Source organism: Alteromonas sp. G4i13 (assembly GCF_054960505.1).
The window spans coordinates 57,672-153,082 of the sequence record NZ_JBHNYX010000008.1; the positions used below are offsets into that span (position 1 = coordinate 57,672).

Consider the following 95,411-nt stretch of genomic DNA (forward strand, 5'->3'; position numbering starts at 1 on the left):
CTTACGCTGGCATTTTCACTCCAATTCGTGAAATGTTCGCTGGCACACAAGAGTCGCGTTCACGGGGTTACAAACCTGGCCGCTTTAGCTTTAACGTGAAAGGCGGCCGCTGTGAGGCGTGTCAGGGTGACGGTGTAATTAAAGTGGAAATGCACTTTTTGCCAGACGTGTATGTGCCTTGTGACGTGTGTCAGGGCAAACGCTATAACCGTGAAACCCTTGAGATAAAGTACAAAGATAAGAACATTCACGAAGTGTTGGAAATGACGGTGGAAGATGCCCGTCAGTTCTTCGATGCTATTCCGGCTATTTCACGTAAATTGCAGACCCTCATGGACGTAGGCTTGTCATATATTCGACTAGGCCAAGCCGCCACTACGTTATCAGGTGGTGAAGCACAGCGCGTGAAATTGGCGAAAGAGTTGTCAAAAAGAGACACTGGGCAAACACTCTATATCTTGGATGAGCCAACCACCGGGTTGCATTTCCACGATATTAAACAGTTATTAGCCGTCCTTCACAGACTGCGCGATCACGGTAATACCGTTGTGGTTATTGAGCATAACCTAGATGTGATTAAAACCGCAGACTGGATTGTTGACCTTGGACCCGAAGGTGGATCCGGAGGTGGCCAGATTATTGCAGAGGGAACACCTGAGCATGTGGCACAACAAGAAGTTTCACATACAGGTCGATTCCTGAAACCCATGCTCACACAAGCTTGAGCCGGTAACGAGGTAAATCCGTTAGCGTAAAGCGCACTCGTTTTCTACTTTGCTGCTGTGTAATTTACACAGCAGCTTGTAAGAAGTGCGCGTTGACGTTTATTTACACGTTTTTCCATGCTGGTCAGAGCTTGTATTGGCAAATCATACGTTACGATGATTTTTGTGTATTTTTGCAGTAAGAATTGCTGGAGCGACAACTAATGAACCAAACGCCGCCATTAGCCTTAGTGAAAACATGGTATCACCTACTGTCATCATCAGAAGACAATGATGTGAAAGCACGCGCACAAGAAATGCTGTTAAAAGCCTTCGAGTCGCCTGAGGCCATCGCGATTTATCTAAAAGAACACAATATCCTTAAGCACTGATCAAAAAAGCCTTAGCGCAGTAAACGCTACTACGCTAAGGCTTAGTGTTTATTTATAATAAGATATTACGCGTGCTTCGCCGCTTGAATAGCTAATCCTTCGCACACCGAGTTGAAAGCGTCATTCTCTAATCGAGGTAAACCGGTAAGTAGGTTTTCATATAGCGCATCAACCACGATTGGCGATAAACTCATACCACCTGTGATCATCACCACTTCTGGCTTTTCACTGCTGTTTTCCAAGCATTCCACCACTAGCGCTTTCACTTTATCAAGCCAAGGTTTTAACGCCTTTTTAAGTGACTCTTGCGAAATCTCCACATCAAAATCATCTTCAATATAGTGTAGCGGCAAGGTGATATTCTGCTTACTCGACAGTAGTTCCTTGGCTAATCGAGCCGAGTTCACCACACGGGCAGACAACTTGTTCTCCTGAACAATAAGCAAGCGTTCTAATTGGGCTGGCTCTTTAATCACAGACATGGTTTGAGAAATATCTAACCCATAATCGTCAGAGAAAAAGCGGGTGAGTGCAGGAATGTTATCAACCGCGCACATATCAGAGAAGTACGTGGGTGGAACAGGAAGCCCGTTAATCATCTTAAGGCCCATTCCCATTTCTGGGGCAATAGCCTTTAGCACCAAGCTTTTGTCGCAATCCATGCCGCCTAATCGTCTGCCTGTTACCGACAGAACATCATCTTTGCGATCAAGCTGATTTGAACGCTCTGGGGAAAGCTTAATACAGCAAATATCCGTGGTCCCCCCACCAATATCGACAATCAGCGTAGTGGTATCCCTTGGTAGGGTTTGCTCAATTTTATACGCCGCTGCTATGGGTTCATCTAGGAAATTAACCCCTGTAAACCCGGCTTTCGTCGCCGCTTCAGTCATAATTTGAATGGCTTGCGCGTTCCCCTCTTCACCGCGGGTGCCGTGAAACTTAACAGGACGGCCAATAACTGCATTATTAACAGCCTTGCCTAGCTGTTGCTCTGCACACTGTTTAAAATAGGCCAGCTGCTTAGCAATAATACCGATGAATGCTTGTTTTTGGTCACCGTCTAGCGAGGCGCCTAAAAAGTTCTTAGGTGAATAAATTAGACGGCCTTTATCAGGCATTTTAAGAAAGCGTCTAAACCCTTCTTCACCAAACGCAAACTTACCGTGCTCTACCAACCGCAGCAAAGGGATTTCGTCTAGCGACATGGCATGCATCAATTGCGCAATAGCTTTACGCTGTAATGCAGGCTTGTTGTGCAAATCACCGCGCAGCGAGTCGATACGGTCGCTATACATCGCCTGTTCTTTTGGATCTTTTGCCGAATAATAGCCGTCCTTCGCCTTATCTATTTGCTCACTGATAACGCGCTGTAACTGCGCCACTTTCGCTTCAACCATGGCATCAGGAGGCGGCGGCAGTTCATCTTCAAAATAGATGAACACCGAAGAACGGATTTTATTGCCCTTCTTATCTAACGGGTCGAGTTTGATGTGCTGATGGGCCGTTCCATCAAAATACACAACCTCAGAATTTGATGTACCGTAGTCAATCCCAATCGCAGTCATAATATGTTCGCTCAAAAAGTTAGAAGCGGATTGTAAGTAAATACGAAAGTGCTTTCTAGCTTTGTATGTAATTGAGCTATATTGCTTTTAACAGAGCTATTGCAGCATTTAATTCTGAGTCACTGGCTGTATGCCCGTCCCAAGATACCGCCTGGGGCACAAAGTCCTCTCGATATGAGCCGTTCACATGGTAAAGACGTTCAAAACCCAGCTCTAAAGTTATGGTCGAATCAGGTAGTTGAAATTGATTTATCCCGCCAAGCAAATCAGCCATGGGTGTGCCGATTACCGCCTTTGCACCAATGGCATCAAAGCCAATAGCCATACCTTCTCCCATACTGCCGGTCCAATGACCAACGAGTACCACTACTGGCTTACTGTAATAAGGTAATGAAGGGGTAACATAGGCCAAGTGTAGCTCTGCTTCTTGGTAGGGTTTTCCCGCATTTTGAATTTTGTAACCTTGATATGCGGTTTTGGCATTTACAAAGTGCCCCAAGATAGGCTCAGCTACACCAGTGTTTCCCCCGCTCGGCGTATTACGCAGGTCAATCACTAACCCCTGTGTTGATTCAAGTGACTCAAGAGCTTCTTTGAACGCACGAACGGTTTCAGAATTACCTAGATTATTATTAAAGCGGATGTATCCGATTCCCTCTTTCTGCTTAACTATCAGAGGGGCTTTTGTTCGAAGTAGATTAATAGCATCGTAACTAGCTGCTAATTGCACGCGTTTGGCATCATCAAAATCAGACGCCACTTCAATGTGCCTCTCTTGATTGCGACGCCCACCTAAAGCCACATTAACCGCCCACGTTTTATGTGCGTCAGTAAGCGGTAGCGATGTGTTTCCAAAAACGCGTTGTATTGCGGCTTCTGTAGACTCGCCGTCAATACCTACAATCATGTCACCTAAGGCTAACTGGCTTTTGGCAGCAGCACTGCCCGCTTTAATACGTGTTATAACAAAGTCATCGCCTTGCTTTTCCACCCAAATATCAGACCCCGTTGGCGTGACGCTGTAGTCCGCTTCGTTTAGCGGTGATACGTTAAAATGCGGGTCGATAAAAAACTGCTTCACCACCTGCAATACGTCGACAAACTCCTCTTGCGTTGTCGCGTTTATTGCAAGGGGTTGGTAATACGCTTTTAAAGCTTCCCAGTCGGTAGGTGCCGTATCTAAGTATGCATAGTTATCTTCAACAGTTTGAACAAAGGCTTGCCAGCTTTCTTTCGTATTGAAACCCTGGCTTTGTGCGCAGCTGCTTAGCGGAAGAAGTAGTGACAACAATAAAATAATTCGATAAATCATAATGCTCCCTATTATGAATTGGAATGATGAGGAAATTGTTCATTTAAGCGCGTAAGAAGCGATTGTTTTTTTAGCGCCTGCTCCATGCTTTTGAGAGAGGCTTCAAGATTGACCTCTATCTCTTCCCAAAGGGCATCATATACGTCTTCAAATTCTTGCATTATCGTCACTATCTGCGCCGCATCGGCCTTTGCTTTAGGCGCAATATCGTACACGCGCTTTCGCGAGTCTCGTTCATCGGGCACAGAAACAAAAAAGCCGTCTGCAACACTTTGCTTCAACCGACTTTCAATAAGTTGACGTGAAAGACCAATGTGACTTGCTAACTCAGTTGACGAAAGAGGCCCTTGAGTATGAATCGCCAGTACCAGAGAAATACGATTTGCAGGCAGACTAATATTAAGCGCTTCAAATACCTCTTGACCTTGAGTTGCAATAAGCTCGCTAGCACGCAAAAGTATTGCGCCAAACTGAGGGCTTCTGATCATAAATAGGCACCTTGTGATTTTTTCTCAAACTCATTTATGCAAATATTTGCGCAAATATTTGCACAAATCAACTTATTTTTGAATGTGTATGTTTTGGTTAGGTGTTAAAAATGTTTTCCAACCGGATCAATTACTGTTTGATAAATGACTGAAATAGCTGCGGCATAATGCTAGAGTGAAAGCTAAATAAACAACGAACTCTACTAAAAAATATGAGCCATTCAGTACCATTAGTTACGTCATTCGACGTACGTTTTTGTGAAACAGATGCCTTACAGCATGTAAGTAACACTGCATTAGTCGCTTGGTTTGAAGCAGCCAGAGAGCCTATTTTCAGAATGTTTACCCCTGAACTAGACTTACAAAATTGGCCGCTAATTTTAGCCAGCTACAAAGTCGATTTTTTAGCTCAAATTTTTTATGGCAAACCTGTGACGGTTAAAACCTACATTAGCCGGCTAGGCAACAGTGCGTTCGACGTGTTTCAAGAGTTATGGCAAGACGATAAGCTGTGCTCAACAGGCATTACCACCATGGTGCATTTTGACTATAAAACACAGCGCTCTGCGCCTATACCGGATGAAGTGAAATCAGAACTACAGTCTCACTTTAAAGAAGTACCAACTCAGTAATAAAGCGCAGTACGAGGTCTCCATGAGCGATTTAATTGAAGTTATTGATGATGTGTTACCACCAGAGCTGTGCAAACAACTCATGGAACGCTTTGAAAGCAGCCCTAATTTATCTCAAGGCCGCACCGGTGGTGGCGTCGACTTAGATAAAAAGCGCAGCATGGATGTATCGATAAGTCGCAACCCGGAATTTAAAGACTTATTTCAACAAGTGATGCAGCACACTGGGCAGCAGCTGGTCTCCTACATTGAAAAGTACTATTTTGCGCTTGTTGGGCCCATTGGCTTAACCGTACGCCATCCCAAAACTGGCGAACCGGTGAAAGTAACAGGTGAAAATTTTGATGAAGTGGGTAAACCCAATTTGGCTAATTTGGTGAATTACCTGTTTCGGGTTGGCGATGTAAATGCACAGCGCTACACCGCGGGCAATGGTGGCTACCCATACTGGCATTCAGAAGTCTATCCACAGCTTCAACATAACGATGCGCTGCACCGCGTGTTGCTGTTTATGTACTACTTAAATGATGTGGAAGAAGGCGGCGAGACGGAATTTTATTATCAAAACCACGCGGTTAAGCCTAAAGCAGGCCGAATGGTGATTGCGCCAGCCTACTTTACTCACACGCATCGCGGCCAAATTCCAAAAAGTAACGACAAGTACATTTTAACGTCTTGGCTTCTGTTTAACCGCGCTGAACAGATTTATACGCAGGGCTAGCTTAACGATAACTTCGTGATGATGTGCTCTAGCTCGCTGTACTCATTTTTGTCGATAGGTAAGAAGGGTGCAGGTAAGCTAGGCGTTTCACAATAGCCCAAAATTTCTGCCGCGGCTGCAACCACACGCAAGCCGCCGCCATTGCGCGCAAACATGCTCCATATTCCGCTTAACGCTTGTGACTGAGCCTGTGCATCAACAGCATTACCAGACTGAGCGGCGTCGATTATGCGCATTACGGTTCGCGGGAATATCCCCCCTATAACAGAAAGCCAAAGGTCACAACCTTCACTCATTCCTGCTGCGCCAAAACTATCACCACTCACGCCTATAGCAATGTGTGCAGGCATTATCTCTCGTAATGATGCTAATCGACGAGCGCCTTCGCTACTGCTTACTTCAGAGGGTGGGATATCCTTGCTCGAACTATTATCCATTGAGCTCTTGGCAAACGGAGTACCGGGTATTTTAATCGCCCCGATATTCGGCAATTTGCCTATGCGGCGGTATAAATCTTCGCTGAAGGTAAAATTAGTCACACGAGGATTTTCGTAAACGCAGATAGGCACAGATACCTCGTGACTCACTGCCTCATAGAGGCCATACACTTCTTCTTCGTTAAGCACTTGATAGGAAACGGGTGCTAACAGCACAGCATTAACACCTGCTTGCTGCACAGCTTCAACGTTTTTTAGCACGTCATAGGTTCTCAGCGCCCCAACGCCTGCCATAACAGGAATGCCATTTGCGTGGTCGACGGCGAGCTTGGCTACGTCGTACTTTTCCCCTCGCGTTAGATAAGGATACAGCCCAGTAGAGCCTATCGCGCAAATTGAATCTACATTCGCCGAAGCCAAATTATCAACAAGCCCTTTAAATGCTTTGTAATCAATAGCTTCTTGTTTGAATGGAGTAATGGGAAACGCTGATAATCCTGTAAACACCTGATATCCTTTTTAAACGTTTTATGCTTAAAACCCTTCTACGGCTTCGCCTTTCAAACGGTAACCTACAGACGCGATGTCGCCTTTCCAACCGTCAGTCGACAGTTCGCCGGTTACCCAAATTGCATCGTAAATATTATCTATGCGCACACCTTCTTCAAATTTTACGTAAACAATTTGATTAGACGGCGGCGGTGGTACGTGAATACAGGCTCCGAAATATGGAACAAGTAAGAACTCAGTGGTTAGCTCTGCCGTACCTTCTAGCGGCACAACAAAACCCGGGATTTTCACCCGTTTACCATCAAAGGTATCGACAACGGGTGCGTCAGGCTGAAGCTGACTCATCTCGCCATTATGTTGAACTGAAGGTGGCGCGAGCTCATTAAAGCCCTCAGGCACTAGGTCTTCCCAGTATACTTCAGTAGGAGTTTCATCTGCCAAAGAGTTGAAAGTTACAACCATCATTATTACGGCAAACAATGAAGTCATGGATAATTTATGGTGGATCATACTGCTCTCTATCGTTGAGTATTTTGTTCGCTTTTTTGTATCGGCTTTTGCTTGTCGTTTTCAATCTTCACTTTTTAGCCACATACAAAAAGGGCTGGTATTACACCAGCCCTTTGTATCATCAATTTAAAGCAGCGTGAATTATTCTGCTTCGAAACGCGCGATGCTTGCGGTAATTTCTTCTTTTGCAGCGGCAGCGTCTGCCCAACCGTCAATCTTCACCCATTTGCCTTCTTCAAGATCTTTATAGTGCTCGAAGAAGTGCTCAATTTGCTTAAGAAGAAGCGGAGGTACGTCTGCAATTTCTTTAACGTCACGATAGATAGTAGAAAGCTTGTCTACTGGTACCGCTAGTACTTTTGCGTCTTTACCAGACTCGTCAGTCATGTTTAGTACGCCAACTGGACGACACTTAATGACAGAACCTGCAAGTAGTGGGAACGGAGTCATTACTAGAACGTCAACTGGGTCGCCATCTTCAGACAACGTGTTGTTCACGTAACCGTAGTTAGTTGGGTAGTGCATGCAAGTTGCCATGAAACGGTCAACAAATAGTGCACCTGTGTCTTTGTCTACTTCGTACTTCACCGGGTCAGCGTGTGCTGGAATTTCGATGATCACATTTACTTCGTCTGGTACGTTTTTACCAGCAGAAATAGCACTCAAGCTCATTCTTTGGTCCTTTCAATGATGTATAAGAAATTTTGGGTTAAGTATACGGTGACAGCAGCAAAATAAAAACGCTTTACGACCCATGTCGTACTAATCTCTTTATTTTTCGTTAAATTTTGCTGCTTTTTCGCTATTTCGCGTTGTCGTTGTAGCTCAAGCACATCTCAACTTCTTCTTTAGAGCCGATAATGCACGGTACACGTTGATGAATTTCTTCAGGCATAACTTCCAGAATTCGGCCAGTGCCTGTTTCTGCTTTTCCACCTGCTTGCTCCATTAAGAATGCCATCGGGTTAGCTTCGTAAAGCAAGCGTAATTTACCTGGCTTAGACGGGTCCCTGTTATCGAATGGATACATAAAGATGCCACCGCGACAAAGCAAACGATGAATATCACCCACCATTGCCGCTACCCAGCGCATATTAAAGTTTTTACCTCTAGGGCCATCTTTACCTGCTAGAAGGTCGGCAATGTATGCCTGCATTGCAGGTTCCCAATGACGCTGGTTCGACGCATTAATCGAAAACTCTGACGTTTGCTCAGGTACTTGAATATTAGGGTGAGTAAGCAGGAAACCACCGTGGGTTTTATCAAGCGTATAAATGTGCGTGCCGCGACCCGTCGTCAACGCCAGCATAGTAGACGGGCCATACAGCACATAGCCTGCAGCTACCATCTGCGTTCCAGGCTGTAAGAAAGCAGACGGATCATCTGGTTTCATCCACTGAGGCGCATGGGTAATAGAGAAAATAGTACCGATTAGGCTGTTAATTTCAGTGTTTGACGACCCATCTAGCGGGTCGAAGCTTACTAAGTAATTACCGTCTGGATTACACGGCACAACGTCATCTTCTTCTTCAGAAGAAATGGCTTTTACGTAGCCAGATTCCCTTAGCGTGTCTTTTAAAATGTGGTTAGAGATAACGTCGAGCTTTTTCTGTGTTTCGCCCTGTACGTTTTCTGAAAGGGTTGAACCGAGCACGCCAGCAAGTGCGCCTTGACTCACGCGGAAAGAAATTTCTTTACAGCCCGCTAGCAGTGTACGAATGAGTAAAATTAACTCAAGCGGTGCACCGTCTTGTTGCAATTGGGAATTTAAACGTTTCATTGAATGTAAGCCTTTTTTTCGTGTGTAGGGTGTTGTGCTACCAGTCGCTCAGCTTTCCTTACCGGCGTTTGTCTGAAGCACACACAGGTTTTAAACCTGTGGTTAGATTGTAACCGTGTTCTTGGGTAAGTGGAACACGCCCGTAAAATGTCATACACACACCATACCAGTTTGCACATCATAGATTCATAGGTGTTTAGCGTATTACAACGGCTTAAGGCATTTATTGAATGATTAAAATTGAATTATCTATAGGTCACGGGGTTCTGATACAGTACCCCAATAACATGATAATTCATTGAGAATGCGCTATGCATGTACATATTTTAGGCATTTGTGGAAGTTTTATGGGCGGCATCGCCGCTATTGCTAAATCACTCGGCCACAAAGTAACAGGGTCTGATAAAAACGTTTATCCGCCCATGAGCACCCAGCTTGAAGCATTAGGCATTGAGTTGACCGAAGGTTATTGCGAAAGCCAGTTTGATCCAGCGCCAGATATGGTAGTGATTGGTAACGCGATGTCGCGCGGTAACCCCGCCGTCGAATACGTGTTAAATAGAAATCTTCCTTATACCAGTGGCCCACAATGGTTGCTTGATAACTTACTAAAAGATCGTTGGGTCATTGGGTTATCAGGTACCCACGGTAAAACAACCACCAGCAGTATGGTCGCGTGGATTTTAGAACACGCTGGTCTTAACCCTGGTTATTTAATTGGCGGCGTTCCAGAGAACTTTGGCGTATCGGCTCGCGTGGGTGAAAGCCCCTTTTTTGTCATTGAAGCTGACGAATACGACAGCGCATTTTTCGATAAGCGTTCTAAGTTCGTACACTATCGTCCTAAAACCTTGGTAATTAACAACCTTGAGTTTGACCATGCAGATATTTTTGCTGACCTTGGGGCTATTCAAACCCAGTTCCACCATTTGGTTCGCATGGTGCCAGAAAACGGGCTTATTCTTACACCTAACAATACGCCCGCAATTGAGGATATGCTCAAGAGAGGTTGCTGGTCTTCTCGCCAATCGTTGGGCAAAGAGTGGCATGCAGAACTGTTAAAGAAAGACGGCAGTGAATTCAATGTATTACATAACGGCGTTATAGCTGGAACGGTAACCTGGGCTTTGGTTGGTCAACACAATGTGGACAATGCTTTAATGGCCATAGCTGCCGCCCACCATGCAGGTGTTACCTTACCTGATGCCATAGACGCCTTATCATTTTTTAAGAATGTTAAGCGTCGCATGGAAGTAAAGGGTGAAGTAAACAACATCACCCTTTATGACGACTTTGCACACCACCCTACTGCAATTGCGACTACACTTGATGGACTGCGCAAGAAAGTGGGTAATGCCCGTATTTTAGCTGTGCTAGAGCCGCGCTCTAACACGATGAAAATGGGCGTGCACAAAGATACGCTGGCAAACTCATGGCAGAAAGCCGATGAGGTTTACCTTTATGAACCTGAAGGCATGGACTGGTCGTTAGTCGATTCGGTAGCGCACAGCAACGCGCCTACGCACTGCTTCAGAGATGTAGAGAAGATCGTTCAAGGTGTTTGCAACGTAGCACAACCGGGCGATCATATTCTTGTAATGAGTAACGGCGGTTTTGAAGGCATTCATGGCCGAATACTCGACGCCCTAAAAATGAAGTCCAAATTGTAAATAGACAGAATAAAACGAAGTGTTACCCGATAGACAAGCGCATTACGCTTGTCATCTACAGAGGCTATACAATGAAACATGACAAGCAAGTCACGCTTGCTATCACAGGCGCATCTGGCGCGCCTTATGCGCTTACACTATTGAAATCGCTAGTTAACGCCGATTACCAAGTGTATGTATTAATCTCTTCCGCTGCCAAAGTGGTGTTTGCCACCGAAGAGAACGTCAAGATACCCGGGCGACCAGAAGACGCTGCCGCGTTTTTTACCGAGCATTGCAATGCAAAGCCAGACCAAATCAAGGTTTTCGGCAAAGAAGAGTGGTTTTCACCAGTAGCTTCAGGCTCAGCGGCCCCCGCAAAAATGGTGGTTTGCCCGTGTTCTACAGGTACGCTTTCGGCCATTAGTATTGGCGCAAGCGACAACCTGATTGAGCGCGCAGCTGATGTCGTTCTAAAAGAGCGTGGACAACTTATTTTGGTGCCTCGTGAAATGCCACTTTCTTCTATTCATCTAGAAAATATGCTCAAGCTTTCGCAAATGGGTGCTACTATTATGCCTGCAGCGCCTGGCTTTTATCACAATCCTAAAACTATCGATGACTTGGTAGATTTTGTGGTGGCGCGCATACTAGACCACCTAGGTATTGAGCAGTCTCTTGTCGCAAGATGGGGCTACCAGTCTTCCAAACATTCTGAGGATTAACCATGTTCGCGTTTGCAAACAGGATTTGCGCAGTTGCGCTGAGCACGCTATTTACATTGTGTATTTCATCACCCGCTTTCGGATGGGGGCAAACCGGTCACCGAGTGACTGGCGCTATTGCCGAGCAATATCTTAGCCCTCTTTCACAAGCTGCACTAATGGAGTTATTACCACACGGTTCGTTGGCTGAAGCCTCAACTCACGCTGACGAAATGCGTTCTGACCCCAGCGAATTTTGGCAGAAAACCGCTAGCCCTTGGCACTATGTATCTGTACCTGAAGGAAAGACCTACGAAGAAGTTGGCGCACCAAAGCAAGGTGATGCGGTTACCGCGTTAAAGCAGTTTACTGAAACGTTAAAAAGCGACACCGCCACCATTGAAGAAAAGCGTCTGGCCCTTCAGTTCATTGTGCATATTATTGGCGATCTCCATCAACCACTTCATGCCGGCAATGGTACTGATCGTGGTGGTAACGACGTAAAAGTGCGCTTCTTCTGGCAAGACTCTAACCTACACCGCGTGTGGGACTCGCAAATGCTAGATCAGCGCGACCTGTCGTACTCAGAGTGGACGTCTTGGTTAACAAAAGCTATTACGGCTAAGGATATTCGCAGTTGGGCCACCACCGACCCTATGGTGTGGATTGAAGAAAGCACCGCTATTCGCGATACCATTTATCCTGATGACGCAAACAATATGAGCTATGACTATTTATACAACCACCTGCCTACTGCAAAAAAGCGTTTGCAGATGGCCGGAATTCGCATTGCCATGTATTTGAACAACGTGTTTGACGAAGCAGAGCACTAGTCAAAAGTTGAGCTCGATTAGCATCTCGCAGTTAATCGAGCTGATACACTTCCAATCTTAGCGCTTCAAGAGCCTCTGTCGTACTACCTACATCCGCTGATTTCATAAAGTCTCTCAACAGTGTCATGGCAGGTTCTGCGAATTCGTGAGGCACGACCCTATCGAAATATGGACTTGTGCTTTCCGCCGTATTTAACTGCTTAGCGCCCATATCATTAAAGTAATTCGGAAAATGCTCACTTCCCGCCAAAGGAGAAAATCCCCCTGCGTGAAGATTAAATCGCGACTGGGCCTTGTGTGTAGCCATGAACGACAAAAATTGTCGCGCCGCTTTTTGCTTCGAAGAACTAGCCCGAATAAAAAACACATCCAAAGGAGCTAGCTCAATGGTTTCTTGACCGGGACTGAGCTCTGGGAAAGAAAATATCCTAATTTTTGACTCTGCACTTTCAGGAATACGAGAGCTTAGAAAATGTCCAATTAACGTAACACCTGCCAAGCCTCGGTATAGATAAGGCATGGGGTCATACCAGTCCATGTTCTCTCCCGTATCCATGAAATAGCCCTTATCAATGAGTACTTTCCACAGAAGAAAAACCTGTACGACTCGCTCATCTTTATATGAGACACGGCCTGATAACAGTTCGTGGTGAAAGGACTCTCCATAAAGCCGTAAACTAATGAATTCAAACCAGCTTGTTAATACCCACGGCGCATCATACCCAATGGCTATGGGCGTAATACCTTTCTCTTTTAAAGCCTGACAGAGGTGAAGAAATTCGTCCCACGTATTTGGTGCAGCAAGTCCCAGAGAATCAAAAAGCTCGGCATTATAAAAAAAGGACCACGGATAATGGGATACCGGAATAGCGTAGAAGCGGCCATTAAGGCTAACTTGAGAGGACACCGACACTCTAAACGCATCTGTTAGTCGCTGTGCTTGCCAAACGTCACTTATGTCGCTCACCCATCCACTGCGAACAAGGTCGAGCAGCCGCTCGTCGCCATACCAATAAAGTACGTCTGGCCCTTCACCCGTTTTAAGCCATTTGAGAACTTGCTGCTTATACTTATCGGTATGTACGCCCACCGCATTGAGCGTAATATCAGGCGCTATTTTGGCAAATTCTTGCTCAATGTCAGAGATTAAGTAACGTTCGTTAACGTTATCATTCAGCCATCCGACAGTAAGCGTCTCTGCCTTTGAGGGCAACGCCAACATAGCCAAAAAAACGGTAAGACAAAAAGGATATAACCCGTAAATTGCTCGCACCAAAAGCCCCTGCTTAAACTGAGTTTGCAGAACTTATCGGTTAATAAACGCCAGGTGCGCCCCTAAAATTACGCGCTATTTATGGCACTCAGTCCAGATCGAGAGGTTCAGGAGAGAGAATAACGCCCGTGCTATCAGCATACAAATGATCTTCTGGTAAAAACGTAACGCCACCAAAGTTAACGGGCACGTCTACCTCACCAATACTTTCACACTCAGCATTTACTGGAATGGCGGCTACCGCCAAAACACCGATATCTAATTCGGCAAGGCTATCAACTTCTCGCACGCTGCCGTATATCACAACCCCTTCCCAATCGTTATCGATTGCAACTTGAGCAGAGGATGCATCGAACAGTGCACGACGGCTAGAACCACCGCCATCAATAAGCAGTACTTTTCCAGCACCGGGCTGAGCAAGTACTCGGTCGATAAGGCCTCTGTCTTCAAAGCATTTAATTGTGGTAATTTCACCACCGAAAGAATACCGGCCACCAAAGCTCGCGAAAATTGGATCTACCACGTCTACGCTATCAGCAAACAAATCGCATAATTCAGATGTGTTGTATTCCATCGTTCTGCCTTACTAAAATTGAGAAGACTAAAATTAAGTGAAAACAAAGCGCTGCTTACGCTTCTAAAACTAGCATAGCATTAAATGTGGCAATGCAAACGTTTGATTTCACGCCTTTCGTCGAATTTTCTACTTTTTTCAAAACTCATCAAAACTTGCTCTCCCCTCCCCCAAATGAGCACATATTTTGCTTAGCTTTTTGTCTTTTACAGCCATTCCCAATATCTGTTCGCCAGGACAAAAGAAAAAGTAAAAGCGAAGCTCGCTGTCAAAAAAGTTTCTTTTTTTCGTCACCCACTGGTCACAGATGAACTTTAGCCTGTGCAGTAATTAACCGATAGGGGACAAGGCGATGTTGATTAAATCCTTGACCAAATACGATACTGACTTGTTTTATCGCCTGTACAAACTGACGCAAAAAAGAGACTGCAGAAGTATTATCTGGCTGTCGAAAACCGGCGATGGTTACCTGTACCTTGTTATCGGTGCGCTGCTTTGGGCATTTGAGCCTGAACACGGTGAGCTTTTCCTCTACACAGCGCTGATGGCTTATGCGCTGGAATTACCCATTTATGTGCTGCTTAAGAAAATGTTCAAGCGCCCTCGCCCTTGCGATTTTCTAATGAATTTAACAGCACATGTCACGCCTTCGGATAAATTCTCTCTTCCTTCAGGCCACACGGCAGCAGCCACATTGATGGCGAGCATAGTGGCTCATTATTATCCGTCGTTTGCGGTATTGGCTTACAGCTGGGCCGCGTTAATTGGTCTTTCACGTGTGTTACTGGGTGTTCATTACCCGTCAGACGTGATCGCAGGGACGCTTCTAGGCGTTACAATAGCAACGTTGAGCATTTCTATTCTGGGGTAGCATGAGATTACTGTATGGTGTGCAAGGCACCGGTAACGGACACATCGCCCGTGCGCGAATAATGGCTGCAGCTCTGGCACAGCGCGATGACATTAACGTTGACTTTGTGTTTACTGGTCGTCCCCCTGAGAAGTATTTCGACATGGAAATATTCGGAGAATACCGAACCTTTACTGGCCTGAGCTTTATCACCAAAGGAGGCCGGGTTGATAAATGGGCGACCGTTAAAGATGCAAATGTAAGCCAGTTTATAAAAGACGTGAAAGCCTTTGATACCAGCAACTACGATTTGCTAGTCAATGACTTTGAGCCCGTTACGGCGTGGGCAGCTAAACAGCAAGGTCTACCTTCTATTTCGATTAGCCATCAGGCTGCATTTGCCTACGACGTCCCTAAAAGTGGCAACACGATTTTCGACTCCTTGCTAATGAAAGTGTTTGCACCAACAGAGATTCAACTAGGTGTGCACTGGTATCACTTCAATCAACCGATTATTCCGCCATTCGTTGCAGAAAAGCCGATTGTGTCTTCGGGAAATGGTCACGTTCTGGTTTACTTACCTTTTGAAGATATTGAAGATGTTCAACAAATGTTGGAACCCCTAAGCGATCAGGTTTTCGAATGCTTTCACCCGAACATCGATGAAGCGAAAGAAGTGGGACATATTCATTGGCACCCTACATCTAAGAAGCACTTTCAAAAAGCCCTACAGCACGCCAGTGGCGTAATCGCCAATGGGGGGTTTGAGCTATCGAGTGAGGCACTTCAACTGGGCAAGAAGCTGCTTATAAAACCTTTACACGGCCAATTTGAGCAACTATCGAATGTGCTTACGTTAAATAAATTGGATTTATGCCAAACCCTGTTTCAACTTGATACCGACATTGTTGAAGAGTGGCTAGAAGCTCCTGACAACGAAGCAATTGACTTTCCAGACAACCCCAACATTCTTATCGATTGGCTTAAAAACAAAGACTTTTCTGATACGCAAAGCCTGTGCGATGCGCTTTGGAAAAACGTTCGATATGGCGATAAAACACAAGAACGATTATTGGCTCTTGCAATTTAACGCCGCAATGCGATGATAGCGGCATTTGTCGTATTCTTCGCGGGATTTTTCGTGCTTAAAAAGTCAGTTGTTTTCTTGCTAACACTCACAGCATTATGTGGCTGTGGTTACAAAGGGGCGCTCTACATTCCTGACGCGCCTGCACAAAACACGTCTGCTGAACCAGCGTCTTCTGAAAATGCAGAAACCGGCGCCGACTCTGACACCAATAACACTTCACCCGCAACTACTTCTGGAGAGCTGAACTAGTGGATTATTTCGCCTACAGCCAAGGTCAGCTTCATGCTGAACAAGTGGCTGTTTCTGATATTGCAGCCCAGCATGGAACGCCGGTTTACATCTATTCACGTGCAACATTAGAGCGTCACTGGCACGCATTTAATGATGCCATTGGTGAGCATCCTCACCTTGTGTGTTACGCGGTAAAAGCGAATTCGAACATCGGTGTATTAAGCGTTCTAGCCAAATTAGGTTCAGGCTTTGATATCGTTTCAGCAGGTGAACTCGCTCGCGTAATCGAGGCCGGTGGCGATGCAAGTAAGGTAGTATTTTCAGGCGTTGGTAAAAAGCATGATGAAATTCGCTATGCGCTAGAACAAGGCATCATGTGTTTCAACGTAGAATCAGAGCCAGAGCTTCATCGAATTAACCAGGTTGCGGGCGAAATGGGCGTGAAAGCCCCTATTTCACTGCGCATAAACCCGGATGTGGATGCCAAAACTCACCCTTATATTTCTACAGGCTTGAAGGCAAATAAATTCGGTATTGCTCGTGAGCGAGCGCTTGCTACCTATGAATTGGCCGCATCGCTACCTCATTTAAATGTTGTTGGTATGGACTGCCATATCGGCTCGCAGCTCACAGAAATCGGCCCATTTGTAGACGCCTTGGAGCGCTTGCTTCTGCTTATTGATGAATTAGCTGAACGCAACATTATCATTGAACATTTAGATGTGGGCGGTGGTCTTGGTGTTACTTATAACAACGAGCAACCACCTCATCCTAAAGCCTATGCACAAGCCATGGCTGAAAAAATGGTAGGCCGTGAAAACCTAAAGCTTATTCTTGAGCCAGGCCGCGCTATTGCAGCAAACGCCGGTATTTTAGTTACCGAAGTTGAATTCATTAAAGAAGGTGAAGAAAAAAGCTTCGCCATTGTCGACGCTGCAATGAACGACTTGTTACGCCCTGCACTTTACTCAGCATGGCAAAAAATTATTCCTGTAAAAGAAGAAACTACGGCAACACCACGTATTTACGATGTAGTAGGCCCTGTGTGTGAAACTGGTGACTTTATAGGAAAAGATCGTGAATTAGCCATTGAACCAACAGACTTACTTGCAGTTCGCAGCGCCGGTGCCTATGGTTTTGTTATGGCGTCAAACTACAACAGTCGCTGTCGTCCAGCCGAGATTATGGTAGACGGTGACAAAGCAATTGTGGTTCGTGAAAGAGAAAAACAAAAAGATCTCTGGCAAGGTGAGTACAAACTTCCGTAAACTAGAGACAAACTAACAAGATAGATGCGCGTTTAATGCAGGTTCAATTTTCTAAAATGCACGGTTTGGGTAACGATTTCATGGTTATTGATAACGTTACTCAGAACGTCTTTTTCTCTAAAGAAAAAATTCAGCAACTGGCTAACCGAAACTTCGGCATTGGCTTCGACCAGCTGTTGATGGTGGAACCGCCTTACGATCCTGAACAAGACTTCCACTATCGTATCTTCAACGCGGACGGTTCGGAAGTAGAGCAGTGTGGCAATGGCGCGCGCTGCTTCGCACGTTTTGTTAAGCAAAAAGGTCTCATTAATCGCAACAAAATTGTCGTAAGCACCAAAGCTGGAAAAATGGTGCTGTATCTTGAGAAAGATGGTCAGGTTACTGTGAACATGGGTAAACCTGAATTCGAACCTGCGAATATTCCACTTAAAGCCAATAAGCAAGAAAACACCTACATATTGCGAGTCGGCGAGAGCACGCTATTCATTGGATCGGCATCGATGGGTAACCCACATTGCGTGATGGAAGTCGACGACGTTGATACTGCTAATGTGGCCGAGATTGGTCCACTTGTTGAAAAGCACGAACGCTTCCCTGAAGGCGTAAACGTTGGCTTTATGCAAATAATCAATGAGTCACATATTAAACTTCGCGTATTTGAACGAGGTTCAGGTGAGACCTTGGCCTGTGGTAGCGGCGCTTGTGCAGCGGTTGCAATTGGCCAGGTTCAGGGTAAATTAGGAAAAGACGTGCGGGTGGACTTACCCGGAGGCAGTTTACGTATACGCTGGCCTGGCCCAGATAACGTGTTAAAAATGACAGGGCCTGCTGAGCACGTGTACGACGGACATATAAATCTATGAGCGAATTATCAGGGCAGTCTAACGCTACGCAATTGATTGAGCCATTTAACGACACAACGGAATTGTCGAGTGCCGATGTGCGCGCGTTCTTGTTACAAAACCCTGAGTTCTTTGCCGAGCACTCCGACCTTCTTGAAAAAATTAAGCTTCCCCACGAGCAGAAAGGCAGTGTTTCACTGGTAGAAATTCAAAGCGATCAGCTTCGAAAGAAAGTTAGGCAGCTTAATTTTAAACTCAATCAGCTGGTGAGCATCGCTAAACAAAACGAAAAAATATATCGCGTTTACACCGATTTAAACGTGCAGCTTCTGCGCTGTGAAAGTGTTGCCGAAGTTCAGTTTACTTTGGAAGATGTGCTTCAAGAGCGTTTACAATTGTCGTCGGCGGTCATTAAAAGCTTTAAAGGTCCCCACGCGATCCCCGAACTACAGCAACGTTTATTTACTGAAAAACGTTTTAAAAATACCAACTTTTTCTTTGGCAGATTATCTCAACACGAACGCCAGCTTCTTTTCGGAGAAAGCCCTGCGGAGTCTGTAGCGCTAATGCTGCTTGGTGACAACCGTGAACTCGGTATTTTAGGTATTAGCAGCAGTGACGCCAGCCACTTCACCCCAGATATGGACACCTTGTTACTTCAACAGCTTCAGCAAGTGCTTAATATTATCTTGCCTGAAATGATGGGATATTAGGTGTAGTGTCTACGGACGCATTGATAAGCGAACCTTGCCAGCAATGGCTAGATAAGTTTCTGCTACATCTACAGGTAGAACGTGGGTTATCTCTTCACACTATCAAAAATTATCAGCGCCAGCTTACCGAAGTTGCAAAGCTACTTGGGCTTTACGAGTGGTCGGGACTAACGCCAAGCGACATAAAGCGGGTAATGGCTGATGCAAAGATGTCAGGGCACAGCCCGCGCAGTATAGCATTGCGCCTATCGGCACTTAGAACCTTCTGCCAATATCTTATCGATCATCAGCAACTATTCAGCAACCCTGTAGAGGGTATTCAAGCTCCAAAACAAGGGAAGCCATTGCCTAAGCAACTAAGCGTAGATGAAATGCAGCAGCTTCTTAATGCCTCCCCCCGAAGCAGTGACGACGATGAGGGTATGCAATTACGTGATGTGGCTATGTTTGAGCTACTTTATGGCTGTGGACTGCGCTTGAGCGAACTGACTGGGCTTAATTTGGCCGACTGTCTAAAGGACGGTACCGTGAAGGTCATGGGTAAAGGAAGTAAACAGCGAATACTTCCGTTAGGCCGACACGCACAAAAAGCACTTAACGCGTGGTTAAAGGTACGCCCTGCCTACGCATCACCTTACGAAAGTGCGGTCTTTGTGAGTAAGCGCAAAACCCGCATATCCAATCGACAAGTCGCTAATCGCCTCGATAAAATGGCAAGCGAACAGTCGCTGTCACAAAAAGTAAGCCCTCACAAACTGCGCCATTCCTTTGCTACGCACGTATTAGAATCCAGCGGAGATTTGCGTGCGGTTCAAGAGCTATTAGGTCATGCTAACTTGTCAACAACACAAGTTTATACCCATCTGGATTTTCAGCATCTCGCTAAGGTTTATGACGCGGCTCACCCTCGCGCACACAAGAAATAACGCTACTAGAAGGTTTCCCCATGCAGTTTTTCAGGTCTATCAATAACGTCGAGGCTATGACCTTCGACCTTGATGACACCCTTTATAATAATGAACCTATTATTCGACGCGCAGAGCAAGCCCTTCAAGCGCATATTGCTGAACATCACCACCTGGCAGCTAAGCTAACATCACTTGATTGGCTACAGCTTAAACGTGCGGCTATCGCCAAAGACGCGCGATTGGCTTCTGATATGGGGCAGCTTCGTCGCGTTGTTTTAAGCGCTGCACTATCTGGCACGCCAGCAAACCAGTTATCAATAGTCCCCACAGAAGACACTGCATTACGTGCTGCTGTAGACAGCTGCTTTAATTGTTTTTATGACGCAAGAAGCGATTTTGCATTAGCCAGTAATGTTCACCACACCCTCGATAAACTTAGCCAGCATTTACCGCTCGTTGGTATTACTAACGGCAATGTAAACGCGCAAAAAGTAGGGTTAGACCGTTATTTCACGGCGATCTTGCACGCCAGTGTGGAACGGCCCATGAAGCCTGCTCAAAACATGTTTGATGAAGCGGCCTCACTGGTAAAGGTAACGCCGTCGCACATTTTACATGTGGGCGATAATATTATTAAAGACGTGTTCGGTGCCATTAATGCCGGCTATCAGTCGGCTTGGTTTGCATGTAATCGTCCAATGCAGTTGAAATTTGAACCCGTTTCAGTACTTCCACACGTTCAGCTTGATTCATTAGAAGAGCTTATTCAATTTGTCTAGGCGCTATTTATCTCGAAAATACAGACCTTTACTACTCATTCTTTTGCGAGATGTTAACCTTTGAGTAAGCCGCATTCTTAAAGGTCTAGAGAGCCGCACTTAGGGCGTATAGATTTTAACGCTCACTCGTTATACACTGAAAACTGGAGTCGTAGTTTTTGTGTCCTCATGGAAAAACCTGCTATCTCGAAGTCAAGGTCGCAACAAGCGTCCAAGGTAGATAAGCCAACCTCGAATGTTCATGAACATGCCGAGACAGGTCGCTCTTTTTGGCCGTTTAAGCCACTGTCTGGCTTGTATCAAGATGTATTTATTATCTTGTCTTGGATTGCCATATGGCAAATTGGACGCATTGTTGAATACACTGAACACGCCAGTGTTTGGTTTCCTGCGGCAGGCTACACCCTTGCATGCTTCTTAGTTTTAGGTTGGCGCGCGGTAGTGCCTATTATGGTGGCCGCCATTGCGATTACCGTCTGGAATGGTCATAACTACTTGCTGCCGTTAAGTAACGTAGAAATGATGTGGGGCGGCGTGTTATTCGGCGTTGCACATATGCTCCCTTACTATGCAGGAGCCAGTGTTCTCGGCCATCTATTGAGAAAGCCCGACGTCACCACACCCCAATTAATCGTCTCGTTCTTAATCATCGGCTGTATTTCGTCGTTAGTTGCTACGCAACTAGTCATTGGTTCACTTGTTCTCACTAATCAGATGTCAGCGGCGGATATTAAAGATGCGATGCTGCCCTTTTGGATAGGGGATATGGCTGGTGTTGTTGTGCTTGCACCTCTTTTTGCTGGCTTGTTAGTAAAAATAAGTGCGGCTTCTAAAATAGACCTCTTGGCATTTTCTAACTGCGCTTCATCCGATTTACACAGCTACTTTAAAAAAGTGGCAATCAATTTGGCCCTCATACTATTCGTCATGTTATTGGCAAAACTTACCCAGTCTCGTGACAGTGCATTTGCTATCTTTTTTCTCGCCATTACCCACATGTGGATAGCGTGTACTGAAAGTACAAAGCGCAATGTTATAAGCCTTGCAATAAGCAGCCTATGCATTGTTTTGCTGGTGCATATATTCGCCTTAATGGATTACGTCAAAGTGTATCAGTTTGCACTCAACGTTATTGCAGCCAACGCGTTGTTTGGTATAGCCATTCCTCAGTTACAAGCAGACAATGCTCTGCTCAAAGACCGTGTTTTTGTGGATACCTTAACCCAAGCTTATACGCGGGAGTATTTGGCCCAGCGCAGCGCACTAGAAATGGCTCAGAGCCGTGAATCTGGAAGCTCGCTTTATTTCGTTATGTTTGATTTAGATAAGTTTAAACGTATTAACGACGAATTAGGCCATGTAGACGGCGACAACGCATTGCGCCGATTAAGTCAGGTGACGAAGGATATTGTGCGTAAAGCTGATGTTTTTGCCCGTTTCGGCGGCGACGAATTTGTACTGCTTCTGCCTAATATCAGCGAGCAAAACGCCCTTAATTTGGTGGAAAAGGTACGTGAAGGTATAAACGCAATCGTTATTTCAGAAGTGTCATTGTCATCGAGCTTCGGCGTCACTCTTATGCAGCAAAGCGATACACTCGAGACGCTCATTCAGCGCGCCGATCGGGCACTCTACGCATCAAAAGAAAAAGGCGGCAACACAATAACCCTCAAATAATGGGGTCAGAGTACATTTAATCGCTCAAATACGCTGAAGACAAAAATGTACTCTGACCCCATTATTACGAAAGCAGAAATGTACTCTGACCCCAATTTTATACGTGGGAGTTATCTTCTAGTACGTTTTGGCGCATGGATTCACATGGGCTTTGACAAACCGGTCTCCCAACCACTTTAGCTGGAACACCCACCACAGTAACGTGAGCTGGAACACTATTGAGTACAACGCTACCAGCGCCTACTTTTGAGCCTTCACCTATCTCAATATTTCCAAGGATCTTGGCGCCAGCGCCAATTAACACGCCTTGGCGAATTTTAGGGTGGCGGTCGCCCGACTCGTTACCGGTACCACCTAATGTAACGCTCTGCAAAATAGATACGTTGTCTTCAACCACTGCAGTTTCGCCCACTACAATGCCAGTTGCATGGTCAAACATGACGCCTTTACCTATACGCGCAGCAGGGTGGATATCTACACCAAAGCTTGCCGAGTTGCGGCTTTGTAAGAATAAAGCAAGCTGATGACGCCCATGAACCCAAAGGTAATGCGCCATGCGGTGTACTTGCACAGCATGAAAACCTTTAAAGTGAAGTAAGGGAGTAAGGTAATCGTTGACCGCCGCATCCCGCGCCTTAATCGCTAGAATGTCAGCAATAGCCGCTTCGCTGATGCCTGGCTCAAGTAAGTAAGCTTCATCGAAAACTTCGCGAATGGCGAGCGCAGGCATGACGTCGTCTGCCATTTTGTTCGACAGAATAAAACTAAGCGACGATTCAAAGTTGTGATGTGCAAGAACACTGGCATGCACATAGCTAGACAGCAAAGGCTCTTTTTCAGCAACAACTTGCGCTTCTTGTTTTAGCGTAGACCAAAAATCGATGGGCGTTGTAAGTGCGGTCATGAGCATGTCCCGTTATATAAAAATGCTGTGTTCTATCAGAAAATTGGGTAAGCGATCTAAACTTGTTCCTTGCTGGGCATATCTATGCTGACAAAAGGGAACGCGTAAAAGTTTACCTGAGTTTGATGTGATGCAATACCGATGTGATACCGACCAAGCGCATAATTCGATCAATTTATCGAATTAATTCGTTATAGCTAATAACCGTATCGTACATGTACACATCGTTAAAGCACTCTGCTCTCTCGCTGCGTCTAACTGAGTGCTTCCATTAATTTAATAGAACGTTCAGAGCGCTCGTATCTTTCATTAAATAATACTTAAAATCATGATTGCACACGAACGTATAATGCCGTTGAAATTTATCTTCACTGGGAAAAACTGGACTGTATAAATTAACAGGCAGGTGGCATAATAGCGCGCTGCTGAATGTATAACACTATCAACTAACAGGTACCACACTATGGATGTATTTCGACTGCTAGACGAGCTAAACGACAAACAGCGTGAAGCAGTAGCAGCCCCACTATCTAACGCCCTAGTTTTGGCTGGCGCGGGCAGTGGTAAAACCCGCGTATTAGTGCATCGCATTGCGTGGTTAATGGAAGTCGAAAACATCGCCCCTTTTTCTATTTTGGCAGTGACCTTTACCAATAAAGCAGCCAAAGAAATGCGCGGCCGAATAGAGTCGTTGATGGGTCGCAGCCTGCACAATATGTGGATTGGTACCTTCCACGGGCTTGCACACCGCCTGTTACGCGCGCATCATGCAGAAGCCAACTTGCCTGAGAATTTTCAGATAATTGATTCGGATGATCAGTATCGACTTATTCGCCGCATTCTGAAGGCCATGAACCTAGACGAAAAGCATTGGGCGCCTCGTCAAATTCAGTGGTACATAAATGGCAACAAAGACGAAGGCTTGCGCCCTCAGCACATTGAAACCCACGGCGATCATATTCAAAAGACCATGCGCGAAGTCTATGCGGCATATCAAGACGCTTGTGACCGTTCAGGCTTGGTAGATTTTGCTGAACTGTTGCTACGCGCACATGAATTATGGGCTAAAAACCCAGAAGTATTAGCCCACTATCAACGTCGTTTCCGTGCAGTGTTAGTAGACGAATTCCAAGATACCAACAATATCCAATACGCATGGCTTCGTATGCTGTGTAGTGGTGGTAATAATAACATTATGATTGTTGGCGACGACGATCAGTCTATTTACGGCTGGCGCGGCGCGAACGTAGATAATATTCAGCACTTCCTGAAAGACTTCAACGAGCCTACTACTATTCGCCTTGAGCAGAATTACCGCTCTACAGGAAACATTCTTAAAGCGGCGAACACGGTTATCGACAACAATACGGGCCGTTTAGGGAAAGAACTTTGGACGGAAGACGCGCAAGGCGAGCTGATTTCTGTATATGCGGGTTTCAACGAGCTAGATGAAGCGCGCTTTATTGTTTCGAAAATCAAAGATTGGCTTAATCAAGGCAACGCCCTTACTGATACCGCTATTCTTTATCGAAACAACGCCCAGTCTCGAGTACTGGAAGAAGCCTTGCTGCACGAAGGGCTGGCGTATCGCATATACGGCGGTCTGCGCTTCTTCGAACGCCAAGAGATTAAAGACGCCCTTGGCTATATGCGTATGGTGAGCCACCCGCACGACGATGCAGCTTTCGAGCGTGTAGTAAACACCCCAAGTCGCGGTATTGGTGAGAAAACCTTATCGCAAGTGCGCGACACCGCGCGAATGCACAACTGTTCAATGTGGCAGGCGTGTCAGTTGCTCATTAATGAAGGTGGCTTTAAAGGCCGCGCGCTAAATGCTATGCAAAGCTTCGTGTTGCTAATTACTGAGCTAGAGCAATCCACGTTAGATGAGCCCCTTGACCAACAAGCCGATAAGGCTATTCGCCAGTCTGGTCTGTACGCCATGTACCAAGCAGAGCGCGGAGAAAAGGCCCAAGCACGTCTAGAAAACTTAGAAGAATTGGTTACTGCATGTAAAACTTTTATCGTGCCTGAAGAAGCCGAAGAAATGTCGCCTCTGGCAGCCTTTCTAGCTCATGCGTCGCTGGAAGCAGGTGAAACCCAGGCGGATAAAGACCAGGATGCCGTGCAAATGATGACCATTCACACCGCTAAAGGCCTTGAATTTCCACTGGTATTCTTAGCAGGTGTAGAAGAAGGCATGTTCCCTAGCCAAATGACTAACGACGAGCCAGGTCGAATGGAAGAGGAACGCAGACTTTGCTATGTTGGTATGACCAGAGCAATGCAAAAGTTGTATATTACTTATGCAGAAAGTCGTCGACTCTATGGCCAAGATAAGTATCATACTGCTTCTCGATTTATTCGCGAAATGCCAGCAGACTGCGTTGAAGAGGTTAGACTGAAATCGACTATTTCGCGGCCCGTGCACAACCGCTTTAGCCAAGCGACGTCGCACGCCAGTTTTGAAGAAACGGGCTTTAGTTTAGGTGAGCGAGTTGTACACCGTAAATTTGGCGAAGGGATCGTACTTAACTACGAAGGGAGTGGTGAGCACGGTCGAGTTCAAGTAAACTTCGACGAATTTGGCAGCAAATGGCTGGTACTTGCTTACGCAAAGCTGGAGAAAGCGTAACATTATTAATAGGCAAGGTAGCCTAAACCTAAGTTGAAATGTATGCAGCAACACGTGCTGATCATCGAAAATGGTGAAGGCAACCTTGAACTTATAGCGAAATTAGTACGCCGGGCTGGTCTTACCCCCGTTGGCGCAACGTCGCTGACAGAAGGCAAAGCACGGTTTTCGCAAAATATGCCGGAAACCTTTCTGTGTGCTATTGTTGCATACTCGCTTCCCGATGCACCAAAAGGCGAAGCCATCGACTTTACTGTTGAGTCTTTCATTCCCACCATTGCTACAACAGAAAGTTTAGATAGCGCTATTCGCGATAAAGTCCTAGAACGTGACGTTGTCGATTACATTCCCAAAGAAAATTCGCAGAACTACGACTACCTCAATCGTCTTATTAGCCGATTAGAAAAAAACAAGTCTACTGGTGTCGTCGTGGTAAGCACTAATCGGGTGTTGCGCTCAAAAACCGTTTCATTACTTCAGCGCCATAATTTTATTGCGTTTGAATGCCTAACGGCTACAGACGCTATGCAATGCTTGTCTGAACACAAAAACGTACGTCTTGTTATCACTGACAACACGTTGCCTGATATGACAGGCACGCACTTTGTCGCCAGTTTAAGAAAAGCCTTTTCGAAAGAGCAGCTGGCAATTATGGGCGTTGCTGGAGGCAAAGGCATGTTAATGTCTGCGCACTTTATTAAAAGTGGTGCAAATGACTTCTTGCGAGTGCCCTACTGTCATGAAGAGTTCTTGTGTCGCGTGATGCAGAACGTGGAATATATTGAGAGCGTTGAAGAAATTCGTCGTGTGGCCAACACCGACTATTTAACAGGTTTGCCTAACAGGCGCCACTTCTTCTACATGGTTACTGTACAACACCAAAACCTGTCTGAGGATCACGCTCTCGCCCTTATTGACCTAGACTTTTTCAAATCGATAAACGATACCCATGGCCATGACGCAGGTGACATTGTGCTAAAAGCCATGGCGGCCCTTATTGAGTTTTATTTTCCGGACGAAATTATCTCCCGCTTTGGTGGCGAAGAGTTTTGTATATACATGCCGTCAACACCACTAAAAGAAGCCTGTGAGCGTCTAGACGACTTCAGAAAAGTGGTGGAAGCGGAAATTATTCAACTGCCTAAAAGCGACATTAAAGTGACCTGCAGTATTGGGGTAAGTGGCGCCCACACTCAGCGCGTAGATAAGCTACTAAGCCTTGCCGACAAGCAGCTTTACGCCGCCAAAAATAGTGGGCGTAACCAAGTGAAGTGCGAACCACCAGATGTTCCTCAGCAAGAGCAAGCTTCACTGCTTTAGCTTTTCACTCAATCAACTGCCGCTTAGCTGTCCGACGTTTAATTAAAGACTGGTGCGCAAAAGCCCCTACTCCACCGCTAGCTTTCGCGCTTTACGCTGACTGCGGTAATTAACTAGCGAATCTGCACTAAACAAGATAAGCGCAAACCACACAAAGCCGAAGGTCACCAAGCGCGACTCTTCAAGCGGTTCGCCGTACAGGTAAACCGCCAGAATGAACATAAGCGTTGGGCCAATGTACTGAAAAAAGCCCAGCGTTGAATACATTATGCGCCTTGCTGCAGCGGTAAAACAAAGTAGTGGCGCGGTAGTTACAATGCCAGCCGCTAAAATAAGGGTATTTAGCGTGGCGTCGTTATTAAATAAGTTACTGTACTCAGAGCCAAAGAAGACCCAGTAAATAATAGCGAATGGCGAGAGCATTAAAGTTTCAATGAATAGGCCGGGTAGCGAGTCTACAGCCACTTGCTTGCGCAATAAGCCATACACACTAAAACTTCCCGCAAGCACCAGGGCAATCCACGGCACGTGGCCATAAGAGAAAATAAGAATAGCCACGCCAATAACGGCAAGCCCAACGGCTACACGCTGTAAGTTACGCAACCTTTCACCTAAGAAAAGTCGCCCTAAAAATACGTTGATAAGAGGGTTGATGTAATAGCCAAGGCTTGCATCAAGAATATGGTCGTTATTAATTGCCCAAATAAACAAGAGCCAATTCGCCCCGAGTAACAACCCTGCAACGAATAAAATCTGCATAACGCGCTTATTGCGAAAGGCGGCGCCCACTTTGGGCCACTGCTTTAGCGCGGCTATAAGCCCAACCAAAAGCACCACAGACCAAATTACCCTGTGCATCAGGATTTCAGCTGCCGGCAATACCATCAACTGTTTGAAATAAACAGGTGCGACACCCCACATGCTATATGCGGCAATTGCACAAATAACGCCGACTTGAGCGGCACTGGCTTGCTTAGACAAGACTGACTCCAACGAAATTCGGGGGAAGAAGGCGCGTATTGTTTATCAGGTTAGGTGAATTCACAACCCTTAACGCTTTCCAATGCGGCAAAGGACGTGTAACAAGCGGCATAATTAATGAAACGCAATTAACAAAAAATGAAAAAGCCCCACTAAATGTGCTCATTCAATGGGGCCTAAGATGCGTTCGTCATGAAAAAACAGGACAAGGTTTATCGCGGGAATGGTGCTACAGCAGAAACAGTGTGCCCAAACCTAAGAAGGCTACAAAGCCTACAATGTCGGTTACGGTAGTCAAAATGACCGACCCCGACAGTGCTGGGTCTATTTTCAGCTTGTCCAATATTACAGGTACAAACACGCCTGCAAGTGCGGCGGCTACAATGTTGAACAGTATGGCCAAACAGATAACCAACCCTAACATGGCATCGGTAAACCAGAAATAAGCAACAACGCCAATTACCAAGGCCCAAATCACGCCATTAACGCCGCCTACTTTAAGCTCTTTCACCATCAGCGCCCGTAAGTTGGCAGGCGTGACCTGCCCCAACGCCAAGCCGCGTACAATCAGGGTTAGCGTTTGACTACCTGCAATGCCTCCCATACTTGCCACTACCGGCATCAGTACCGCAAGGGCAACCACTTGTTGAAGGGTGCCTTCGAACAATCCAATAAACCACGAGGCTAAAAATGCGGTAAGCAAGTTAATGCCAAGCCAAAGGGCACGATTTTTCGCACTTTTGGCCACAGGCGAGAATAAATCTTCGTCCTCATCCATACCCGCCGAAGCCATCACTTGGCGTTCGTAAAACTCGTTGACCAACTCACTTGCAGAGGTCACATCTAATCGGCCGAGAAGCTTGTTGTTTTCGTCAACTACCGGCAGCGACGCAAGCCCAGAACGTTGAACAAGTAGCGACGCATTCATAGTGTCGTCCGCCCCTTGAATGGTCGTCACACTTTCTTCCGACAAGTCGAATAGCGACACGTGATCTTGCGCATTGAAGAGGTGGCTAATTTTAACTAGCGCGGAAAATTGACCTGAGCGGTTCACCAAAAAAATGCTGTCACAATGCTGAGGTATGTCACGTCTTAATAAGCGTAGCCCTTCGCGCACTTTCGCGTTCGAAGGTAACACTAACTGCTCGTGGTTAACCCAGTGCCCTATTTGGTTATCGGGGAATTGTGTCGCTTCTCTGAAGTACTTACGCTCTTTAGAATCAAGTGATTCATAGGCCATATCGACAAGCCGTTTTGGCAATGAATCGAGTAGTTCCAGTAAATCTTCTGCGTCAATATCAGCAAAAATAGATGCCCATTCGTCGTGCGGCGTATTGTCGATAAGAATTTCACGGGGGTCGCTACGCATCTCAACCAATACGTCGAGCTTACGGTCGCGAGGAATGCCTTCCCATACCGCCAAACGTTTTTCTACGGGCAACGATTCTAACAGTGATGCGATGTATACCTCGTCCTGCCCCGCAAGGGTGGCTAACAAGGTCGCCGGATCGTCACCCATACTTTCGGTAACAATCTCTTCAATTAAATCTGGTAATGGCTCTGCCATGCTACACCTCCCGTTAATACCGCTCACTTCCTTTACACAACGTAACAACAGGCATTGTGGGATGATGCAAACCTATTAAGACACTGCTATCCCAGCATATATGTTCCCGTGCCAAAGGCTATATGATCGCCTTTTTCATTGTGCAATTCCATTCTACAAACCACTAATTTACTGCCCTTGCGTATAATCGTGGCTGTCGCAACAAAGCGCACGCATCTTCCCGGCCTTAAGTAGTCAACGCGCATATCGACCGTGCCCATGGTGGGCAATCTAACTTGAAGGTCCGCAAGGTGTTCACGTGCGGTTTGTTTGATGGTTTCTACAATTGAAACTAAACCACCGATGGTGTCTAGCATAGTCGCTGTTACACCGCCGTGTAGGATTTTTTGCATTGGATTGCCGGTCAGCGCTGGTTGCCAATCAAGGTGCAGGGAGATCTGTGTATCCAGCCCCTCTCCTTCAGTAACAAATTCCAAGCCCAGCAACTGGTTAAACGGCATAGTATCACGAAAAAGCGCAATTACATGTTTAATCATTAGTTCATGGTTTAGTGTTTCGCTGCCCTTAGCTTCGTCTTTATTAGTCGTTTTGTTATCCACTCGCTTTCCTTGATGAATTGATATTTGTAATGTGCTTATAAGCAACATTACTACCGAACGTAAGTTTGACGGAAATTCATCCAACCAATGATATTGAATCAAAATAAATTATAAGAGCTGCTGCCCCTCTGATCAGGACTATCGCTGAATTTTAGTCTAGTTTTTTAAATTGCCCCGTGAAGACGTCGCCAAAAACGCGTAAAATCCAGCGCCATGACAACTGCAATAGCTCCATCAGAATTAGCGCCAGAAACGCAACGTGTAAAAACACCAGAAACCGTCTTAAAAGATGTATTTGGTTACGATGCTTTTCGCGACGGTCAAGGCGAAGTCATTCACCAAGTATGTGAAGGTAAAGACGCACTTGTTTTGCTTCCAACAGGTGGTGGCAAGTCGCTGTGCTATCAAATTCCTGCGTTAGTGCGCCAGGGCACCGCTATTGTTGTGTCACCACTTATATCGCTTATGCAGGACCAAGTAGAACAGCTTAAAGCGCTGGGCGTAAAAGCTGCCTATCTCAATTCAACGCTAGAAACAGACGAACAAGCACGCATAAATGACGCACTTCAAGCAGGAAAGCTCGACTTGCTCTACGTGTCGCCTGAGCGTTTAATGCAGTACTATTTTCAGCAGTCGCTTGCGCACGCCGACATTGCCTTATTTGCCATTGATGAAGCGCACTGCGTTTCCCATTGGGGGCACGATTTCAGGCAGGATTATCGCGCTCTGGGGCAAATAAAATCCCGCTTCCCCTCTATTCCTGTTATTGGACTCACAGCGACTGCAGATTCGGCCACCCAAGCAGACATACTGACGCAGCTAAACCTTAACGACCCGCTGGTTTATAAAGGCAGCTTCGACAGACCCAATATTCGCTACCGCGTAATGAGCAAGTACAAAGCCTTTGATCAAGTTGTTGCTTACGTAAAACAGCAAGAAGGTAGCGGCATTATTTACTGTAACAGTCGCGCTAAAGTCGACGACCTGCACGCTAAATTATTCAGACAAGGTTTTCGCTGCGCGGCCTATCACGCGGGTATGGACAACGACGAGCGAGAGCTGGTACAACGCCAGTTCCTTAACGATAAAATTGATATTGTGGTGGCCACCGTTGCCTTTGGCATGGGTATCAACAAATCGAACGTGCGTTACGTGGTTCACCACGACGTTCCGCGCAGTGTTGAAAGCTATTATCAGGAAACCGGCCGAGCGGGACGAGACGGCTTGGAGTCAGAAGCTTTATTGTTGTTTGATGAAAAAGACGCAGCCCGCGTAAAACAGTGGATAGAGCAAGGGGAAATAGCCGAGCGCAACCAAATAGAGTTACAAAAATTTGCGGCTATGGAAGCTTTTTCAGAAGCGCAAACCTGTCGTAGACAAGTACTCCTGAATTACTTTTCGCAGTTCAGCGACAGCGCCTGTGGCAACTGCGACATTTGCCTAGACCCCCCTAAGATGATCGACGGTTTGGTGATTGCACAAAAAGTACTGTCGTGTGTACTTCGGCTCTCACAGCAAGCCTCTAGCCAGTATGTCATTGATGTTTTGCGAGGCAAGCAGCTTAGGCGCCTTCAGGAAGCAGGCCACCACCAGCTTTCCACGTACGGCATAGGTAAAGATAAATCGGATAGCTACTGGCACAACATTATCAACCAGCTTGTTCATAAAGGCCTTATACGCGTTGATATTACCGCCCATGCCGCATTGCGCTTAACCGAGGCCGCTCGGCCTGTGTTAAAAGGTGAAGTAGCGGTTCAGCTTGCCGTTCCGCGACTTGAATTTAAGCCCGACAAGAAAAAAGCAAAACAAGCGCCTGCTAACTACGACCGAACGTTGTTCACCCGTCTTAAGCACTTACGCAAAGTGTTGGCCGAAGAAAATGAAGTGCCGCCGTATGTGGTATTTAGTGACGCCACCTTAGTGGATATGGCGTGTAAACTCCCCACTACGCGCAACACCTTGCTTGATGTAAGCGGCGTAGGCCAAACCAAACTCGAACGCTATGGTGAGGCTTTTATCCAGCTTATTGATGATTACATAAATCGAGAGCACTGAGGGCTTGCAGGCCAACTAGATTCTGTTTTCCAGCTGGCCGCAGTTTGCACAAAGAAAAAGTGCACGCAGTAGAGATAAACACACTAGGCGTAAGCGTATTCTCCCCCTTTCTCAAGCGCCGCTTTGTAGGCTTCTCTGGCATGAACTCGTTTTACGTAACCTTGAATGGCAGTAAAGTCCTTCGCACGCCCGCTGGCTACCAACGACTCTAACGGAAATATCATTTGAACATCAGCGCCACTAGGCGCGTCACCCGCAAACCAAGTATTTTTCGCTAAGTAAGATTCCACATAGCGTAAGCTCTGCGCTAAATTAGGGCCATAATAGGCATTTAAAATACCGTCTATCAGTTTGTTAGTAATTGGCTTAATAAAGAAAGGCTTCGAACCTTTTTGACGCGCTTTCTCCAGCACTAAGTTTGCCACTAGTGGCGGCATTAGCGAACCTTCAGCGAAATGCAGCCAAAACCAATACTGTTGAAGTGCCTCTGGGTCTTGAGGTACAGAAAATGCGTCTGTAGCGTGGTGGCGAACAAGGTATTCCACAATAGCACCAGACTCGGCAATAGCACCGTGCGGCGTAGTAAGCACCGGAGAGCGTCCCAGCGGATGAACAGCGCGCAATGAATCCGGCGCTAGGTTTGTTTTACTGTCTCGTTGATAGAATTCTATTTTGTACTCTACGCCTAGCTCTTCAAGAAGCCACAAAATTCGCTGCGAGCGAGAGTTATTTAAATGGTGAAGTGTTAGCATACCCCGTCCTTAATACGCTTAGATTAACGCTATTGTTTTTGTGTTGTACTATATACACTTTATAAAGCAAGCAGGTTTACAATAACCAGCGAATTGATAAGTTCTATGCAAAATCTCACCAAAGAAGACATTCAACAGCACGCAGTGGTTAACGAACAAAGCGTAGAAATCCGCGTTGCATTACCTTTAACGCCTCTTAAAACTCAGCAGTGGGCAGAGCAGTTTTGTGAAATTTTTCACTTTTCACTATCCGACGCAGATTGGGGAGCCGATCGCTTTCAGGCGCTTGTTACCACCCAATCCAGCAATACAAATTTTCAATGCATACTATGCATTGAGTGGCTTTGCGAGGCGATATGGCTGGAACCGGTAGGCACTCAACAATCACCGAATGCGATCTACCAGTATCTTCAAAACACGTAAGTATTACCGTGCCTTTTTCTTTCTGTTTGGCTTTTAGGACAGACTAGTATTATTCTATAGAAAACACATAATTAGCGCTTCAAGGATCATGCTAGTGCCAATCTCCCAGCTAACAAAGTACGTTGCAGCTTTGCTCATTAGTTGGGTGGTTCTAAGCATAAACGCCTTTGCCAGCCCGCGGCTTGTTATCGATGAGTCTTTCGAAAGGGAAATCATCAACCATTATGCACGGGTATCAATTGCACCTAATAGCGCAACCTATTTTGATGTATTGACGGGAAGCTCCACAAAAACACCAACAGCAACGGCTTCTTCAACAGAACGTGTGTGGTATTCAACAGAGCTTGTCCACTCTGGCTATAGTGCCATTCCCTTAGTGCTTAATATCGACCGTCTAAACGTTGATGATTTGCAGATTTATCTTCTAGACAGCAGCCAGCGAATTATAAAATCGTACCGTTATCAAGCCGGTAAAGGTGACTATTCGTTAAGACAACCGCTTCCAAATATCAGGCTTGCTTTCACCCTTCAACCATACCAAGACGCTCGGTTACTAATCGCAGCGAAAGACGAGGGGCTAAAGTACTTTCCAATGTCACTATGGGAGCGAGACCTGCTTACTCAACATGACACTAATATGCTGACTTTGCTTGGTGCTGTGTCGGGTGTGATGGCACTCATTGCTTCCTATTTTCTTTTTTCCTACTTATATCAGCGTATCCCTACCCGCTTCTGGCTAACCATGTCGTCATTGGTGCTTATTGCGTTATTGTTCATTACAGAGGGTGGTCTCGCGTTTTGGCCTAGCCTGACTAACGCCAGCGAGCATTTTTACGCCGTATGCTTCGGCGTATTACTACTGTGTATTGGAAAAGTGACTCATCACCTGTTCTCTCGTGTGCCTTTTGTTTTAAGGCTGCTAAATTATGCTCTACCTATTGCTGCTACCATTTACTGTTTTACCGTAAATGCTTATATGGTCACAATCACGCTGCTTATACTCACAGCGGCGATGGGTTTGTATCACGTTACCCTTGCTCTTATCTTTAAAGACAAAGGCAGTAGTGTTGTCAGCACCACTTATATTCTGGCCTGGCTATCTTTCTTTGCGTTTTACGCCTTGGTGACCCAAAACCTTTTCAGCGACCTTATTTATACTGTCGATGTCGCGATGGGAATGCTGTTTTTCTTAACCTTGGGTTTCCTGTGTTTTGGATTTGCGGTCATCACAAAAGAGCAGGTACTCAATCAACATAAGCTCTCCTCTCAGGCTGAAACAATTTCTAGCTTAAATCACTTTTATGACTTGTTCCGAAACTCCGCTGAAGGACACTACACATCAACCTGGGACGGTAAGCTAATTTCAGTTAACCCTGCGATGTGCACGGTGTTTGGGTATGAGAATGAGGAAGAGATGCTTAGCGAGGGGGCAAGCACAAAAGCCTTTTACGCATCACCAGAAGATAGACATGTATTGTTAGGTGAGATATCACAGCAAGGCCACGTCACCAGAAAAGAGATACGGGGAAAACGTCGGGACGGCACAGAGTTCTGGTTTTCATTGTCTTGCCAGATCCGCGAGAACGATGAAGGAACTTACCTGTACGGCTCAATTATTGATATCACGGAAAAAAAGCAATCCGATTTAAGCCTTCAGTATTTGGCCACTCACGACTCACTAACCGGCGTATACAACAGACGGCAATTTGAATCAGTCTTCAAGGAAAAAGTACATAACCACAGCGCGTTACCTGTGTGCCTACTCTTTTTAGATTTAGACCGATTTAAAGTCGTTAACGACACCTGCGGTCACAAAGCGGGAGATGTACTCATAAAAGACGTCGCCCGCCTGATTGAAAATACGCTGCTACCCAACGCGCAGCTAGCAAGACTCGGGGGTGATGAGTTTGGCGTTATCTATTCAGATTTAGATGCTGATGCGGTTTATCTCAATGCAGTGAAAATTCTCAATGCAGTACAGGCCTATCGGTTCATGTGGGATAACCGAATATTCAACTTAGGCGTAAGTATTGGCATGGTCGTATGCGATGATAGTAACGTTAGCTCAGGGCAGTATTTAAGCATGGCTGACGCCGCCTGTTATTTTGCCAAAGAGCAAGGCAGAAATCAGGTGCATAGATATAATAAAGATGATGAGAGCATGCAGCGCTATCAGCGTGAGCTGGACTGGGTCTCTTCTATAAACAACGCCTTGGAAGAAGGGCGCTTTGAACTTTATTACCAGTCATTAAGACCTTTGAGCAAAGCCAGCGATGGTCACTATTATGAAGTGCTATTGCGCCTAAGGGAAAAAGACGGAAAAATTGTTGAGCCCGCTAATTTTTTACCCACGGCAGAGCGCTTTGAAATGAATGTAAATGTCGACAAATGGGTAGTCACAAATACGTTCAAATGGCTGTCTGAAAACCCTGAACATCTCGCTGAGTTAAGGCGATGCAGTATAAACCTTAACTGCCATTCATTAGCAGACAGAGACTTTACGCTATTCATTTTAAACGCTTTCGAAACCTTTAATATTCCTTACAACAAGATTTGTTTCGAGGTGATCGAGTCGGTAGCGATTATAAAAATGGAGGACACCCTTGCCTTTATGCGTACTTTTAATCGCCTTGGGTGTTCGTTTGCCCTAGACGACTTCGGTAGCGGCTTCTCTTCGTACAGTTATCTCAAAAGCTTGCCGGTTAATCAGGTAAAGATTGACGGTATGTTTATCAAGGATATGCTGAACGACAGTGTAGACACGGCTATGGTTGCGTCAATCAATGATGTAGCGAAAGCCATGGGAATGCAAACCGTTGGGGAATTCGTTGAAAATGAAGGCACCATGGCACAACTTGGCAAAATGGGCGTTGATTTTGCCCAAGGCTATAGCGTTGCAAAGCCTGCCCCGCTGCGAGAGTTTACCCCACTTTAATAACTGCACTTAATATACGTCTTACGAAAAAAGTGATAGCACTAGCGTCAACTCGCGTATAATAAAATGGTAGACTTGCAAAAAAAGAAGTCATCCCCACTTATTGCCTACTGTCCAAAGTGTAGAAGTAACATGAGTAGCAAACAGCCTAAATACGAATATGTCAGTACCGCAAAATTACCCACTCGCATGGGTGATTTTAAAATACACGGCTTTGTTGAAGCCAGCGGCCAAGAACACGTTGCCCTTTCTTATGGAGAGTGGAAAGAAGACGACGTAGTGCCAATTCGTATCCATTCAGAATGCTTAACAGGCGATTCTTTATTTAGCACTCGCTGTGACTGTGGCTTTCAATTAGAAAAAGCCATGCAAAATATCGTCGATAATGGTCACGGTGTGCTGTTATACCTTCGCCAAGAAGGTCGCGGTATTGGTCTTTTAAATAAAATTCGCGCCTACAACCTTCAAGATAGTGGCATGGACACGGTAGAAGCTAACGAACATCTTGGATTTGACGCCGATTTAAGAAGTTACGATATCTGCAAGCTGATGCTAGATACGCTGAATGTGAAGCATGTTGAGCTTATGACAAACAACCCGAAAAAGTTGGCAGCACTAAAAGCGCTTGGAATAGACGTGGTTGCACGTAAGCCTATTGACCACGGTATCACCAAAGACAACAAGCATTACTTAAAGACGAAAACAGAAAAGCTTGGGCACGCTTTCGACCCCCACGTTTTCAAATAGACGAGTTATTTGAAAACGCCCACACCAATGTGGGCGTTTTCTATTCAGCTTGGGTTAATCATAGACTGGTTATAACGTATACAGACTTACCATTTAGCGCGCGAAAAGCCGTTGCTCATGCGCTAAGGAGAATGTATGAAAAACATAACCTTATCTGTGATTGTCGCACTGTCTAGTGTTTCAGCGCTACCTGCCATCGCTCAGTCGAACGCCAACCTTGCACATGTTTCTGCGTCAACGCAGCAATATTCTGACGCTGAATTAGACAGTGTACTTGCGCCCATTGCGCTTTATCCTGATACCCTGCTTACTCACATACTGATTGCGGCTACCTACCCGCTTGATGTAGTTGCAGCCGACCGCTGGCGCCAAAGCAACAAGCATTTAACCCCGGAACAGGTGGAAAATGTGCTGGCGAGTGTTAACTGGGATCCCAGCGTAAAAGCACTTGCTCCGTTCACCGACTTACTCAGCACCATGGCGAACGATCTTCAGTGGTTACAGCAACTTGGTGATAACGTACTAATTGATCAAAGCCGTGTACTAGACCGCGTGCAGGTGCTTCGACAACACGCCCTCAACACTGGCAATCTGGTGACCAATGACTACATTGAAGTTGAACGGGAACGTGAGCCTACTCGCGAAATAATTTACATTGAGCCCCGTCAGCGGGAAGTGGTGTATGTGCCTTATTATGACCCTCATGTTGTGTACGGTCACTGGTGGCACACAACTTCACCAGTTCGCTGGCGTCATCACGTAAGCTATCATCATCATAGCAATGTCTATTGGTCTCCAAGCATCCATCTTTCTACGTTCTTTTTCTTTGGTAGCGTGCACTGGCATAACCGCCATGTCGTTATTCACCGCGAGCCTGTACGCCGGTATTATCACGGTAGCCCAAGAAAACGCGTGATAAGCCGAGACTATCGTCGCTGGGAACACAACACGGTGCATCGTCGTGCGCGTTACTCTACTCGAGTAGTTCACAATGCGCCTTCGCGATATGAACATGCGGGTGTGTCGCGGGCAAAGCACTTGTCTAATAAACACGCTAGCACGGTAAACACATCGAAACGCCACAATGACAAAAATACCGTAAGACCCATCGCGCGTACCGAAAATACCAAGACTGTAAGACGCACTATTGAGCCAAAACAGGTAACGCCACTTAGAGAAAGTCGTTTTCAGAACAAACAAGACTCGGTAAGCCGCAAACAATCCATTGAGCACGCGCTAAAACGCAATCAAGCGGCGAGCAGAAGCGAGAAGCCGACTAGGGACCGGACGCTAAGCCAGTTAAAGCGGGACAAACCCGCTCGGATATCAACGCCGTCAGAGTCGAAGCGATATGCTAATAGAGAAAACACGCTAAAGCGCCCAGCTAAACAAAACATAAATCGAGAGCGATTTGAAAGAACGAGTCCGCAAAACAAGCCGGTGGCTCGAGAGAGCAGTAAGCCAAGACGAATTGAGCGGGCGAGTACTTCTTCAGTAAGCCGTGCTCAAGTTAAGAATTATGAATCAAGCAGAAACAGGACGATAAAGCAGGGACGAACTGAGAAGACGCTGCGTTAGCACTAAATTAAAAAGTTAGTTTCCTATCAGTAAGCCAGCAAACCTATAATTTGCTGGCTTCACTTTTCATTTATTCAACGCTTAGGCCCTATTCAAATGAAAGCTTATCAATGCGTCGACAAAGCGCAGGGGAGACTGTTCATCTAAATTGAAGTAAAGAGAGGGCTCAATAAGTTCAAGTTCCATTATCGCCCAGCCACTGCCCTGCCTGACTAAATCAACCCGTGCATAAAGTGCTTCGCAAGGCATTGCTGACAATGCTTTCTGGGCAATATCTAGTTGTTCTTCATCTACGGCAACGGGATGTAAGCTCCCCCCGTGTTCTTCTTGTACGCGAAAATCGCCTTTCTGCGGCACCTTTTTAATGGCATGGCTGTACTTCCCGCCAAAATAGAAAAGCGAGTACTCCCCTTCTTCAACCACGCTATTTAAGAAAGGTTGAATCATGAAATCACGTTGATTAAACGTATCAGAAAGCGCCTGTTGCTGTTCATGCCAATTTGAGACCGAGAGCTTAAACGTATCATCAGCATTAGCGCTAAGCGTAGGTTTAATCACCACAGTGTCGCAATTGAAATGGGAAAAGGCCTCATCAATAACACTGTTATTAAATGCATTACTCCACCGTGTACTTACAATAGGCACGCCCTTGTCCTGTAGGTCTTTTAAGTAGTGCTTTTCAATATTCCACTGCATAAGAGGCAATGGATTGAGCAAGGTTGCTCTCGACGCATCAATTTGAGTCAAACAAGCCAGAAAGGCCTCTGGATGCTGCTGATAATCCCATGTACTGCGCACAATCACGTAGTCAAACCTATCCCAGTTTTCTGACTGACTATGCCAAGATATGGTTTCTACAGACCAACCGTTATCATTGAAAAACGGGATCAAAAGCTCGTCGTACACAAAGAAGTCTTCAAGGTGGTCAGTAGAAAGAAAGGCGATGGCAGGCATGATTGTGTCCTTTAGCTTATTTAGGCATTCGAAGATTAAACTTTTTTAATAACAGTAACTTCTATACAAAAGTTAAATGGCGTAAAAACCGTGACTTACGTAAACTGTGGCGAAGTTAGCACACCCCTTATTTTTAACCTACACTTAATCCCAAATACTTGTCGGAGATTGGCATGCAGTATCCTTGGCTCCTAGAAGGTCACAAGATTTTTCGCGTTGTAATTGTTATCCAACTGCTGATTGCGATTGGCATCGGTTTTTATACTGGCGAGATTCTTCCTGCATTTGTTCTTGGTATTCCAATTGCTGCCGTACCACTTGTCCTTAGTTTGCAAACCCCCTATTCAGCGATAAGTCGCCATGCGATGGCTATCGGTGTTCAACTGCTGACAGCCCTCCACATCCACCAGTCATTCGGGTTAATTGAAGTCCACTTTGAAATCTTTGTTCTTCTGGCATTTCTTTCCTACTTTAGAGACTGGAAAGTGGTTGCAACCGGCACTGCAGTCGTTGCTGTCCATCATATTTCGTTCTTCTTTTTACAAGCGGGCGGCGCGCCGTTATTTATTTTTGAAGAGGGTCACGTAACCTTTCCTATCTTGCTGATGCACGCCGTATTCGCGCTTTCTGAGGGCGGTGTTTTGATGTACATGGCTAAACAAAGTCATCAAGAAGGTGCCGGTGCGGCTGAACTGCGCTTAGCTATTGAGACCATGCAAAAGGGTGACGGTAGACTCGATTTATCTATTAAGCTTAACCGAGGCCACAAGATCGTGAGACCTTTCGCAGAGCTCATCGACCAAGTAAAAGCATTAATTGAGCTTGCTTCAAATTTAACCGACGAAGTTGTTAGAGGCTGTGACAAGATGGAGCTGGCGGCAAACAACATGTTTGAAATCAGCAGAAACACTGACCAAGAGATTGCCATGGTATCGGCATCGTCAGAAGAAATCGCACAAACGATGCAGCTGTCTACCGAACAAACAACCCTTGCCAGCGACAAAGCCTCTGCGGCACAGAGTTCTTCGCAGACTACGCGCGACTCTATTTCCAACACAAGCCGCACCATAGATTCGCTGCGCAACACATTAAATGCGGCAGCGCAGACAAACTCGGCGCTTAACGAGCAGTGCGCGCATATTTCTGACGCAATGCGCTCTATCACCGCCGTTGCCGAGCAAACTAACTTGCTTGCGTTGAACGCAGCAATCGAGTCAGCCCGCGCAGGGGAACACGGCAGAGGTTTTGCCGTTGTTGCCGATGAAGTACGTACTTTGGCTATCCGCTCAAAAGAAAGTGCAGACCAAATCACAAGTATTACTGAGCAGCTAGTTGCCCAAACCGCCAGTTCAGTCGAACAAATGCAAACCTGCATTCAGCTGGTTGATGAAGCCGTTGTATCGAGCGATAACGCCACTTCAGCCATGACCCAGATCATGCAGCAAATTCGCGAAGCGAGCGAAAGCATGACCGAAATAGCGACATCAGCGGTAGAGCAAGAAACCGCATCGTCTTCTATAGCGCAAAGTACGGCGCGATTAAGCGAATTCACTTCTGAGGAACTGGCTACCGCTGAATCGCTAGCAGGCGAAGTTGAGGTGTTGTCACAAATCTCTCAACGCATGCGCAGTGCTATCGAGCGATTTAAGCTTTAACCAAAGCGCTAGAAGCACGCTGTTGGCATTTGGGTTATGCATAAAAAAACAAGCTGGATACTTTTGTTGTTATGGGCGGTGAGTTTACTCACCGCCTTGTTGGTTTACGGTCAGCGGCAGCTTTCTTCCTTCGACCCAAATGGTGATTTACTTCACCGCACAACAGCGCCTAATTTTGACGCTTCACTTGTCGAACTACTAAACGAACAAAACATTGCCCCTGGTTCTGTTATTCATGTGGGAACGCAGTCTCGTTGCTACTGTGAAACGTTAACTACACCTCACCAGACTCAGCTATTAACAAAGCTAGGAAATGACTTTCATCAAGTCAGAGTGAATATAGAAGACGTACCGGAACTCGCCGCTATGCTTGATGCAGTGCCCGCGCTTATAGTTTTAGACATGCAAAATCAGCTTCGCTATTTAGGTCCATACGCAACGGGCTACGGATGCTTTACCGGAAAGAACCTTGTCGAACAGGTTGTAAGCTATACCACACAACTTCCCTACAACGGTGCGGTAATTAACACTGATGCAACTGGATGCTTCTGTTAAACCCTTGGCATGGATTATGTAACTTATCTTTGTATATCCTGATATCACTATAAATATGGCAGAAGGCGCGCATATTTTGCGCACTAGGTGCCATTTCGTGAAAGGTTTACAAGGAGTCCACAATGTCAAAGCGCGCCGTTCTTTATCGCATGGTTACCCCTGATCATATTTGTCCCTTCGGACTTAAGTCGAAAGATTTGCTAGAAAGAAAGGGCTACGATGTTGAAGACCATCATTTGTCCAATCGAAGTGAAACTGACGCTTTTAAAGAGAAGCATAATGTGAAAACCACGCCGCAAACGTTTATCGATGATAAGCGAATTGGTGGCTATGATGACTTACGAGATTATTTCAATTTGAAGCAAGAAAGTGAGTTCGGTTCGCGCTACACACCTATCATTGTGATTTTTTCTTTAGCCGCCCTTGTGGTATTTGCGCTCATGCTAAAAGGTGGACTCCCAACAGGTATTGAACCTTTTATAATGAATTTCATTGGCGTCACCATGGTGATCCTTGCACTACAAAAACTACAGGACATTGTAGCGTTCTCAAATCAATTCATTACCTATGACTTACTGGCAATGAAGCACGTAAGGTACGCGTATGTGTACCCTTTCGCAGAAGCGTTTGCTGGGCTTGGTATGCTAGCGGGGCTTCCCGCACTATTAGTTTCACCTGTTTCTATTTTTATCGGCGCAATAGGTGCAGTTTCAGTTATTAAAGCGGTATATATCGATAAACGTGAACTTAAGTGCGCCTGTGTGGGCGGTAATTCAGACCTTCCTCTTGGGTTTATATCGCTTACCGAAAACCTTGCCATGTTAGGTGCTGGCCTTTACATGCTTACACGGTGGATAGCTTAATTTAAATGAAGGCTGATGCACCGGTGTTGAGCTGGTATCTATTACCGTGTTTACCCGTTGAATTAACAACACGATAATTCACTTGCTATGAGACCCTATTGAGTTTCTTCAATAGGGCGGCTCATACCTTTAAGGTGCGACACCACACTGCGGCCTAGTGCACTTAAATCGTAGCCCCCTTCTAGCATGCTGACTATGCGACCATGGCAACACTCGTCAGCCACTGCGCGAAGTTGTTGGCTTATCCAGAAATAATCGTCTTCCACCAGTCGCAAATGCGCCATAGGATCTTCTGCGTGGGCATCAAAACCCGCTGAGATAAAAATCAGCTCAGGTTGAAAGTTGCGCAATGCGTTAAACCAGTGCTGCACTTTTTCTCTAAATACTTCACCTGTAGAGCCTGCTTCTAGCGGCACAGAAAGAATATTACTTGCCGACACCGGTGAACCACTGTGTGGATAAAAAGGATGCTGGAAACTGCTGCAAAGCATGATGCGTTGATCGCCAGCAACAATTTGCTCGGTACCGTTTCCGTGGTGAACATCAAAATCGATTATGGCAACGCGCTTTAGTTCATAGTTTTGAAGGGCATAGCGCGCAGCTATAACAATGTTATTAAAAATACAGAAGCCCATGGCGCTGTCGTATGTAGCGTGGTGACCTGGCGGCCTTGTCGCGCAGAACGCCTGCCTGTCACTGCCTTCCATAACCCAATCCACCGCATTACATCCCGCACCAGCCGACTCAAGTGCTGCATTTAAGCTGTGTCGCATCAAGCCGGTATCTTCGTCTAACCATGCCACGTTATCCTTGCGTTCGGAATAGAGCGTTTTTTCGTGGTCGCTAAATATGGACTGAGCCGCATGCTCAAACACACTTTTCACATAGTAAGGGTCGTGGGCTAGCTTAAGATAAGCTTCAGCAATAGGCGTAGCATCAGCGTGCTCACACACCATATCGAGTCCAGAAGACAGTAATTGGTCGTCTATGGCGAACAGGCGATCCGGTGACTCGGGATGATCTTTCCCTAAGTCGTGTTTAGTGCCGTGTTTGCCGCGAAAAATTTTAATTGTCATGCGAGAGATGCCACATCTAGTACTAACTCTATGTCACTGGGGTCGCCAGTGAACTTCCGTTTAAATTGCGCTTGCTCGAAAATGGCAATCATCGGGCTGTTGTCGCCACGCACGTAGGCCATCATCTTTGCAATGCCTCGTTTTTTCGCAACGTTGATCAATTCGTTTAGCAGCCTGCTTGCCATCCCCTTCCCTTGCTGGGTTTCACGGGTAACAAACGCTGCTTCACAGGTATTGTCATTTGGATTGAAGTAAAAACGCCCTACTGCGTGAATGGTAATACGGGAGCCTTCTTGCCTTACAATACATAACGCAGCATCTGAGCTTTGATCCACCGACACTAAATTACACGACTTTTCGCGCGACATTTGCTTCGGGTCGTAGTTGTAACGCAGCCTTAGTGTTTCTTTCGTATGGGAGTAAAAGAATTCCTGCAAACGCCTTTCATCGGCGGGGTTCAGCGGGCGCATGTAATAGGTTTCCCCCTGAATATTCAGTTTTTTAAGCTGAATAGCACCCAGTTCTGGAATATCGGTTGGGTACTTTTCCTGATAATGAGGTACCCAATAATGCTGTCTTACTTCTTCTAAGAGCGCTGCACGGAATTTGGGGTGTGCCACACGAATAAGTTCCAATGCACGCTCTCGAATGCTTTTGCCTTTAAGCGATGCTATGCCGTATTCGGTCACCACGTACTGAACATTCCCCCGCGAAGTAACAACACCCGCCCCTTCACTGATACGGGGTGTGATACGGGAAATGGTTTCATTTTTGGCAGTAGAAGGCAGCGCTATAATCGCTTTCCCACCTTTGCTGATAGACGCACCCGTTACGAAATCAACTTGCCCGCCTATGCCACTGTAAAAGTCGTAGCCCAATGAATCGGCCACCACCTGACCGGTTAAATCCACTTCAAGCGCACTGTTAATGGCAACCATATTATCGTTCTTGGCAATATTGGTGGGTTTGTTTACGTAGCTACTTGGATAAAACTCGATGTGAGGGTTGCTGTCGATTAAATCGTAAAGCTGGCGAGTACCAATAGCAAAGCTAGTAACAATTTTACCGGGGTGGAAAGTCTTCTTCTTGTTGGTGATAGCGCCCGACTCCAACAGTTCAATAATACTGTCGGTGAGCATTTCGCTGTGAATGCCTAAGTCTTTATGGTTACACAGATATTTAAGGGTAGCACTCGGTATTTTCCCAATACCAAATTGCAGCGTTGCGCCATCATCCACCAGCATTGAAACATACTGACCAATTCGCTCTGCCACCGAATCGATAGGCGGCGGCGTTACTTCAACAAGTGGCTCTTCGGCTTCAATGCAGGCCGTTATTTCGCTGATATGAATATAAGAGTGCCCGGCGGTTCTTGGCACCTGAGGATTAATTTGAGCAATGACCTTTTTGCTTTGTCTGATTGCTGACATAGCAATATCCACTGCAGGACCTAGTGAGCAATAGCCGAATTCATCGGGTGGGCTTACGTTAATCAGCGCAGCATCCAGTGCCAGCGTACCGTCGCTGAATAAGCTTGATATTTCAGACAGGAAAACGGGGGTATAGTCAGCACGGCCTTCATCGACCGCCTTACGCATGGCTTCGCCACCAATGAAGAATGTATTCGCTTTAAAGAGGTTTTTATACTCTTCTTTCACCCATCGGGTGTCGCCTAAGGCCAGCATATGAACCAGCTCGATGTCGCTAAACCCTTCGCTGTTATCAATAAGATGCTGCACTAGTGCATGCGGCACCGAGGCATTTCCGCCAACAAAGACACGGCAACCAGACTTTATCAGCGACGACCATTGTGGCGCTTGAGGTAAACTAAATGTCATTTCCATCTGCCCTGTTTTAAGCAATAACTCATCATGCCATAAAAACAGGCGCTTTCCCGCATTTGCGTAAGCGTGAACTATAAGCGATTGGTCGTAGGCTTACCGATTCATCATTAGTATCGAAATTTTTCCAACCAATTTCTGAAAAACGGAGAAATAACAGATTTGCTATTCGCTAGGCGATGGCCGTCATTAAGTAATAAGAGCTGAGCTTTTTGATGGCGCGCGTACTTTAAGCTATTTTCGATAGGCACGATATCGTCATTCCAGCCGTGCACTAGGCTCACGTAGCCGTCGTAGGGGAACCGTTGAATTTCGTAGTTTGGCAAATACAGTGCAGGAGCCATAAGGAAAACGCCTCGTGCTGAGATTTGGCTTGCTGCGGCAAGTGACACATAGCCGCCCATGCTGGAGCCAACCAGAACAACATCATTGCACTTTTCAGCAATAAACTCTTTAAGTCGCGCTAGGCGAGCTTCCGGGCAATCGAGATCTTGATAATCAATACTCTCGACGCCAAAACCCATATCGCTCGCTACATTTGAAAGCGTTGTTATTTTACTGCCCCATGGACCGCTTTCTTTGCCGTGAGAAAAAACAACGGTGGTCATTACCGATATCCCTATTCAAAAATGAAAAGTTTTTCCCACTCTAGCGCACTTGCTTGTTACTTGTCTTCCCTGTGAAAGAGTTTTTCTACCAGCACATAGAACATAGGCACGAAGAAAATCGCCAAGAAAGTAGCGGCGAACATACCACCCATAACCGCAATACCTATTGCATTTTGGCTGGCTGCGCCTGCTCCGCTAGCTAGTGCTAACGGCGTTACCCCCAAAATAAACGCCATTGACGTCATTAGAATTGGGCGGAAACGCTGAGAGGCAGCATTTGAAACCGCAGTCATTAAATCTTCGCCGTTTTCGTACTGCTCTTTTGCAAATTCGACAATAAGAATAGCGTTTTTCGCCGCCAAACCTACGGTAGTCAAAAACGCTACTTGCAGGTACACGTCGTTCGGCAAGTTGAAAATAAACGCAGCGGTTACCGAGCCAAGAATACCCAAAGGCACCACTAACATAACGGCGAATGGTACAGACCAGCTTTCGTACAGGGCCGCTAAGCACAAAAAAACAATCAAGATTGATAGTGCGTAAAGCATAGGCGCTTGCGAGCCTGCTTCCTGCTCTTCATAAGATAGGCCTGACCATTCAATTGCGAAGCCTGGCGGTAACTGCTCAACCAATTTCTGCATTTCAGCCATAGCTTCACCCGAAGAGATACCTTCAGCAGCACTACCTTGAATATTGACAGACGACACGCCATTAAAACGCTCTAATTTAGGTGAGCCATAAACCCATTCAGTGGTCGAGAACGTGTTAAACGCCACCATCTCGCCGTCGCTGTTGCGAACAAACCACTTATCCAAGTCTTCAGGGGTCATGCGATGAGGCAAATCTGCCTGCATGTAAACACGCTTTATTCGACCTTTATCAATAAAGTCATTTACATAGCTGGACCCCCACGCTATTTGAAGCGCGTTATTGATCTCACTTAAATTCAATCCAAGTGCCGACGCTTTCTCGCTATCAATATTGATTTTAAATTGAGGTACGTCACTTAAACCATTGGGGCGAACGCCAGCCAGCTTTGGATTCTGCGCTGCCATGCCCAACAGCTGATTACGCGCATTCATCAGCGCTTCGTGACCATTTCCACCACGGTCGACCAGCTGCATATCAAAGCCCGTTGCATTACCTAGTTCCATGATAGGCGGAGGCACTATGGGAAAAGCTGAAGCATCTTGAATTTGGCTAAACGCGCCAAAAGCTCGGTTCATCACTGCAAACGCAGAATTGTTTTCGTCTCTTACACTCCAGTCGTTGAAGTTTAAGAAAGCCATACCCGCGTTTTGCGCCTGACCCGCAAAGCTAAAGCCCACAACCGCGAACATGCCGTTAACCGCGTCTTGTTCTTGTTCAAGAATATAGTCTTCCACTTGCTTGATAGACTCGAGCGTACGGCCAGCCGTTGCACCAGGCGGTGTGCTTACCAACACCATCATACGCCCTTGGTCTTCATCTGGAAGAAACGCACCAGGAAGCTGGCTGAAAATAAATGCCATACCACCTACCAGCAAACCATAAACAACGAAATAGCGCTTAAAGCGTTGCGCCATATGAGTTGTAGTCTTTTGATAGCGATCGCGGCCTTTGTTAAACGTGCGGTTAAACCAGCCAAAGAAGCCTTTGTTCTTGTCATGGTTTTCCGGATGCTTTTTCAATAACGTGGCGCACAAAGACGGTGAAAGGACAATGGCGACCAATACCGAAAATGCCATAGCCGACACGATAGTAACCGAGAACTGACGATAAATAGCGCCTGCTGAGCCGCTGAAGAACGCCATTGGAATAAATACCGTTGAAAGCACGGCCGCAATACCAACAAGTGCACCTGTGATTTGAGTCATCGACTTTTTAGTGGCTTCGGCAGGTGAGAGACCTTCCTCTTCCATAATACGTTCAACATTTTCCACCACCACGATGGCATCATCTACGAGCAGACCGATAGCAAGTACCATAGCAAACATGGTTAGCACGTTAATACTAAAGCCAAATGCCAGTAGCACAGCAAAGGTGCCGAGCAATACCACAGGTACCGCAATGGTAGGGATCAACGTTGCACGCCAATTTTGAAGGAACAGTAGCATCACCAAGAATACCAGTACTACCGCTTCAATAAGCGTATGTACTACCGACTCGATAGACAGCTCGATAAAAGGAGAACTATCAACCGGGTAAACCACTTTAACTGTATCTGGCAAATTCGAGCGCAGTTCTTCAACTCGGGCTTTTACTGCCTTAATGGTATCTAGTGCGTTTGCGCCAGAGGCAAGGCTTATCGCCATACCTGATGCAGGCTTGCGATCGTATCGAACAATAACGTCGTAGCTTTGCGCACCCAGTTCAACACGCGCAACGTCACGCACGCGAACCTGAGAACCATCGGTATTTACGCGAAGTACGATGTTTTCGAAATCTTCAACGGTTTGAAGGCGACTTTGCGCTTGAATAGTCGCGTTAATTTGCTGATTTTCTATTGCAGGCATGCCACCTAATTGACCAGCAGACACATCTGTATTTTGTACCTGAACGGCGCCTTGAACGTCAGTAGGTGTAAGATTGTAGCTGTACAGTTTATCTGGATCTAACCATATACGCATTGAACGCTGCGCACCGAATACCCGTACATTTCCTACACCATTAACACGGGAAATCGGGTCGCGAAATTGAGAAACTAACAGGTCGCTCAGGTCATATTGCGTCATTGAGTCGTCTTCAGAATAGAAGCCAACTGCCAATGCAAATGCGCTATTTGCTTTAGTTACGGTTACCCCTTGTTGCTGTACCTGAGTAGGCAACAGCGGCAGTGCACCCTGTACCTTATTCTGAGTTTGTACTTGCGCAATATCAGGGTCAGCACCTGGCTCAAAAGTGAGCGTAATAGACATGCTGCTGTTCGAACTGCTTGCCGAGAAATAACGTAGGTTATCAATTCCCGTCAGGCTTTGTTCTATCACCTGAGTAACCGAGTTCTCTACGGTTTCTGCAGATGCTCCAGGATACGTTGCTGAGATAGTCACCGAGGGCGGTGCCACCTTGGGATATTGTTCAATGGGGAGTGAGGTAATTGCCAACACACCCGCCATCATTGTGATAATTGCCAGCACCCATGCAAACACGGGCCTGTCTATAAAGAAACGAGCCATATTACTTAAATCCCTTGTTTGCTATCGTGAGCCACGTGATGATGGTTGCCACTCTGACGGATTAACTTTCGCGCCAGGCTTCACCTTCTGATATCCAGTTACAATTACCTTTTCGCCTTCGCTCACACCGCTTAGGGCAACATATTGGTCTCGATAGATTTTGCCTATTTCCAAGGTACGACCTTCAACTTCGTTGTTTTGGTTAACAACATAAACTGAAAGCGAACCGTCTGGTTGGCGTGTCGTTGCGCGTTGAGGAACAAGCAGCGCATTTTCGCGTCCAGTAATGACGTGGCCTTTCACAAACAAGCCAGGCAGCAATACACCATCTGGATTTGGCATTTCAGCACGAAGTGTTACCGACCCAGTGGTCTCATCAACCGTTACCTCAGAAAATTTAACGCTGCCTGTTTGGTCGTAACGCTTGCCTGTTACTTCATCTACCGTTAATTCAACATCCATTGAACCTTGGTTTCTCATTGACTGACGAAGCGTAATAATTGACGCACCTGACTCCTGCATATCAATGAAAACTGGGTCAAGCTGTGTAATGGTTGCAAGTTGCTGAGATTGGTTCGTAGTAACAAGGGTACCTTCAGTAACAAAAGAGCGGCTAATACGTCCGCTGATTGGGGCGTACACTTTGGTGTAACCCATATTAACCTTCGCTACGTCAACAGCTGCCTCAGCTACGCTAATTGCCGCTTGCGCTTGATCTTTCTGAGCAATTACGTCGTCATATTCTTGTTTGCTTACCGCGTTTTGCGCAACAAGGTCGTCATAGCGTCGCGCCTTTGCTTCCAACGTTTTAAGGTTCGCTTGAACACTTTTCAAATCGGCTTTTGCGCTATTTAACTGTGCTAGATAACGGGCTTCGTCAATTTGATAAAGCTGCTGTCCTTTTTCTACATGTGCGCCTTCTTCAAACAAGCGCTCCGTAATAACACCATCTACCTGAGGACGCACCTGAGATTGACGAGACGGGCTTACTCGGCCCGGTAACACCATTTCATGTACTACAGGTTCTTGTTTCAGTGTAACTACCGATACTGAGGGTGCAGGCATACCTTGCTGAGCACCTTGCTGTGCTTGCTCGCCTTCATTCGAACACCCAATAACGCCGACAAGGGTTATTAATGCTGCAGTAACATAAAAAATGCGACTCATAAATTTTCTATTTCCCAATAACTTTTTGTACAGAACACGGCCTTTGCTCTGCATATCCAATTTTAAAATTAAAGCTTATTGCTTCCGGTGCACCGAATTATCTAGCGCATTTCAAAGCCTGAAACTGCGATAATTGGTTTTGAAGTGGCATAGTTAAGCGATCATTGATACGGATCTACGCTCTTATAGGTCATATTGTGCGCATTTATAGATGATAATAAAAGTCAATGAAGTTGAAATTACTGAAGTTGTCGGTCAAATACCTGAGCGTGTATACGTTATACGAATAAAGCGAAATCACAGCGCACTTAACGTTCTATTTTAACGAATAATACCCCAGCAATAACTGGTAGGCGTGAATGACGTCTTGGGCTTCCTGTTGCGTTCCTCCCTTATCAGGGTGAACCAACTGCAGGGCTTTTTTATATACTCGTTTTAGTACCGACAAAGAAACATGTTCATCTTGGGGTAGGCCCAGAAGCGCGTGGGCATCGGCAATATCTTCCTGCTCAACGGTGTGCGCGTTTCCTGAGGCCATGCGATGCCAAAACGCATTAAGCAGTGCATCTACACTTTTTCTGTCGGCCTTCTCAAAATTGCCCCAGTCCAAGTAGTATTCAGCTAAGGTATCAGCTTCGGTTATTGCTCCAACCTTATCCTGGCTTTCTTTATCATTGTCGCCGTGGGCACTATTATGGTCGCTGTGGGTACTATTTTTGTCGCTGTGGGCACTTTCTTGGTTTAACTTAATATTTAGAGTATGAATGTCTAGCACGCCTTCGCCCTGCTCTATCCAACGACGTTTAAGTTGATAAAGGGCGTGAAACACAATGAAATGGGTTTTAAAGAGCATTAAAGGCTCTCGTAACGAAGCGTCATCAAAAAAGTGATATGGCGCTTTTTTCAAAATCTCAATGAGCTCATACTCGCTCACACCACGTTGAAAAAGCGGCTTTTGTGTCGATAACGTATCAACAAGTAGTTCGGCTTGAAGCACGTAAGCTTCGCTGGCATCAGGCTGATTTTGCAAAACTAATTACCTTGCTTTAAATAGGGTTCATCCAGGGCCTGCTGGTCTTTGATGTACGTTAAAGACCAACAGCCCTAGTGTACAAACATGTTAAATATTGGCCTAGTACCGATTTTATTGCTAGAAAGTAATCCAAAACGCAACGTTCACTGTTAAAGTAGCTTAGTAAAAATAAAATAATAACTTTGGAGTTCACTTGAAAGCACTCATTGCCCTTACCAGTATTGTCGGTTTTCTTATGGTGGTATTACCCGGCCCCCTTTATCAGTATGCCGGTGTGAGTTTAGGCACCGCATTTACTTCACTGCGATTTGGCGTGTATGTGGGCGGCGCAGCGTTGATACTCATTATTTTGCAGGTTTTGATTAACCGTAAAAACGTTAGCTGGGGAAGCACCTTTATCTGTGCCATTCTTGCCCTGGTTGCTGTAGGAATGCCGGTGAGCATGATGAGCAAAGCCAGCGCAGTTCCTCCGATCCATGACATTACTACCGATGTCACTAATCCGCCGGAGTTCGTTGCAATTGCTCCGCTACGCGAAGGTGCGCCTAACTCCATCGCTTACGAAGGCGGTGAAGTCACTAAGCAGCAACTAGAAGCTTACCCTGAAATTAAAACTCAATTGCTGCCGCAACCCGCAAATGAGGTCTACATCGCTGCAGAAAAAGCCATAGAGGCGCTTGGATGGGAACGCGTTAACGACGGCGCATTGCCGAACACCTTGGAAGCCACCGACACCACAGCGTGGTTTGGTTTTAAAGACGACGTAGTTATTCGTCTAACCGCTAAAAGCGATGACACACTGGTTGATATCCGCAGCAAATCACGAGTAGGGAAAAGTGATTTAGGCAAGAATGCTGAACGTATCGAAACCTTTATGGCAGAGCTTAGAAACCAACTTGGATATCACTAAAATCTGACCACCCGCTTAAAAAACAAAGCCCGTTCGCACTAAGCTAACGGGCTTTTTTGTAATTGGACCTAACTTTAGTGGGCCAACTTTAAGACAACGACTCCTGCAACAATAAGCGCTACGCCGAAATATCGTGCCAATGACGAGGGGTCGCCATAAAACATAACACCCACTAAAAATGTGCCCGCGGCGCCAATTCCTGTCCACACAGCGTACGCCGTTCCAATTGGAATTTGTTTTTGCGCCATCCATAAACAAAAACCACTGGCAGCCATAAACCCAACCGCAAGTAAAATACCCATTACGCGGGTTTCCGCCTCTTGTGACATTTTTAGTCCAACAGGCCAACCAATTTCCAGAAGGCCCGCCACAATCAAATAAATCCAGCTCACCAGTCTATCCCTCTCTTCGCGCTCATTGTCAACTATCACAGATGCGTAGCGTACCGTCTTAAATCATAAAGCGTACTCGACGCGTCGTAATATTTTGCTATTTAGCGCTTTTGCCTTACAAACTCGCCAACTGAATACTTACCATACCTAATACCGCAGCATTAAGACGGTTAAACCAACGCCAGAAATTAGGGCGCTGCATATGGTGTGCAAAACGTGCGGTTAAGGTACTCAAACCTACGAACCAAACCACCGATGCACCAATAGCTCCACCCACAAACCACCATTTATTTTCTTGCCACTGACTCGCTAAGTTTCCCATCAATAGTAAAGTGTCTAGGTAAAAGTGGGGGTTTAACCAAGTTACTGCCAACGCAATGAGTAGTGCTTTTTTGAACGACAGTTGCTTTTTCGCCATTTCTAAAACAAGCGCGTCGTTGGCCAAAGATGATTTTATTTTGTTAAAAGCAATCCACAGTAAGAACGCAACACCAGCCCACTTGGTGATAGACACCAGCATTGGGTATTCCTGCAATAGCAAGCCAAAGCCCATCGCACCTAAGCTTATTGAGATAGCATCGCTTAGGATAAACAGCAGGACAAACAAGGTTGTCCACTGTCGCTTCATCGATTGCTCAATCAAAAAACTGTTTTGTGCGCCTACTGCAATAATTAAGGTACCGCCCATCACGAAACCACTTGTTGCTGCCGCCAACATGATAAATGCCTCTTAGTGTAAATAAGTTCAAACGCCGTAGCTGTAACGCGGTTTAAGGTTACATGCTGAATAATTGGCTTGATTTTATACACCTTGAAAGACTAAATTAAATTAATGATATTTGTTTTGAATAAGCAAAATTAATACTTATAACCTTCTTTTCACAGGTAGTCATTAATGTTGGATTACGACGCGCTTCGATGCTTTCATGAAGTGTTACGCTACGGCGGATTTGAAAAAGGTGCACAGGCCCTAAACCTCACCCAGTCGGCGGTATCGCAAAAAATAAAACGGCTAGAGCAGAGTGTCGGCGGCCCAGTGATGGTTCGCACTAAGCCGCTTCGCGCTACGCCACTGGGAAAAGAGCTGCTGGCGCATATTCAAAAAGTAAGCGTATTAGAAGAAGCGCTGAATATACAAAGTGGATTAGAAGCGTCGGCTGCACCTATAAGCGTTGCCGTGAATAACGATGTGCTGGCTACCTGGTTCTCGCAAGTAATGGCCGCGTTTAGTGATAAGCGTGCCAACCCGATTCATATTGTTAATGCGGATCAAACTCAAACCCGAGACATATTACAGCAAGGCCGTGTAATGGCTTGCATTAGCCAAACAGGTACACCCGTTACCGGTGGGCAATCTATAAGACTGGGAACTATGCGCTATCAACTTTATGCATCGCCTCGCTTCATTGAGCGATACCTGCATAAAGAAACATCCCCCCAGAGCGTGATGAGTACACCGGGTTTGCTGTACGACGAATACGATGTGACTTTGCTGACTGATTATCAACGAGAGTGTTTAAACATAGCCCCCTCTTTTACAACTTGTCATTGGTATCCATCGTCTCATGGCTTTGTCAAAATGGCACTAGATGGCGTGGTGTGGGCTTTGCTACCCACGCTTCAAGTTGAACAAGAGGTTAACGAAGGCGATCTCGTTCCGTTATTTCCTCAAAAAGAGCTTGGTGTACCGTTATTTTGGCACTGGACAACCCTTGAATCGGCAGCGCTTGCCGACTTGACCAAAGCCGTAAAGAATATAGCGAAAGCGCAGCTTAAATGACCCTAATACACTGCGTGTGTGATACGTTGCTGGAAGGTTAATTAAGAAGACGCCAATTGAGCCGTCTTATGCTTCTCCTTAACGCTGTACATCAGTTTATCTGCTTTATTTAACAGAGTGGTGAGATCTTTGCAGCGTTCATTTGTGATGTATGTGCCTACGCTTGCCGTAACAGAAATAACAACGTTATCGGTTCTAATATCCCTTTCCAGAAGACTGGCTTCTATGCGCGCAGCCAAGCGCTCAGATTGTCCTTCACTGTAACAGTGGCTTAGCACCACAAATTCATCGCCGCCAAGGCGCCCTACTGCATCTTGGTCTCGGCATCGGCTCAGCAGAATTTTAGCAATAACCTGCAGCACTTTATCGCCGCAATGGTGCCCGTAATGATCATTAATCTCCTTGAAGTTATCAACGTCGATAAATAGCAAGGTCAAATATCCTCCTTCCTTGTTGAAGTTAGTAAGCAGGCTTTGTGCTATCCCTTCCCATCCACTGCGGTTTAGCACTTTACACAAGGAATCTGTAGACGCACGTTTGAATGCACTAAGCCTGTCGTCATCGAGCTTTTTTACCTTTCTCGACGTGGCAATAGCAAAAATAAACGCTTCAATAGTTATTCCCACAATAAGTCCGTAGCGGTACATAAACGCTGACACGTCTGAAAAAACCAATCGAAACATCATGGAAAACACCATGACAGCAATACCCATTAATACTAAGTTTGAGCAATGTACTTTGCGGTAGGCGGCATAAACACAGCTTGATAGCGTACAGGTCATTGTTATCAGCGTGATAAGACTTAGCGTACTATTTACTCTCATCGCATCAGAAGTGGACAGAATGATCTGCACAAATGAAAGTGCCAGTGCCGAACACGCCATTCCCAGGATAAACTGGCGCTGCCATACTTTTAGCAGTGCTTTGAAATCGAGTAGTTGATCAAGAAACTTTACCGCAGCAAATACCGTGATCCCTGCGAATAACAGATGCAGTTTAAAGTTCGAGAAAAAGGCGACATGGGGAAACGCAATGTTCAGTAACCCTTCTTGAAGCAAAAAGAAAATTGCCGCACTGAGCACATAGAAACTGTAGGAGTAAAAGCCGTAGTTGCGCATACTCGTTCCCAGCATTCCTACGTACAAGGTTAACGCTAAGCAAAAGCCGATGAACAAGCTTAATGTGAAGGTATGTATTGACGCCAACGTCTGAAAATCATTTAACGTAGCGATATTTAGCCTGACAGGTCGCTCTACCTGAGAGTTAATATCCAAAAATAGACGCTTATGGGTATTATCTATTGCATAGGACTCAAATGCGCCGGTTAACTTGGGGACTTTTTGCATCTCGCTGTCATACAGCTGATTATAAGAAAGGTAGTTTCTTGGGAAATAGAGAACGTGAGTCGCGTTGACATCGCAGCTTAACGAAAGACGCTGTGCACCTTCTTTAAGTACGATAGACAGAGCACTATCGGTATCAGTATCAGAAGTACCATTTTCAGCATTAATGACGCACGCTGCATTGGCAAACGTGCCGAACGTCAGCAAAATCAACCCAAACAACAAGCGAACAAAATTAAGCGACACTCCACATGCCATAGATTTGCTTCCTACTGGTACCGCAGCTAAATCCGTGTAGCAAAAATATCCCTGTACGGCTATTACACAAAGATGAGTTATGAGTATTTATATTCTGGTATAAAAACTCACACCCATTAAGCTTAGTTTAAAAATGTGAGAACGCTGAAAAATATCCTGCGGAATGACAAGAAATATATATTTTTCCTATGCGGAGTTAGCTGCTAGCGCCGTCGAAGGAAAAATCAATACCACTAACACCATTTAATTTGGGCTTTGCGAACAAGAACCCCTGAAATCTTTGTACACCCGCATGTTGCAACCACAGCCACTCATCAATCGTTTCGACGCCTTCTACCACCAAGGGAATTCCCATAGAGTTGGCAAACTCGAGTACAGCCTCGGTTATTGCTTGTCGATGCCCGCTTTCGTGAATGCCTGTCGTTATTTTTCTATCTAATTTAATTTTGTCTGGTGTGAAGTCTGCGAGTAATGATAACCCTGCGTACCCTGCGCCGAAGTCATCTATAGCGACTCTCATGCCTCGTGAACGGATCTGCTCTATTGCTTGGTAAAATGTGTCACTTTCGCTGATTATTTCTGTTTCGGTAACTTCGATAACAAGCTGCTGTGGTTTCAATTTATTTAGTTTAACCAATTCGTGAAGGTAGTCTGCGACGTTGACGGTGGAGGTAATCGCTCCGGGGCATAAATTGATGGATAAAGACTGGTCTGAAGATAGCAACGCAGCGCCTTGCTTAATTGCTATAGCTTTGCTTTTTAGATCAAAATCGTACTTTTCCAGCCCAACCAGTTCCTCCAAAATAGTCTCAGGATATCTCCCATCGTTACTTCTGATTAGGGCTTCAATTGAAGAAACACGAGCTCTGAAGGTATCCACAATAGGCTGAAAGGCAAACTGGATGTCAGAGTTTTCGAAGGGTTTAACTGATTTCTCTGACGTCGTAACGTTAGCTCTTACGTCTTTGCGCGCGTTATCACTTAAACAAGTTCGCCATTTCCCAGAAGCAAAGCTGTTGAGAAGCGCAAATATCCGGCTTTCCCGGCTAATATTAATGTCCGAAGGTAACCAATAGCAGCGGCTTCCTTCCGCGACAGAAAGCGTTCTTAAATGCCAATCTCCAAAATCGCGTTTGTGAATGACCATTTCGGTCACTTTCATAATGTTGCTGTGACGACTGTCTGTTTTTATATGTTCGAAAAGCGCGTTTACCTTCTCACAATTTCCTTCAAGCACTTGAAAGAAGTATTCCCCATCAAACAAAAGAATACCTGTAATGTGGTTTTTCGCATTAAATGGCAGTGAATCGTTTGTTATTTTAAGAAGTTCATTTTCATCAATTTTTACCGTCGACTGACTTCTGTAAACTAACTGCTTGAGCACGGGTTGCCTCTTATTAAACTTTGTTTTCATCCCTGCTTCGAACTAGCTGCAACCTCTTTTTACAGCTTTCTTTTCATAGTGTGGGGCAAAGTATAGTCTTAGAAACGAGAATCTCGCAAAGTCGGTTTAGGTAACTTTGCTTAACTTAAATTAACGTCTTTCAATGGCGGGAATCTCAATATATGCATCGGGATCAGATTCTTTTAGCGCATTAAGTTTACGTTTTCTTGTCGCTCGCTCATCAATAGTTTCACCAAAAACCTGTACGTGTAAGTCGGCAATCAGCGCCTTGCCCTGTTCATTGGTAATTATCCCTAGAAGCTCGCCAGCGTGCATAAATCCTTGTACCCGATATTTCTCAGCATCGACCTTTTTACCGTTTTTGCTGGCTGTATAAAGCGCGATAAGCTGTTCGGTACAAGCATCTAAAAAACGTACCTTCTGTTTCTCATCAATCATTATCTTATTCTTTCCTTCGGTGGCTTGTATTCAGACACCTTAGCGAGATTTTGATGTTATGGGTAGATGTAAGCTTAACTATGCGCCTAACGCCGACTAAGTTGGGCCAATTGATTACTTCAACTAAAGTTCATTGGTGAAATAGCCGTTTGATGCCTACGCTCTCATTAGTGCTAGAAAGAAACTTTCTAGGTAGTCACCGTTAAATTTATGTGAGCATCACTATGCGAGTTCAAATAGCGTTAGGCTTGGTTGCTGCCTTGGTATTTGCCCCCGTTGTTGTTGCAAAGGGAAATGCTCATCATTGGGAAACGTCACCCCATCATTTATCTGCATTGGTAGGTACCACTTACACAAAAGAGTGCGGAAACGCTTTTACACTAGGTATCGATTACGAATACCGTGTGAGCGATTTTTTAGGCGTAGGCTTTGTGGCTGAATACGCGTTTGAAGACTTAGACGCTTACACCTACCTGCTTGTTGCTGACCTGCACATTACCAATAATTTTATTGCACAAATAGGCCCCGGCGTTGAGTTTCACGGCAGCCATAAAATGGAGGTGGCCCGGTTAGGCTTTTTGTATGAGTTTGAAGTATTGGGGGTTACCATATCGCCGCAGCTTCATTACGACTATCATCGAAATAATAAAAGTGCAGTGGTTGCTGGTTTGGCAATTGGTATGTCGTTTTGATTACAGCGCAATTCTGCGCCGTTTTTAGCTTTTTATATGACGAAGGCTTTTAATCTAACGTTAATCTTCTAGAAAGTTCTTTTTAAGTAAGTCTGTTTAGTCTTATCTGTGTTCAATTATCAGACTGAGAGACTACGATGAAAAACTTAGCTTTAGCACTAACCGCCCTTCCCTTTATTGCTTCAGCATCCAGTGCAGTTGCATTTGAAAAAGGCGACATTCTCGTCCGAGGTGGCTTTGCCACGGTTGCACCTGATGAATCGTCTTCAAACATTAACGTGGGGGACGACTTGGGCTTTGGCCTGACCATTGATAACAACACGCAATTGGGCCTCACCGCGGCCTATTTCATCACGGATAGAGTTAACGTAGAAGTATTAACCGCAACACCGTTCACACATGACGTTAATTTCGCTATCGATAACCCATTAGGAACAGGTAACCAGCTAGGCGAAGTAACCCACCTTCCGCCCACAGTGACGGTTAACTATTACTTTAACGATCCATCAAGTGCTTTTCAGCCCTATGTGGGTGCGGGCCTAAACTATACGTTTATTTATGACGAGCAATTTACGGGAGCTAATGAAGAGGCAGGGCTTAGTGACTTATCTCTAGATAACTCGTTTGGCTTAGCCGCACAAGTGGGAATAGACTATCAGTTAAGCGAAAGATGGTTTTTGAATGCCGCCGTTCGTTGGATAGATATAGACACAGAAGCAAGCTTCAACCTAGGTGATACCCGGGGCTCTGTGAGCGCTATTGAAATAGACCCCTTTGTCTATGCTATTTCGCTAGGTTACCGGTTTTAGGTAACCGTTTAATTCTTAGATTTCCGCAAAGTGTACGACAATTTGAGGGTGGTGAGGTTCTAAACCACCTGCCCTGCCGCCCAACCACTGCTCCATGCCCACTGGAAATTAAAGCCACCGAGCCAACCGGTAACGTCAACCACTTCGCCAATGAAGTACAGGCCTTCGACATTTTTCGCCATCATGGTTTTTGATGATAGGTCATTGGTATCTACACCGCCTATAGTAACCTCGGCGGTGCGATATCCTTCTGTGCCGTTTGGCTTTATTTGCCAATTCTCTAGGGTGTCAGCAATGGCGTCGCACTCGCCGTGAGTCAGCTGTTTCACCGGCACGTTGCGCCAACTATGATACTCAATAAGGCTCTGTACCATACGCTTTGGAAATACTTTATTTAAACAGGTGGCAAGCAATGCGTCTGGCGTCTCTGTGCGTGCAGTCTGTAGAACCGCAGTAGCATCATCATTAGGTAGCATGTTGATACTTAAGCTGTCACCCGCTTCCCAATAGCTGGAAATTTGGAGCATGGCAGGGCCGCTCAACCCTCGGTGGGTAAACAACATCGCTTCTTTAAACGTAGTATTGTTGCAGCTGGCATATACATCAACTGCGATACCGCTAAGCTCTGCCAGTGTGTCTTTATCTTTATCGTGCAAGGTAAAGGGAACAAGTGCTGCGCGAGTAGGTAAAACGTTAAGACCAAATTGCTGCGCTATTTTATAGCCAAATGGCGTGGCTCCTAGCTTTGGCATGCTTAAACCGCCGGTAGCAATTACAAGGGATTCACATTCATACTCGCCATTCGAGGTTGTAAGTGAGTACCCACTTTCAGTTTTTTCGACACCTAGAATGTCGCAACGAGTAGTAATCGTCACATCCGCTTTGTTGCACTCATTAAGCAGTAAATCGACGATCTCTTTGGCGCTATCATCACAAAACAATTGGCCTAAGGTTTTTTCATGGTAGGCAATGCCATACTCGGCAACCAAGCCAATAAAGTCCCATTGAGTATAGCGACTTAGTGCCGACTTACAAAAGTGAGGGTTTTGCGAAAGAAAGTTTTCAGGGCCTGCATACATGTTAGTGAAGTTACAGCGGCCACCTCCTGACATCAGGATTTTTCGGCCCACTTTTTTAGCGTGATCGAGCACTTCTACGCTGCGTCCGCGCGCGCCGGCCTGCGCCGCACAAAAAAGCCCTGCAGCTCCTGCACCAATAACAATTACATCGCGCTTGATCACAATTAACCTCTAGGAAAAACGGCCAATGGATGTGTGGTTATTAGCTGTACGAAAGCGCGAGTACCGGGCTTTATAGCATTTTCGTGGCTTACTCGTACTTTAAGCTCGTCGCCGCAATCCAAGACAACCGCGTAAAGCCGACTTTCGCCTTCGTAGCGTACCCATTCAACCGTACAGTTAGTTTCACTAAGTGTAGCATCTAAGCTTAAATCGTCAGGGCGTACCAACAAGTCTACGTTGCCGCTTGCACCTTGAAGCGGTGTGCCTGGCACATTACCAATATCAGTAACCACTGTTTTGTCTGTATTTGCTGCGCTGCTATCGAACGTCGCACTTAAGAAGCTCGCCTCGCCCATAAAACGCGCCACAAAACGGCTGGCAGGAGAAGAGTAACAGGCTTCAGGTGTGTCTAATTGCTCAAGCACACCTTTATTAAGTATACCCACTCTATCGCCAACGCTTAGCGCCTCTTCCTGATCGTGCGTTACCCAAATAGCAGGTACACCTGCTTTTTTTAAGGCATCGCGAATTTCCCAGCGCAAGCTGTCTTTTAGCGCAGCATCAAGGTTTGAAAGGGGTTCGTCAAGCAATACAAAGGAAGGCTCGTGAGCTAGCGTTCTTGCTAGCGCAACGCGCTGCTTTTGACCGCCAGAAAGACGTGCAGGTTTGGCGTCGCGAAAATTATCTAAGCCTAATAATTGAAGCCAATGATCGGCAAGCTTAGTGTCTTTTAAACGAAAGCAAACGTTCTGCTGAACGGTAAGATGAGGAAACAATGCAAAGTCTTGAAACACCATACCCACGTTACGCTTTTCAGGCGGAACATGTTTGTTTGCTGTACTCTCCCATTTACCTAGGCTCATCGCACCTTCTGAAATAGGAATAAGCCCAGCCAACGCTTGCAAAATGGTGGTTTTACCGCAGCCGGTTGGCCCCACCAGCATCAGGATTTCGTCTTGTCCAAGCTCAAGATTTAACTTGTCGACAACGCGGGTAGACCCATAATTCACAGACAAATTATTTACACTAAGCATTACGAACGATCATCCTCGGTAACGGTAAACTGGGCTTTTCTTTCGCCCGACAGCATGAGAATTAATCCCACACCTGATAATAAAACAAGTAAAAGCCCTGGCACGGCTGCGCGGCCAAAGTAACCCGCTTCGTAAACTCGCCACATATAGGTAGCTAAGGTTTCAAATCCTGTAGGTCCTAACATAAGCGTTGCAGGTAGTTCGCGCATGGCTTCTAAGAACACAAGCGCTGCACCCGCAATCATACCACGAAGGGTTAACGGCAGCGTAATTCGCATAAATGCCTCACGCGGGCTAGCGCCCAGCACGCGAGCAGCTTTTACCAGACCTGAATCAATATTCTCAGCCGTACTTCTTACACTTCCCACAGCAAGTGGGATAAAGCGCAGTACATAAGCCATCACAAGCAGACTTAACGTTTGATAGAGCGCGGGCAACTGCAGGCCAACATAAACAAGGGCTGTCCCCATTACGATACCCGGAACCCCAAAGCCAAAATAAGTAATGCGCTCCATAAAACGTCCAGCTTTTCCGGCAATAGCGGCGTGAGCCACCGGAATGGCTAGTAATACAGCAACAATTGCTGCAATAAATGACGCATGAGCTGAGTTCCACGCATAGCTAAATTCAAAACCGCCGGCGCCTTCTCGCACTAACCACAGCGTAAAAATAGCAAGGGGAAGTACAATAGCCATAAATACCACCGGCATAGTAGCCAGCAACATTAGGTTTCGCTGCCAGCGAGCAGGAAACAACGATAAATGCTTACCTGGGCGCTCTTGAGCGCCACTAATACGGCTTTCTATAAATAGAATAAGCCCAACAATAACCATTAGCTGAAGGCTCAGCATGGCGGCTTGACTAAGACCGAAGGCGTTATACTCAACAAAGATAACACGGGTAAAAGTGTCAAAGCCCATTATTGCAGGCGTACCAAAATCGGATAACGCATAAAGTGCAGCAAGGAGTGCCCCTGCGGCAACGCTATTCACAACACGCGGTAAAACCACTCGCCATAAGCTTGCGCCTAAGGTTAACCCTAACGTACGCGCCGCGTTAACCAAGCTTGCATCTAAACTCAGTAAGCTTGAACGGGTTGTCATCATGACGAATGGATAAGTATAAAGGCTCATGACCAGCGCAGAGCCCCAAAGGCCGCTGATAGGTGGAGTGCTAATTCCCAGCACATTTTCAATTTCGCCACCTGTGCCAAATGAAAAGTACATCGCAAATGCGCCAATGTAGCTTGGTAGTGCTAATGGCGCGGCAAGTAAAATGAGCCAAAACCGCTTAAATGGCATCTGCACATAAGCGGTTAAAAAGGCAAGCGGCACTCCGATAAGTACAGAGCCAATAATGGTAAGTACCACCAATGACACCGTGTTCGCTAGTACCCTTAGGTTATGGGTATCGAAAAGTTGCGCACTATCTTGAGCTAGAGAAAACAAAACGCCGACGGGCAATAAAGCCATCAGCGCGATAAGAAGTGCCAGTGGATACGACTTTGGCCAATTTGTCACAGTACGCCAACTTCCCTCATAAGATTAAGTGTAGGGCGTAAGTCAGCCAGTTTACGAAGGTCCATTTCAGGCGGTGACAGCGTACTTAGGTCAGCTAAGCCTTGCGGCTGTTCAACCCCTTGAACCAGAGGAATTTCGTAGGCTTCGCGAGCAAGATAAGACTGAACTTCGTGCGAAAGCAGGTAACGAATAAAGTTAACCGGCAAGTCACCGTCGCTCAATGCCACAATACCAGACGCATTTACTAGGCAACCTGCGTCGCCTTTACTGTACGCAAGCGCTACGTTTGCGTTCGGCTTACCCGATTTAAGGCGAAGTGTGTAATAGTGATTCGCGAAGCCAATATCGACTTCACCACGTTCAACGCCCATCACTACACCAAGTTCACCGGCGTACTTTTTTGCGTGCTTATTAATGCCTTTAAGCCATGATTTAGTGGCTTTATCACCCTCTAAAATGCGCATTGCAGTGACAAAAGACTGAAACGATGAGTAGGCTGGCGCCCAGCCAATTTTTAAATCGCTGTCGGCTAATGCCATCACGCTTTCAGGGATTTGCTCCGGTTTAACACGCTCAGTGTTATAAGGCAGTGTACGCACACGACCTGTTACCGGAGACCAGCTCGGGTACTGAAAATCTTCACGCAGCTGCGCAGTAAGGTCGTCTGGCAACGGCTTAGCCGCGCCAGCATCAGTAACCATGCCAATAGAGCCCGTGTCTACGGCCCAGAAAAGGTCGGCGCGTTTAACGCCTGCCTTAGTCTCAGCTACGATGGTGTTGGCTAATGCCGCAGAGCCGCCGCGTCTTATTTTAAGATTAAACTTTGGATTGCGCTTTTCGATGGCCTTTAGAACATTCTCGTACAAGCCACCTTCACCACGACCTAAGTAAAGTGTGAGATCACCTTCCAATTTAGGCAGTGACTCAACTGACACACTGCCTGTTTGTGTCATAGCGTGAGCAAAACTAAACGGCAAACCAGATAATGCACCGGCCGCTGCTAAGCCTTGTAAGAATGTTCTACGTTGCATACACCTTCCTTAAAATACGTCTTTACGACTTTGTTCTACTTCAACCAAAAGTGCGCGAGCGCGATCAAGTTTGGCCTGCATAGACTCTACGACCTTACGAACTGAATCAACGCCAGTGTCTTTTGAGATAGCTTGTGGAAGCGTTACGTTAAAGTCTTTCTCCAAGTCTTCAACCAAAGCTGCGTTTTTCGCAATCAAATCACCTTCCACACCTTCAAATCGTTGAAGGTAAGTATCGTGAACAAGTGTAGTTGCTACTTCGTGAAGCTGTTCCGCGTACTTAGCAACAACACGATCAAGACGTGTTTTAATATCGTCGATAACTTCAGGGCCTGTGGTAGGTTCTTTTTCGGTGGTTTGAACCTTGTTCACTAAGCCTTTCTTTTGATACTGGGACGCAAGTTTAACTGCGCCTAACGCCTGCCACAAGGCATGATTTAGCTTCTCTTGCTCTACGCGCACGTCTGCAACAGCCTTACCTTCATCAATGGCGACTTTCACACCATAAATACCTTGCCAAATAGAGGCGTAAATAGGCACATACTGGGTTTCAATAGCAGAGTGAAAATCCACCTCTTCCCAATACTCAATCAGTGCATCGGTCTTAAGCGATTTATCTTTTGCTTCATATGCATCAACAACACTGCCAAACTTGCTTTCTAACCAATGTACCTCTTCCGTATATTCGCCGATGTGCGCGTGAAGATTGTTCACGTGATCGCCAATGGCACCGTTAGCAAGCGCCTGAGAAGATAGCATCGAGAAAGTGACCGCAGAAGCCAGTACCAAAGCACTCATTTTTTTCAGTGTTGTTGTCATAATTATTCCTAAAACGTTTGTCTTTTCACGCAAATGATACTTATTATCATTAAGCAAGTAAAGGTAACTGAACGAGCCCACATGCTAAGTAACGTAGTGTGTTAGCCCCTATTTTTTCTGCACTTTCAACACAGAATACTGCATGTTAGTTCATTAACCTTCACTGAACGTACTGATATTCAACGCTATTTACAGAGCGCCAGATCATACATAGGTTACATTTTAATGAAAATGGCAACCAAGTATACGCTTAAGTCAATTAACCTATTCACAAACATCTAAACGAAAAAAACCCGCAACCTTAGTTGCGGGCTCTTGATATTATTAACGCCGTATTTTCGGTGTTACAGGCTATCTAGCATGGTTTGCGCATCGCTAACGTCGAAACGACCTGGGTCTTCAACGTTTAGCTTTTTCACTTCGCCATCTTCCACAAGCATTGAATAACGTAACGAACGCAAGCCGCCAAAATTGCCCGTGCTCATGTCTAAGCCAATTTGCTTGGTAAAGAAACCATTGCCGTCTGCCAGCATTATGATCTCTTCAGCATTGCTTGCTTTGCCCCATGCATCCATAACAAATGCATCGTTCACGCTTAAGCAAATAATACTATCAATACCTTTGGCTTTAAGCTTATCAGCAAGCGCTACATAGCCCGGTAAGTGGGCTTGAGAACAGGTCGGTGTAAATGCACCGGGTACCGCAAACAATACAACGCGTTTATCCGAAAACAGTTCGTTCGTTCCTGGGTTGGTTATTTCGCCGTTTTCTAAAAGGCTAAAATCTACTTCAGGCAAAGTGCCCCCAACTTGTATCATGCTACTCTCCTAGATTTTTTTGACACAAATACACATCAAATCTGTGTTTTTTGCTTTCAATAGCCATTGATGCTTTTATTCCTGCCAGCACGTCTGCACTGTTTGGGCGTTTCACCACTACCCGGTGCGTGGCTAGCTCTAGTGCTGGCGGTAACAGCGCATCTGCGTCTGGGTCATGACCAAGCAGTTGCTGAAACAGCCGCATTTCCTTTTTCACCAAGGCTGACTTCTTTTTGTGTGGGAACATGGGGTCTAAGTAAATAGCGTTCACATTCTCACCAGTGAAGTATTGCATTACCTCAGCACTATTTCCATGTTGAAGCGACATTTTAGCTGCAAGTTCCGGAAAACTAAGCGCTAATCTGCGAATACCATCTTCAAGCAAGGAGGCAACCACAGGCGATCGCTCTATCATTGTGACCTTGCAGCCAACGCTTACCAAAACAAAGGCATCACGACCTAGCCCAGGCGTTGCATCCACTACGTGCCATGCTTCATTGCCTTTAAGACCAATGGCCTTAACAATGGGCTCTTTGCGCCCACCGCCGTGCTGCTTGCGATACAAACTAGCCGGCGAAGCAAAATCAACCTCTACCGGATTCACTTTTTTCTCACCTGCGTCGGCAAGTCCAAGCACGCCGTTTTGTACCTGCAAATACAAGCCTTCGCTAGGCTTTTCACTACTGCTAATTACAGGAAAACCCCACTTTTCGCTGATTGCACTAATTAATGCAGCGTCATCGCTATTGGCGTCATCACAAATAATTAAAGGCACATGATTAAGCATGACCGTACTGCTCCTTATGCCCTATCCATCTATTAATGATGGCTTGAGCGTGAGAGGGGTATTTGTCCCAAAGGGTATAGGCAATTTCCTGAACCTTAGGGATAAGAGCGGCGTCGCGTACTAGGTCTGCTATTTTAAGCTCGGCCATCCCCGTTTGCTTAGTACCCATAAATTCACCCGGGCCACGAATTTCCAAATCGCGCTGGGCAATATAAAACCCGTCGTTAGATTCGCGCAATACGCCAAGGCGCTGAGTCGCGGTTTTCGATAGTGGGCTCTGGTACATAAGTACACACTGACTTTCTACCGCACCACGCCCTACTCGGCCTCTAAGCTGGTGAAGCTGCGCTAAACCCAATCGTTCAGGGTTTTCAATGATCATGATGCTGGCATTAGGTACGTCTACACCAACTTCAATAACGGTAGTCGCTACCAGTAAATCCAACTTTCCTTCTTTAAAGTCGGCCATAACCTGCGCTTTTTCAGCAGGCTTTAAACGCCCGTGTACCAAACCAACGTGTAAGTCTGGCAGCGCAGTACGAAGGGTAACCGCAGCGTCTTCAGCGGCCTGACATTCCAACACTTCCGACTCATCAATTAGCGTACACACCCAATAGGCTTGGCGGCCGTTTTCTTTACAAGCCTGACGTACTCGCTCTATCACATCGGCGCGGCGTGTATCGGGTAGTACCACAGTTTGCACCGGTGTTCTGCCCGGTGGTAACTCATCAATAACCGAGGTGTCTAAATCGGCATAAGCTGTCATGGCCAACGTTCTTGGAATAGGCGTCGCCGTCATAATTAGCTGATGAGGGTAGCGACCTTGCTGCTCGCCTTTATCGCGCAGAGCCAAACGTTGATGTACACCAAAGCGGTGTTGTTCATCTACAATAACCAGCGCTAACTGCTGGTAGTTCACGCTCTCTTGAAAGATGGCGTGAGTACCCACCAGCATTTGAATATCGCCTGCTTCTAAGCGCGCTAATACTTCGTTGCGGGCTTTGCCTTTCAGCTTGCCGGCAAGCCAACCTACTTCAATACCTAAAGGTTCTAGCCAGCCACGAAAGTTATTGGCATGCTGTTCTGCCAACAGCTCAGTAGGTGCCATTAACGCTACTTGGTGCCCCGCACCAATGGCTGATAGCGCGGCCAGTGCCGCAACTAAGGTTTTGCCCGACCCTACATCGCCTTGTACAAGGCGCATCATAGGCCGCGCATGCCGCATATCTTTTTGAATATCTTCCACTACCCGAGCCTGTGCACCAGTTGGTGAGAATGGCAGTTGAGCGAGCATTTTATCGATAAGCGGCTGATTCACCTTAATAGGAATACCAGGCTGCGCGTCAGATAGCTTGCGTACTTTCAACACACTTAGGTGGTGTGACAATAACTCTTCCAGAATTAACCGATACTGAGCAGGGTGCAGCCCCTCTTCCATTTCGTGTACGTCTACATCGGGTGGTGGGCGATGCACCAAATGAAGCGCCTCATTAAGGCTAATTTGGTCATCGTAAATACCGTCGGGCAGTAAGTCGGCCAGCGCGCCTTTATCTAGTAGTTTTAAGGCCTGATCAGTTAAATTGCGAAGGGTTAACTGCTTAACACCGTCTGTGGTGGGGTAAACTGGCGTTAGTGATTCTTCAGTGGGGGGCGCGTCTTTGTCCACTAATTTAAATTCGGGGTGCATCATTTCAATGCCCCACTTGCCAGTACGCACTTCTCCGAAACACCGCACCGTGTTTCCTGGCGTCATAATAGACCGCTGCACTGCACCAAAGTGGAAAAAGCGTAAGGTTATGGTACCCGTACCGTCGCTAAGCTTAACCACCAGCATGCGCTTTTTTCCGTACTGAATGTCGGCGCTCATTACCTCGCCCTGCACGCTTACATGGGTAAACGGGCGGCACTCTGCCACGCTATAAATACGGGTTCTGTCTTCGTAGCGGTGAGGAAGATGAAACAGAATATCTTGAAGGGTAAACAAACCTATTTTGTTAAGCTTTTCTGCCACCTTTGCGCCTACGCCTTTAAGCGCAGTAATGGGGGTAGTGGCCAGTGCTTGCATCAAGCGATATCCTTCTTTTGGAACATTAACTATTTAACCTTTGAATTGGCACAAGCTGGTGTTATTCAACGTGTTATAGGAAAAGAAGTGTAAAGGATTGTTGAGGGGTTGGCGAGTACGCTTTAGGCCAGTTTTTTACGCTGGCCCTATACAAGTAAGAGCAAAACTAAAAGTGCAACCAATAGGTTAGGCCCTAGTCGGCCTCTAGCGCGTTTGCTTCTGCTTTTGTGATCTGCATTTCTTTCCACCAGCTATCGTCGGCATCCACTTCACCAATGGCGTTAATAGCAGGCAAAGGCAAACCTTTGCGTTGGCAAAGTTTATACAAACGCGGGTACCCATTTTGAAAGGCTAATGCTTGGCACTCTTCTTCTGGTAACTGCTGGGTATTATACATACCTGCAATAGTACGTTGGCGCTGGGCTTCGTAAAGTACTAACGCTGCGGCTACCGATACGTTCAACGACTGCACCATGCCCATCATAGGAATAACAATGTCATGGTCGGCCATCGCTTTTGCTTCATCCGTAGCGCCATATTTCTCTTGCCCGAATAAAATAGCGGTAGGCTTGGTATAGTCGATATCACGAAAGTCTATAGCGGTATCAGATAAATGGGTAACTAATACCTGCATACCCTGCCCTTTAAGTTCCGCCATCGCATCGTTGATATTGTCGTGATTAGTTTGACGCACCCATTGCTGACTGCCCATGGCCGAACCACGGCGAAACTGATACTTTTTTTCCCACACAGTGTGAACGCGATGAATACCCACTGCATCACAAGTTCTCACTACTGCAGATACGTTATGCGGCTTGTGTACATTTTCAAGGCAAACCGTAAGATCGGTTTGCCTTCTTTCCAGCACTTGTCTTATGCGCTGGTAACGCTCAGGTGACATGGCTTACTCCGGCAGTTCCATTACACCATCAATTTCAATTTGTGCACCTTTAGGCAATGCAGACACCTGAACGGCTGCGCGCGCTGGGTAAGGTTTGGTAAAGTAACGGCTCATGATCTCATTAACCGTTGCAAAGTGACCTAGGTCGATAAGGAAGATGTTCACCTTCACTAAGTCATTTGTAGTGCCGCCCGCAGCGTCACACACCGCTTTAATGTTCTCAAAAACTTGTACAGCTTGCGCTTCAAAGTCGTCAGAAACCATTTCCATAGTTTCAGCAACAAGAGGAATTTGACCTGAAAGATAAACGGTAGTACCTGCTTTAACCGCTTGGCTGTAAGTACCAATAGCAGCAGGTGCCTTATCGGTCTGAATAATAGACTTAGACATAGTAGTTCCTAAATAGTGTAGTAATTAGTGTCGTGATTGACTATGACGAGACACTCTTTGAACTTCCGGCATGGTACGTATTTTCTTCATTACGCGAGCCAAGTGCACACGGTTGTGCGTGGTAAGTTCAAGGTCAATAAAGTAGATATTACTCTCTTTCTCTTCAGTTTGCAGACCAATGATATTGGAATCGCACCCTGAAATGGTGTTCGTTAAAGTTGCCAGTGTGCCCTGATGGTTAAACAACTCTATACGCAGTGACGCTTTAAATTCGCCTTGCGGGTTGTCGTCCCACTGCATGGGCAGCACGCGCTGAGGTTCTTCTCGCGTAAGCTTGCGAATATTGTTACACCCAATTTGGTGAATAGTCATACCGCGACCGGGGCTTAAAACCGCTACAATTTCATCGTCTGGAATAGGATGGCAACAACGAGAATAGTGAACAAGCAGGCCTTCTGTGCCGCGAATAGCCACATTACCTTTCTTGTCTGATAAGTCTGTTGTGCTTTCACCCAATAAACGGCGCGCTACAATTGCGCTTAGCTCGTTACCAAGCCCGATATCTACTAGCAAATCGTCAAAATTAGCATGCTTAGTTTCGGCCACCACACGTTCGATATCTTCGTTTGGAATATCGTCTAGTTTAACGCTGCCTAACGCATGACGAAGTAGACGGTTACCCATGTTCACCGCTTCTTGAGAATGCTGTTTACGCAGATACTGGCGAATACGGGTACGCGCACGAGCGCTCACCACAAAGTTTAGCCAGTTCGCATTTGGCTTCGCTTTCGGCGAGGTAATAATTTCCACGGTTTGACCGTTTTCAAGCGGCTTACTTAAGCTGAAGTTTCTGCGCTCTACGCGCACACCTACACAGGTATTACCTACATCAGAGTGTACGGCGTAGGCAAAGTCGACAGCGGTCGCACCAGTCGGTAATTCAATAATTCGCCCGTCTGGAGTAAATACGTAAATTTCATCAGGGAACAGATCGGTTTTTACCGATTCGATGAATTCAAAGGATGAGCTGGCCGACTGCTGAAGCTCAAGCAGGCTTTGCATCCACTTGCGCGCTCGAAGCTGTGCAGTGGTGCCATTATCGCCAGGTTCTTTGTAAAGCCAGTGCGCCGCTACCCCTTTATCTGCCATTTGGTCCATTTCCTGGGTTCGAATTTGAATTTCCACAGGAATGCCGTGCGGGCCAATTAATGACGTATGCAACGACTGATAGCCGTTGGTTCGAGGGATAGCGATATAATCTTTAAAACGGTTTTCAATAGGCTTGTACAGCCCATGCATAGCACCAAGGGCGCGATAACAGTTATCTACCGATTGAACAACGATGCGAAACGCATAAATATCCATTACCTCATTGAACATCAGTTCTTTGTTTTTCATTTTGCGGTAAATGGAATACAAGTGTTTTTCGCGACCCAGTACATTCGACTCAATTTGATAGGCGTCTAAACGAGTGTTCAGCTCTTCGCGAATGTTTTCGATAATCTCTTTACGATTACCGCGGGCCTGGCGCACAGCAGACTTTAGTGCGCGATGGCGCATTGGATACATGGCCTGAAAGCCTAAATCTTCAAGCTCATTTTTAATATCGTGAATACCCAAGCGGTGGGCAATTGGCGCATAGATTTCTAGCGTTTCTAGCGCAATGCGGCGGCGCTTGTCCGGTCGTAATGACCCGAGTGTGCGCATGTTGTGCGTGCGATCAGCAAGCTTGATAAGAATAACCCTGATGTCTTGCACCATGGCCATCATCATTTTACGGAAGTTCTCCGCCTGCGCTTCCTGTTTAGTGCTAAACGCGAGTTTATCTAGCTTACTTACCCCTTCTACCAGTTCAGCAACGGTATCGCCAAAAGCTTCGGCTAAGTCTTCTTTGCTGTAATGGGTATCTTCAATAACGTCGTGAAGGAGTGCTGCCATGATCGTTTCGTGATCAAGGTGCATGTCAGCCAAAATACCGGCGACGGCAACTGGGTGAGTAATGTACGGATCGCCGCTTGAACGCATTTGTCCGTCATGCGCTTCTTGCGCAAGCACAAAAGATTCTTGTACCAACTGAACGCGGTCGGCTGGTAAGTACTCTAAAACTTTCTGCTTTAAACCTTCAAACAAATACACAGTGAAGCGTGACCCTTATCTAACGTTACAACCCTAAGAATACGTTTAATTGTGCAAGAAGCCAATACGCCAAAAGTAAAGCGCCAGTGCTTTTTTCAAAGCACTGGCGCTAAAATACCGATAAAACCGTTAAAAAGAGGTTTTATTGATCAGATAGGATGTTTGCTACTGATGTAAATTCAGCATGTTCTTGCTGCTCTTGAGCTTGAAGTTCTGCTTGTTCAAGCGTAGCAGCCGTTACCAAACCTTCTTCAATTTCACGAAGTGCTGTAACAGTTGGCTTATCGTTTTGAACGTCAACCATAGGATCTTTGCCTTCAGTGGCAATTTGACGTGCACGGCGTGCAGCAACAAGCACTAGGTCAAAGCGGTTACCAATTTTATCTACGGCATCTTCTACAGTTACGCGAGCCATGTATTTCTCCGAAAATTAGGTTGAGCAAGTTATTCAAAAAACGGCCGCGTAGTATACACAGATACGTGGCGCGATCCTAGCGTTTTGTTTGAATTTGAAGCAGTCAGATCATGCAATTTATGCAGCGATCGTTCGATGCTAAAACAAAACACGTATTGTTAAGTTAAGCTTACGCGCTACCGAGCAGTTCGTCCAATAGCACTTGATGGCGCATTTGTTGTTTTCCCGTGCGAAGTCGCTGTGCTGTAACGATGGCTTCCAAATCGTTTAACGCAGTCGCAAAGTCGTCGTTGATAATTACACTATCAAATTCATTAAAATGAGACATTTCAGCTACAGCTTGCGCCATACGCCCTGCAATGACTTCTTCACTGTCTTGACCGCGATTATTTAAACGCTGCTCTAGCACGTCGAGTGAAGGCGGAAGAATGAAAATACCGCATGTGTCTGGCATAAGCTTTTTGACTTGGCGCGCGCCCTGCCAATCGATATCTAAAAATACGTCAATACCACGGTGCAAAGTTTGTTCAATCGTCACGCGGGATGTGCCGTAATAATTGCCAAATACTTCTGCGTATTCAAAAAACACACCCTGTTCAATCAGCGCTTCAAACTGCTCTCGACTCACAAAATGGTAGTGCACACCGTCGACTTCACCCGGACGAGGTTGACGTGTTGTATGAGATACAGACACCTGCATTGGCGTAGCTGTATTGCTTTCATACTTTTCCATTAGCGCCTTTATAAGGCTTGATTTTCCTGCTCCAGAAGGAGCTGCAAGAATGAATAAGTTGCCGAGTAGTGAAGCCATAGGGTATTAAAATTCTTTCAAAATGTGGTGATTTCAAGTGGCAATGATAGCATATTAAGCGGTTGTGCCGTACCTTTCATTGCATAGTGAAAACTTGGTTCACTCTCATCAAGCTTATGCCGATGGGTTACCACAGCAAAAATTAATGGGGTCAGAGTACTTTTTCTGGCCCTAAATGTACTCTGACCCCAAAACTAGGAAATAAAGCATGACTCAGCAACTTCTGCCGTGCGTAGAGATAAACCCATCCACTACGCCTGATGCCTGCGTTATCTGGCTTCACGGTCTTGGCGATTCAGGCCATGGTTTTGCGCCTATTGTGCCCGAGCTAAAACTGCCCGAATCAATGGCGGTTAAATTTCTCTTTCCTCACGCTCCAGAACGCCCTGTGACTATCAATGGCGGCATGAGAATGCGCGCTTGGTACGATATCAAATCGTTAGATTTTGAAAGCCGTGCGGACTTAGAGGGTGTAAAAGAGTCGGCTGCTCAGGTAGAAGCGCTTATCGAAGCACAAATTGAAAGTGGCATTCCTAGCGAACGTATTGTACTTGCAGGATTTTCTCAAGGCGGTGTTATTGCTCTGCACTTAGCACCTAGATATGCCAATAAATTTGCAGGTGTTATCGCTCTATCTACTTATATGTGCGAGCCATCACTTCTTGGAAGCGAAGCAAAAGACACAAACCGCGAAACGCCAATTATGATGGCACATGGTGAGCAAGACGAAGTGGTGCCGGTATTTATGGGCAATGCTGCGTTCAAAACGCTGAGCGAAAGTGGCTTTAATGCCACGTGGCAGACTTACACCATGCAGCACAATGTTTGTATGCAAGAGCTTAACGACATAAGTGCGTGGCTTCAAAAAGTTCTAGGGTAATGCCTTAAGAGCCTGTTGGCCCTTGCTGCAAATTACGTTCATATAATAAAGATCAACAGCCTCTGGTATTTAAACAAAAGAAAAAGCTGGTGCAGCAACAAAAGCCAGCTTTCTTCTTAGCGTGAGTGGGTACACGTCTGTCGATTAAAAAGTCGCGCCTTCCGTCTCTTCTTTATTTCACGTTTATTCCAAAACTATTCGACGACTCTGTTGCGCCCCGCATTTTTAGCTTTGTAAAGGTTGTCATCGGCCTGCTTCAAACAAGCGTGCAAGTTTGTATCAGTAAGCGCTGTGGCTACACCAAAGCTTGCGGTTATCGAGTGATTAACATCACCTTCTACAAACGGGTTAGCTTCAACCACCTTCCTCATTTTTTCTGCTAATTTTACCGCTTGGCTCAACGTCGCATGAGGGAATAAGACCAAAAACTCTTCACCACCGGTTCTTGCCACCACGTCAGTAGTTCTTACTGCTTCTTTCATTAGGCGAGTGATATGTATAAGCACTTCGTCACCAATATCGTGGCCATAGGTATCGTTGATTGTTTTGAAATGGTCAATATCTACCACCACCGCACTTAAAGGGAAATGAGCACCGGGATCTTGCATTGCGCGTTCAAAAAAAACAGCCTCAAGGAATCGCCGGTTAGGAAGTTTTGTAAGCGGATCGGTATTAGCCTGACGCATGCGCTCTAAATTTTCACGCAGCATTTCTTTTCTGCTTTGATGCCAGAAATTTTCACCTATAAAGGCGACGCAAATAAAACAGAACGTAGCGATTAAGAAGCGGGAAACATGCTCTGCTGGGTACTCAGCCACTATTTTTTCTTGATTGTAGAGCATAAAAATAGCGATACCCATGGTTACTGCTACGTAAACCATGGCGGGCTTGAAACGCACAACAACTATCTGAATAAAAAGCAGGGGAAAAATAAAATAAAGCCCAGTGTTATTGAGCCCGCCGGTATAAACCAAGCCGTTTATGGTAAATGCTACCACTAAGCCTGCTAAATAATAGAAGACATCGACGCGAGGGAACATATGGGATAACGCCACATTGGCGTACACAAAAGCAGCTGACCCCGCCAGCGTTCCAACGAGCAATGGGTTGTTTGTGCCCATGTTGATCCACGCCATAAACGCCATAATGGTGCCACCAACATAAGATATGAAATATAGCGTTAAGCGCCTTCGTTTTGCTTCCGCTTCATCTTGCTGAGCACTTCTAAGTAATTGACGCAACGACGAACTGTCCATAAAAAGACTTATCTCCGCATTTAAAACTAATTGACCATTATTCCTTTCAGCATAGACTGAATGTCTAATAATAACCAAGGAGAAAACTGCGCCTAATTTCAAACATTAATACAGAAAATGCGTATACTACGGGGTATATCGTATGACGTTTTGTGATACATCGTTTTAGTTTCTTTTAATATAGTTTGGAATAGCCATGAGTCACCTCAACACTACCCGCACCGTTCGAATTGCTACTAGAAAAAGTGCTTTAGCGCTTTGGCAAGCAGAGTATGTGAAGGCAAAATTGTTGGAGCATTATCCGTCAATGACCGTTGAGCTTGTGCCTATGAGCACGCAGGGCGACAAAATTTTAGATACACCTCTGGCGAAAATTGGTGGTAAAGGACTTTTCATAAAAGAGCTTGAAATTGCCATGCTTGAAGGCCGTGCCGATATTGCCGTGCACTCTATGAAAGACGTACCGGTTGAATTTCCTGAAGGTTTTGGCCTTCACGCTATTTGTGAGCGAGAAAACCCGTTCGACGCTTTTGTTTCAAATAACCACGACAGTTTAGATGCCCTACCCCAGGGCGCAGTAGTAGGTACGTCTAGCCTTCGCAGACAGTGCCAAATTCGCAAGTATCGCCCTGACCTTATCATCAAGGACCTGCGCGGAAACGTGAATACTCGTCTAGCCAAGCTAGACGCAGATGAGTACGACGCCATTATCTTAGCTTCTGCTGGCCTTATTCGCCTTGAAATGGAATCTCGTATTCGCATGCCGTTACCCGCTGATATTTCACTACCCGCCGTTGGACAAGGTGCCGTAGGTATTGAGTGCCGTAACGACGATGAAGAGCTAATTAAGTTGCTACAGGCGCTGAACCATACGGACACCAATACACGCGTTACTGCGGAACGCGCCATGAACGAGAGATTGGAAGGCGGCTGCCAAGTACCTATTGGTAGCTTTGCCACGCTTGATGGCGATGTGCTGACACTAACCGGCATGGTTGGTAAGCCAGATGGTTCAGAACTGCTCTTTGCTTCTGCTACAGCGTCGCGAGAAAAAGCCGCAGATATTGGTGTTGAAGTAGCGGAATCCCTTCTTGAGCAAGGTGCCGGTGAAATCTTAAAGGCGCTTTATAACTAAGTTATAGTTTGTCGAATGCGTGCAGGTTTACGCAGTAAAATAAAAGGATGAAAATTCGATAGTATGTTGCTGTTTACACGCCCACTGCCAAAGTTAAAAGCAAGTGCTTCTGCCTTTGAAAAAGCCGGAATTGACGCGGTAGGCGTTGCCACGTCTAACATCATTGATATTTCGTCTGAAAGAAAAGCTGCTGCAGAATTTTTAGCGTCAAATGCAGTAAACGCAATTGTTGTTACCAGCGTATATGCTGTAGACACCGTTATTGAAGGCTTACGCGAAACGGCTAACGAATTACCATTGATCATAGCTGTGGGCGATGCCACTGCACGAAAATTACAAGCGGGACTTCAGGCGTTTTCATCGGCGCAGGTTGCTATTCCCGAAGCCCATACATCCGAAGGTATACTGGCAATGCACCAACTTAATGAGGCAAACTGTCAGCATGTCGTTATCATTAAGGGTGAAGGTGGGCGCGACGCCATAGCCACTGGATTAGACGAAAAAGGTATTTTAGTGAATAGCTTTTGCGTTTATAAGAGAGAGCAACTTACAAGCCCAATTTACACAAAACGGTGGAAAATGGGCGAAGTTAGCGGCATTATCGCTACAAGCGAAGCAATGGCACTGCAACTAATTGCGCAATTTGGCCAAGCACTTAAATCTATTAAATGGTTAACAGTGAGCGACCGAATTGCCAAAACCCTTACTAGCCAAGGCATTAAAGAGGTAGCGGTTTGTCAGCGAGCCACCGATCAGGCACTCATCGCCTGGGTAAAGGATAACTGGGAGTATTGAATGGCCAACAACAATGAAAGTAGCCCACAAAAAGAGGAACTCGTGAAAGTGGAAGCTAAAAAAGACGTTATCGAATCTTCTGCCACGCACAGTGAATCAACACCATCGGGTGCTGCTAAAAAGAAATCGTCGGGAAATGGTCTACTGTGGTTTGTTGTAATCATCCTTTTCCTTATTGTGCTTGGTATGGCTGGCGCAGGTTACTGGTATTACATGCAGCAACAGTCGGCAAGCAAGGACTCTGAATCTGCACTTCAAACGACGACCTCTCAGCTAAACACTATTGAGCGTGAGCGCGCTGGTCTTGTTGCCTCTATCGACAAAGTAGCTCGCACCAACCAGACGTTAGAAAGCACGGTAGCCGAGTTAAAAGCGCAAAACGAAAAGCTGACGCTGCAAGCTGAATCGACTCTTGAACAACTAAATAATATGGAAGGTCGCCGCCCGGCAGACTGGCTCATTGCTGAAGCTGATTACTTAGTTCGCATGGCAGGCAGAAAGCTTTGGTTAGAAAACGACGTACGCACAGCAATTTTGCTGCTAGTTAACGCAGATAAACGCTTAAAGTCATTGGCCGACCCATCGGTACTTCCGGTTCGCGCAAACCTTGCAGAAGATATTCAAACCTTACAACAGCTCAACCCTGTATCACAAAGTTCCATCGCTCTCGCGCTTACGGGTATGATTGCTCAAATTGACAAATTGCCACTTGATACCTTCGAAAAACCAGAAGACGCCAATGCAGAAGACACAACCTTATCGGAGTCTGCTGACGACTGGCAAGAGAACCTTGCAAAGGTGTGGCGTTCACTGGTGAACGATTTTCTTACTATAAAAACTATTGAGGGCCCGGTTGAACCGGTGCTTTCACTAGAAGCCCAGTTCCTAGCAAAAGAGCAGCTTCGTCTGCAGCTTATGCACGCGCAAACCGCCGCGCTTCAGGGCGATGCAGGGCTTTACAACCAGTCGCTTCAATACGCTCAAACGTTAATTATTGAAAAGTTCGACACCGAAAAAAGCCAGGTAACGGGTTTTGTAGATGCACTACAAAACCTCATTGCTACCGATGTATCGCGCCCAATACCTACAGAGCTAGCGTCACAAAAACCGCTAGAGCGTTTATTGGATAGCCGCGTTAAGCAGGTGTTCGGACAAGGAGCAAGTGCACTATGAAATGGTTAGCTATTGCCCTTGCGGTATTAGCCGCATTCGTTGTTGCACTAATTGTTGGCCCAATGTTGTTAGGCGATAAGGGCTACGTACTAATATCACTGGGTAACACCGCTGTTGAAATGACGGTGATTAGCTTTTGTATTTTAGTGATAGGTGCCGTCATTGCCTGGTACGTACTATCTCGACTGGTATTGTGGGCGTTAAGCCTGATCACAGGTTCACATAAATGGTTCGGCACCTTAGGTGAGCGCAAACGTAAGCGTGCGTTTTACGACGGCTTACACGCAATGGCTGCAGGTGATTTTGATACGGCTCAAAAGGCGCTAAGCAAAACCACCAACGGCGATTTCGAAGGCGTTAACTATTTGGCGTCAGCGCAAATTGCTTTTGCCAATAACGATTTAGCCAAAGCCCGTTATTTCCTTGTTCAGGCAACTGACTTTCCAAAAGCGAAAGTAGCCGCAACGGTCATGCACGCGCGTATTGATATGGCTGAAGAAAAATACGATGCGGCATTAGAGAAACTTAACGAGCTTGACGAGCAAGAGCGTGAAAACAAGCAAGTTGTGCAGTTAAAAGCGCAAATTCTTGCCAAGCTAGGTAAATGGCAAGTACTTCAAGAGAATTTGTCAGGCTGGCGTAAAGCATTGCCCAAAGCAGACTACACTACATGGAGCCAGCGCATCGCCAAGGGTAAGTTTGCCGAAATTGCCAGCAAACAAGGCGCTGTCGAGCTTAAATCGTATTGGGAAACCCTACCTCGTAAGCTTCGTCACGACGATGCTTACCGCGCGGCCTACATTCAACAGTTGCTTGACCAAGGTATGCATGCCGACGCACAGAATTTGCTAGTTGAATGGCAAAAACGTGGCCCGAATAGCGCCCTGTTTCCGCTGTTCACGCAGCTTAATATTCCTGATGCATCGCCATCACTACGACTGCTTGAAAGCTGGATAAAGCAAGACGAAGAAAACGTGTCGCTATACTCCACGCTAGGCCAAGTTGCATTCAATTCCGGCGATGATGTGTTGGCGGAAAAAGCCCTGCTTAAAGCCACTAAAATGAAGTCGCGCAAAGAAGACTTATTGCTGCTGTCTGCAATTAGCGAACGCAAGCACGACACAGCCACTGCACTTCAGCTTTACAAGGAAGGTCAGCAGCTAGCAAGCTAGATGAATATTCATTTAGCTTTCTGGTAGTACTTGTATTACCCGTAAAATTGAAGATATAGTAAAAAGGAATTCTCAATTCGGGTTGTTTCAACCACAACCCGAATTGACTTAAACAACTTGTCGGAGTGCTTCACTGTTAATCCAGTAAGCTGAGACCGCGAAAGTGGGATCCGTAGAACCTGATCAGGCTAATACCTGCGAAGGGAACAAGAAAATACAATGTGCACAATGTTAAATCGTGATTTAGCGTTGTGAAGCGAAGTTGTTTTGCTGTTGATGATACAAACACACCCATTACGGTGCTGCTCGTCACTCAAGGTAAACTGTTTAAGTTTATCGCCAAGTCATCATCAACGGTGTAAAGGGCTGCAATCACCAGAACCTTTACCAACAATCTCGCTAAAGTAACGGGATTATCCCCTTCTACACTTACACTTTGTATTCTCCTTCACTCCTGACAAGCATTTTTAGAACCTAAATTTACAAGGTAAAATGCTATGTCGAACAGACGCGAACAGCGCCAACAAGCACAACAAGCACAACAATTCATTAATGAACTTGCGGGCGAAGCTTACCCAAATTCAACACGCCACTACGAGTGTGGCAGCCGTGACGATATTCGTGTGGCCATGCGCCTTATTCACCAACACGACAGTTTAGTGGGTGGAACAGAAGACAACCCTATTTTAGAACCAAATCCGCCAATTCCTGTTTACGACACTTCAGGCCCCTACGGCGACCCACAAGAAAACATAGATGTGCACAAAGGCCTAGCTCCGCTTCGCCAAAAGTGGATTGAAGAGCGTAGCGATACCCTTGAATTAGAGGGCGTTTCGTCAAGCTTTGCAAAAGAGCGTGAAAACGACATATTTACCGAAGACTTCCGCTTTATTCGCAGCCGCAAACCACTAAAAGCAAAAGCAGGCAAAAACGTTACCCAGCTTCACTACGCAAGGCAGGGCATCATTACCCCTGAAATGGAATACATTGCCATTCGCGAGAATATGGGGCGCCAAGCCATTAAAGATGCCGAACTGACGCAGCAGCACAAAGGCGAACACTTTGGTGCGAATTTACCCGATACCATCACGCCTGAATTTGTACGCCAGGAAGTGGCCGCAGGCCGCGCCATTATTCCATGCAACATCAATCACCCCGAGTTAGAACCAATGATTATAGGGCGTAACTTTCTAGTAAAGATTAACGCAAACATTGGTAATTCAGCAGTAACCTCGTCTATTGAAGAAGAGGTAGAAAAGCTGGTGTGGTCAACGCGCTGGGGCGCCGATACCATCATGGATTTATCTACCGGCAGAAACATTCACGAAACCCGAGAGTGGCTGCTGCGAAACAGTCCAGTTCCTCTTGGCACCGTCCCCATTTATCAAGCGCTAGAAAAAGTAAACGGTGTAGCCGAAGATCTAACGTGGGACATGTTTAAAGACACCCTAATTGAGCAAGCCGAACAAGGCGTAGACTACTTCACCATTCACGCTGGCGTGCTGCTTGAGTACGTACACCTTACCGCAAAGCGGGTAACCGGCATTGTATCGCGCGGCGGTTCGATAATGGCAAAGTGGTGCTTAAGCCACCACCAACAAAGCTTTCTGTATGAGCACTTTCACGATATTTGCGAAATTTGCGCTAAGTACGATGTTGCGCTGTCGCTAGGTGATGGCCTGCGCCCTGGTAGCGTAGCTGACGCTAACGACGACGCGCAATTCTCTGAATTACGTACCCTTGGAGAGCTGACGAAAATTGCATGGGAGTACGATGTTCAGGTAATGATTGAAGGCCCGGGACATGTGCCAATGCATATGATTAAAGCGAACATGGAAGAGCAGCTTAAGCACTGCCACGAAGCACCGTTTTATACCCTTGGCCCCCTCACCACCGATATCGCTCCTGGCTATGATCACTTCACTTCAGGTATAGGTGCCGCCATGATTGGTTGGTATGGCTGCGCAATGCTGTGCTATGTAACACCTAAAGAGCATTTAGGCCTACCTAACAAAGAAGACGTTAAACAGGGGCTGATCACCTACAAAATTGCAGCCCACGCTGCCGACTTGGCAAAAGGCCACCCAGGTGCACAAATTCGCGACAACGCCATGTCGAAAGCTCGCTTTGAATTCAGATGGGAAGACCAGTTCAATTTAGCTCTCGACCCTCATACCGCGCGCGCTTATCACGATGAAACCTTGCCGCAGGCGTCTGGCAAAGTTGCGCATTTCTGCTCTATGTGCGGCCCTAAATTTTGCAGTATGAAAATTTCTCAGGAAGTGCGCGATGTGGCTAAACAAGCAGAGCAGCAAAAGTTTGAGAAAGAAAAAGGTATGAAAGAGATGGCCCAGGCATTCAACCAGTCTGGCGCAGAGCTTTATCACACTGCAGATAGCAAGGTAGAGCTACCATGATGGCGAAAGCGTCCATAAGCCCTGCATCCAACAACCTCACCACTGCACTTCCTGTGGTGTGGTGTGTGGGAGGTGTTGACTGTAGCGGTGGTGCGGGCGTTACCCGCGACGCCATTACATTGGCCGATCTGAACATCCATGCTTGTGTGCTCACTACACAGCTTACCGTGCAGTCCAACTCAATCATGCTTAGTAAGGAAAGCATGTGCGCGTCGGCATTGAATCAACAGTGGCAGGTGCTGTTTGAAGATACCCCACCACGCGCTATTAAAATTGGCGCTATTGCTAATGATGAGCAAGCGCTGTTGTTGTGTGCACGTATTCAAAAAACATCTAACCCTCGCCCCTTCGTTGTATGGGACCCTGTGCTGTCTACCTCGTCAGGTGGCGTGCTGAGTGAGTTAAGCGAAAGCGTAGTTGACGAACTGTTGAATACGGTAGATATCGTTACGCCAAATATCGATGAGCTTGCGTGGCTCACCCATTTGCCTGTTGTCGATGAAGCGAGCTTGCTAACTGCAATCAATCGGCTAAGGGGTAAAGGCGCAAAGAGCGTTTACGTTAAGGGCGGTCACGCCCACTGGCAAAAAAACGTGAGCGATATTTTTGTTTGCGCCTCTCACACTCTTCGTTTTAGCCAGCCGAAATACGCTAACGGCAACCTTCGCGGCACAGGCTGCATGTTAGCCAGCGCATTAGCGGCATTCATTGTGCACGACTACTGCATTGAAGACGCACTTACTCTTGCTAATGCTTACGTCAGCGAAGTTCGCAACCATACACTACCAAAGCAATGCGCAGCGGCTAACGCAAACGCCATAAGTAACGAATTAACCGCCTACTTTGCACGAACCAACGGCTTTCCCGCAAAACCAGAGAGCTTTCCGCTGGTGACCTTTCAGCAACGTGGCGCCACTGCTAATGAAAAAGAGCGGGATAAGGATACCCTTCTTGAAGCCTCGTCTTGTAAAGAAGCTCATTTTCCTGCACTTACTCATACTCATTTAGGCATCTACCCTGTAGTGGATAGTGTGCAATGGATAGCCCGCCTCTGGCCAACGGGCGTAAAAATCATGCAGCTGCGGGTTAAGCAAGGCTCCCAAGAAGACATTCGTCAGCAAATAAAAGAGGCAATAGAATTGGTGAAACACACCGACTGCCAATTATTCATTAATGACTATTGGGAGCTGGCCATAGAACTCGGGGCTTACGGTGTGCACTTGGGGCAAGAGGATATCGACACCGCAGACCTAAACGCCATCCGCAGTGCGGGTTTACGGCTTGGAATATCGACGCACGGCTTCGCTGAAATTCAACGTGTTCGCGCTTTAAACCCGACTTACATTGCCCTTGGTCATATCTTCCCCACCAATACCAAAGACATGCCTTCGAAGCCCCAAGGTGTAGCACGTTTAGAAAAGTATGTGCAGCTTTGCGATGGCATTCCCACCGTTGCTATTGGTGGTATTAACTTATCGCGCATAGGCGATGTAGCTAAAACCGGCGTTAACGGCATTGCTGTGGTAAGTGCAATCACTCAGGCAGCACACCCGCTAAAAGCCTACCAAGCATTGGTTCAGGAGGCTGGGTTTGCTTAGTCATTCAGCTACTCATTCACTTAGTCACTCAGTGGGCCAGCAGTTAGCGCATCAGGATATACGTCGCTACAGCAGACAACTTTTACTCGATTGCATCGATCACGACGGACAGCTTAATTTGGCGAGTGCACACGCTGTTATCGTTGGCTTAGGTGGATTGGGCAGCTTAACCGCGCGCTATTTAGCAGGCGCAGGCGTGGGCAACATTACACTTATAGATGGTGACACCGTCGACATTAGTAATTTGCAGCGCCAGATAAGCTACAACGAAATGCACCTAGGCGAGCTTAAAGCCAAGTCGCTTTACAATGAGTTGCGTAAAGTGAACTCGCATTTAAACATACAGTTTAAAAGCTTATTTGCTGATAGTAACAACTTACCAACCTTGATTGCATCAGCCACCTGCGTACTGGATTGTACCGACAACCTGACGGTACGAAGACAGATAAACCTGGCGTCATTTCGCGCCTCTATTCCGCTTTTTATTGCCGCAGCCAGTGGGCTTACCTGGCAAGCGCTGAACTTGCCTCAAAACTCAGCCACCTGCGGTTGCTACGAGTGTTTAGTGAATAATGTTGCCGTACGCGAAGATTGCGTTAGCAAAGGTGTACTGGGCCCCGTAGTAGGCATGGCAGCATGCCACCAAGCTACCCAAGCCTTGTTATTTCTGGCAAGAGGCTTCGATGCCGATATTAAATGGGGCCACTACGTAAACGCCCATGCAGGCCAAGGCACGCTGCAAAGTTTCAAGCTTTCCCCCTCTTCTTCTTGTGAGGTATGCCAATGACCCAAATTAACATTAACGTGAACAATCAACCAATGAGCGTGATTTCTCCTATATCACTTAGTGAATTAATTGCCCTTAAACAATTGAAAGACGAAGGCACTGCCGTTGCCAAGAATGCCGCCATTATCAGCAAGCAAGAATGGCCGACGACGTATTTAAGTAACAACGATACCGTGGATATATTTACCCTAGTGGCAGGAGGCTAAAATGCTAACACTCGCAAATCACACCTTCCCTTCCCGCCTGTTAACTGGCACTGGCAAATTTAGTAACCCAGACACCATGAAAAGCGCGGTACAGGCAGCCAAGAGCAGCATGGTGACCTTGGCAATGAAGCGTGTCGCCAGCCATAGCTCACAAGATGAAACGCTTTCGGCATTAAAAGCATTGGGCGTTACGCTTTTGCCGAATACGTCGGGAGCTAAGAACGCTAAAGAAGCCATATTCGCCGCTGAACTTGCTTATGAAGCATTAGGTAGCCCTTGGGTGAAGCTGGAAATTCATCCAGACCAACGCTACTTGTTGCCCGACCCCATCGAAACCCTGCTTGCCGCAGAGGCACTGGTTAAAAAAGGGTTTCACGTTTTGCCTTACTGCGGAGCAGACCCCGTTTTATGTAAACGCTTAGAAGAGGTAGGCTGCGCTGCCGTTATGCCATTGGGCGCGCCTATTGGCAGTAATCAGGGTTTACAAACCAAACCCTTTTTGCAAATTATTGTTGAGCAAGCGTCGATACCCGTCATTGTAGATGCAGGCATTGGTAAGCCAAGCGAAGCTATGGCGGCCATGGAACTGGGAGTAGACGCGGTACTGGTAAATACGGCCATCGCCACGGCTAAGGACCCAGTTGCTATGGCAGCAGCTTTCGCAAGCGCCGTAGAAACGGGGCGAAAAGCCTTTGAAGCTGGACTTGGTGCTACCAGCAGTTTTGCCCAAGCCTCTAGCCCGCTTACCGCCTTTTTGGAGCCGGCGGTATGAAGGTAGCGCAGGCATTAATGCAGCAAGACTTGTCGCATGTGGCTATGTCGATAAACAGCAAAACAGCAGGCGACGTAGAACGAGCGCTAGGTAAAGATACACTTTCTTTAGACGACTTCATGGCACTGATCTCTCCCGCTGGCGCTAAGTACTTAGAAGCCATGGCCTATCGCGCTAAAGCAATGACTCGCCATCGCTTTGGCAATACCATGCAGCTGTTTGTGCCTTTGTATTTGTCAAACTTGTGTGCCAACGAATGTACCTATTGCGGCTTTACCATGAGCAACAAAATAAAGCGCAAAACCCTGTCTATAAGCGAAGTATTGACCGAAATTGAAGCCATCAAAGATTTAGGCTTTTCACAGGTATTGCTGGTTACTGGCGAACATGAAACCAAAGTGGGGATGGAATATTTTGAGCAAACACTAAGCGCCATTCGCGAAAAGGTGAGCTACCTTATGATGGAGGTACAACCTTTAAAGCGTGAGCAATATGAAACCTTGAAGCACCTGGGCTTAGACGCAGTGTTAGTGTATCAAGAAACCTACTCACCGCAGCACTACACTAATTACCACACTCGAGGTAAAAAACAGGACTTTTTATGGCGCTTAGAAGCCTCCGATCGCATAGGAAAAGCCGGCATTGATAAAATAGGCATTGGCGCACTACTGGGTTTAGGCGACTGGCGGGTTGATAGCGCCATGACCGCCCTTCACGGCAAGTTAATACAGCAACACTACTGGCAAAGCCGTGTATCCATTGCTTTTCCGCGCCTTCGTAGCTGTGAAGGTAACAGCACCGGGGGCAATGCCCACACCAACAGTAAACTCCCTAACGAGCGAGATCTGCTGCAGCTAATATGCGCCCACCGCATTTTTAACCCGCAAGCAGAACTCTCGCTGTCTACCCGAGAGTCGGCGGTATTTCGGGATGGCGTAATGCCGCTTGGCATAACGTCTATGAGTGCAGCCTCGCAAACACAGCCTGGCGGTTACAGCGCCCCATCGAAAGCGTTAAATCAATTCGATATTGACGACAACCGATCTGTATCAGATGTCGTGAGCGCACTTTCAATGAAAGGATTGGAGCCCGTATGGAAAGACTGGATGCCGTTTACAGAACGTGTTTAAGCGCAAAAATACCTGTATTTTTCGTTTGGAGACTCGCGCTAAAAGAGCGCACTTTTAATGGATTAATCGATTAGTTTTTGTAAGGGAAAATAAGAGAAAATTTGTTTTGCTTTCGTGCAAAACCCTCCGTACAATCCGCCCAAATTTTAGCCAGACACTTTACCTATGCGTCTGGCTTTTTTGTCTCATTTATCTCATATTAGATTTATCAAAACTAAAGGGCAGTGCGTTGGATACCGTTGAATTTATTCAAATTCGTAGATTTATAGTGAAGCTAGGCAAAATGCTGCACAAGTACGGTACCCCTGCGTTCCGTCTTGAAGCTTACCTAGGTGAAGTCGCTAAGTATTTAGGCGTACACGCTTCATTTATTTCAACGCCAACTTCACTGACTTTTGTTATCTGGAGTGACCGTCACGAAGACGAATATAACCACGCTGCGCGTTTGCTTCCTGGTGAACTAGACATGAACGCGTTGTCGCTCACCGATGAATTGGCCAGTGAACTGCTGTCGGGCAAATTAACCTTAAGTGAAGCTGACAAGCGCTTAAATGAAATAGATGCCATGGGCAGCCCTTATGGTAAATGGGTTACAGGCGTTGCCTTTGCTATGGCCACCGGCGCGTTTGCTATGCTAATGGGTGCGAGCTGGAGTGAAATTGGCTGGTCGGGTGCCTTGGGTATTGTGGCTTATCTTTGGACCTTATGGGCACAGCAGTCTAAACGCGTAAACTTGATGCTAGAGCCTGTCACCGCGTTCGTTGGCGGCATTCTTGCCTGTGCTATTGGTCAATACGTTGACCCGGGCATTAACATTCCGCTGGTTGTGCTTTCATCGGTGATTGTATTTGTACCCGGACTAGCGCTGACAATGGGCCTTGCCGAGCTTTCATCGCGAAATATGGTGTCGGGCACGGCTCGTACTATGGACGCCATCATGCAGCTGTTTAAGCTATATTTCGGTGCTTTTTTGGGTGTGTCAGTGGGCTTTAGTGCGTTTGGTGAAAACGTGTATACCCCTGCAGAGTCGCTGCCTTACTGGGCTACTTGGCTAGCGGTATTCTTGCTGTGTATTGCCCTAGTTGCGATATTCAGAACGCGTATTAAACACATTCCATGGGCATTGGCAGCAGCATTTATTGCCTACAGTGCTACCGCATGGAGCTCTGACTACATGAGCCCTGGGCTAGGTGCATTCGTGGGTGCATTTGCGTTAGGCATTTTTGCTAATGCGTTCACCCGCATTGCTAACCAACCCGCGACCATTGTGGCTATGCACGGACTTATAGTGCTGGTGCCGGGGTCTAAGACCTATATTGGCTTGAACTCGTTTATGACGGGCCAAGACTTTGTGAAGGCAGACCATTTGGGACAGGAAGTATTTCTTATTTTTATGTCGCTAGTGGCGGGATTAATCTTTGCTAACGTGGTGGTGCCCACCAAAAAGGCACTATAACGTTAATACAATAACCTAAGGGTTTCACGCTAGAGCTCGGCTGGTGCCACTAGGCTGCGCAAAATCACTACCGCAGCCTAACAAGCAGGCAAGACGCGCTATTTAAGTAACTTGATCAACGCTCGCCCTAAACGGGCGTTGAGCGCACCTGCAGCAATCGCTTCAGCAGAATTTTCCATAAACTTCGCCGACAAGCTGCCGCCAATTTGATTGGCAACTTCGTCGGTAGCTAAGTCAAACACGCCTTGCGCCGCAATGTTTTGCGCCAACACTTTAAGCAACTTCCAGTTCCCTGCTGTACTTGGCCTTAGTCCATACACGCGGGCCATACGACGAATGGTACGAAAGCTAATCCATACCACAGCAAAAGTTTGAATAAGATTATTTGGGCTTATAAACGCAAGGCTTCCGGCGGTCACCGACTCTTTATTCAGCACCTTGTGCGCCTTTTCCTGAACCGGTTTTAGTACCGTGTCTTCGTACAGGCCTAATCTTTCTGAGCCTGTCATGTCATCTTGAAGCTGCTGCTTATAACGGTCGAAACAATGCGCTGCGTAAGAGCCCCGCGAAAAGCGTTTGCCGTGCTGGCTTAGCACGCGATCAATTTTCTGTGGCGATGCTTCTGTTTGCGCTGAAGGCTTTTGTTTCGCTGAAGGCTCTGCTCCCTTGCTAGCCAGCAAGTCTCGGATAACGCTTGCATCTTCCATCGCCGTATTTACTTGCTTGTAGCCTCGCCACTCTTTAAAACTCAAAAAGCTAAAGCAGCTAACAAACCCAACTAATAGCGCGCCTAGTACACCTGTACCGATGGGGTGCTCAGAAACGTTTGCCGCAAGGGTGGTATAAGCTTCAAAAACGAAAAAGCCAATTAATGAAACAACGCCAAACCCTAATGTTGCCGCACCTAACGACAGGCCACCTTTTTTAGTATCCACTTCCCATACATCCTCGGTAACTTGTTGCGGAAGTTTGGTTTCAGGCTGCGCTATGTCTAAGGTTTGTGTTTTAACTTTGGTTTTGTACTGCGGTTTTGTTACCGCATCACTTTCATTGTCGTTATTAGGTTTACCATATCCAGTCACCGCATTATGCTGATCTTCCTCACCGGCATCGCCGTAAATTGCATCGCGTCTTAGCGTAGACTGGCTTGTTTCTTCTGGGCTTTCGTCAAATGTATAAGGTTTATCGCTCATTCTTACTCTCCTTTGCCCAGTAAAAACTGAAGCAATCTATCTACGCCCTTACCCGCTAAAATACGCGCCTTAAAATCACTAGGCACACTCACATCAGGTACTGGAAAATGGCTGCCCTCTTCCATCTCTTTCAGTGTGCTGGGAATAGGTTCGAACGTAGATTCTACATAGCGGCCATCAGTGTCTTTATAACGAATAGCATCGTCGTTACTACCTTCGTCGGTTACTTGCATGCTAGACACTAAAAAATGCTCGAATTGTATGGGTTTACCATCGAACCGTGCTCTGGCTCCTTCGGTAATTTGGGTAAGTAAATTAAGTAAGTTAGCGCGCTGACTTACAGGCACAAGATCAGACTTAGTGGCAACAAACGCCACTCTGCCTATTTGTTCTTTTTTCAGCACATTGCGTGAAAACCACGTGCTTTGCCCGTACACAAAGGTGTCGGCCAAATGACTCAGAGTTTCTTTTAACTGATACAAATGCTGTCTGCTGTGGTTAAGCCCTTCAAACAAATCGACTAGAATAATTTGTTTGTCGGTTTCCTTGAAAATGGACTGCTTTAGCGGCGTTAACCACCCACTTTGGAATTTAGCAAAGTGCTTGTCGAATATTTTAAACCAAGGATGTGATACATCGCTGGTGATGCTAGACGGAAGCGGCGCAAAACCAAAGGCCTGCCAATCGAAGTCGCTCGATTCCAATAAAAAACTGCCCGGTTGAAGAAGCGAGATGCCGTTGGCCTTCGCTTCTACTAAATAATCGCGATAGGCATTAACCAGCAGCTGAATACGCTGTTCGGTTGGCTCTTGCTCAAAATCAAACTGATTAACAAACGCTTTCCACTGGTTGGCAAAATACTGCTGCGGCCCACTGCTAAGCTGAGCCCACGCAGAGTCTGACCAATGAGCATAGGTTTTACTTAGCATGGGAATGTCGGTCACCCATTCTCCAGGGTAATCGATAAACTCAAACACCACATCGCTATGAGGCAATACATGACGCTTCAATGAGGCGGTTTCTTTTAAACGCACCACCAGCTTAAAACCGAATGCTTCTTCGGTGGCTTTAGGCCACTGGCCGTTTTCAAGATCAGCAATGTTATGTATATGCGGGAACGGTTTGTAGCCTTCAATGGGCTCTATGCGCATATCAAGCACTTGGGATGGCGGCAAATAACGTAGCAAAGGTAAACACGCATAGCCCTCTTCACTACGGCTTTTCAGCATAGTGATAAGGCTGGTGAACAGCATAGATTTACCGCTTCGACTTAGCCCGGTAATGGTGAATCGGTGGGTTTCTTTGTTAAACACACTGCTAAGTTTGTCGCCAGTTAGCGACGCCATTGCCCGAGTCTTGTCAAAAAGCGTAGCGATATTTTTTTGCATTATTTTGTTTGTATTCTGCCTTTGCAGTTCCTATTCCCTTAAACCTAAACCTTTAAAAATAATATCCAGAGAGTGCGGCCTATACATTATTGCCCTCTCGTTATTATAGATATGCCTATAGGATTAATGTGGTTATTAAGGGGGAAAAGCAAGGGCAGTGCCAGCTAAACACGCCGCTTCGTAAATAAGTAACGCTAACGACGGCTAATAAACTAATGCTCGCGAGTCTTATTGAATAGCTTTTTCTTTATGCGATTTTTACTGGAATGCCAGTGATTCTTAGGTTTTCGCGGCGCGTTTTCAATAACGTGTTCAAAATCGATATCCGATTTTTTGGTGGGCGGAACGTGAGCACAAAAGAATGTATCAATATGTGACTGGGCCAGCTTCTTTAAGCTTTCGCGGTATTGGTTTGGGTGACATAACGGATATGGCGGTACTAGTTCACCTTTCACCTGTACCAATACATCGGCAATGTAAGCCTGCTGCGTGGGAATGTGCTTTAGCGTTAAATCGTGGTCGGTATGACCCGGCGTGTACATAACCTGCCAGTCAGGAAAACCGGGCAGTAACTGATTGTCGGCAAGCGTCATATCTGGCGCTAGTATTGGATTGTACCAAATAGGCATTCTTGGCTTGCCAATACGATTGGCCACCCACCAGGTTAGCAACAAATCTATGCCGTGAGCAGTACGCCCAGCAAACCCAGCATACCAATTAATCGCTTTGGGATGAGATGCCACCTGCGCACCAGTACGTTCACGTAGTTTAATGGCGCCTCCGGCGTGATCTGGGTGCATGTGTGTAACCACAATCAGCTTTAAGTCACTTAACGGACGACCTAAGGTTTGCGTAATGTATCGACACACGTTGTCTACATCGGCGCGGCTACAGCCATCAAGCAATAGCAACCCCTTGCTGTCTTCAACAAGATAAATATGCTGTATGTAGCCTGCAAGTGTGTGAATATTCATTACTGCTTCCTTTTCACCAAAACACGCGCCAACCACGGTATCTGACATACCTCATGTACGCTAGCACTAAACCCCGCTAATCGCTGGCAAAGTGTGGGCTGCGTGATAATGCCTATAGCGCTGAATCCTATCAGAACCTATCTGGTAAGACCAGATTCAGCGAACAAGTGTAGCATTAAATTGCGTAACCACATTAGCCCGGGCTCGCCTTCCTGCTGGCTATGCCAGTAAAGGTGTGTTTCCAACGCAGGTAGCTGATACGGCAGCTTGGTGCTAATCAGGTTATCATCGCTTACCGCATCAGCCACAGAGCCTGGCAAAGTTAACAAAGCGTTAGTGCTAGCCACCACATCTGCCGCGGCGCGATAGTTTTGGCAACGCCATAATGAAGGACGGCTTATACCTAGCTGCTGCAGCGCAATTTCTTCTACCGACGCCCCTTTTGCCCGGTTCGACACCGTTATATGGCGTGCCGCCACATACTTCTTCTTATCTATATTTTGTGCCAACGGGTTTTGCTTATTCATAAGCACCTTGTAGGTGTCGCGACGCAATAGAGAGTGAGAGATGGGCGCAGCAACAGCGCGACCAATATCAATAACAAGGTGGAGGTTTCGATTTGTTAAGTCTGCCAACATTACATCTCGATGTAAGCGAGTGCTTACTATTTCAACGTTAGGAGCTTGTTTTTCAAGGGTTGAAAGCAGAACAGGTAAAACGCCTAATTCAAGAGACTCTTGCATGGCAATAACAAAGCGCTGATGGCTATGTAACGGGTCGAAGTCGGTAAACTCCCCTAATGCTTTTCGGATATCGCTTAGGGCTTTAAGAATAGCGGGCGCTAACCGTTCGCAGGCCGCAGTAGGCAACATGCTTTGTTTTTCTTTAACAAAAAGTGGGTCGCCCAAAATATCCCTAAACCTGCGCATGGCATGGCTAACGGCCGATGGCGTAATGTGAAGCGCTTCAGCTACGCGGGTCATATTCCTATGCTGCCAAAGCGCTTCAAAAACCTTTAGCAGGTTTAGATCCAACTTCTCGAATTGTCTGTTTTCGAACATTGCCACTACCATGAATGAAATTCACACCATTTAAGGATTATATTTCATTTCATTCACTAAACAACTTTCTCTACTATGCGTTTAACAAACAGTTATCGCACGCTTTAGAGACAGCCCCTACATTTTAACTTGCGGCGACCGAAGTGCGAGATGTGAAGCAAATACTCTCTATATTTATTTAGTACAAATTCAACGAATGTTAAAAGGTGCCCTATGGATTTTTCACATAACGACAAAACCAAAGCCTTACTAGAGAAGCTCGATAATTTTATAGCCGAGCATATAGCGCCAATTGAAGATGAAGTTTACGACTTTCACCACAAAGAGAATAATCACGGCGACTGGAAAAGCTGGAAGCTGCACCCTGGTACTGAAGCGCTTAAAGCTAAAGCGCGTGAAGCAGGATTAGCCAACCTGTTTTTACCCGATGCCGAGCTAGGCCAGGGCCTTACCACGCTTGAATATGCGCCTATGGCAGAGCGCATGGGAAAATACCTCTTTGCACCAGAGATTTTTAACTGTAATGCGCCTGATACCGGCAATATGGAAGTGCTGTATCACTTCGGCAGCGGCGCCCAAAAAGAGAAATGGCTTAAACCATTGCTGGCAGGTGAAATACGCTCAGTGTTTGGTATGACAGAGCCTGATGTTGCTTCGTCTGACGCCACCAATATGGCTGCCACCATTATTGAAGATGGCGATAACGTAGTCATTAACGGTAAAAAGTGGTGGTCGACAGGGTTAGGCCATCCTAATGCTGCTATAACTATATTCATGGGCTTATCTAACCCCGATAACGACAAGCACAGTCGCCACAGTATGGTCGTAGTGCCGCTTGATACACCGGGAATTACCATTAAGCGCATGCTAGATGCCTACGGCGATTACGATGCGCCTTACGGCCACGGGGAAATGCATTTCGATAATGTGCGAGTGAGCAAAGACAACCTAATTATGGGTTTAGGCAAAGGCTTTGCTATTGCACAAGGGCGTTTGGGCCCAGGCCGTATTCACCACTGCATGCGCGCTATCGGCATGGCAGAAAAAGCGCTAGAGCTTGCTCTTAAACGCGGTCACGAACGGGTTGCGTTTGGTAAACCAATCATACGCTTAGGTGGCAACTTAGAACGCGTGGCCGATGCTCGCATGGCTATTGAGCAAGCGCGTTTACTCACGCTCCACGCCGCTTGGAAAATTGACAACTTAGGCGTAAAGCACGCTATGACCGAAATATCTGCCATTAAAGTGGTGGTGCCGAATATGCTACAAAGCGTGGTGGATATGGCACTACAAATTCACGGCGGTGCGGGTATGTGTAGCGACTTCCCACTAGCGCGATTTGCCGCTGGTGCAAGAGCCCTTCGCTTAGCTGATGGCCCTGACGAAGTGCATAAAGGCATGGTGTCACGACTAGAGCTTAAGAAATATCAGTAGTTATAATTGAAAAGAAAAATGCGGCTTCATTAAGCCGCATTTTTTATAGGTTAAACAGCTAAACTGGACAGCGCTAGTTGCCTTCTTCGCGCTGCTCAATGCGCTGGTGAATAGCGTCTAGTTTAGTAAAGCTATCAAATAATTCTGGATGGGTGGCAATCAACGCTGCAACGTGCTCGAATGCCTCTTCTCTCGTGTCGTTAGTAAGAAAGCGAATATGATCATCACTGGGTAAGCGGTTCAAATCAATTCCCGGGCCAGTAGACGAGACTTGCATCATCATTGAACGAAAGTCTTTCACATAGCGCGGTTCGCAACTTTTACGGGCAATTTGGCTTCCAATTGGCTTGTGGTATTTACAGATTACGTCGAACTTTGCGACCTCATTAATGCTGTTATACAACTCTAGGAACTCGAAACGCTGCTTGTCGAATGCACGCTTCAGTTGGGGAGAAGTTTTCTCACCCACTACGTCAATTGTTTCGTAGTTTTGTTTATCGGTATGTGCGGCGAGGTGGCCGCCAAGAAAAATACCTAACGTTAGTACTGTCAACTTAATGGCATTTGGGAACACTTTGTTTAAGTGTTTATTCATTTGAAACTCCATCTTCTGAACGTTTTAAAACAATAGCAACTGGTGCAATTTTAATCAATTAATAAAAATTTAAATTAAGAGTCTAGGAAAACTGTTTCATTAAAGAAGGATCACAAACAAAAAATGCGGCCTAAGCCGCATTT

At 46.2% G+C, this 95,411-nt stretch carries 88 protein-coding genes and 1 riboswitch (1 of these 89 only partly in view); of the genes, 43 read left to right on the forward strand and 45 right to left on the reverse strand.

The window, feature by feature from the left end:
- Positions 1 to 725 carry the end of an excinuclease ABC subunit UvrA gene (gene uvrA, locus ACFI6J_RS05535; RefSeq protein WP_014975365.1) on the forward strand. The gene continues 2,107 nt to the left of window position 1, outside the view, so 725 of the gene's 2,832 nt are visible here — the last part of the coding sequence; its start codon lies beyond the left edge, outside the window; the stop codon is at positions 723 to 725.
- Between the two features lie 203 nt (positions 726 to 928).
- Entirely contained in the window at positions 929 to 1,096 is a 168-nt protein-coding gene (locus ACFI6J_RS05540; RefSeq protein WP_012516741.1) for a hypothetical protein, read from the forward strand.
- Between the two features lie 65 nt (positions 1,097 to 1,161).
- Here ACFI6J_RS05540 and ACFI6J_RS05545 read toward each other — a convergent pair whose 3' ends face one another.
- The 3 genes from ACFI6J_RS05545 to ACFI6J_RS05555 form a co-directional block, all read right to left on the reverse strand.
- Complete coding sequence (locus ACFI6J_RS05545; RefSeq protein ID WP_156077739.1) at positions 1,162 to 2,664, reverse strand: Hsp70 family protein; 1,503 nt, start codon at positions 2,662 to 2,664, stop codon at positions 1,162 to 1,164.
- A gap of 76 nt (positions 2,665 to 2,740) precedes the next feature.
- Complete coding sequence (locus tag ACFI6J_RS05550; RefSeq protein WP_014975363.1) at positions 2,741 to 3,976, reverse strand: S41 family peptidase; 1,236 nt, start codon at positions 3,974 to 3,976, stop codon at positions 2,741 to 2,743.
- Between the two features lie 11 nt (positions 3,977 to 3,987).
- The gene (locus ACFI6J_RS05555; protein ID WP_014975362.1) at positions 3,988 to 4,464 is read right to left on the reverse strand and encodes a MarR family winged helix-turn-helix transcriptional regulator; all 477 of its coding nucleotides are present in this window, start codon (positions 4,462 to 4,464) and stop codon (positions 3,988 to 3,990) included.
- 212 nt (positions 4,465 to 4,676) lie between these two features.
- Here ACFI6J_RS05555 and ACFI6J_RS05560 point away from each other — a divergent pair, with 212 nt between their 5' ends.
- Together ACFI6J_RS05560 and ACFI6J_RS05565 are read left to right on the forward strand one after the other, a co-directional pair.
- Positions 4,677 to 5,096 carry an acyl-CoA thioesterase gene (locus ACFI6J_RS05560; RefSeq protein WP_014975361.1) on the forward strand — a complete coding sequence of 140 codons (420 nt, stop codon included), beginning with the start codon at positions 4,677 to 4,679 and terminating at the stop codon, positions 5,094 to 5,096.
- Positions 5,097 to 5,118: 22 nt separating this feature from the next.
- Positions 5,119 to 5,817 carry a 2OG-Fe(II) oxygenase gene (locus tag ACFI6J_RS05565; RefSeq protein WP_348670719.1) on the forward strand — a complete coding sequence of 233 codons (699 nt, stop codon included), beginning with the start codon at positions 5,119 to 5,121 and terminating at the stop codon, positions 5,815 to 5,817.
- On the opposite strand, the gene ACFI6J_RS05570 is transcribed toward ACFI6J_RS05565, so the two are convergent.
- The 4 genes from ACFI6J_RS05570 to ACFI6J_RS05585 all read right to left on the reverse strand — a co-directional run bounded on the left by ACFI6J_RS05570 (position 5,814) and on the right by ACFI6J_RS05585 (position 9,054).
- A complete protein-coding gene (locus tag ACFI6J_RS05570) occupies positions 5,814 to 6,761 on the reverse strand; it encodes a dihydrodipicolinate synthase family protein (RefSeq protein WP_462585781.1) in 948 nt (315 codons plus the stop codon). The genes ACFI6J_RS05565 and ACFI6J_RS05570 overlap by 4 nt on opposite strands.
- A gap of 27 nt (positions 6,762 to 6,788) precedes the next feature.
- Positions 6,789 to 7,274, reverse strand: coding sequence for a DUF3299 domain-containing protein (locus ACFI6J_RS05575; RefSeq protein ID WP_014947862.1), 486 nt, complete (start codon positions 7,272 to 7,274; stop codon positions 6,789 to 6,791).
- A gap of 141 nt (positions 7,275 to 7,415) precedes the next feature.
- On the reverse strand, positions 7,416 to 7,946 hold the full coding sequence (gene ppa, locus ACFI6J_RS05580) for an inorganic diphosphatase (RefSeq protein WP_014947861.1): 531 nt from the start codon (positions 7,944 to 7,946) through the stop codon (positions 7,416 to 7,418).
- Positions 7,947 to 8,076: 130 nt separating this feature from the next.
- Positions 8,077 to 9,054, reverse strand: a complete 978-nt coding sequence (locus ACFI6J_RS05585; protein ID WP_014947860.1) for a class 1 fructose-bisphosphatase — start codon at positions 9,052 to 9,054, stop codon at positions 8,077 to 8,079.
- A gap of 311 nt (positions 9,055 to 9,365) precedes the next feature.
- On the opposite strand from ACFI6J_RS05585, the gene mpl reads away from it, so the two are divergent.
- The 3 genes from mpl to ACFI6J_RS05600 all read left to right on the forward strand — a co-directional run bounded on the left by mpl (position 9,366) and on the right by ACFI6J_RS05600 (position 12,240).
- Positions 9,366 to 10,724 (forward strand): UDP-N-acetylmuramate:L-alanyl-gamma-D-glutamyl-meso-diaminopimelate ligase, encoded by a 1,359-nt coding sequence (gene mpl / locus ACFI6J_RS05590; protein ID WP_081106052.1) that lies wholly within the window; start codon positions 9,366 to 9,368, stop codon positions 10,722 to 10,724.
- 71 nt (positions 10,725 to 10,795) lie between these two features.
- Positions 10,796 to 11,428: a flavin prenyltransferase UbiX gene (locus ACFI6J_RS05595; protein ID WP_014975357.1), complete on the forward strand. Its 633-nt coding sequence runs from the start codon at positions 10,796 to 10,798 to the stop codon at positions 11,426 to 11,428.
- A 2-nt stretch (positions 11,429 to 11,430) separates the two neighbouring features.
- Positions 11,431 to 12,240 carry a S1/P1 nuclease gene (locus tag ACFI6J_RS05600; RefSeq protein WP_039226872.1) on the forward strand — a complete coding sequence of 270 codons (810 nt, stop codon included), beginning with the start codon at positions 11,431 to 11,433 and terminating at the stop codon, positions 12,238 to 12,240.
- 31 nt (positions 12,241 to 12,271) lie between these two features.
- Here the strand turns inward: ACFI6J_RS05600 and ACFI6J_RS05605 are convergent, their stop codons facing one another.
- Entirely contained in the window at positions 12,272 to 13,513 is a 1,242-nt protein-coding gene (locus tag ACFI6J_RS05605; RefSeq protein ID WP_014975355.1) for an ABC transporter substrate-binding protein, read from the reverse strand.
- Between the two features lie 88 nt (positions 13,514 to 13,601).
- A complete protein-coding gene (gene rraA, locus ACFI6J_RS05610) occupies positions 13,602 to 14,087 on the reverse strand; it encodes a ribonuclease E activity regulator RraA (RefSeq protein WP_014947855.1) in 486 nt (161 codons plus the stop codon).
- A 352-nt stretch (positions 14,088 to 14,439) separates the two neighbouring features.
- Between rraA and ACFI6J_RS05615 the strand changes: the two genes are divergently transcribed.
- From ACFI6J_RS05615 to ACFI6J_RS05655, 9 genes are all read left to right on the forward strand, one after another.
- Positions 14,440 to 14,958: a phosphatase PAP2 family protein gene (locus ACFI6J_RS05615; protein ID WP_014947854.1), complete on the forward strand. Its 519-nt coding sequence runs from the start codon at positions 14,440 to 14,442 to the stop codon at positions 14,956 to 14,958.
- Between the two features lies 1 nt (position 14,959).
- Entirely contained in the window at positions 14,960 to 16,027 is a 1,068-nt protein-coding gene (locus ACFI6J_RS05620) for an MJ1255/VC2487 family glycosyltransferase (RefSeq protein ID WP_014975354.1), read from the forward strand.
- 12 nt (positions 16,028 to 16,039) lie between these two features.
- Positions 16,040 to 16,276 carry an LPS translocon maturation chaperone LptM gene (lptM, locus tag ACFI6J_RS05625; protein ID WP_069943528.1) on the forward strand — a complete coding sequence of 79 codons (237 nt, stop codon included), beginning with the start codon at positions 16,040 to 16,042 and terminating at the stop codon, positions 16,274 to 16,276.
- On the forward strand, positions 16,276 to 17,526 hold the full coding sequence (lysA, locus tag ACFI6J_RS05630) for a diaminopimelate decarboxylase (RefSeq protein ID WP_014975352.1): 1,251 nt from the start codon (positions 16,276 to 16,278) through the stop codon (positions 17,524 to 17,526). Before lptM ends, lysA begins: the two co-directional genes overlap by 1 nt.
- A gap of 35 nt (positions 17,527 to 17,561) precedes the next feature.
- Positions 17,562 to 18,392, forward strand: coding sequence for a diaminopimelate epimerase (gene dapF / locus ACFI6J_RS05635; RefSeq protein ID WP_156085745.1), 831 nt, complete (start codon positions 17,562 to 17,564; stop codon positions 18,390 to 18,392).
- Positions 18,389 to 19,084, forward strand: a complete 696-nt coding sequence (locus tag ACFI6J_RS05640; protein WP_014975351.1) for a DUF484 family protein — start codon at positions 18,389 to 18,391, stop codon at positions 19,082 to 19,084. The genes dapF and ACFI6J_RS05640 overlap by 4 nt, the downstream gene beginning before the upstream one ends.
- Before the next feature lie 5 nt (positions 19,085 to 19,089).
- Positions 19,090 to 20,010, forward strand: a complete 921-nt coding sequence (gene xerC, locus ACFI6J_RS05645) for a tyrosine recombinase XerC (protein ID WP_014947848.1) — start codon at positions 19,090 to 19,092, stop codon at positions 20,008 to 20,010.
- Positions 20,011 to 20,030: 20 nt separating this feature from the next.
- A complete protein-coding gene (locus ACFI6J_RS05650; protein ID WP_156085744.1) occupies positions 20,031 to 20,771 on the forward strand; it encodes an HAD-IA family hydrolase in 741 nt (246 codons plus the stop codon).
- A gap of 168 nt (positions 20,772 to 20,939) precedes the next feature.
- Positions 20,940 to 22,448, forward strand: a complete 1,509-nt coding sequence (locus ACFI6J_RS05655; RefSeq protein WP_069943525.1) for a sensor domain-containing diguanylate cyclase — start codon at positions 20,940 to 20,942, stop codon at positions 22,446 to 22,448.
- Between the two features lie 97 nt (positions 22,449 to 22,545).
- On the opposite strand, the gene cysE is transcribed toward ACFI6J_RS05655, so the two are convergent.
- Complete coding sequence (gene cysE, locus ACFI6J_RS05660; RefSeq protein ID WP_014947845.1) at positions 22,546 to 23,352, reverse strand: serine O-acetyltransferase; 807 nt, start codon at positions 23,350 to 23,352, stop codon at positions 22,546 to 22,548.
- Between the two features lie 463 nt (positions 23,353 to 23,815).
- Between cysE and uvrD the strand changes: the two genes are divergently transcribed.
- A complete protein-coding gene (gene uvrD, locus ACFI6J_RS05665) occupies positions 23,816 to 25,987 on the forward strand; it encodes a DNA helicase II (protein WP_156085743.1) in 2,172 nt (723 codons plus the stop codon).
- A 42-nt stretch (positions 25,988 to 26,029) separates the two neighbouring features.
- Complete coding sequence (locus tag ACFI6J_RS05670; RefSeq protein WP_014977963.1) at positions 26,030 to 27,307, forward strand: GGDEF domain-containing response regulator; 1,278 nt, start codon at positions 26,030 to 26,032, stop codon at positions 27,305 to 27,307.
- Positions 27,308 to 27,373: 66 nt separating this feature from the next.
- On the opposite strand, the gene rarD is transcribed toward ACFI6J_RS05670, so the two are convergent.
- The 3 genes from rarD to ACFI6J_RS05685 all read right to left on the reverse strand — a co-directional run bounded on the left by rarD (position 27,374) and on the right by ACFI6J_RS05685 (position 30,454).
- Positions 27,374 to 28,288 carry an EamA family transporter RarD gene (gene rarD / locus ACFI6J_RS05675; RefSeq protein WP_014947843.1) on the reverse strand — a complete coding sequence of 305 codons (915 nt, stop codon included), beginning with the start codon at positions 28,286 to 28,288 and terminating at the stop codon, positions 27,374 to 27,376.
- A 229-nt stretch (positions 28,289 to 28,517) separates the two neighbouring features.
- Positions 28,518 to 29,855, reverse strand: a complete 1,338-nt coding sequence (locus ACFI6J_RS05680) for a magnesium transporter (RefSeq protein WP_014977961.1) — start codon at positions 29,853 to 29,855, stop codon at positions 28,518 to 28,520.
- Between the two features lie 86 nt (positions 29,856 to 29,941).
- A complete protein-coding gene (locus ACFI6J_RS05685; RefSeq protein ID WP_462585785.1) occupies positions 29,942 to 30,454 on the reverse strand; it encodes a thioesterase family protein in 513 nt (170 codons plus the stop codon).
- 213 nt (positions 30,455 to 30,667) lie between these two features.
- On the opposite strand from ACFI6J_RS05685, the gene recQ reads away from it, so the two are divergent.
- Complete coding sequence (gene recQ, locus ACFI6J_RS05690) at positions 30,668 to 32,509, forward strand: DNA helicase RecQ (RefSeq protein ID WP_039226893.1); 1,842 nt, start codon at positions 30,668 to 30,670, stop codon at positions 32,507 to 32,509.
- Between the two features lie 83 nt (positions 32,510 to 32,592).
- On the opposite strand, the gene ACFI6J_RS05695 is transcribed toward recQ, so the two are convergent.
- The gene (locus ACFI6J_RS05695) at positions 32,593 to 33,261 is read right to left on the reverse strand and encodes a glutathione S-transferase (RefSeq protein WP_039226895.1); all 669 of its coding nucleotides are present in this window, start codon (positions 33,259 to 33,261) and stop codon (positions 32,593 to 32,595) included.
- Positions 33,262 to 33,366: 105 nt separating this feature from the next.
- On the opposite strand from ACFI6J_RS05695, the gene ACFI6J_RS05700 reads away from it, so the two are divergent.
- The 4 genes from ACFI6J_RS05700 to ACFI6J_RS05715 all read left to right on the forward strand — a co-directional run bounded on the left by ACFI6J_RS05700 (position 33,367) and on the right by ACFI6J_RS05715 (position 38,944).
- Complete coding sequence (locus ACFI6J_RS05700; RefSeq protein WP_014975341.1) at positions 33,367 to 33,684, forward strand: hypothetical protein; 318 nt, start codon at positions 33,367 to 33,369, stop codon at positions 33,682 to 33,684.
- Between the two features lie 88 nt (positions 33,685 to 33,772).
- Positions 33,773 to 36,619 (forward strand): EAL domain-containing protein, encoded by a 2,847-nt coding sequence (locus tag ACFI6J_RS05705; RefSeq protein WP_348670384.1) that lies wholly within the window; start codon positions 33,773 to 33,775, stop codon positions 36,617 to 36,619.
- 132 nt (positions 36,620 to 36,751) lie between these two features.
- Positions 36,752 to 37,366: a GTP cyclohydrolase II gene (ribA, locus tag ACFI6J_RS05710; protein WP_014947836.1), complete on the forward strand. Its 615-nt coding sequence runs from the start codon at positions 36,752 to 36,754 to the stop codon at positions 37,364 to 37,366.
- A 135-nt stretch (positions 37,367 to 37,501) separates the two neighbouring features.
- Positions 37,502 to 38,944, forward strand: coding sequence for a DUF3300 domain-containing protein (locus ACFI6J_RS05715; RefSeq protein WP_348670383.1), 1,443 nt, complete (start codon positions 37,502 to 37,504; stop codon positions 38,942 to 38,944).
- An 81-nt stretch (positions 38,945 to 39,025) separates the two neighbouring features.
- Here the strand turns inward: ACFI6J_RS05715 and ACFI6J_RS05720 are convergent, their stop codons facing one another.
- A complete protein-coding gene (locus ACFI6J_RS05720) occupies positions 39,026 to 39,898 on the reverse strand; it encodes an ATP-grasp domain-containing protein (protein ID WP_171336952.1) in 873 nt (290 codons plus the stop codon).
- Between the two features lie 173 nt (positions 39,899 to 40,071).
- On the opposite strand from ACFI6J_RS05720, the gene ACFI6J_RS05725 reads away from it, so the two are divergent.
- From ACFI6J_RS05725 to ACFI6J_RS05735, 3 genes are all read left to right on the forward strand, one after another.
- Positions 40,072 to 41,553 carry a methyl-accepting chemotaxis protein gene (locus ACFI6J_RS05725; protein WP_348670382.1) on the forward strand — a complete coding sequence of 494 codons (1,482 nt, stop codon included), beginning with the start codon at positions 40,072 to 40,074 and terminating at the stop codon, positions 41,551 to 41,553.
- Between the two features lie 36 nt (positions 41,554 to 41,589).
- Positions 41,590 to 42,108, forward strand: a complete 519-nt coding sequence (locus ACFI6J_RS05730) for a DUF6436 domain-containing protein (protein ID WP_014947832.1) — start codon at positions 41,590 to 41,592, stop codon at positions 42,106 to 42,108.
- 122 nt (positions 42,109 to 42,230) lie between these two features.
- Complete coding sequence (locus ACFI6J_RS05735; RefSeq protein ID WP_069943519.1) at positions 42,231 to 42,971, forward strand: MauE/DoxX family redox-associated membrane protein; 741 nt, start codon at positions 42,231 to 42,233, stop codon at positions 42,969 to 42,971.
- Between the two features lie 95 nt (positions 42,972 to 43,066).
- Here the strand turns inward: ACFI6J_RS05735 and ACFI6J_RS05740 are convergent, their stop codons facing one another.
- The 6 genes from ACFI6J_RS05740 to ACFI6J_RS05765 form a co-directional block, all read right to left on the reverse strand.
- Complete coding sequence (locus tag ACFI6J_RS05740; RefSeq protein WP_014947830.1) at positions 43,067 to 44,047, reverse strand: histone deacetylase family protein; 981 nt, start codon at positions 44,045 to 44,047, stop codon at positions 43,067 to 43,069.
- Positions 44,044 to 45,885: a GNAT family N-acetyltransferase gene (locus ACFI6J_RS05745; RefSeq protein ID WP_348670381.1), complete on the reverse strand. Its 1,842-nt coding sequence runs from the start codon at positions 45,883 to 45,885 to the stop codon at positions 44,044 to 44,046. Before ACFI6J_RS05745 ends, ACFI6J_RS05740 begins: the two co-directional genes overlap by 4 nt.
- A gap of 113 nt (positions 45,886 to 45,998) precedes the next feature.
- Positions 45,999 to 46,496: an alpha/beta hydrolase gene (locus tag ACFI6J_RS05750; protein WP_014947828.1), complete on the reverse strand. Its 498-nt coding sequence runs from the start codon at positions 46,494 to 46,496 to the stop codon at positions 45,999 to 46,001.
- A gap of 56 nt (positions 46,497 to 46,552) precedes the next feature.
- Positions 46,553 to 49,651 carry an efflux RND transporter permease subunit gene (locus tag ACFI6J_RS05755; protein WP_014947827.1) on the reverse strand — a complete coding sequence of 1,033 codons (3,099 nt, stop codon included), beginning with the start codon at positions 49,649 to 49,651 and terminating at the stop codon, positions 46,553 to 46,555.
- A gap of 21 nt (positions 49,652 to 49,672) precedes the next feature.
- The gene (locus ACFI6J_RS05760; protein ID WP_014947826.1) at positions 49,673 to 50,818 is read right to left on the reverse strand and encodes an efflux RND transporter periplasmic adaptor subunit; all 1,146 of its coding nucleotides are present in this window, start codon (positions 50,816 to 50,818) and stop codon (positions 49,673 to 49,675) included.
- 316 nt (positions 50,819 to 51,134) lie between these two features.
- Positions 51,135 to 51,848 carry a DNA-J related domain-containing protein gene (locus ACFI6J_RS05765; RefSeq protein ID WP_156085729.1) on the reverse strand — a complete coding sequence of 238 codons (714 nt, stop codon included), beginning with the start codon at positions 51,846 to 51,848 and terminating at the stop codon, positions 51,135 to 51,137.
- 196 nt (positions 51,849 to 52,044) lie between these two features.
- Between ACFI6J_RS05765 and ACFI6J_RS05770 the strand changes: the two genes are divergently transcribed.
- Positions 52,045 to 52,761, forward strand: a complete 717-nt coding sequence (locus tag ACFI6J_RS05770) for a DUF1499 domain-containing protein (RefSeq protein ID WP_014947824.1) — start codon at positions 52,045 to 52,047, stop codon at positions 52,759 to 52,761.
- A 74-nt stretch (positions 52,762 to 52,835) separates the two neighbouring features.
- Here ACFI6J_RS05770 and ACFI6J_RS05775 read toward each other — a convergent pair whose 3' ends face one another.
- Both ACFI6J_RS05775 and ACFI6J_RS05780 read right to left on the reverse strand, forming a co-directional pair.
- Complete coding sequence (locus tag ACFI6J_RS05775; RefSeq protein WP_014947823.1) at positions 52,836 to 53,153, reverse strand: DMT family transporter; 318 nt, start codon at positions 53,151 to 53,153, stop codon at positions 52,836 to 52,838.
- A gap of 115 nt (positions 53,154 to 53,268) precedes the next feature.
- Positions 53,269 to 53,871, reverse strand: a complete 603-nt coding sequence (locus ACFI6J_RS05780) for a LysE/ArgO family amino acid transporter (RefSeq protein ID WP_014975330.1) — start codon at positions 53,869 to 53,871, stop codon at positions 53,269 to 53,271.
- A 177-nt stretch (positions 53,872 to 54,048) separates the two neighbouring features.
- Here ACFI6J_RS05780 and ACFI6J_RS05785 point away from each other — a divergent pair, with 177 nt between their 5' ends.
- Positions 54,049 to 54,933 (forward strand): ArgP/LysG family DNA-binding transcriptional regulator, encoded by an 885-nt coding sequence (locus tag ACFI6J_RS05785; RefSeq protein ID WP_156085728.1) that lies wholly within the window; start codon positions 54,049 to 54,051, stop codon positions 54,931 to 54,933.
- 41 nt (positions 54,934 to 54,974) lie between these two features.
- Here the strand turns inward: ACFI6J_RS05785 and ACFI6J_RS05790 are convergent, their stop codons facing one another.
- The 3 genes from ACFI6J_RS05790 to ACFI6J_RS05800 all read right to left on the reverse strand — a co-directional run bounded on the left by ACFI6J_RS05790 (position 54,975) and on the right by ACFI6J_RS05800 (position 58,377).
- The gene (locus ACFI6J_RS05790; protein ID WP_231506381.1) at positions 54,975 to 56,522 is read right to left on the reverse strand and encodes a GGDEF domain-containing protein; all 1,548 of its coding nucleotides are present in this window, start codon (positions 56,520 to 56,522) and stop codon (positions 54,975 to 54,977) included.
- A 208-nt stretch (positions 56,523 to 56,730) separates the two neighbouring features.
- A complete protein-coding gene (locus ACFI6J_RS05795) occupies positions 56,731 to 57,918 on the reverse strand; it encodes a diguanylate phosphodiesterase (RefSeq protein ID WP_156085726.1) in 1,188 nt (395 codons plus the stop codon).
- A 150-nt stretch (positions 57,919 to 58,068) separates the two neighbouring features.
- The gene (locus tag ACFI6J_RS05800; RefSeq protein ID WP_014975326.1) at positions 58,069 to 58,377 is read right to left on the reverse strand and encodes a hypothetical protein; all 309 of its coding nucleotides are present in this window, start codon (positions 58,375 to 58,377) and stop codon (positions 58,069 to 58,071) included.
- Positions 58,378 to 58,601: 224 nt separating this feature from the next.
- On the opposite strand from ACFI6J_RS05800, the gene ACFI6J_RS05805 reads away from it, so the two are divergent.
- Both ACFI6J_RS05805 and ACFI6J_RS05810 read left to right on the forward strand, forming a co-directional pair.
- Complete coding sequence (locus tag ACFI6J_RS05805; RefSeq protein WP_156085725.1) at positions 58,602 to 59,069, forward strand: hypothetical protein; 468 nt, start codon at positions 58,602 to 58,604, stop codon at positions 59,067 to 59,069.
- A gap of 137 nt (positions 59,070 to 59,206) precedes the next feature.
- Entirely contained in the window at positions 59,207 to 59,878 is a 672-nt protein-coding gene (locus tag ACFI6J_RS05810) for an OmpW/AlkL family protein (protein ID WP_156085724.1), read from the forward strand.
- Positions 59,879 to 59,937: 59 nt separating this feature from the next.
- On the opposite strand, the gene ACFI6J_RS05815 is transcribed toward ACFI6J_RS05810, so the two are convergent.
- The 13 genes from ACFI6J_RS05815 to gmk form a co-directional block, all read right to left on the reverse strand.
- Positions 59,938 to 61,119 carry a BaiN/RdsA family NAD(P)/FAD-dependent oxidoreductase gene (locus ACFI6J_RS05815; protein ID WP_014975323.1) on the reverse strand — a complete coding sequence of 394 codons (1,182 nt, stop codon included), beginning with the start codon at positions 61,117 to 61,119 and terminating at the stop codon, positions 59,938 to 59,940.
- A gap of 2 nt (positions 61,120 to 61,121) precedes the next feature.
- Complete coding sequence (locus tag ACFI6J_RS05820; protein WP_156085723.1) at positions 61,122 to 62,153, reverse strand: ABC transporter ATP-binding protein; 1,032 nt, start codon at positions 62,151 to 62,153, stop codon at positions 61,122 to 61,124.
- A complete protein-coding gene (locus ACFI6J_RS05825; RefSeq protein ID WP_014975321.1) occupies positions 62,153 to 63,673 on the reverse strand; it encodes an ABC transporter permease in 1,521 nt (506 codons plus the stop codon). The genes ACFI6J_RS05820 and ACFI6J_RS05825 overlap by 1 nt, the downstream gene beginning before the upstream one ends.
- Positions 63,670 to 64,704 (reverse strand): extracellular solute-binding protein, encoded by a 1,035-nt coding sequence (locus ACFI6J_RS05830; RefSeq protein WP_156085722.1) that lies wholly within the window; start codon positions 64,702 to 64,704, stop codon positions 63,670 to 63,672. The genes ACFI6J_RS05825 and ACFI6J_RS05830 overlap by 4 nt, the downstream gene beginning before the upstream one ends.
- A gap of 9 nt (positions 64,705 to 64,713) precedes the next feature.
- Positions 64,714 to 65,523 (reverse strand): hypothetical protein, encoded by an 810-nt coding sequence (locus ACFI6J_RS05835; protein ID WP_156085721.1) that lies wholly within the window; start codon positions 65,521 to 65,523, stop codon positions 64,714 to 64,716.
- Positions 65,524 to 65,867: 344 nt separating this feature from the next.
- Positions 65,868 to 66,341, reverse strand: a complete 474-nt coding sequence (locus ACFI6J_RS05840) for a peroxiredoxin (protein ID WP_014947810.1) — start codon at positions 66,339 to 66,341, stop codon at positions 65,868 to 65,870.
- A gap of 1 nt (position 66,342) precedes the next feature.
- On the reverse strand, positions 66,343 to 67,128 hold the full coding sequence (locus ACFI6J_RS05845; RefSeq protein WP_348670380.1) for a class I SAM-dependent methyltransferase: 786 nt from the start codon (positions 67,126 to 67,128) through the stop codon (positions 66,343 to 66,345).
- Positions 67,121 to 69,193: an ATP-dependent DNA helicase RecG gene (gene recG / locus ACFI6J_RS05850; RefSeq protein WP_348670386.1), complete on the reverse strand. Its 2,073-nt coding sequence runs from the start codon at positions 69,191 to 69,193 to the stop codon at positions 67,121 to 67,123. Before recG ends, ACFI6J_RS05845 begins: the two co-directional genes overlap by 8 nt.
- A gap of 193 nt (positions 69,194 to 69,386) precedes the next feature.
- Positions 69,387 to 70,094 carry a tRNA (guanosine(18)-2'-O)-methyltransferase TrmH gene (trmH, locus tag ACFI6J_RS05855; protein WP_348670379.1) on the reverse strand — a complete coding sequence of 236 codons (708 nt, stop codon included), beginning with the start codon at positions 70,092 to 70,094 and terminating at the stop codon, positions 69,387 to 69,389.
- A gap of 3 nt (positions 70,095 to 70,097) precedes the next feature.
- Entirely contained in the window at positions 70,098 to 70,484 is a 387-nt protein-coding gene (locus ACFI6J_RS05860) for a RidA family protein (protein ID WP_014975316.1), read from the reverse strand.
- 24 nt (positions 70,485 to 70,508) lie between these two features.
- Positions 70,509 to 72,620: a bifunctional GTP diphosphokinase/guanosine-3',5'-bis pyrophosphate 3'-pyrophosphohydrolase gene (gene spoT / locus ACFI6J_RS05865; protein WP_061093918.1), complete on the reverse strand. Its 2,112-nt coding sequence runs from the start codon at positions 72,618 to 72,620 to the stop codon at positions 70,509 to 70,511.
- A 142-nt stretch (positions 72,621 to 72,762) separates the two neighbouring features.
- A complete protein-coding gene (rpoZ, locus tag ACFI6J_RS05870) occupies positions 72,763 to 73,035 on the reverse strand; it encodes a DNA-directed RNA polymerase subunit omega (protein ID WP_156085718.1) in 273 nt (90 codons plus the stop codon).
- Positions 73,036 to 73,204: 169 nt separating this feature from the next.
- On the reverse strand, positions 73,205 to 73,846 hold the full coding sequence (gmk, locus tag ACFI6J_RS05875; RefSeq protein ID WP_014947804.1) for a guanylate kinase: 642 nt from the start codon (positions 73,844 to 73,846) through the stop codon (positions 73,205 to 73,207).
- Positions 73,847 to 74,054: 208 nt separating this feature from the next.
- Between gmk and ACFI6J_RS05880 the strand changes: the two genes are divergently transcribed.
- Complete coding sequence (locus ACFI6J_RS05880) at positions 74,055 to 74,726, forward strand: alpha/beta hydrolase (protein WP_014977932.1); 672 nt, start codon at positions 74,055 to 74,057, stop codon at positions 74,724 to 74,726.
- A gap of 194 nt (positions 74,727 to 74,920) precedes the next feature.
- Here ACFI6J_RS05880 and ACFI6J_RS05885 read toward each other — a convergent pair whose 3' ends face one another.
- Positions 74,921 to 75,982: a GGDEF domain-containing protein gene (locus tag ACFI6J_RS05885; protein ID WP_049587575.1), complete on the reverse strand. Its 1,062-nt coding sequence runs from the start codon at positions 75,980 to 75,982 to the stop codon at positions 74,921 to 74,923.
- Between the two features lie 196 nt (positions 75,983 to 76,178).
- Between ACFI6J_RS05885 and hemC the strand changes: the two genes are divergently transcribed.
- The 11 genes from hemC (at position 76,179) to ACFI6J_RS05940 (ending at position 88,623) form a co-directional block, all read left to right on the forward strand.
- Positions 76,179 to 77,117: a hydroxymethylbilane synthase gene (hemC, locus tag ACFI6J_RS05890; protein WP_156085717.1), complete on the forward strand. Its 939-nt coding sequence runs from the start codon at positions 76,179 to 76,181 to the stop codon at positions 77,115 to 77,117.
- Positions 77,118 to 77,180: 63 nt separating this feature from the next.
- Positions 77,181 to 77,912 (forward strand): uroporphyrinogen-III synthase, encoded by a 732-nt coding sequence (locus ACFI6J_RS05895; protein WP_014947800.1) that lies wholly within the window; start codon positions 77,181 to 77,183, stop codon positions 77,910 to 77,912.
- Entirely contained in the window at positions 77,913 to 79,085 is a 1,173-nt protein-coding gene (locus tag ACFI6J_RS05900) for a uroporphyrinogen-III C-methyltransferase (protein ID WP_156085716.1), read from the forward strand. It begins immediately after the preceding gene.
- Complete coding sequence (locus tag ACFI6J_RS05905) at positions 79,082 to 80,257, forward strand: heme biosynthesis HemY N-terminal domain-containing protein (protein WP_039226928.1); 1,176 nt, start codon at positions 79,082 to 79,084, stop codon at positions 80,255 to 80,257. Before ACFI6J_RS05900 ends, ACFI6J_RS05905 begins: the two co-directional genes overlap by 4 nt.
- Positions 80,258 to 80,368: 111 nt before the next feature.
- A riboswitch (TPP riboswitch) is annotated at positions 80,369 to 80,480 on the forward strand.
- 274 nt (positions 80,481 to 80,754) lie between these two features.
- On the forward strand, positions 80,755 to 82,674 hold the full coding sequence (thiC, locus tag ACFI6J_RS05910; RefSeq protein ID WP_462585787.1) for a phosphomethylpyrimidine synthase ThiC: 1,920 nt from the start codon (positions 80,755 to 80,757) through the stop codon (positions 82,672 to 82,674).
- Positions 82,671 to 84,272 (forward strand): thiamine phosphate synthase, encoded by a 1,602-nt coding sequence (gene thiE / locus ACFI6J_RS05915; RefSeq protein WP_156085714.1) that lies wholly within the window; start codon positions 82,671 to 82,673, stop codon positions 84,270 to 84,272. The genes thiC and thiE overlap by 4 nt, the downstream gene beginning before the upstream one ends.
- Positions 84,265 to 85,059, forward strand: coding sequence for a HesA/MoeB/ThiF family protein (locus tag ACFI6J_RS05920; protein WP_156085713.1), 795 nt, complete (start codon positions 84,265 to 84,267; stop codon positions 85,057 to 85,059). Before thiE ends, ACFI6J_RS05920 begins: the two co-directional genes overlap by 8 nt.
- Positions 85,056 to 85,265 carry a sulfur carrier protein ThiS gene (gene thiS, locus ACFI6J_RS05925; RefSeq protein WP_131137848.1) on the forward strand — a complete coding sequence of 70 codons (210 nt, stop codon included), beginning with the start codon at positions 85,056 to 85,058 and terminating at the stop codon, positions 85,263 to 85,265. The genes ACFI6J_RS05920 and thiS overlap by 4 nt, the downstream gene beginning before the upstream one ends.
- Position 85,266: 1 nt before the next feature.
- Positions 85,267 to 86,037, forward strand: coding sequence for a thiazole synthase (locus ACFI6J_RS05930; RefSeq protein WP_061438943.1), 771 nt, complete (start codon positions 85,267 to 85,269; stop codon positions 86,035 to 86,037).
- The gene (thiH, locus tag ACFI6J_RS05935) at positions 86,034 to 87,167 is read left to right on the forward strand and encodes a 2-iminoacetate synthase ThiH (RefSeq protein WP_156085712.1); all 1,134 of its coding nucleotides are present in this window, start codon (positions 86,034 to 86,036) and stop codon (positions 87,165 to 87,167) included. The genes ACFI6J_RS05930 and thiH overlap by 4 nt, the downstream gene beginning before the upstream one ends.
- A gap of 229 nt (positions 87,168 to 87,396) precedes the next feature.
- On the forward strand, positions 87,397 to 88,623 hold the full coding sequence (locus tag ACFI6J_RS05940; protein WP_014947791.1) for a threonine/serine exporter family protein: 1,227 nt from the start codon (positions 87,397 to 87,399) through the stop codon (positions 88,621 to 88,623).
- A 98-nt stretch (positions 88,624 to 88,721) separates the two neighbouring features.
- Here the strand turns inward: ACFI6J_RS05940 and ACFI6J_RS05945 are convergent, their stop codons facing one another.
- From ACFI6J_RS05945 to ACFI6J_RS05960, 4 genes are all read right to left on the reverse strand, one after another.
- The gene (locus ACFI6J_RS05945) at positions 88,722 to 89,816 is read right to left on the reverse strand and encodes a YcjF family protein (RefSeq protein WP_156085711.1); all 1,095 of its coding nucleotides are present in this window, start codon (positions 89,814 to 89,816) and stop codon (positions 88,722 to 88,724) included.
- 2 nt (positions 89,817 to 89,818) lie between these two features.
- Positions 89,819 to 91,204 (reverse strand): YcjX family protein, encoded by a 1,386-nt coding sequence (locus tag ACFI6J_RS05950; RefSeq protein ID WP_156085710.1) that lies wholly within the window; start codon positions 91,202 to 91,204, stop codon positions 89,819 to 89,821.
- A gap of 212 nt (positions 91,205 to 91,416) precedes the next feature.
- A complete protein-coding gene (locus ACFI6J_RS05955) occupies positions 91,417 to 92,178 on the reverse strand; it encodes an MBL fold metallo-hydrolase (RefSeq protein ID WP_014947788.1) in 762 nt (253 codons plus the stop codon).
- A gap of 137 nt (positions 92,179 to 92,315) precedes the next feature.
- Positions 92,316 to 93,239, reverse strand: coding sequence for a LysR family transcriptional regulator (locus ACFI6J_RS05960; RefSeq protein ID WP_156085709.1), 924 nt, complete (start codon positions 93,237 to 93,239; stop codon positions 92,316 to 92,318).
- A gap of 213 nt (positions 93,240 to 93,452) precedes the next feature.
- On the opposite strand from ACFI6J_RS05960, the gene ACFI6J_RS05965 reads away from it, so the two are divergent.
- Complete coding sequence (locus ACFI6J_RS05965; protein WP_156085708.1) at positions 93,453 to 94,673, forward strand: acyl-CoA dehydrogenase family protein; 1,221 nt, start codon at positions 93,453 to 93,455, stop codon at positions 94,671 to 94,673.
- 73 nt (positions 94,674 to 94,746) lie between these two features.
- Here ACFI6J_RS05965 and ACFI6J_RS05970 read toward each other — a convergent pair whose 3' ends face one another.
- The gene (locus ACFI6J_RS05970) at positions 94,747 to 95,268 is read right to left on the reverse strand and encodes a hypothetical protein (protein WP_156085707.1); all 522 of its coding nucleotides are present in this window, start codon (positions 95,266 to 95,268) and stop codon (positions 94,747 to 94,749) included.
- Positions 95,269 to 95,411 lie beyond the last annotated feature (143 nt).

What these genes read in the sequence shown, in the direction of transcription:
- recQ (WP_039226893.1), top strand. Translation starts at nt 30,668, where the DNA reads ATGACAACTGCAATAGCTCCATCAGAATTAGCGCCAGAAACGCAACGT.
- ACFI6J_RS05560 (WP_014975361.1), top strand. Translation starts at nt 4,677, where the DNA reads ATGAGCCATTCAGTACCATTAGTTACGTCATTCGACGTACGTTTTTGT.
- hemC (WP_156085717.1), top strand. Translation starts at nt 76,179, where the DNA reads ATGAGTCACCTCAACACTACCCGCACCGTTCGAATTGCTACTAGAAAA.
- ACFI6J_RS05595 (WP_014975357.1), top strand. Translation starts at nt 10,796, where the DNA reads ATGAAACATGACAAGCAAGTCACGCTTGCTATCACAGGCGCATCTGGC.
- thiC (WP_462585787.1), top strand. Translation starts at nt 80,755, where the DNA reads ATGTCGAACAGACGCGAACAGCGCCAACAAGCACAACAAGCACAACAA.
- cysE (WP_014947845.1), bottom strand. Translation starts at nt 23,352, where the DNA reads ATGACCGCACTTACAACGCCCATCGATTTTTGGTCTACGCTAAAACAA.
- thiS (WP_131137848.1), top strand. Translation starts at nt 85,056, where the DNA reads ATGACCCAAATTAACATTAACGTGAACAATCAACCAATGAGCGTGATT.
- ACFI6J_RS05575 (WP_014947862.1), bottom strand. Translation starts at nt 7,274, where the DNA reads ATGATCCACCATAAATTATCCATGACTTCATTGTTTGCCGTAATAATG.
- ACFI6J_RS05680 (WP_014977961.1), bottom strand. Translation starts at nt 29,855, where the DNA reads ATGGCAGAGCCATTACCAGATTTAATTGAAGAGATTGTTACCGAAAGT.
- ACFI6J_RS05600 (WP_039226872.1), top strand. Translation starts at nt 11,431, where the DNA reads ATGTTCGCGTTTGCAAACAGGATTTGCGCAGTTGCGCTGAGCACGCTA.
- ACFI6J_RS05620 (WP_014975354.1), top strand. Translation starts at nt 14,960, where the DNA reads ATGAGATTACTGTATGGTGTGCAAGGCACCGGTAACGGACACATCGCC.
- ACFI6J_RS05860 (WP_014975316.1), bottom strand. Translation starts at nt 70,484, where the DNA reads ATGTCTAAGTCTATTATTCAGACCGATAAGGCACCTGCTGCTATTGGT.
- recG (WP_348670386.1), bottom strand. Translation starts at nt 69,193, where the DNA reads ATGCAAGCACTGGCCACTACCCCCATTACTGCGCTTAAAGGCGTAGGC.
- ACFI6J_RS05955 (WP_014947788.1), bottom strand. Translation starts at nt 92,178, where the DNA reads ATGAATATTCACACACTTGCAGGCTACATACAGCATATTTATCTTGTT.
- ACFI6J_RS05880 (WP_014977932.1), top strand. Translation starts at nt 74,055, where the DNA reads ATGACTCAGCAACTTCTGCCGTGCGTAGAGATAAACCCATCCACTACG.
- ACFI6J_RS05970 (WP_156085707.1), bottom strand. Translation starts at nt 95,268, where the DNA reads ATGAATAAACACTTAAACAAAGTGTTCCCAAATGCCATTAAGTTGACA.
- ACFI6J_RS05745 (WP_348670381.1), bottom strand. Translation starts at nt 45,885, where the DNA reads ATGACATTTAGTTTACCTCAAGCGCCACAATGGTCGTCGCTGATAAAG.
- ACFI6J_RS05730 (WP_014947832.1), top strand. Translation starts at nt 41,590, where the DNA reads ATGCATAAAAAAACAAGCTGGATACTTTTGTTGTTATGGGCGGTGAGT.
- ACFI6J_RS05545 (WP_156077739.1), bottom strand. Translation starts at nt 2,664, where the DNA reads ATGACTGCGATTGGGATTGACTACGGTACATCAAATTCTGAGGTTGTG.
- rpoZ (WP_156085718.1), bottom strand. Translation starts at nt 73,035, where the DNA reads ATGGCTCGCGTAACTGTAGAAGATGCCGTAGATAAAATTGGTAACCGC.
- ppa (WP_014947861.1), bottom strand. Translation starts at nt 7,946, where the DNA reads ATGAGCTTGAGTGCTATTTCTGCTGGTAAAAACGTACCAGACGAAGTA.
- ACFI6J_RS05895 (WP_014947800.1), top strand. Translation starts at nt 77,181, where the DNA reads ATGTTGCTGTTTACACGCCCACTGCCAAAGTTAAAAGCAAGTGCTTCT.
- ACFI6J_RS05840 (WP_014947810.1), bottom strand. Translation starts at nt 66,341, where the DNA reads ATGATACAAGTTGGGGGCACTTTGCCTGAAGTAGATTTTAGCCTTTTA.
- ACFI6J_RS05555 (WP_014975362.1), bottom strand. Translation starts at nt 4,464, where the DNA reads ATGATCAGAAGCCCTCAGTTTGGCGCAATACTTTTGCGTGCTAGCGAG.
- ACFI6J_RS05540 (WP_012516741.1), top strand. Translation starts at nt 929, where the DNA reads ATGAACCAAACGCCGCCATTAGCCTTAGTGAAAACATGGTATCACCTA.
- ACFI6J_RS05960 (WP_156085709.1), bottom strand. Translation starts at nt 93,239, where the DNA reads ATGTTCGAAAACAGACAATTCGAGAAGTTGGATCTAAACCTGCTAAAG.
- ACFI6J_RS05720 (WP_171336952.1), bottom strand. Translation starts at nt 39,898, where the DNA reads ATGCCTGCCATCGCCTTTCTTTCTACTGACCACCTTGAAGACTTCTTT.
- ACFI6J_RS05565 (WP_348670719.1), top strand. Translation starts at nt 5,119, where the DNA reads ATGAGCGATTTAATTGAAGTTATTGATGATGTGTTACCACCAGAGCTG.
- ACFI6J_RS05810 (WP_156085724.1), top strand. Translation starts at nt 59,207, where the DNA reads ATGAAAAACTTAGCTTTAGCACTAACCGCCCTTCCCTTTATTGCTTCA.
- thiE (WP_156085714.1), top strand. Translation starts at nt 82,671, where the DNA reads ATGATGGCGAAAGCGTCCATAAGCCCTGCATCCAACAACCTCACCACT.
- ACFI6J_RS05785 (WP_156085728.1), top strand. Translation starts at nt 54,049, where the DNA reads ATGTTGGATTACGACGCGCTTCGATGCTTTCATGAAGTGTTACGCTAC.
- gmk (WP_014947804.1), bottom strand. Translation starts at nt 73,846, where the DNA reads ATGGCTTCACTACTCGGCAACTTATTCATTCTTGCAGCTCCTTCTGGA.
- ACFI6J_RS05805 (WP_156085725.1), top strand. Translation starts at nt 58,602, where the DNA reads ATGCGAGTTCAAATAGCGTTAGGCTTGGTTGCTGCCTTGGTATTTGCC.
- rraA (WP_014947855.1), bottom strand. Translation starts at nt 14,087, where the DNA reads ATGGAATACAACACATCTGAATTATGCGATTTGTTTGCTGATAGCGTA.
- thiH (WP_156085712.1), top strand. Translation starts at nt 86,034, where the DNA reads ATGAAGGTAGCGCAGGCATTAATGCAGCAAGACTTGTCGCATGTGGCT.
- ACFI6J_RS05780 (WP_014975330.1), bottom strand. Translation starts at nt 53,871, where the DNA reads ATGTTGGCGGCAGCAACAAGTGGTTTCGTGATGGGCGGTACCTTAATT.
- ACFI6J_RS05740 (WP_014947830.1), bottom strand. Translation starts at nt 44,047, where the DNA reads ATGACAATTAAAATTTTTCGCGGCAAACACGGCACTAAACACGACTTA.
- ribA (WP_014947836.1), top strand. Translation starts at nt 36,752, where the DNA reads ATGAGTAGCAAACAGCCTAAATACGAATATGTCAGTACCGCAAAATTA.
- mpl (WP_081106052.1), top strand. Translation starts at nt 9,366, where the DNA reads ATGCATGTACATATTTTAGGCATTTGTGGAAGTTTTATGGGCGGCATC.
- ACFI6J_RS05640 (WP_014975351.1), top strand. Translation starts at nt 18,389, where the DNA reads ATGAGCGAATTATCAGGGCAGTCTAACGCTACGCAATTGATTGAGCCA.
- ACFI6J_RS05930 (WP_061438943.1), top strand. Translation starts at nt 85,267, where the DNA reads ATGCTAACACTCGCAAATCACACCTTCCCTTCCCGCCTGTTAACTGGC.
- ACFI6J_RS05950 (WP_156085710.1), bottom strand. Translation starts at nt 91,204, where the DNA reads ATGCAAAAAAATATCGCTACGCTTTTTGACAAGACTCGGGCAATGGCG.
- ACFI6J_RS05650 (WP_156085744.1), top strand. Translation starts at nt 20,031, where the DNA reads ATGCAGTTTTTCAGGTCTATCAATAACGTCGAGGCTATGACCTTCGAC.
- ACFI6J_RS05830 (WP_156085722.1), bottom strand. Translation starts at nt 64,704, where the DNA reads ATGCAACGTAGAACATTCTTACAAGGCTTAGCAGCGGCCGGTGCATTA.
- ACFI6J_RS05705 (WP_348670384.1), top strand. Translation starts at nt 33,773, where the DNA reads ATGCTAGTGCCAATCTCCCAGCTAACAAAGTACGTTGCAGCTTTGCTC.
- ACFI6J_RS05885 (WP_049587575.1), bottom strand. Translation starts at nt 75,982, where the DNA reads ATGGACAGTTCGTCGTTGCGTCAATTACTTAGAAGTGCTCAGCAAGAT.
- ACFI6J_RS05820 (WP_156085723.1), bottom strand. Translation starts at nt 62,153, where the DNA reads ATGCTTAGTGTAAATAATTTGTCTGTGAATTATGGGTCTACCCGCGTT.
- ACFI6J_RS05800 (WP_014975326.1), bottom strand. Translation starts at nt 58,377, where the DNA reads ATGATTGATGAGAAACAGAAGGTACGTTTTTTAGATGCTTGTACCGAA.
- ACFI6J_RS05755 (WP_014947827.1), bottom strand. Translation starts at nt 49,651, where the DNA reads ATGGCTCGTTTCTTTATAGACAGGCCCGTGTTTGCATGGGTGCTGGCA.
- ACFI6J_RS05655 (WP_069943525.1), top strand. Translation starts at nt 20,940, where the DNA reads ATGGAAAAACCTGCTATCTCGAAGTCAAGGTCGCAACAAGCGTCCAAG.
- ACFI6J_RS05615 (WP_014947854.1), top strand. Translation starts at nt 14,440, where the DNA reads ATGTTGATTAAATCCTTGACCAAATACGATACTGACTTGTTTTATCGC.
- ACFI6J_RS05700 (WP_014975341.1), top strand. Translation starts at nt 33,367, where the DNA reads ATGCAAAATCTCACCAAAGAAGACATTCAACAGCACGCAGTGGTTAAC.
- ACFI6J_RS05845 (WP_348670380.1), bottom strand. Translation starts at nt 67,128, where the DNA reads ATGCTTAATCATGTGCCTTTAATTATTTGTGATGACGCCAATAGCGAT.
- ACFI6J_RS05760 (WP_014947826.1), bottom strand. Translation starts at nt 50,818, where the DNA reads ATGAGTCGCATTTTTTATGTTACTGCAGCATTAATAACCCTTGTCGGC.
- ACFI6J_RS05695 (WP_039226895.1), bottom strand. Translation starts at nt 33,261, where the DNA reads ATGCTAACACTTCACCATTTAAATAACTCTCGCTCGCAGCGAATTTTG.
- ACFI6J_RS05725 (WP_348670382.1), top strand. Translation starts at nt 40,072, where the DNA reads ATGCAGTATCCTTGGCTCCTAGAAGGTCACAAGATTTTTCGCGTTGTA.
- ACFI6J_RS05900 (WP_156085716.1), top strand. Translation starts at nt 77,913, where the DNA reads ATGGCCAACAACAATGAAAGTAGCCCACAAAAAGAGGAACTCGTGAAA.
- ACFI6J_RS05905 (WP_039226928.1), top strand. Translation starts at nt 79,082, where the DNA reads ATGAAATGGTTAGCTATTGCCCTTGCGGTATTAGCCGCATTCGTTGTT.
- trmH (WP_348670379.1), bottom strand. Translation starts at nt 70,094, where the DNA reads ATGTCACCTGAGCGTTACCAGCGCATAAGACAAGTGCTGGAAAGAAGG.
- lptM (WP_069943528.1), top strand. Translation starts at nt 16,040, where the DNA reads ATGATAGCGGCATTTGTCGTATTCTTCGCGGGATTTTTCGTGCTTAAA.
- ACFI6J_RS05585 (WP_014947860.1), bottom strand. Translation starts at nt 9,054, where the DNA reads ATGAAACGTTTAAATTCCCAATTGCAACAAGACGGTGCACCGCTTGAG.
- ACFI6J_RS05750 (WP_014947828.1), bottom strand. Translation starts at nt 46,496, where the DNA reads ATGACCACCGTTGTTTTTTCTCACGGCAAAGAAAGCGGTCCATGGGGC.
- ACFI6J_RS05945 (WP_156085711.1), bottom strand. Translation starts at nt 89,816, where the DNA reads ATGAGCGATAAACCTTATACATTTGACGAAAGCCCAGAAGAAACAAGC.
- ACFI6J_RS05835 (WP_156085721.1), bottom strand. Translation starts at nt 65,523, where the DNA reads ATGACAACAACACTGAAAAAAATGAGTGCTTTGGTACTGGCTTCTGCG.
- ACFI6J_RS05550 (WP_014975363.1), bottom strand. Translation starts at nt 3,976, where the DNA reads ATGATTTATCGAATTATTTTATTGTTGTCACTACTTCTTCCGCTAAGC.
- dapF (WP_156085745.1), top strand. Translation starts at nt 17,562, where the DNA reads ATGCAGGTTCAATTTTCTAAAATGCACGGTTTGGGTAACGATTTCATG.
- uvrD (WP_156085743.1), top strand. Translation starts at nt 23,816, where the DNA reads ATGGATGTATTTCGACTGCTAGACGAGCTAAACGACAAACAGCGTGAA.
- ACFI6J_RS05670 (WP_014977963.1), top strand. Translation starts at nt 26,030, where the DNA reads ATGCAGCAACACGTGCTGATCATCGAAAATGGTGAAGGCAACCTTGAA.
- ACFI6J_RS05965 (WP_156085708.1), top strand. Translation starts at nt 93,453, where the DNA reads ATGGATTTTTCACATAACGACAAAACCAAAGCCTTACTAGAGAAGCTC.
- ACFI6J_RS05735 (WP_069943519.1), top strand. Translation starts at nt 42,231, where the DNA reads ATGTCAAAGCGCGCCGTTCTTTATCGCATGGTTACCCCTGATCATATT.
- ACFI6J_RS05715 (WP_348670383.1), top strand. Translation starts at nt 37,502, where the DNA reads ATGAAAAACATAACCTTATCTGTGATTGTCGCACTGTCTAGTGTTTCA.